Raw genomic sequence first — 115,343 nt, 5'->3', positions numbered from 1 at the left:
CGCGGCGCGTTTATATGGCTGTTCATCTGGATGATTTATTCATTGAGGATGAATTATGGGATCCCAGCCTTAAGGCGACTAATCAGTTGCAATCTTACCGATTGAACAGCAGCGATATCAGCAATCTCGTAGAAAAGCAAACTACTTTCCGGGCTGCGCATCCAGTGGCTGGCAGCGCTTTCCAACTGGATTTTCCATTTAATGGAGCCGGGGCTGTGGTTGATCCGGCAGCTACGCCACTGGTTACAAACCTGACGGAAGATTTGGTAGCGGCTGTGGTTACCAACAAAGATGCGTTCCGCTACATCAATCATACTTTTACGCATGCTGCGATGGATAAGCCGCCCGTGCCGGCTAATGCACCGTGTGATTATGAAACCTTCGCTAACGAAGCACCTATTGAGGCAGAGATTACTAATAACCGGATGGTGTGGAAACTGTTGGGGCTGCCTGACCAAGCTAATAACAACAAAGTCCTGCTCACTGGTAATCACTCTGGCCTGAAAGATCGCAGATGCACTGCTGATCCTTTGTTTCACCCGGAGATGGCAAATATTCAGGATGACGATGTAGCATTTGATCAGGGTGGCGCCAACACGTTGCTTCTACGAGCTGCAGCCAATACAAACGTACAAAATGTAGCTTCCGACTCATCGCAGCGAGCACAGAATGTTGAGCAATATATCACTCAGTACGATGACGGCAAACCGACCGATCGTATTATGCTGCCGCGCTGGCCAACCAATGTGTTCGTGAATGTCATTAATCCGGATCAGCTGACTGATGAATACAACTATATATTTCACGATCGATTTGTGAATACCGGTCAGGATCCCTGCACGATCCCCGGAGCGATCTGCGCTCCTCGGAATTATGCAGAAATTCTTGCTGCTGAAGCAGACAGTGCGGTGCGTCATATGCTGAGCTTTAATAAATGGCCTCATTTTTTCCATCAATCGAATGCAGCCAACTATGCAAACGGCAATACACTGATATTTGACTGGTTAAACGCTGTTTTCGAAGTCTATGAGCGGTTATTTAACTTACCAGTATTAAATTTGCCATATTGGCAGATTGGTGATAAGACAAAGGATAGGCTCGACGCTAAGACTGCAAATATACAAGCAAAGTGGGATCGGGTTACAAATCAAGTCACCTTATCGGCAGACAAATCTGTGAATCTAGAGGTCACGGGAATTGACGGTGGAGATTTATATGGTGGTCAGTTTATCCGCGAAGTTAACGTAAGCACGACACCAGCAGTGTTTACAGTAGATCGGGCGCTGACGCAGTAAGTATCCGCTACTTCGGTGATTTTATAGAAAAGGTTTAACCATTAGGAGGGTAATAAAATGGAATATATTCACACGTTGAGAACGGTCCTTGCTTTGCTGATTGTCACCATCGCTATGATAATAGGTACAGGAATGTCAATATCGGCACAGGCCGCCCCAGGACAAAAAACTGATAATTCAGGGAAATCTAATACCGCACCGGAGAATCAGGGTGAGGCTGAGGAGCAAATAAATAAGATACGGAAAGAGGAAGAGCAGAAGTTAAAAAAAGGAAAGGGGATAACAGAAGGGCGAGAACAGGGAGAGGAAAATTTATTTTACCCTCAGCAGGCAAAATCACTGGCAGAACGGCTTAGAGAGTCGGCAGCTATTGTTGCTCAACAAGGCGGCAATGCCCAACCGCTTCTTGATGCGGCTGCTTATTACGACAAGGAGGCTGAATAACCGCTTTTGTATTCGATGAGCAATAAATAATCACCTCTGAATCATTAATTAACATGAGTTCGGGATAAGAAAAGCATGAAAGGTATCTGATTCATCTATTGATGAAGCTCTTTTTGGAATCACATCATCATAAGGAATTTAAGGAGTTTAAGGAATTCAGGTTCCAGTTACAGATTTTTTTAGGTCGAACTCACGTTAGGTAGCTACCTTATGGGAGAAAATCATCTTGAGAGATAGGTAGTTACCTATGGCTAGAAATCGATTCCATGAATTTTTGACAATTTCTAGATGGTTTTTATTATATTGATGAATTATTGCAGAAATATGAAGCTAGACGATTTTAGATACTAACGAGGCAGGATTGACTAGAAACAATTTTTCATTTAGCTCATCCCTGCTTTTTACAAAAGTTGAATGCCTCCGTTAACCAACACAACCACGTGTTGAGGTATCGCTGTTCTTATTTTCCAGGCTTGAGTCGGCTACAACCGCTTTGTTGAGGGAGCACATGCAAAAGATGAGCTAGGTTTAGAAGAAATTGCTAGAGTCCGTCCCATGCAAGCAGCTTTTTTCTCTGCAGGTACATTTACTATAGAAAATCCCATATAAAATGATTTAAATTTCATAAGCGGCAAAGAGCTGCTCGATGGAACAACCTTCCCTTCTTCTGATGGCTTTGGCCTGAGCCCATTTGGGTTCAATGTGATTAAAGTCCGGGGAATAAGACGGCAGGTATTCAAGCGTATGCCCGGCATTGGCAATGGCGGTTTGGATATCCTGCCGTTTATGGAACGTTGCGTGGTCCATGACAATCACGCAAGCGGGCAGAAGTTTAGGCAACAGGTCCTGCGTCACCCACGCATAGAAAATGTCCGCGGTGATATTGGCTATAAACAGGCTTATGGTCAGCAGCGTCTTTCCGATCAGGGCGCCAATGACATTGGTTCGACCTCGTGCATGCCAGTCTTTTACGCCATGGGCGCGCTCGCCCACAGGGGCATAGCCATGCGTGCGTGGCATGTCGTGCGCAAAGCCGCTTTCATCAAGGTAAACGATGACGCGGCCTTCGCGCTCATAGCCTTCAATTTTTTGCTGAAAGATATGTCGCTCTTCTTCGCTGGCTTTGGGGTGACGCAGGCTTTTTTTTATAGGTCACGCCCAGACGCTTTAAAGCGTGATTAATGCCTTGCTTGCTGACTCCCAGCCGTTTGGCGCGCTCGTACTGATATGCGTCCGGATAATTCTTGACGTCCTGTGCCAACCTCTCAGTGTTAATCTTGGTGGCAGGCTTGTTGCGGGTGGTCTTGGGATCGGGAGTCTTGTACCAGCGCGTCACACTGGCGACACCTACGCAAAAACGCTCGGCCACTTGTGCGATTGAGAGGTTCTCCTTCTCCCGAACGGATAATACTTTACGGCGAAATGATATCGGATAGGTTATCTGTAAATTATAATCAATTTATAGGAGACATGCTATATTGGTGCTGCGCTATTATTATTGATCGCATGGAATGTGTCAAACGCTCAGCTGATATCTTTGATTACAGTATCGTCACTCATATTTCTGACATCTTTGAGTAGTGTTGCCGTACGCGCAGGAGGAGCAACTATGTCTATCGGTGCTATCAGAGTTACATTTAGGGAACTCTCACAATGAGTTTAACTGCGGCCAGTAGGAAGATTATTTGGTGTGGCTGTATGATAAGTAATTGGATTTTATGAAGCAATTTTAAGTAATGTTGGCTTCACTATTTTTTATTTTGAACCCATATGAAAAACAGTCTACGTTACTACTCGGTTAATATGACAGAACTCTAAACCGTCCCAAAACGACAATCATAGCAATGCCAAGCGCACAGACGGCGCTGAGCATCAAATCATCTAAATGCAGGGGGGCCAGATGTAATAACGAAGCCAAGGTTGGAAATTGCACCAACAGCAAAGTTAGTGCGATGGTTGCTGGCACCATGATACGTGACATGAAGTTAGACAGGCCACTCAGAACAAGAGTCAACATGGCGCTTACAAACGATAGAGTGACTAGGGCCATGGCCCGTGCGTGCTCAACTTCGTAACCTATACCAAGGCTGCGTTCATAGCCATAGATGATCATTAATGTCATCAGAGTTCCAACAATGGCGATCACCCACCATTCCCGCTGATTAAAAAATCGAGGGTGCTGTGTTTTTTGGATCGTGTTCAAGCGTTCATTTGCTGGCAGCTCCTGGAAGACCAGCAATGCCGTGGGATGAATGATCAGCTCGAGCCAGACAATATGAACAGGTAGATAAAGTAAGGGATAGCCTGCTAAAGGTATGAGTGCCGCGGTGATAACCAATGGAATGTGGATCATCAATAGGTAGGCAAAGCTCAGTTTCAAATTGCGAAACAACTGCCTGCCTTCAGCGATAGCGTGAATGATGGTGCGAAAGTTATCGTCCAACAGTACAATGGCGGCAACTTCACGTGCGCTGCGGGTGCCGCGCTGACCCATAGCAATGCCGATATCAGCAGCCTGTAAAGCCGGCACATCATTTACCCCGTCTCCAGTGACCGCCACAACTTCACCAACGGATTGGAGGCCCCGTACTAAGCTGAGTTTTTGTGATGGAACGGCACGTGCGATCACATCCACGTTCATTAGAGCAGCGTCTCCCTATTGTAATAAATCGTCCAGTTGAGTTGCTTCGATCACTTTAGGGTTTCCTTGGCCTAAGCCTATCTCGCGCGCTGTCGCTTCTGCGGTGGCAGGATGATCGCCAGTGACCATCACAACGTGAATATTCCCTTCACGACAGTTTTGGATTGCTTCGGTAACTCCCTCGCGCACCGGATCCTCAAAGGCGAGCAAACCGACAAAACCGAATTCACGACTCGGCTCTCCTCCAGCCCAGGCAGAATCGGTGAGGCCTCGCTCCGCACAAGCGATCACTTTATGTCCAGCTTTCGCGAGTTCAGCAACCTGAGTTTCCCATTTTATGCGCTCGTTCTCTGCGAAAGAGCACATGGCGAATATGATCTCCGGTGCCCCTTTAGTCGCTACTGTTAACGCACCATCCGGTTTGCGCCAAATGGCGGTTTCACACTTGCGATTCTCTGTAAAGGGAAATGTCATCAGCAGAGAGTGATGCGAAAGTACAGGGGGCGCCACGTGAAGAATTGCCAAATCTAAAGGATCATCGGTTTCACTGCGGGAAGCAAAGGCCGCAACCGAAAGCAACTGCTCATCGCTAACATCATTGTGCGGGTAACGGTGGGTCAAGCTCAACTGGCCTTCGGTGATGGTGCCGGTCTTGTCCGAGCAAATGCAGGATACTCGCCCAATATTTTCCACCACCACCGCGCGTCGCACCAGCGCCCGCCGTTGTGCCAGACGGTATACCCCAACGCCAAGAAAAAAGGTAAAAACAACTGGAAATTCTTCAGGCAGCGCAGCAACTGCGAGCGTAACCGCACTCAGCACCGCATCAACAATACCGAATCCCTGACGTAGGCGCACCCAGGCAAGGACGAGACACAGAATTAGTGAGCGAATGCCAGATCTTTGCAAGCTCATCGCACAACTGCTCGCTACTCAGGCCATAAAGCTGAAAAATGGTCTCGCTTTGTGGGGCTAGTAGCTCTCGAAGTGCTTGTACTTGGTGGACTTGATACTGTTCTCCTGTAACGTTGCACCAGTAGAGCTGGGTACGAAAGTGAAACTCTTCAAATGCGGGGTCAACTGCAGACTCGCTCCGGCGACGCTTTGCGGCCGCGCACATAAAGTACTGCGGGATCAGCTCAAAGAAGATTGACTCAACTAGCCGATTTAAATTGGCCCAGTCTTTATCACTAGGCATGTCCGCCTGCTGAATAGCCGGCTCGGTGCTCGCGACCAAGCTCTGCACATAGTCAAGTATGCGTGCTGCAAGAACTTGCTCCTGCTGGACAGCAACTTCGCTATCTATAGGCAGATAAGATGCGCTGCGCTCCTGCCAAGCGCGATGAAGTATTGTAAGCGGATTCAAAGTTGAAACCAAAGCCGTAACCTCGGCTATGCTCCGGTCAATTTCTTGCACTACACCAGCGTAATTTTCCGCAAGCAGTTCTTGATGTTTTTCAAATTCTCTGGGCTGCCACACATTCTTTGACACAATAGTGCTTCCGAACCTGGCCATTGTTAGCGGGCCTGAGATCAGCACCTCGTCAGGTTTCTGCGTAACTTTGTTGTTCTTCTTCCTCTTCATATGCCTATCCTATTCCAGCAGATTTCCACCCAAGCTAAGGCAGCTAACGACAACCATACCATATGTTCACTCTTGGCCAAAACCAGTCCATCAAGGTAGTTACTCTTTTGACGTTTCCAAGAATTTTTTCCTTATAGCAAGATTTTTCCACTCTCCGAACGGGCACAGTTTCCTCCGCCTACCAATGCTGAAAATAAACCACTTGATTAGTCCGCGCATAATTCATTGATTTTTATCACCTAAAAAATTAGAACTTGTGGACTTCGCATTCATTTGACGGGTAGGGTTGGAGAGAATAATGGCGCAAAGAGAGAAAAAGTGAGCAAATTTGTGGGATTTCTTGGAACCTCGAAGTCCGCAATAATCCGCAGGAACCCGCGCAAACACGCAAGAGTATGCGAAAAAAAACCAACCGGATGAAGGGTTGGTCTTTGGTATTGGTGGTGGAGTAGGGAACCGAACCTGCGTCCACTTTCCGATCCAGATAGTAACGCCTTAGTCTTGAGGACGTGGATTCGATAATTTGGCCGAATCTGCTAACCGCCCTTACCAGCAATCGGAGCAGCTTCCGTTTTCAGTCCGGAATCTTTTGGACTCCATGTGGATTATCTTATATAAAGTGATTCAAATTTTATAAGCGGCAAAGAGCTGCTCGATGGAACACCCTTCCCTTTTCCTGATGGCTTTGGCTTGGCCCCATTTTGGCTCAATGTCATTAAAGTCTGGGGAATAAGACGGTAAGTATTCAAGTGTATGCCCGGCATTGGCAATGGCGGTTTGGATATCCTGCCTCTTGTGAAGGGTCGTGTTATCCATGGCCACAACTGATGCTGGCGGGAGTTTTGGCAACAGATTGTGTTACCGTCTAACCGAAAAAAGTATCTGCATCAATATTGCTTATGAACAATCCCACTGTTAGAAGACACTTGCCGATCAACACGCCGATCACATTGACGCGACCTCTGCATGTCAATTACACACACCTTGAAACCGCTTGCCAATGGACGCATACCCATGTGTTCGTGGCATATCGTGAGCAAAACCACTCTCGTCAATATAGACGATGACGCGGTTTTGAGCTTCATTCGCCTTAATTGCCTCTTGGAAGGTGTGCCGTTTGTCTTCGTCCGCTTTGGGATGCTGCAATGTTTGTTTGTAGCGGAGTTCATACGTCGCAGCGCGTGGCCGAGACCTTTTTCGCTTATACCTAGTCGACGAGCCCGTTGCGACCATGTCGATCTTCATCGCCGGTTTGTTACGGGTCTGCTTGGGATTGGGATTTTCCACCCAGCGCGTCACGCTGGCAATTTCCACACAAAAATGCGCTGCCGCCTGCTCAATTGTAAGTTCTTCCTTCTTGCGAACGGACAAAACTTTGCAGCGAAATTATGATGGGTAAGTCATCTATGAATTGCAAGCAATTTATTTGATCTTTGATATAACGGTGTGCGACTTGACCCTTTTATACGTTGCTCACTTAAACTTGGAGCATTTTGGCAGGCGGACCATTATTTACAGCGAAATGAAATAATGGCCATAGACGCGACAGTTTGTAATGCTAAAATATTGTTAGCAGACCACGAAAGAATCAAGCTTGCACGCAGTATTCGCCGATTTTCTTTCAGGCGTATTTCTAGATGGAGCTTACGATCTCTTCTTGTTCATGGAATTTTTTCAGCATGCCGTGATGACAATGAATTCGACCATAAAAATTTTCATCAGCTATAGCCATCAGGATGCACACTATTTGCAACCTGACTCATTGTTGGGTTTTCTCAAAGGGCTGGAACGAGAGGGCATCGAATTCTGGACAGATCGGGAAATAAAACCCGGCGAGCTGTGGGATCAGGTAATCAAAAATCAAATTCAAACCTGCGATATCGCTTTGGTTTTGATCAGTCAGGGATTTCTCGATTCCGATTATTGCCATAATGTGGAAATTGCCCATTTTCTGGCTGGGACCAAGTATTTATTTCCGGTCATCTTGTCGCCATGCAATTGGAAGCGCCACGATTGGCTAGCGAGCCGCCAGTTTCTGCCGGGCGGTGACATGACGGTAGAAGAACATTATCGCGAAGCAGGTGAACGCAAACGCTTATTTCTGGCTATACGTGAAGGGCTGATGGAACGGGCGCAACTTATTCGTCAACAAAAATCCTCACCGCATATCCCGCCTTCACCTCCGCCAATTAGCATGACAGGCAAAGCTAAAATAGCTTTTTGCCAGCGGCTGGGCGAAGATTGGAAACTACTGGCCGATTATTTAGAGATTACACCCGCGGAGCAGAACCGATTTGCAACCGGCGATGAAGGTCGGCACATTTGGGTATGGCTGGACAATCGTGGTCGTTTACATGAATTGCCCGGCATGCTAACTGATATTAATCGTCCCGATTTGGCGCGGATTTTTACATCCGCCCCTGAATGAAGGCGCTGCAAGCCATGACAAAGTACAACGGTAAGCAAAAAATAATCTTTTACAATAATTTGGGCAACAATTGGCAGGAACTGGCCGATTACTTTGAAATTCCGAATAGGCACCAAAAACAATATCCTCAGGGTGATGAAGCACGGGAAATCTGGGCATGGTTGGAACAGAACGCCCGATTGGATCAACTGGAACCAGCACTAAAAGATATTGGTCGGCCAGATCTTGCTGCAAAGATCCATTCCAGCGGCACGCTCGAGTCCTCGCCCGAACCGAAAAAAATCAGTGGCACCTGCCCTTATATTGGCCTGCGCGCTTTTACAGAAGACGAAGCTGTCTTGTTTTTCGGGCGAGAACCTGAAATAAACGCTTTGTTTGATAAAATCATTACCGGCCGATTTTTGGCTGTCATCGGCGCGTCGGGTTCTGGTAAATCGTCCCTCGTACGTGCAGGCTTATTGCCCAGGCTAAGGCAAACAGAAAACAGCCGTGGTTGGGAATGGTTGCGCTTTACGCCCGGTGAGGTTGGTGACAACCCCTTCATGGCGTTATCTGCCGCGTTAAAGCCTGTACTTGAAAAGCTGGGAATGACACCTCGCGAGATGGCCACCCAACTGCAACAACGTGGTAATATCGATGAAATAGCAGAAAAATACCAGTTGCAAAGGCCCTCTGCTACGCAATTGGTTTTGTTCATTGACCAATTCGAAGAGCTGTTCACCCTGGTCGATGAAAATTACCAGCAACGCTTTATCCAGCTGTTGGATCAAGCCATACAGAGCCCGTATCTGCGCATTATCCTGACGGTACGCGCTGACTTTCATGAACACTGCCTCAACTATACCGCACTGGCCAGGCTCATCAATTGCGGCGCTTGGCATTTAGCCTCGCCAGATATTTCTTCTCTGTCGCAAATGATCGTTGAACCAGCCAAAGTGGCGGGGTTGCAATTCGAATCCGGCCTGGTAGGGGAGATTCTACGTGATACTGGTACCGGTTCCGGGGCGCTGGCATTAATGGCCTTTGCTTTGGAAAAGCTTTATCTTGCCTGCTTCCCGAACACGACGTTGACTTTGCAAGCTTACCGGCATATGGGTGGGGTCAGCCTAGCCATCGGCCGCTATGCCGAGGAAGTTTATCGCAACCTGGAGCCTCCTGCGCAAAATGCATTGTCTGACGTCTTCGCCGAGTTAGTCACGGTCGATTCCGAGCGCCGCGTTGCCACTCGTAAACGTGCTGATTTTGCCACGGTTGCTAAAACTGCTGCGGCCCGACAGCTCATCGACGCTTTTATCGAGGCACGCTTGCTGGTCAAAAACACCATTAATGAAATCGATGCCCAAATGCATTCATGCGCGACAAAGATTATCGTCGAGGTGGCGCATGAGGCCGTATTGACCCATTGGGATTTACTCAAAGAATGGATCGACGTACGGTTGAACGATTTTTGCCTGCTGCGCCAAGTCGAACTAGAAACCACTGAATGGCTGCGTAATAATCAATCTGACGCCAACCTCTGGCCGCACGAGCGATTGCAGCAAGTCTACGCCATGCAGCAAAAGCTTCAGCCACGATTATCTGCGCAAGCGCTTGATTTTATCCGTCCAGAGGCTGAACGTTTGCTGGAAAAGCTCAACGATTCCGCTTTGACGCATCAACAGCGCGAACGCATCGGCATGCGGCTGGCGGATATCGGCGATCCGCGTCCAGGTGTCGGTGTCGATGCAGCAGGCCTTCCGCAAGTCGAATGGTGTAAGGTGCCGCCGGGCAGAATCGTGCTGGAAAATGACGCAGGCACGTTTAATGTCGACGCTTTTTTCATCGGCCAATATCCAGTGACTTACAAGCAATACCGTGCCTTTTTGGAAGCCGTGGACGGTTACCCTGATGAACGCTGGTGGATTGACCTACAACATGCCCCCGAACCCGGCGAACAATATCAAACAGTCGATAATCATCCGGCCGACAGGGTCAGCTGGTTCGATGCGATAGCCTTTTGCCGTTGGCTGACTTTTAAACTGGGTTACGCTATCCGTTTGCCAAGCGAATTGGAGTGGCAACAAGCCGCAACAGGCGGGTGTACGGAAAATGTCTTTCCTTGGGGACCAGTATTTGCACCAATGTATTGCAATACTTTTGAAAGCGGTTTGGGACGCACCACGGCCGTTGGGCTTTATCCGCAAGGTGGATCGCCAGTAGGGGCCCTTGATATGAGTGGCAATGTTTGGGAATGGTGTGCGAACTGCTATCATGCACCTGAGGCTACTGATGCCACGCGTAATGCCTGCCAGGTTGTGCGCGGCGGCTCCTGGATCAATTACCGGGTTGTGCGCGGCGGCTCCTGGATCAATTATCAGGAGGAATCGTGCGCGGTTTTCCGCTTCCGCTACACTCCCGGCGACCGCAACCGTAGCCTGGGGTTTCGGTTGGCGTGTTCGTCCCCCATCATTCGAACCCCTGAACACTAATGGCCACGTCAGCGGCAAAAAGCATGCGTAGCGCGCCGCGAATTTTTTTCTGCCAGCTTGTATACATTATGGCAAAATCATGCAACCGGTTATCGCCGGTTGAGCGCTCTGAAATTGAATTTATAGCCCTTTGGCATGCTGGTTGCATGTTATTCGGGTGCCGAACGTTTGGTCATCAACGGTTTACCCAATACATGCTTGCGTAGTCCCCAGCTATCGGCGTAGCGCACATGATTGATCCATCCCTGAACGCTGCTGTCAAATTCGGCAAAGCTGATGGCTCCCTACAAAATGCTTGCCAGCGATCCCGGAGCCGGGCTGAAAAATGGCGTACGTTGCGTGCCTTAATGGGTCGATATTGCGGATAAACAATAAAGCCCAGCCAGGGGATGCCCCGTTCCACCGGCGCAGCAAACGCAAGGATTGCAAGCGTTTGATCAGAGCTTCTCGCTAGTTCCAGAGTTCGGCTTTACTGTTGCTGAACAACGCCATGTTGTTCACATAAAGCACATAGGTCGGACATCGCAGCTTCCGCTTTACAAAATGGTCAAAGGGATTCAGGTAGCAATTTGACCAAAACTGTGAGGTCAGATTGCCAATAGGCAGCCCTCTGAATCTTGTGAATGCCAATAAGTCGTCACCGGGAACCAAGCCATTTGATAATCATCCTCGAGCACACCATCGCCGCCTGCGATAATGATTTTGATGAGCCAGCGCACGTCTTCATCCAAAAGAGCAGCGGATGGTCGATGCAGCCCTGGATTTTCAGGAAGCATTATACGATGCACAAAACCAGGGATCCACTCGACAAAAGCATCAATGCGAGGCGGATGCCGCGCTCAATAAGCTATGCCTGTACTTGCGTTTAGCGCATCAATGGCGCTGGCTGAATGCAGGGCAATAACAACATATCAGCACTCGGTCGCGGAACTGGGGCGTTTACTCGACGGCTGGATGCAGGCCAAGTAAAATGTCTCCTGAGCTAACGCTCTGAGACACCTTATTTTTATATAAGCCCGATGGCTGGAAACCGTGCGGACGGAACGTCACTGCGCCATCATAAATCCTTCGCCTCGGATCACAAACCGCAGTCGGGGACCATTGCTGGAAATAGCTTGCGCCGTTACCAGCGTTTAGCCATTCGCAACAGGCAGGTGGTCAACTGCAATTGTCTGCCCCCTAAAGGGGGTGAATGAAGGGGGACGAACACGCCAATCGAAATCCCAGATTATTGTTGCGGCCGACGGGTGTGAGGCGGCCGCGGGCAGCCGCGCGCGCACTGTGCTTACCTTCGTACCAGGAGCCGCCGCGCACAACCCGGCGTCCATCCGAGCCATCTTGGTTCTCCCTGCCGTCATAGGGATCATAAGGGTAAGATTTCAACAGACTGCTGGTCCATTCACAAACATTGCCGGTCATATCCTGTAAGCCCTGCGGCGTGTTGCCATCGGGAAAGACGCCGACGGGCGTGGTAGCGCGGATATGGCTTTCAAAAGTGTTGGCCTTTCGGTTGTCAAATGTGTCGCCATAGGCAAAACGCCATGCAGCCGCTCCACGCGCGGCCGCTTCCGATTCGGCCTCGGTAGGTAGCCGAAAGTCCAAGCTGCTGTGGGCGCTAAGCCAGGCGCAGTAAGCGTTGGCCTCATGCCAGCAGATGCCTACGACCGGTTGGGTCGGCCGGTTGTAGGTATCATCACGCCAGAACGCAGGTTCAGTTAATCGGCCGCCGGGATAGTTGCCATTTAGCCATTTTTCAAGGTCTTCATCGCTCCATTGCGCAATGGTTTCCCAGTCATCCGCTTGCTTTGAGGTAATCTTGCCTTGCCGTTGCCATTCGCGAATTTGCGTAGAATACGCCTGGAACAATTTTCGAGTTTCCTGCAATTGCAGTTTTGGCCCTGCAGAAGTATTGTCCCCCCGCCGCCAAGCTTGTGCCGCGTCAGTTTGCCACCAGCGTTCGTCGTCGTAGCCGCCGGCTTCCATGAACAGGCGCCATTCGGCATTGGTTACCGGAAATTGCGCCAATTGGAAGAAAGCCAAGGTGATTTGATGCAATGGCGCCTCGTTATCATGCAGACCTTCATCGCTGCCGAGAGGATAGCTGCCGCCGGATAGGGGAATCAACGGCGGCACGATGAATGCGCCATCCGCTCCCTGGTGTTTTTGAAAACGTGGATCGCCCAGCTCGCCCAATGAAAAACCAGCGGCGATACGCGCCCGCACATCGGCGGCTGGGTTCTGGGTACGTTCCACCAAAGCCTGTTGCAGTTGCTTTTTCCTCGGCGCGGATAGCTTGACATCGGGTTGCGCCGCGCAACGGCCCGCCAGTGCCAGGTTGACGTTCATCAGTTGGGCGGTGAATTCATCAGGATCGGGTAGCATCGCGCTGGCAAGCATCAGCGTTTCTTCCCATCCGGTGGATGGCAGGGGTGGCAGCGGGTCGGCATCCCCCAGTGTGTCGAGGGTTTCCTGTAAACTGGGAGAAACGGCATCCGCTTGCCAGGCTTGATACGCCAAGTCGGGCTCGGGGGCTGCTGCAAAGTGGTGCGCGGCGAAATATTCCTGCAGTAATTGGTGAATGTAGAAAACTTGATCTTGCACTAGATCTTGCTCCAAGACATTCATGGCGACGCCGGCATCGAGTATCTTTTTACTCAGCGGGTCTTCGAGCATCGCCAGCGCCTGGTCATAGTCGATTTTAACCAGCCCGGATTCTTTTCGCTTACTGAGTTTCTGCATTTGGAAGGCCAGTAAGCCGAGCTTGGGAATGAGTCGGCCGCGTTTCGGTAACTCGTAGTCTGTTCTGCCGAGATACGCTAAGGTGAGCCGCTGAATATCGCGCGCGTCCAGCAGATCACCGGCTTCAAACAGTGGATTGTTGGGGTTCTCAATTTCACGCTTGATGAGCCGGCGCACGAAGGCGGTAAACAAGGCAGCGCGACCGCTGGGTACTTGCCCGTTAATACTTTCCTCGATGAGCATTTTGAGGTAATAAGGCGAGCGGAAGAGATCTAACTGCGCGCTATGTCTCAGATTTTTCCATAAGGTGTCGCCATAATCCGGGCTGTATTGCCGCAGGAATTCCTCGATTTTATCATCGGATAGCGATTCGATACGCACCTGGGGTACGGGCCGTTCTTTGGACGATAAGGGAGCGCTGTAATCCAGGCTGCGGCAGGTAAAAATCACCCGGGTGGTGCTTTGGAAAGCTTCCAGTTCAGCGAGAAAATCTTTCCAGAGCTGGATGACTTCAGCGTTGCGATACGGAATTTCATTCAGGGCATCGAGTAGCAGTGTGATCCGCCCGTCCTCGATTAAAGCGCGTAAATCAGGCAAATCCGGATGATAGTGCGCCCAGCGTTTGGATAACCATTCTAATAGCAGCGGAGTTGGATCGCTGGCACGTTGGCCTTTGAAGTCATTGAGCTGAATAAAAAAAGTGAGGGGCGTGTTGGCTGCCGGGTTTTGTTCGAGTTGGCTCAGGGCGGTCTGGGCATTATTCAATTCGAAATGGCGCAGCAAAGTACTTTTGCCGCTGCCAAGTGCGCCCAGAATCACTAAGGGTTCTGTGGTATGCGCCAAGATTTCATTTAATGATTGGAATTTTTCGCTTTTAGGCCGCCAGCGTGGACCTTGCGCATCCGTTCCCTGATCGATCAGGAGGGTCAAAATCGACAAAACGCGAATCGAGCGCATAACGCTGTTGTGACCAATTGGTGACGCATTTTTGGTAGAAAGCTTGTAAAACTTTGTCCCTGATCCCTGATTGCTGACCTGCCGTCTGCGGGGTGGTTGACGACAGGTCTAATTGGGGCGGGAGCGGTCGAACTCCTCTGCGAGGTCGTGGCGGTCGATTCTTCTGAGCGCCGAAGGCAATTCGGTTAACCGTTTTCGCTGTTCCAGCCATTCCCAGATGGCTTTAGGTTCCAGTCCTTGTTGAAATCTTGCCTGTTCGCTGGGTCTTATTTCTAAAATATCAGCCAGCTCTCTCCATGAATGTCCCAGTCGTTCACAGAAAGCTAATTTTAATGATCCAGGAAAGGCGTGGTTGGATGAAGCGTGATATGGGTTGAAATTTGGATTGGTTTTTTCTTGAACCGGCGTATTAGATAGTGACGTCGAGTTGATTTTTTTTATGCTGCTCAGCGTTTCATTCAATAGCTGGCTGATCCTTTCATAAACATGACCGCTTTTCTTGTCCAATTTACAAATCGTGCTATGGTCAGCATCCAATGGGATTGGATGGACACCAGTAATACCCGGGTCAGCGCTGGCTTCATTGACAACCAGGATGTCATGCGTAGGAAGATTTTCGAAAAAAACGTAAGTTTTAATCTTTAACCGCTCGGCATTGCTTCGATACCAGTTATTCAGCTCCAGCAGTTGGGGATTGTTAGCTTCCAACTCATGAACACTGACGCTGGTGCGCAGTAGTTTGCCGATATAGTTGATCCAGTTGGCCATGTTCGCGCCAGAATGTGGGGTTGACAGGAAAACAATGAAGCGCGTTTGCTCGGCAACAGGTTTCCAACTGCCGTAATTGGATTCATTAGCCAGTTTTAAAATTTCCTTGACTAGCAACCCACCAAGGCTATGGCAAACAAAACCGATAGACCGATGCCCAATATTCTTTAAATCAAAAAGCTCCAGGCTATTTCGCGCGCGGTTGTACAAAGGCATGCTATGACCGTTCCAATCGCTGGCGCTGACTTCATATTCTAACGACCAAACGCCGATGTTTGGGTGATCTTCACCAAGCCAGCGAGGCCAGAAGTTATTCGGGTCGTTGTCCTTCTGCCATGTCGTATAGCCGTTGCCATTCAGTCCATGCACGAAAATCAGGTCGAGTTCACGATCCGTCTCGTCACAGCCGGAAATGGGAAGTAATTCTGCCATTTATCTTCCTTGCCTAGGTTATCACGAGCTTGTCATTCTAAATGAATCCAATGGATTATATACTTTAGCAAGCATTCCTTTAAACCTATTTTCTTCTGTTGATTCTCTAAAAATAGCCGTAAACATTGCACTGTAAAGGTTTGGCCGTTTGGACGCGGCACCCAGTAAAAGCACTCGTGAAGCCTTGAATAATCATTGGATTCTCGATGTTGAGGCGCTTGATATAAATCAGGAGTTTTCAGACAATTTCTGAAAGACGGGAAATCAGATTAGTGACCCTGCGTTGGGAACGTTGAGTCTTGATTGCCATGGCCAATGCTTTGGGTTGCGCAATGATGACGACCAGCTGCTTGCCACGGGTAACCCCGGTATAGAGCAGGTTTCGCTCCAAAAGCATGTAATGCTGCATTGCCAGGGGGATGACCACAGCAGGGTATTCGGAACCTTGTGCTTTATGAATACTGATAGCGTAGGCCAAAGAGATTTCATCGAGTTCATTAAATTCGTAATCTACGACGCGCTCATCAAACTGGATTTGCAATAGGCTCTCTTCAACATCTACGGAAAGCACCACCCCAATATCCCCGTTAAATACTTCCTTGTCGTAGTTGTTGACCTGCTGGATGACTTTATCACCTGGCGCATATACCGAACCGTAACGAGTAACCTTGGGTTCACTTACTCCATTTAATCGCTGCTGCAGTTCAATGTTGAGTGAGCGTGCGCCCAGCCCCCCTCGATTCATCGGTGCCAGCACTTGTATGTCATTGACGGGATGCAGGTTAAAGCGCTGCGGTATGCGCTCTAATACCACTTGCATCAATTTGCTAAAAATCTCCTCGGGCGTCTCAGCATAGAGGCAATAAAAGTCACTCAGATCCTGAGCATTATGGCTTATGGGTAGCATCCCCTGATTGATCCGGTGTGAATTGGTAATGATTTTTGATGTGCTCGCCTGCCTAAAAATCTCGGTCAACCTGACGGTGGCAATTCTCCCCGAGTCGATGATGTCCGCCAATACCGCGCCCGGCCCCACGGATGGTAGTTGGTCCACATCCCCCACAATCAATAGTGCTGCACTTGAAGGCACGGATTTCAATAACTGATTCATCAACGTCACATCCATCATGGAGGATTCATCGATGACCAGGCAATCCAATTCCAGCGGAAACTCTTCGTTATGCTTGAAAGCAAAGATGGCAGGGTCAAACTCAAGTAAGCGGTGGACGGTTTTGGCTTCCAGCCCGGTGGATTCAGCAAGGCGTTTGGCTGCTCTGCCGGTAGGTGCGCACAATGCAATATTGATCTGTTTGGCTTTCAGGATCTTCAGGATGCTGTTGACCAACGTGGTTTTACCCACCCCTGGGCCGCCCGTGATCACCGTTACTTTATGCTGCAGCATCAATTCGATGGCAGCACGCTGGGAGGCTGATAAAGTCAGCCCCGTCTGTTCTTCGACCCAGGGAACCGCCTTTTGGGCATCAATGGCCCCCCAGGGCGGCTCACCTTGATTGAGGCGCAGCAGGTGATTGGCGCATCCCACTTCGGCTCGATAAAGAGGAGTCAGAAAAATGAATTCGTGCTGATCGATGGTTTCCGCTGTCAGATTGCCCTCCACGAGCTCGGCAGTGATGCCTTCCTCGATCACCGGCGCAGGTATTTCCAAGAGCTTCGCCGCCATATCGCGCAAAGTATCGCGTGCTGCGGCACAATGTCCTTCGTTGGACCATTCTTGCAATACATGACGCACGCCGGCTTGTGCCCGGATCAGGGAGTCCGGTGCAATCCCAAGCTTTTGTGCGAGCGTATCGGCGGTTTTGAAACCAATACCGTGAATGTCCAGAGCCAATCGATAAGGGTTTTCTCTGACTTTTTCGATGGCTTGTTCGCCATAGGTTTTGTAGATACGCACCGAGCGTGAGGTGCCGACCCCATGCGATTGCAGGAACACCATGATTTCGCGGATCACTTTTTGTTCAGCCCAGGCACTGGTGACCCGTTCTAACCGTTTCTTGCCGATGCCGGGTAACGTCAACAGCCGCTCTGGCGTGAGTTCGATGACATCAAACACCTCTGCTCCAAAGGCTCTGACCAGTTTCTTAGCAAAATGAGGGCCAATTCCTTTGATCATGCCGGAGCCCAGATATTTCTCTATCCCATCAAGGGTGGTAGGCGGGACGATTTTTATCGAGATCGTTTTAAATTGCTGACCATGTTGCCGGTCATTGACCCAGAAACCTGCACATTCGATATATTCACCCGCTGTGACCGAAGCCGCTGAACCAATTACGGTGATGAGTTCTCTCTGACCTTTGACTTTAACGCGCAACACACAGAAACCCGAGGATTCGCTATGAAAGGTGACGCGTTCGACCGACCCCTGCAGTTTTTCCAGAGGATTGTCAGCACTATGAGGTGAATTTGAAGGAGTGCTCATCCTTGGTCATCGATCGGCTGAATCAGCTGCGCTCCCTCGTGACTTACTCGTCCCACAGCAGGGGAGACTTGCCATAATTGCATTTGTTCTGAAGAATAAGGTTGCAGTAGCGACAAAAGAGCCTCATCCGGTAACTGTGAAGAGGATAACCAGGTATCCCATACTTCACGCGGGAGAATCACTGGCATGCGGTCATGAATTGGGCGCATCAAGCTGCTACTGTCCGTGGTGATGATCGTGCAGCTATGGATGACTGTTTCATCGATCGTCGCGCTTTCCCATAGTCCTGCGAAGGAAAGGGGGCCGTCCTTGGCCGAAATATAGAAGGGTTGCTTGCTAGCTCCCTCTGCCGACTTTTTCCATTCATAGAATCCGGAAGCAGGAACGAGACAGCGTCGGCTGCGAAACGCTTGTCTGAACATGGGTTTGCTTGCTAATGATTCAGCGCGAGCATTGAACAGCAAAGGCAGCTTCCTAGTCTCCTTGGCCCAAGGAGGGATCAGCCCCCAGCGCATCATCGATCCTTGCCGGCCTTTGTCGCTGTCACGGATGACCAGAATATCGGTGGTGGGGGCAATGTTATAGCGCGGCTCCATCTCCGGCATCGACACTGCGTGGTACCAGTCGATCAGTTGGGAGCGAGGATAAGCCAGGGCAAACCGTCCGCACATATCTCCTCACATTTTGGTTAGTCAAATGAGTGTTTTATACTATCGGCATCATCGTCTATTAAGGAGGACCCATCATGACCACCATCGTTCCCTTTAAGCCTACGAGCGCATCTGCGCCCCCTCGCTTACAGCGAGCCGAAATTGATCCTGCCGTTTGTATGCTGCCGTTATTGCAGTATCGAATTCCCGCTGGGTTTTCATCTCCTGCAGAAGATTATATTGATAAAAAGCTGGATCTCAATAGTTATCTGATACGTAACAAAGCAGCGACCTATTTCTTTCGTGTCATCGGTCATTCCATGACGGGTGCCCATATCCACGATGGCGATATGCTGGTGGTGGATCGCTCGGTTGAACCTAAACACGGGCATATTGTACTGGCAGTGATCAACAATGAATATACTGTCAAGCGACTGTATGCCTGCAATGGCGTGATCGAACTGCACGCTGAGAATCCAGCTTATCCACCCATCCGTTTTCGCGAAAACGAGGAATTGCAGGTATGGGGGGTTGTAGTGGGAACAGTAGCACGTTTTATCGTGTGATCATGTCAACTGACATCACTCTCGTCAGTAGACCACTCTTCGCTTTGGTAGACGTCAATAATTTTTATGTCAGTTGCGAGAGGGCTTTTAATCCGCATCTGATCAATCGACCGGTCGTAGTGCTCTCCAATAACGATGGCTGTGCAGTGGCCCGCTCCAATGAAGTCAAGGCGCTAGGCGTCAAAATGGGCACGCCCTGGTTCCAGCTCAAGGATTTGGTAAGACAACATGGCATCATTGCGCTTTCATCCAACTATACGCTCTACGGCGATATGTCTGACCGGGTAATGACCATCCTGCGTGATTTCAGCCCCTATGTCGAGGTCTATTCCATCGACGAATGTTTCCTGGGTTTACAAGGGTTGGGCAATCTCTGGCCAACTGCTACCGACATGGGCCAGTCGATACGTAACCGTATCCATCAGTGGACCAGCCTGCCGGTCTGTGTGGGCTTTGGCGCCACCAAGACAGAGCGATGAGGCCCCAGCCGCGAATTTCCATCAAGGTCAGGGAGACAAGAAAGCTCCCGTTACAGGCCGGATATACGAGTGCAAGTGTTTCAGCCATGCCAGATCAAAAAAATTTCACGCAAAACGGAGGAGTCCATATACGTTCATACAAACCCGTTATCTAGAAAAGAGAGGTTGCAATGAGCGATAAACCAACATCGGTAGCTGCACGTATTGCAGAACTACCAAGTCTCCCCATGTCCGAACTCTGGCAACTGTGGGACCGTTATTTCACACGACGACCAGAGTATCCGAATCGCTCTCATGTCGAATCGCGCATCGCCTATAAGATCCAAGAGGAAGCCTTTGGCGGGCTCGCCACAGCCACAAGGGAGCGTTTAGAGGCGATTGGTGCCAAACACTCCAGGATCAAGTTGCGTGCCAAGCCGCGTGAATTTAATTTTGCCCCAGGAACGGTGCTATTGCGCGAATGGGGCGAGCGCGAACACCGCGTGATGGTCACGGCCGAGGGATTATTCGAATACGAGGGGCGCTCGTTCAAGAGCTTGACTGCGGTCGCCCGTCACATCACGGGCACGCACTGGGGTGGTGGCCCCCTGTTCTTTGGCCTGATTGGCAAGCGAGGTGACCAATGAATGAGCCTGTGCACATTGCCCAAGCCAAGGTGCGCAAGCGTTGCGCCGTATACTGCCGGGTATCCTCGGATGAACGGCTCAATCAGGAATTCAATTCTATCGATGCGCAGAAGGAAGCGGGGCATGCCTACATTGCGAGTCAACGCTCGCAGGGCTGGATAGCGGTGGCGGATGATTATGATGATCCCGGCTTTTCTGGCGGCAATACTGAAAGACCGGCGCTCAAACGTTTAATAGCCGATATCTGCGCACGGAAAATCGACATTGTCGTAGTCTATAAGATCGACCGCCTGACACGCAGCCTGGCTGATTTCTCCCAGATGGTCGAGATATTCGAGCGCTATGAAGTGTCGTTCGTTTCAGTTACTCAGCAATTTAATACGACGACCTCGATGGGGCGGCTGATGCTGAACGTGCTGCTCTCGTTTGCGCAGTTCGAACGCGAAGTCACGGGTGAGCGCATCCGTGACAAGATCGCAGCAGCCAAACGCAAGGGGATGTGGATGGGCGGTGTGCCGCCGCTGGGTTATGATGTCGACAACCGCATGCTGATCGTCAACCAAACTGAGGCGGCGGTGGTGCGTCGTATCTTCGAGGAGATGTTGACCATCGGCTCGACGACCCAGATTGCTGCCAACCTAACCGCCGAGAGCATCACCACTAAGGCGTGGACGACGCAGGAAGGGCAGACGCGCAGCGGCGCGCGCATTGACAAGAAGTATTTGCACAAACTGCTGCGCAATCGCATCTACTTGGGCGAATTGTCGCACAAGGGAAATTGGTACCCTGGGGTGCACCCGCCGATCATCGACCAGGAGCTTTGGGACAAGGTTCAAGGCATGCTGAGCAGGGACGGGCATGCGCGCTCGGTGGAAACCAAGATCAGGTCACGTACTGATGCGTTGCTGCGCGGCTTGCTATATGCACCATCGGGCGAGCGGATGTATCCGACCTATTCACGCAAGAACGGGCGCAAGTATCATTATTACGTGTCCAAGTCGGAAAGCCGCTTCGGCGCACCGGGCAAGAGCTATGCGCGTTTACCCGCGCCAGAGATCGAGGCGGCGGTCGTTGCGCAGATCCGCACGGTGCTGACCAGTCCTGAAGCAGTGGCAGCTGTGGTGCGCCACATCCAGCGCAATGGTACCCAGATTGACGAGGCTGCCACCGTGATGGCCATGGGGCGGCTCAACGACGTGTGGGAGCAACTGTTTCCGGTCGAGCGCCATCGCATCGCCAATCTGATGATCGAACGCGTCGATCTCGTCCAGAGAGGTGAGATGCAGGGTATCAGGGTGAAGTGGCGTGAACTCGGCTGGAACGCTCTGCTCGGCGAATTTGCCCCGAAGGGGATCGGTGTTGAGTTACTGGAGGTCGAGAACCCATGAGTCAGCTCCCGAATGGTTCTTTTGAAACCTTTGTGCCTTTGGCATTACGCCGCCGAGGTATGCAACGCGTTACCTATGAACATAACGCCCATAATGTGACTCTGCTCGAAGGTCTTGCCCGGGCTTTTTACTGGCAGCATTTGATCGATACTGGCATGATGAAGAGCGGCTCGGCTATTGCCCGGGCAGAAAAACTGCATCATTCAGTGGTTAACGAGTTGTTACGGTTGACTTTGCTTGCCCCCGACATCATCGAACGGTTAATGGCTGGGCGCCAGCCACGTCGCATGAACTTGATTTGGTTTCAGCGCAATCCGTTGCCGATTGAATGGGAAGCCCAGCGGCAGATGGTAAAGCGCTTTGAGGAGGAAGTATGAGCAAGAAACATCGTGGGCGCATCGACGGTAGTCCGGTCACCTACCAGCTGCCTGCTCCGGCAGGCGGCGTCCAGATGGAAACGTTTATACCGTGGACGTTGGTGAAACGGGGCTACAAGAAACAAATCATCACGCCTTTGGATGCGCCACAGGCGTTCTCGGAGGAGGCATGTCGTGAGCGAGAAGCTCGTGAATCAGTGAAAGATTCCGCCTTGTTGCGTGCTCTTGGTCTTGCATTTTATTGGCAACGTCTGCTGGACGAGCAGCGTGTGGCATCAGTCGCAGAGATTGCGGATGCCGAGGGAATGGGCTTGACGCAGGTGCGCCGGATCAAGCGGCTGACCCTGTTGGCGCCTGAAGTTATTGAACAATTGATCAGCACGCCGGATGCAGTGCTAGAGCAGGTAGTGCGCCGCCCATGGTCCAACGTATGGGACGACCAAATGCATGACTTGAAGCTGCCAGATAGGTTTCTGAGCTAGTTTCTGGCAGGAATTTCGATCTTGAAGTGATTTTTAGTATATTAGTTGTAAAAATTTAGATTTAATCTGACGTATTCAAAAATAGATTGATAAGCGCTGACAATTAGCATCATTAAAATGACTGCTTCGCGAGAAAACCAGCCAGTCAATTTTTTTCAATAAATTTTCGATAATCTGGCCTCATAATATGAGGTGGCTAACACAGTCATGATCTCCAGAACTGTATTCGTTGCATTTAGGATGATATACAGCTAGTAAACCTGAGAAGCGTAATAACTTTATCGTTAATGCCAAAAGCATTTAATATATGTATTAACTATAAATTACTTATGATTCTTGAAAAACCAAAGGAGAAAATGAATGGCATTTGTAGAGCCAATCTCAATAAAAGAAGCTATAGATGGTGTTCATAAAAAGAAATACCTTCTTCCTGCAATTCAGCGAGAGTTTGTTTGGGATACATATCAAATAGAGAGACTTTTCGATTCAATTATGAAGGATTATCCAATTAGCTCTTTCTTGTTCTGGGAAGTAGATAATAGCAACATTAATAATTATCAATTTTATGAATTTGTACGTGAATACCATGAAAGAAAAAATACACATAACTCAAAAGCAAGGATAAATGGAGAAAATAGCATTACCGCAATATTGGATGGACAACAACGTCTTACATCGCTTTATATTGGGCTCAAAGGTACCTATGCTTATAAGCTACCCTATAAAAGATGGGATAATAATGACGCTTTCCCAGTAAGAAAACTTTATCTAAATCTAGTTGCGCCAGCAGATGATAACGGTGATCTTGAATATGATTTTAGATTTTTAACAACTCATGAATATAAACAAAAAGATGAAAATCATTTTTGGTTTCTCGTAGGCGATATTCTAAATTTTGAGGAACCTGTTAATGTTAATGATTATCTGCTTGAAGAAGTTATTCCAGAATATGGGAAAGAAAAATCTAGATACGCTAACAGAACACTTTTCAAACTATATGAGGTTATCCACAAAAATAAATCAATAAATTTTTTCCTGGAAAAAGGTGAAAGCTTAGATAAAGTTCTTAATATATTCATTCGTGTTAATAGTGGAGGAACACAGTTAAGCTATTCAGATCTTTTGCTTTCGATCGCCACTGCGCAATGGAGAGGGGATGCACGAGAGGAAATTACGTCGTTTGTGGACGAAATTAATTCAATAGGTGATGGCTTCAATTTTAACAAGGATTTTGTGCTAAAAAGCTGCTTAGTCCTTGCTGGATTTAAGGATATTGCGTTTAAGGTTGACAACTTCAATCAAGAAAATATGCTTGCCATCGAGCAACAATGGGAAGACATTACGAAAGCAATTAGATCAGCAGTTATTCTACTTTCCAGTCTTGGATACCACAGGGATACATTGACGTCAAATAACGCACTTATTCCAATAGCTGCATATTTACATAAAATTAAAAGCCCAGATAATTTTTCTGAATTATCAAAATATCTAAATGATAGAAGGAAAATATTTAAGTGGCTCGTAATGGTTCTACTTAAAAGAACTTTTAGTGGTCAGCCTGACAATGTCCTAAGACCAATACGAGAGGTAATCAATCAGTCAGAAGATGGGTTTCCCTATGATGAAATCATACTGAAATTAAAAGGTAGTTCTAAGGCAATATCGTTTGATGATGATGAAATAGATAATCTTCTAGGATACCAGTACGCGCAAGCATACACGTATTCAGCTTTGGCATTTATTTATCCATCGCTAGATTTTAGGAATAAGTTTCATCAAGATCATATTTTTCCAAAATATTTATTTACAGCTCAGAGGCTGAAAAAACGTGGGACAAATGATGATGATATCGAGTTTTACCTTAACAACTATAACTATTTAGCGAATTTGCAATTACTTGAAGGTGTTCCAAACCAGGAAAAATCAGGAAAAGATTTTGATGTCTGGATTAAAGAGAAATATCCGGATAACAATGAAAGAAAGGCGTATATGGAGCGGCACTATATTCCAAACATTGACCTTAAATTAGAAAACTTTCGGCAATTCATAGAAGAGAGAGAAAAACTAATTATTTCAGCATTCAAGAAATTGCTTGATTAGTTAATTGCTCGTAATAATACTCTGCACCGGATGATAATAATGCTTTGCTTCATTGTCACCGGTGGACTCGTCCATTACCACTATTAAAAAAGAATTTTGCACTACCTCACGTTTGGTTGCGTTGAATTCAATCAACCAATGTCAAGTTGAAAAGAGACTAATTATTGAAGCTGTCATCTCAAATTTGAGCTACTACATATTAGTTCAAAAGTACTGTGGCGATCAGCCGAGAATGGTCGAACTTCACTGTTACTTCTTCGGCACGACTATCTCCGCTGGAGTCTTGATTACAGAGATTGTTTCGCGCATCGCAACTGCATCCTGAATCTGCTGTTCGATGAGTTTTTGTTGAGCCGCAAGCTGCTCACGCAGTATTGCCTCGGACTGCTTCTGCTGCTCAGTATTGTCAATATCTCTTGCGACCTCTACCTGCACCCAAGTTGCCAATATCGTGACGATCACTGAAGCGATGACTGCCCACTTCGTCCAACGTAGCCCTTTGGCGGCTTGGTCGAATGTATGTTTTGCACTCCTCTGATCCTCTTCAATTTGCTTGAACCACGCGGGTAGCACGTCCTGAACCAAGGTTTGATTGATCCCCGCAACGACGACGACCAAATCATCCATTTTTTGAGCAACCTCTCTAGAATTTTTGGCACTTTCTAGTGATGCTCGACCCAAAGGCGTCTCATCAGGTCGATGAAGGCTTGGTATCCTTGGAATCTCGTTAGTTCTAGTAGTTTCAATAGCTGAAGTGATGCCCCTGAGATTTGCATCGTGAATACCCTGCTCAATTGTGCTCGTGCGAGATAGTGTACTACGAATATCGGCAAGTCCTGCCATCTGTACTTGAAGCTTTTCGAGTGCGTCATTGCCCAAGAAGCCATAGCTTAAATCAATAGACTTGCGAATGCCCTCGAGCATCTTTTTGTGACGCTCGGTTTCTTTTTTTTGACGCTCGGTTTCCTTCTTTTTAGCTGCCTTTATGGTTTCTCCGAGTTCCTTGAGTCCAGCACCTGCAGGCATCGTGCCCCAACCGTTTTGCTTCGAAATCACTGGTACGAGCAAGAGGTAGTCAGCCTCATTGAATGCATTTAAATCTTCCTCTGAGAGGGGGGCACTGTCACGATTATTTTCAATGCGGCTACTGAGCTGCCGTACCCCGGCCCTGCCCAATTCATAGGCGTCATCAATTTCGAAGCTTTTCCAATCTGTGTCGATGACATGACGGACGTAGAGGGTACTGATCGACGTTTTAACCGCAGCCTTCGCAAATAAGGTGGCGAAGTTATTGCCTTTGGGCTTCGGCTGTGATTCTTTATATGATTCAGGTGTTTCGCTCATTTAATAATTCTCTCATTCTCCTTGTTCGGTTGACAAGTCACAGTCGCTACCTCTATAGCAATTCTCGACTACAACCAACCACATCTAAACCCGCGCCAGTAAAGGAAGTGGTCTCGAGAACGCTCGCGTGACCACCAGAGAAAACGGAGAACAGAGAAGCGTCGGCGAGTGTGGAAACGTCGGGTTGAAGGGGAGGGCGCTCGCGAGGCTAGGCTCGGAATCCGCGCCAGCACTGGGTAAACGGGCAATAAAAAACCCCAACCGAGAATGGTTGAGGTTTGGTTGTTGGTGGTGGAATTGGGAACCGAACCCGCGTCCGTTTTCCGATCCAGATAATAATACCTTGGCCTTGAGGACGTGGATTAGATAATTTGGCCGAATTCCTCTCATCCATACGCTTGTTAATCACTCTTGCCGGCAATCGGAGCAGCTTCAATTTTCAGTCCGGAATCTTTTGGACGGCATACATATAGCTAATCCCATATAAAATGAATCAAATTCCATAAGCGGCAAAGAGCTGCTCGGATGAACAACCTTATCTTTTTCTGATGGCTTTGGCCTGGGCCGATTTGGGTTCAATGTCAATGACATTAAAGTCTGGAGAATAAGGCGGCAGGTATTCAAGCGTATGCCCGGCATTGGCAATGGCGGTTTGGATATCCTGCCGCTTATGGAAGGTCGCGTTGTCCATGACAATCACGCAAGCGGGCAGAAGTTTAGGCAAAAGGTCCTGCGTCACCCACGCATAGAAAATGTCGGCGGTGATATGGGCAGTAAACAAGCTTACAGTCAGGAGCGCTCCTTTGATCAGAGCGCCGATCACATTGGTTCGACCTCTTGCATGCCAATCTTTTACACCATGACAGCGTTCACCCACAGGCGCATAGCCATGCGTGCTGGTATGTCGTGCGCAAAGCCGCTTTCATCAAGGTAAACGATGACGCGGCCTTCGCGCTCATAGCCTTTAATTTTTGTCGAAAGATGCGTCGCTCTTCTTCGCTGGCCTTTGGATGACGCAGGCTTTTTTATAAGTTACACCGCGAATTATAATCAATTTATTGGAGATATGCTATAAGTGTTCGATGCGCCAGTTACTTGCAAGCTTTTGGCAATCTCAGCCTCGCTAACGTGGATGCGCACGTTCTTCATCGCAGCCAATACTTGTCCATCTCGTTCACCAGCAACGATAGCGCGCAGAATCTTCTCCCCTGTTTCTTCAGCTATGTTGGAGATGACGTTGGAAAGTTGGATATTCATCTGTGTAAGCGCTTTTTGCATGTGCTGTAAATGGCGCCCTTGGTTTTTTTGGAGCATTTCCCGCTGACGCCACAGCGAACGCAATGCGCATACCTCATCAGACGGACGAAATGCACCACGAAGCAAGCTGTAGATCATGAGTTGTTGCTGCCATTGGCAGTCGAGCACATCGGATTTACGACCAGAAACGTTCTTGACGTGGCGTGCGTTGACTAACAGCACGGTAAAACCGCGCGATTCCAGCAACTCAAATAAGGCAATCCAGTACACCCACGTGGATTCCATAGCAACCGTATCTACGCCGCAGGCCTCGAGCCAGTCGGCCAAAGCATTAAGGTCATCCGTAAAACTCGGGAACTCTCGTACTGGTTAATCATCACGGTCGGGTGGTACAGCAACAAAGTGAGAGGCACTGCCAATGTCGATGCCGGCTGCATTGGGGTGGGTGATGGTCAGGGCGGCCCGGGATTTGCCCCGTTTAAGGCTGATCGTACGATTGCGATTGCGTCTTGACATGGTTTGCTCGATCATTCGTTGTGAAATGTGGCGCTGCATCGGGTACGTTGTCTAGCTCACTCTCTCAAACGGGATATCGTTTCAGCGGCTATGAACCACCGAGCCGATTCACCAATGTCGATGACGTCACCCATGACCACCCATGACCACGCTACTCTACGAGCAATATGCACCATCGCTCTATCAGTCTTTTGCAGCACCATATTCCACTTTGCCATAATCTAGCCATTTTGTGCTTGTTCGGCGTGATTTGCGGCGTCGGGCCGATTACTTCGCTATTTTGTTTATGCCTTAATGGTATATTTTTTAATGCTGAATGCCTAAGCTTGAGTTCGTCATTAAAAAAGCATTTATTTTTCCTATACCCCAGTAATTAAAATGAATGTGTTTGCATTATTGCTTGTATCTTTTGTTTTTCCTAATATGAATAGAGATTATTCATTAACCAAAAGAGGGAGACTAATAATGGGTGGACCGAGTTCTGTAGAACGTAGTAAGAAATTAGGGGATGGATGGACAACGCTTGAATGGAGTGCTTTAAGTGGCTTTTGCATTACTATGCATACAGATAATATTCGACTAAGAAAACGCTGGTCAGGCATCCCTTACGGCGAGACTAGCGGTAATCATCTTTGTCTGAGCTGGCTTCAAACGCTTCCTTATGGTGATATACAGGCCAAGGGCAACAGACCTGGTATTGTTGTTTCATATACCTATTCACCATGACAATACTGAAGCCTTTCATATGTCCCGTGATAATTCACTAACCCAACAAGCGCCTCGTATATATTATTTGATACTTGCGGTTATGCTTGCCAATGGATTCAATCCATTTCGTCCATGGCGTGTCTTCGATTTAGGGCATATCGATGTAGTATTATGGGGGCCACCTAATGCGCCAGAGACTTTTTCGTTCCATACACGTTCATACTGGAAGTACCTTATTTCAGCATTGATAGCTCAGGATGGGAAATTGATATATAGGAAAAATTTCATATCTATCCCTTCTTTTTGGAATTCGTGGTCTATTAACGAAAAAGAATATCGGAAAACGCAAGAGTATCTATACTCACTCAAAAAAGACTCTGAGCAAAGAATCTTGAAGTACCATGCGACTCGTTTTAACTGTTTCCACGTTGCGTGCGAATGCCTTAAGCTCGCTGGCATACCGGCCCCTAAAGTCCCGCTTGAGAGGGTAGCAATTGTGCATGCAATCAAACCCAAAACATTTTTGAGACTTGTCATGCCCAGTGCAAAGTACTCAGTCATGTTACACGATTTGTGTGAGGAGGAAGGGAAATTCGATAGGCTTGACTGTTTATTCACTTCACTTTAATGCGAATTAAGAGCTGAAATAGAAGCCAGTTCATCAATAACGTTAAACTATTGAGGAAGACATCACCCAACCTCAATAAATCACAGTAACCAATGAACTGGCAAACCGATTAATAACGATTTGTCTCTATGTTTGCAAGCATTATCAGCAAAATCTTTGGGTTCATAGCCAAAGAATGAGCCATTACGCGGATTTAAGCTTTAGCGACGAAGAAGTCATTACCTTCTTCCTGTTCGGTGTAATGGACAAGCATAGACAGATCAAAGGTATTTATGAGTATGCGGATCGCCACTTACGCGATTGGTTTCCACGACTTCCAGGTTATGTGGCTTATGTTCAGCGCCTGAATCGAGTAGCCGATGTGTTTGCCCCCTTATTAGCACTGATTCAGCAAGAACAGGAAACCAGGAATCCGGGGCAAGTTTGGCTGATCGATTCATTTCCAGTGGCATTGGCCAAACAAGGCCATCGGTTTAACGCGTGTGTAGCGAAACAGTTGGCGGATGCAGGCTACTGCTCCACAAAGAAGTTATACTATTATGGTGTGCGGGTCCATATTATTGGGCGCCGCCAACCAGGCTCATTGCCGATCCCTGAGTACATCGGTGTAACTGGCGCTAGCGACCATGATGGCAAGATATTTGATCAGATTCAGCCACAATTGCACAACAATGAGCTGTACGGTGATAAAGCTTATCAACGGCCTGACGCTGAATGCATCAGGCGAGCTCAGAATCTGACCGTCATGACACCGGTTAAAAAACAAAAAGGGCAACACCATCTGGAACCACAGGATCAATGGTTGTCTACAGCGGTGTCTCGCGTTCGGCAACCGATTGAAGCCTTATTTGCGTGGATTGAAGAAAAAACAGGCATTGAATGTGCCAGCAAAGTTCGTTCTTATAATGGGCTTATGGTACATGTATTCGGAAAGCTGGCTGCGGCTCTGTTTTTCTGGAATTTTTTACGAGTTAGCTCTTAATTCACATTTAATCGGACTAATATCACAATATTATTGCTCTTTATTCTGGAATATGATAGATGTACAGAAACTATATAATTACTAGTTAGGCGCTATTTTTGGGGAGGAGATGGGGAAAAGGAATGGAAAACAATGTTCTGGCAGCGGTCATCTCAGGTATCCTCGGTGGCGGGGTAGTATCGGCACTTCTTACGCAGATTCTGCAAAAAAAGAAGACTCAGGCCGATATATCTAGAGTGGAGGCGGAGACCGAACATCTCCAAACGCAGACTTTACTCCTGCAAAAAGAGCTAAAAGGAGTTCAATCAGAAGTTAATATCACACAGGAGAAGATCAACACGCTGGTGAAATACACGTTGGCCTTCTATCTTTTGGAGCATCTGTCCAAGCTGTATCACCACGATGAAGTATACAGGTATGATCCCAACCCGCGGTTTGAACGCGACCTTCGGTTGCTACGAGACCTTGGGTATCTCGAACTTTTCCATATCAGGGACTTGCGGGCTGGTGATAAGCTAGTGGACAAGATCAATCTGACTCCCTTGGGTAAGCTATTGGTTGAGTTGCGTGAGCAAGGAGAAGGATGTAAATAGGCATAGCGCGCCTAACCAAGGCTTGCAGCCGATTGCCTCCAGCATCCGTTCATTCGCCGCTACCGCGTCCGGCAGCGGCTGAAACCTAACCCCAATATTGTACAAAGGGAAGTGGCGATTCCCTATTAATTTTTTATAATTCAGTTATAGCATATCCCCAATAAATTGATTATAATTTGCGGTGTAACTTATAAAAAAGCTTGCGTTATCTAAAGGCCAGCAAAAAAGAGCGGCGTATCTTTCAGGAAAAAATTAAAGGCTATGAGCGCGAAGGCCGCGTCATCGTTTACCTTGAAGAAAGCGGCTTTGCGCACGACATACCAGTACGCATGGCTATGCGCCTGTGGGTGAACGCTGTCATGGTGTAAAAGATTGGCATGCAAGAGGTCGAACCAATGTGATCGGCGCTCTGATCAAAGGAGCGCTCCTGACTGTAAGCTTGTTTACTGCCCATATCACCGCCGACATTTTCTATGCGTGGGTGACGCAGGACCTTTTGCCTAAACTTCTGCCTGCTTGCGTGATTTTCATGGACAACACAACCTTCCATAAACGGCAGGATATCCAAACTGCTATTGCAAATGCCGGGCATATGCTTGAATATCTTCCGTCTTATTCTCCAGATTTTAATGATATTGAGCCAAAATGGGCCCAGGCCAAAGCCATCAGAAAAAGAGAGGGCTGTTCCATCGAGCAACTCTTTACCGCTTATGGGATTTGAATCGTTTTATAGGGGATCGGATATAGCGAAAAAGAGAACCAAACCAACCTTTTTTGCTATTTATCGAACACAAATTTTACCAAATTTCGGACAATTTTCTGTTCAGTTGACGATCAAACCGTTTCTCCGCTACATTCGATTATTATTAAAAACGGTGTTTATTTTTTCTTATACATGATCGTCGGTCCACTGCTGCCCAATGGGTAGGACATAAAATACTTGGCCACTCTATACATGAATTACAGTATTACGTGGCTGTGAAAACCCATCATAGGTCGCCACGCTAGCTGCTTCCATGTACGCCCGATAAAAACTCATGCAGGGAATACTTAAAAAATCCGGCGGCCCATCATTTTACGAAACTTCCTATTCTTGTTTTCTACGCACTTTCTTTAGACTAAATTAAGGTTTCTGCTTATTTTAATTTTCATCAAGAGAGTATATTTTTTGATCTAAGTTAGTTTAAGTTTGGAATCAGGCCCTTAGATCAATCTAAGCTGTTAAACCTAAAGCCATTTTTAGATTTAAAGTGTTGGCCAAGTAAATAATATAATAAACCAGAGCCTATTTATTAAAAAAGAGGCTAAGTATTGTGAATGCACTCATCACTTTGTTAACTCTTCTCGCCTCTATATTAATTGGAAGCTGGGATTGCAAGCCGCTCCAGGCTTCCTTTCATTTTTCCTATACACTTTGCGACTGTGTTTTATACAGGGCCGCGCTTGGGTATCTAATGTTCAAAAAACCATGAATGTAGACTCCTGTCGCGATTCGGTTTTTATTAAAAAGGTATTTATTTTTTCCTATACGCCTTGTTGTTTATTCAGTAATAGATCAACTATAAGTTATCCCAGGGGGTTATATGAAGAAGTCAGTCGATCTCAAAGAATTTACAAATACCTTGCCGTACGCTAGCGAGATTTTTGGGGTCTATCAGCCTTTGCTGGGCTGGAAATCCCAACGAATTCAGAACCAGATGGACAAAGGCTTTTATGCCGATAAATTCGCTTTAATGAATACCCTTGCTGCGCATTATAAAGGTAATTTTCAGATCCACTTCAATGAGAACTCGAACTTTGACAATATAGGAAAGATCAATATCGCTGAAATGTCCGGCACTGCCCGCAGCTTTAATACGGCAATATTGAACGAGATCAGGAAAGCGCTCCCTGTGGAACAAGAAATAACCCCTGAAAAATGGAAAACTACCATAAATGCTGGTTCACTCAACCATTTATTAAATACTTCTGTCAAGGAACAAGCTACCAGATGGATGTCCGGGGGCAAAATGCCTGTATCCGTAAAAACAGTAATATCCACAGGAGAAAAAATTCAGGAGGCTAGAATTCAGTCCCTAAAGGATAGGATCAATCGAGAATCGGTAGTTGCCGGCTTACTGCTGGATCTAGTTAAGAATGAGCAATTTGATTACCTGAAACAAATTTTCTATAAGTCTCAGTTTGAAGTTAATGCATGGATCGCTAAACTGCAGTCCAAGAATCCTCTTGATTATATTGACCCAAAAAAGGAATTAGACCGTGTCGGTCTGTCGCCGATTGGAATCGTTCACTTATTTCGGCAGTATTTTTACGAATTTGATACATTTCTGGGTACGCCGGTAGGGCATATCTGGCTTAGTCCTGGTTCAAGCGTGGAACTAATTGAACTATCATCTCGCAAGACCATCGTGGAAAAAGAACTGCAAATGCAGACTGAGAATGTTGTTAAGACCGAGGCTGCTTTAACGGAACAAGATGAAATTTCGGATGCAGTAAAAGAGGAGAATCGGAATGAGACCAAGTTTGGAGCCAGTGTCACAGCCCAGGAGAACTGGATTTGGGGCAGTTCCACCCAATCAGCTAGCTTTGATATGAACAGTACGCAGCAGACTGCCCGAGAGCAAGCTCACAAGCACATGCGCCAGCAATCTTCAAAGCTGTCTACTGAAATTCGGAAAAACTACAAATCTACTTTTAAAACCACTACCGAGTATACCGATACCACCAGTAAACGCTATTCGCTAGTCAATAATACAGAAGGACTGATTAATTATGAACTCAGACGGAAGATGCGACAGGTCGGAGTGCAGGTCCAGGACGTGGGGACTTACCTTTGCTGGCAAACCTATGTCGATGAACCAGGGGCTGAATTGGGGATCGCTAACCTAGTCCATGTAGCAAAATCTCCTGAGACGGATAACATACCGAATCCAGAGCAGATAGTGCCAAAGAAACCGTTTATCGAGAAGGTCAATATTCAAATTCCGTTTATACCTGTGAATGAAAGCACAAGTGACAATGATCAAGGTTACACTCACGGCGCTGAGTATTCTAATTATGATGAGTACATCGAATATGAATTTCTGCAAAAGGTTATTTGTAAAGAAGCCGAATATTATCTTGCGGACGTAGTGCTGCAACCTCAGGGCGCGGATGCCAAACTTTCGGTAAGAGACTTTGATCCTACAAATCCTGATAAGAGTTCCAATAAGGGTACATTCACTGTCCATCTGGATTATGTTCATTTCCATGGACAGAACACAATAAATATTGAAGCTACATTATACTGGGAACCGAATCAAGATCTGAATGCTCTCAAAAAAGAGGATGACAAGAAACTAGCCCAGTATACCGCTAAAAAAGAATCGGCGTATCGCAAGGAGTTTGTCGATGCTGCCAGAGACAGAATAAAAGCGGCAAGTAATATTCAACCGCGTAAATACGAAGAGTTAAGGGAAGAGGAAAGAATTGTCATCTATCGTAGATTAATCCAGGACCTCCTTGCGCCTGAAAATATAATTCCCCAGCCGGATGACCGAACCCGTCATATCGTTTCCGAGCTGATCAATTCCATTTTCGACGTGGATAAAATGCTGTACTTCGTGGCGCCTGAGTGGTGGAAGCCGCGAGAGCATTATAATCAAACCTTCGGGGCTTTAATATCCACAGGTAAAGCTGGTAGTGACGGCAAACCGGAAATGAAACCTAATTTAATCAATACCATCACGAGTGAAGACCTGGTTGGCTGGGGCGGTATTAATGAGGCGAGAGCGGATAATTACTACATTACCGAGGAGTCGATCCCCGCCAAGTTGGGAAGTTCACTGGGCTGGCTGCTGCAGCTTGATGGTGATAACATGCGGAACGCTTTTCTCAATGCGCCATGGGTAAAAGCCGTGATCCCGATCCGTCCCGGAAAAGAAAAAGCGGCGTTAAATTGGCTGAAGCAGATCGAGGGGGTGAACGGTATTACGGAAAACGATATGTATACCGGCGATGAGCCTGATTTGCAGGGAAAAACAATGCTCCAAGTCTTGGAGATACTTGCAGAAAAAGTCACTAAGAAACATACTGATTCGATGAAAACCTCCTCAATCTCTGATCCTGAAGATGCAGACAATAAGGTTACAGCTACGCCGGTCGACAAGGTTTATGAACACGGTTTTTATCCTTTACAGGGAGGATTTAAAGCCAATGTTGGTAATGATGATTACTTCGAGGTATTCGACCAATGGGTGGAGATCCTCCCTACCGATCAGGTGGCAGCAGTAGAAGTGAAATACGATCCTAAATCAGGCCGTCAGGTTGATCTGGTCTAGGGTGTTTTCGTCGTTATTATCAAGGCCAGGCATACGATAAGATGATCAAATCATACAAGTTTACTGGCAAAGTTCAGGATATTGCGCTCATAGTTGCAGGAATCCATGGCTCCGAACTCTCAGGTGTTGAGGTGGCACGATGGCTACTCGTCAAGCTACAAAAGCTGACCGGAAATGAGAAGAAAAAAGGGAAGGCTGGTTGGAAGCCTTATTTCACTACTGTTATTGTGCCGGAGGTCTACCCCAAATCAGTCGGACTCGCTCGGCAGTGCCTCGATAAGAAAGCCAAGTCGAAGAATGAAGAGCTTAAAAAGCAGTGTGAGACATCCCGAGGCGGTAGGGAGATCGCTTGGCAATTTAAGGGCGACAAAAATTACTACTCTATCCCGCCCAATAGGCAATTCCCTCCGCCGGGACAGCCGTTTAGCGACTTGAGCCAGAAATCAGGTCCAGTCGATCCAGACGGAAATCCGATAAAAAAAGGAGCCAATAATGAAGATCTGCCGGAGAAAGTTCCCCTTTTAGCGGAAACCAAGGCACTTTTGGAACTGGTTGAGAAGCTCAAACCGAAGCGTATAGCAAGCATTCACGCAATGTTTGTTCGCGAGGAACCCGGTTTCGGCAATAAACCAGATTACGGCATTGATGCACCTGGGATTTTTGTTGATCCCAGGTATGAATATGATAAACGAGTTGGTCAGAGAAATCCCTTAGAGCCTCTGACTTCTAATGATGAACCACTCATATTCGGAACCGACAACTGCAAGTTCAATTTTGCTTTGGAACCAGCCAGTCCTGTTATTGGATTAATAAAACAAATGTATGAATGGCTATCTAAAAATTATTTCTGGTGGAAAATGCTCCCGGACAACCCCGGAGAAGTCGTGAGACTCATCGAATTTCTTAAAAAAACTTATGCGATTGACTGGATAAGCCAAGCCGCAGTGCAAAAAATTGCGGGGACTGAGACAATCAGGCTATCATCCGGGAACAACTTTTTAACTCTCACGCTTAATGGCAATAAGATCGATTTAACTATGAGCGACGGTACAACGGACGAGTTCTGGGCTCCTCTAGAATTAGGCATTCGGAAAATGTATCCTGTAACTGAGGCCGAAATAACAGAGATTAAAGAGGTTGCCAAAAGTTTCCGCAAGGAAAAGAAACGTCACACCGAATCATTAGCTAAGGCACAGGCAGTAGCTAAAAAATTAGAGCTTGTGGGATTCCAGCCTGTGGCAAAGGACACTATCAGTGCTCTTACCTCCGAGGGCAGAAAGGATGACCGTCTGGCTCTGGAGATAGCCAAGAAGATAGATAAAGGGCTTGTCCCTGGAAATCATTTAAAGGGATCTTCCTCTGGCGGTGTTAACCCCCCGGTAATTCGTTACGCTGCTTCAGCAGCCCCACCGGACGGCTTCTCTTTTGGAGATTGGGGACCAGTTTCTATAAAGAAAGAAAAGGATCCCGGTAATCGAGATGGTGCTCCGGTGATAACTGTCGAAGTTTACGGTCGTGACGATAGCGGCGCATTTCAAAGTGATGGTAAACAGCTTTATGGCGAGGATTGTAAATCCTTAGATAAAAAAACTAAGCCCAAAATTCTCAAGAAATCCAAGAGATGCAAGCAACTTCAGTCATATGCCGATGCTCTCATAGATATATTTTTGGCAAAACCCAAAATATCTTAACTGTTCAGCTAATAGGAAACTAACAAAATTTTGTAAATGCTTCCTCCATTTTTAATTTTAAGGGGCTGTCATGAATTTTGTGTAGTTGAGAATTTTGTGATAGTCCCAGAATCGACATCCGTCTCTCAAATAAAGTAGCAAATTGATTCATCGCCAGACTCCAGTTCTTAACATGCATTGTTTATTTTTTCTCATTATTTCTCAATCTGAGCCACAGCATTAGCCCTGGTAAAAATTAGGTTTGTTCGGATAACCCGGGAAACTGCTCATCTTATTCCTAATTAGTCGTCCCTAAAAAAATATCCAACAAAAGCGGTTTAGACAAGGCTTCTGAGAAATGAATGGCTAGAAAAAATGTAGCTTACCTGATTCTGCTTTATATTAGAAGGTTCAATAGCTCGCACCCTTAGCCACGGGAAAAAGGGCTAAAAATGGGTAGCAGCCATTGCCTCAAATTCCACGCCAAATTATCCGATCCGACGAGTACCTGCGCCTGCACAGGGACATCAAAGACGCCGACCCCGCGAGAATCCTCGGGCTGTTGGATAAAGCTATCGAGGTATTTGGTTTCTCCGACTTCAGAGTAACGAATCTGGAACAACCTGATTTCATGCCTTATCTTCTTGTTTTTCGCCATTCCCAAGGTGGAACTTGCTGAGCTTCCGGTAGACTCCATAACCCTGCGCCATTCTGCCTAGCTTGTTTTTCCAAAGCGTAGAGCTTCTGATCACTAGCATACTTCCGATATACCCAGGCAGCACCAATTCTGACCATTTCTGCATTGACATCAATGTCGCCTGCATAGACGCGTCCAACCGTACGCCCATAGCGGTCGATATCCTGTACTTTGACCAATACGGTCTTGCCGAAAACAAGATGAGATAATTCCTGTTTTGCACGCGTTCCATAAGGCTGGGCTGATTCGGGCGTATCGATCTCAGCGAGACGTACTTTGATCTGCTGTTTTCGGTCATCCAGAATTGTGAGTGTGTCTCCATCTGATACACCTACGACCCGCCCAATATGCTCCTGGGCCGCCGCAAATAATGGCAAGAACGCGAGGTAGAGTAATACCAGGAATAAAATTTTCTTAAAATATATGAGGTTCACTAGGGTCTGTTGACATTTCACATAGGTAGCCACAGATATCCGCACGCGATAGCTATCATACTTTCGTAATTTCTTTTCAGCTTGTCGTATCGTGTTGCTACTGCTCGATACTGCTTTAATCGGGCAAAGGCATTTTCCACCAAATGCCGATATCTATACAAACCCCAATCCATATCTTTGTTACCTTTCAGTGAATTGTGCTTTCTTGGGATCACAGCCCTGGCTCCCTTCTTTATTATTTGCTCACGTATGTACTCACTGTCATAGCCCTTATCCGCCACAATTGCCTGCGCATCAGGTAACTTGGCAATCAGCTTCGGTGCTATAGAGCAATCATTCACATTCCCACCGGTAACTTCAAATTCAACCGGCAAACCACAACTATCAACGGCAAGGTGGATTTTCGTAGTGTTGCCAGCGCGGCTTTTTCCGATAGCCTGCGGCTCTTGACCTACCGCTCCCGCACTATGCTGATGCGCTTTAACGTAACTACCATCAATAAATTCCCACTCCCAATCTGGATCAATAATCAGCGCCTTGAAAACTCTACTCCACTTGTTACTGAATGACCAAGCATTGAATCTCTTATAGATAGAGTTCCAGCATCCAAAAACCTCGGGTAAGTCCCGCCATGGACAACCCACCCGCATTCGGTATAGCACACCTTCTACCGTCATGCGCAAATTGCGCTTGTTGTAAATCGCTTCTTGAAGCAGAATTTTCTCCAGCTTCGACCAGAATTCATCACTAAGCATCAGTCGGGGCATCGCAAACTCGTTTTGTTGGTGGTGTGAAAATCTTTCAATATTACGAGTTTGCTTCTATTAACGAAATATTTACCTCAAAACGTCAACAGACCCTAGATCATCCTCTCCAAATATTTTGTGCAGATACAAGCCCTCATTATTCCATTGACTATTTTAGCCATTAGCTGAGAGACGGGAAATTAGATTAGTGACCCTGCGTTGTGAACGTTGAGTCTTAATCGCCATCGCTAATGCTTTGGGTTGCGCAATGATGACGACCAGCTGCTTGCCACGGGTAACCCCGGTATAGAGCAGGTTTCGCTCCAGAAGCATGTAATGCTGCATCGCTAAGGGGATAACCACAGCAGGATATTCTGAGCCTTGTGCTTTATGGATACTGATCGCGTAGGCCAAAGAGATTTCATCAAGCTCATTAAATTCGTAATCAACAATGCGCTCATCAAATTGGATTTGCAATAGGCTCTCTTCAACGTCTACCGAAAGCACCACCCCAATATCGCCGTTGAATACTTCCTTATCATAGTTGTTGACTTGCTGGATGACTTTGTCACCTGGCGCATAAACCGAACCGTAACGAGTAACCTTGGGTTCACTTGCCCCATTCAGCCGCTGCTGCAGCTCAATGTTGAGTGAGCGTGCGCCCAGCCCCCCTCGATTCATCGGTGCCAGCACTTGTATGTCATTGACGGGATGCAGGTCAAAGCGTTGCGGTATACGCTCTAAAACAACTTGCATCAATTTGGCAAAAATCTCCTCCGGTGTCTCAGCATAGAGGCAATAAAAATCACTCAAATCCTGAGCATTATGGGTGATCGGTAACAGCCCCTGGTTGATCCGGTGCGAATTGGTAATGATCTTTGAAGTGCTCGCCTGCCGGAAGATTTCAGTCAACCTGACGGTGGCAATTCTTCCCGAGTCGATAATGTCCGCCAATACCGCGCCCGGCCCCACGGACGGTAGTTGATCCACATCACCCACAATCAATAGGGCTGCCTTTGAGGGCACGGCTTTTAACAACTGGTTCATCAACGTCACATCCATCATGGAGGATTCATCGATGACCAGGCAATCGAGTTCGAGCGGAAATTCTTCGTTATGCTTGAAAGCAAAGATATCAGGATCAAACTCCAGTAAGCGGTGCACGGTTTTGGCTTCCAGTCCGGTGGATTCAGCAAGCCGCTTGGCTGCTCTGCCGGTAGGCGCACACAGGGCGATATGGACTTGTTTGGCTTTCAGGATCTTCAGGATGCTGTTCACCAGCGTGGTCTTGCCCACCCCTGGGCCGCCCGTGATCACGGTTACTTTATGCTGCAGCATCAATTCGATGGCTGCGCGTTGTGATACTGATAAAGTCAGCCCCGTCTGTTCTTCGACCCAGGGAATCGCCTTCTGGGCATCAATAGCCCCCCAGGGCGGCTGGCCTTGATTGAGGCGCAGCAGGTGATTGGCGCATCCCACTTCGGCTCGATAAAGCGGGGTCAGAAAAATGAATTCGTGCTGATCGATGGTCTCCGCTGTCAGATTGCCCTCCACGAGTTCGGCAGTGATGCCTTCCTCGATCACCGGTGCAGGTATTTCCAAGAGCTTCACGGCCATATCGCGCAACATATCGCGTGCTGCGGCACAATGTCCTTCGTTTGACCATTCCTGCAATACATGACGCACGCCGGCTTGTGCCCGGATCAGGGAATCCGGTGCAATTCCGAGCTTCTGTGCGAGCGTATCGGCTGTTTTGAAGCCAATGCCGTGAATATCCAGAGCCAACCGATAGGGGTTTTCTCTGACTTTTTCGATGGCTTGTTCACCATAGGTTTTGTAGATACGCACCGAACGTGAGGTGCCTACACCATGCGATTGCAGGAATACCATGATTTCACGGATGACTTTTTGTTCAGCCCAGGCACTGGTGACGCGTTCTAACCGTTTCTTGCCGATGCCAGGTAAGGTCAACAGCCGCTCTGGTGTGAGTTCGATCACATCAAACACCTCCGCTCCAAAGGCTTTGACTAATTTCCTGGCAAAATGCGGGCCAATTCCTTTGATCATGCCGGAGCCCAGATATTTCTCTATCCCATCCAGGGTAGTCGGGGGCACGATTCTTATCGAGATCGTTTTAAACTGCTGACCGTGCTGCCGGTCATTGACCCAGAAGCCTGCACATTCGATGTATTCACCTGCTGTGACCGAAGCTGCTGAACCAATCACCGTGATGAGTTCTCTCTGACCTTTAACCTTGACGCGCAACACACAGAAACCCGAGGATTCACTATGAAAGGTGACGCGCTCGACCGATCCCTGCAGTTTTTCCAGAGGATTGTCCGCACTATGAGGTGAATTCGAGGGAGTGCTCATCCTGGATTGTTGATCGGCTGAATCAGCTGCGCTCCCTCGTGACTTACTCGCCCCACAGCAGGAGAGACTTGCCATAACTGCATTTGTTCTGAAGAATAAGGTTGCAGTAATGACAAAAGAACCTCATCCGGTAACTGTGAAGCGGTTAACCAGGTATCCCATGCTTCGCGCGGAAGAATCACTGGCATGCGATCATGAATTGGGCGCATCAAGTTGCTACTGTCCGTAGTGATGATCGTGCAGCTATGGATGACTATTTCATCGATCGTTGCGGTTTCCCATAGCCCTGCGAAGGAAAGTGGGCCGTCTTTGGCAGAAATATAGAATGGTTGCTTGCCAGCTCCCTCTGCCGACTTTTTCCATTCATAGAATCCGGAAGCAGGAACGAGACAGCGTTGTCTGCGAAACGCTTGTTTGAACATGGGTTTGCTTGCCAATGATTCGGCACGAGCATTGAACAGCAGGGGCAGCTTCCTGGTGTCCTTGGCCCAAGGAGGAATCAGCCCCCAGCGCATCATCGCTCCTTGTCGGCCTTTGTCGCTGTCCCGGATGACCAGAATATCGGTTGCGGGTGCAATGTTATAGCGCGGCTCCATCTCCGGCATCGACACTGCGTGGTACCAGTCGATCAGTTGGGAGCGAGGATAAGCCAGGGCAAACCGTCCGCACATATCTCCTCACATTTTGGTTAGTCAAATGAGTGTTTTATACTATCGGCATCATCATCTATTAAGGAGGACCCATCATGACCACCATCGTTCCCTTTAAGCCTACGAGCGCATTTGCGCCCCCTTGCTTACAGCGAGCCGAAATTGATCCTGCCGTTTGTATGCTGCCATTATTGCAGTATCGAATTCCCGCTGGGTTTTCATCTCCTGCAGAAGATTATATTGATAAAAAGCTGGATCTCAATAGTTATCTGATACGTAACAAAGCAGCGACCTATTTCTTTCGTGTCATCGGTAATTCCATGACGGGTGCCCATATCCACGATGGCGATATGCTGGTGGTCGATCGCTCAGTCGAACCTAAACACGGGCATATTGTATTGGCAGTGATTAACAATGAATATACTGTCAAGCGATTGTATGCCTGCAATGGCGTGATCGAACTGCACGCTGAGAATCCAGCTTATCCCCCCATCCGTTTTCGCGAGAATGAGGAATTGCAGGTGTGGGGAGTGGTAGTGGGAACAGTAGCACGTTTTATCGTGTGATCATGTCAACTGACATCACTCTCGTCAGTAGACAACTATTCGCTCTGGTAGACGTCAATAATTTTTACGTCAGTTGCGAGCGGGCTTTTAATCCGCATCTGATCAATCGACTGGTCGTAGTACTCTCCAATAACGATGGCTGTGCGGTTGCTCGTTCCAATGAAGTCAAGGCGCTCGGCGTCAAAATGGGTACGCCCTGGTTCCAGCTCAAGGATTTGGTAAGACAGCATGGCATCATTGCGCTCTCATCTAACTATACGCTTTACGGCGATATGTCTGATCGGGTGATGACCATCCTGCGTGATTTTAGCCCTTGTGTCGAGGTCTATTCCATCGATGAATGTTTCCTGGGTTTGCAGCAGTTAGGCAAACTCTGGCCAACTGCTACGGACATGGGTCAGGCGATACGTAGCCGTATCCATCAGTGGACCAGCCTGCCGGTCTGTGTGGGCTTTGGTGCCACCAAGACATTGGCCAAACTGGCCAACCATATCGCCAAGAAGCGGCCAGAATTCAATGGTGTATGTGATCTCGCCGCGATGCCTTCCAGTCAAATGGATGCGCTGCTATCGGTTATCGAAGTGGGGGAGGTATGGGGAGTAGGGCGAAGAATCAGCCAGCAATTGCATGCAGTAGGTATTCACACCGTGAAAGCGTTACGCGATACCTCAACCGCCTGGTTGCGTGCCAGGTTCGGCGTGGTAATGGAACGCCTGGTTTATGAGCTACAGGGTATTTCGTGTCTGGCACTGGAAGAAGTATCCGCACCCCGGAAACAGATCATTTCCTCACGCTCATTTGGTCAACTCATTTATAGCTTGCCTGAACTTAGCGAATCCGTTGCGAGCTATATGAGCAGCGCGGCAGAAAAATTGCGCAGTCAAAACTCGATCTGTCATGCCATCCAGGTGTTTATCCAAACCAATCCCTTCCGTGAGCAGGATAAGCAATACAGTAACTGTATTACGGTACCCCTACCCAATGCCAGCAGTGATACGCGTTTGTTGGTCAGAGCAGCGCTATTTGGACTCAAGCGTATTTACCGGAAAGGCTATGCTTACAAGAAAGCAGGGGTGATTCTGACAGGTATCGATTCCGCCACACTGTACCAGGGCTCATTGCTGACGCAATATGGCGTGGATGAGAAATCAGCAAGACTGATGAGTGTGCTGGATCAGTTGAACCAGAAGTATGCACGTAATACTGTTTCGGTATTTTATGTAGGAAGCCAGAAAACCTGGAGCATGCGGCGGAAGATCATGTCACCTTGTTATACGACGAAATGGAGTGATGTGCCTATAGCACATGCTTTCTGATTGCATCAGATTCAACTATAGATAACATAATAGATGCGGTCGTGAAAATGTTAAATCTGCTTCAGTTCAGCGCCAGATAGTGCCTAACCTGATTTAACGCGCAGTAGATACAAAAAATAATCGCATGATGGGTTGGTTTTTTGTGTTGATGGACCGGATTATTAAGTATATGAATTTAATTGAGAAGCCCAATCCTACCAAAGCAAAAGCCATCCAAAAGCATCTTCGTCACAGCCCTTTGTTGCGCTTTTTTAGAGAGAACTGTCTTTCTCTGACTCTTTGATTTATGAGCTCTGCATGCATTACAATATCATATTAAAAAATGTGGAGATGATGAATTTCATGTTTTATCTGTTTTCTTTGTTGCTGGAGATACTTTCAATAGGCTGGAGGAAAAGTGTCCCATCGACAATAAATTATCTGCAGGAATAGCTTTTTGTGATTTGCCAGGATCAGCTCAGATCTAGGATTACAGAGATGGACTACTTGATGCGCGATGGAGTGCTGCGGATGAATCTGTGTGCAGTTACTTCCGGTTATATCCTGCGCAAATGGAGGGTCAACTGCTCGGCATACCACAGCCTGCGCGGCCACGAGTATCGACTCTGTTGTGATACGTTGGCCTTGTATAGCGTGGCAAACGCAACGCTTGCGCCGGGTTATCGGGCACCGATGCCACACCCAACCGTCGGAGGGCCAGCTTGAATACACCTGATGTGTTGGCCACCGTTCGGCGCAGCATGAAAACCGGGCCGATAACGCTGGATCAGTTGTGGGCGGACCATGCCACGCAATGGCATCAGTTGGGTTGGAATCTCGCGCAGCTGAGTCTATGGCTGGCCTGCACGCCGGCCTTGCTGCGCTGTGAATTACCCAGCGGTGAAGCAGCCTGGGCACTGAATGAAGAGCGAGGCCAAGCAACATCCAGCCTGGCTGACGAATTGGTGGCGCTGCTGCAAAAGACTGGCCGACCCATGCCCTTGGCGCAACTCATCATCAAACTGCCGGCTGGCATGGTGGTAACCGAACCCATGCTGCGCAGTGCGGCCGGGCAGGATGCGCGGCTCGAATTGAAAGGTCCACTGCTGAAGTTGGCTTAAACGAATAAGAACCGGATACACGAACTCATGGCAACCGAACAAACGTTGGATCAACGCTACCAAGAAATTCGCAGTAAGTACCGCGACTACACCGAACTCGCTCTGCTCAATAGCGATCATGACTTCGTGAAAGCCGGGCTGATCTGGGGGGAAGACCAAGGCAATCAGACCCCATCGGTTTTGTTGATTGCACTGGAACCGGGGCACTGGGACTATTCCCGCGAAGACAAGCTGGATCAACTGGCTTATGAACTGCTCGCCAGCGTCAGCGGGGATTGGCCCGTATTTGCCCATCTTCAAGATGACAAAAATACCCGCTGCTATAGCCTGTTTGGTGTCGATGGCAGTGACGGCACCCATTCGGTGGATGAAGTGCCTTCCATCGAGCTGATCCGCAACTACGAAAAGCTGGAAAAAGACCCGACCTTCCGCTGGTCGATGCGTATCTACACCCGCTTGATGCACCGCTTTGACGCCTTCCACGAGCAGGTTTTTCAGACTGTCAAAGATCGCGTCAACGACAAGAACGACATCATCGAGGAAGTGGCCAAGCTGCTGTTCCTGGAAACCTTCCGTGTCCATCACGGCATTGAACTCAGCTTTACTGACCACGAAGGCAAGACCCAGCGCTTTCGCGAGGTGTTTGACCATCACTATGTGGCCAAGCACGGTGCCAAGGCTGTGGAGCAAATCAAGGCCGCATTCGAAGCCTTCAAAGCGCACGAAGATTATGTGGTGGTCAGCGACGACGGTACCCGCAATGCCATCTTCCCAAGCGATTCACACCTGCGCTTAACTCAGCCGGAAAACTACCGCACCTTGCTAGAGGCGATGCAAGACCTTGGGCCAGTGACTGACAACCAAGGGCGCATGATCGCCGGTAAAGAAGTCGGCACTTTGGCCGATGTGGCGGGCGATTTGCTGGGCCGGGTGTTCGATGTGTTCCTGCGCGCCAACTTTGAATCCAAAGGCGGCCTGGGTGTGTACCTCACGCCCAACCCGGTCAAGCAGGCCATGCTGGAAATCGCCATTCACGACATCCAGCAAGACAACGCCGCTATGGAAAGGCTGACTTCTGGTGCCTTCCGCTTTTGCGACCCTACCTGTGGTTCATTTGGTTTTGGCTCAGTCGCGCTCAGCCATATCGAGAATGTGGTCGATCACCTGGGCGGCATGAGCGATGCGCAGAAGAAAGCGCTCAAGCAAACCCTGCGCGACACCGCCTTCACCGGTGCCGACACGGCCCCGCGCATGGTGATGCTGGCCCGCGTCAACATGGCCCTGCAAGGCGCGCCCAAGGCCAAAATTTTCTATACGGACAACTCGCTCACTACCAAGGCGTTCAAGCCGAACAGCTTTGACCTTATCTGCACCAACCCGCCGTTTGGTACGCCCAAGTTCACCAGCGACAAGAAAGGCAAGGAATCCAAAGAGCGCTACGAAGCCCAGATGGAGCAAGTGCTCGGCGGCTTCCGCCCCACGGAAAAAGTAGTCGATGAGTACGTGGCCTATTACGACTACCTTAAAATGAAGTGGGAAGACACTGGCGATCTATACCTGGACGAAGATGGCGCGCCCAAGTGGCCAGGCTACCGCACCGATTTGCGCAATGTTTCCACCGGCAAAAAGGCGGTCTACAACCTGTTCCCCACCACCAGTGGCCTGGCCTTGGGCAGCAAGCCCGATGGCAAAAGCAACTGGAAGCCGGTAGGTGCCACCATTGACCCGGCCGTACTGTTTATTGACCGCTGCCTGCAACTGCTGCGCCCCGGTGGCCGTTTGCTGATTGTGTTGCCCGATGGTGTGCTGTGTAACTCCGGCGACCGCTATGTGCGCGAATACATCATGGGCAGCAAAGACGAAAAAACCGGCCAGTTTGTCGGCGGCAAGGCCATCGTCAAGGCGGTGCTGTCGCTACCGGCGAACACCTTCAAGCTCTCTGGCACCGGGGCCAAGACCTCGGTGCTGTATCTGCAAAAACGCCATGCCAGCAAAGAGCACCCCGAGCAGTTCTTGCCTGAGCCACAAGGTGATGTATTCATGGCGGTGGCAGAAACGCTGGGCTATGTGGTGAAAAACAATATCGAGGACTACTCGACTGGCGTGCCGAATGATCTCGACAAGATTGTTGGCGCTTATAAGCGGGGTGAGTGATGTATACCGTGCGCATCCACTCGCAACTTGAAGACCGGCTCGATGCCGAGTTCTACAACCCGGAAGCGCTGAAAACAGTGCAAAAAATTGATGGACTTGGAAAAACAAAGCGACTCGGACAGCTTATTGCTGACGGATATCGCGTGGTTTATCACGGCACCGATTCCATAAATGGCATTGCCGAAGAGAAACTCTTGCCATTCCTCTCTCCAACACAAATCGATGATCAAGGGAGCATCGATTTCAGCTCCGTCGATAAATTGCCGCTTTACTACAAAGACGACTATCCAAAAGGATTGGCTGTAGCAGGTGAGTTGCTGATAGAGGTAAAGGGCAATGTCTCAAAGGTTGGCGTTGTTCCGGAGATATTTCCCAAATACCTGATGGTTAGTGGCTCGCTTTACAAAGCATCTTTCAATGCCGATACGAATTCACGTTACGTGCTGGCATTTTTGAGATCAAAGCATGGTCAGGTACTGAAAAATCGACTCACAAGCAACACAATCATCAACTACATAGCCAAGGATGCGCTTTATTCCATTCCTCTATTTGTAGCTAATTCCGATGTGCAAAAATTCATCGGCGACAAAGTCCGCCAAGCTGAGCGGCTGCGGGCTTGGGGGAAGGTGCGAGGAGCGGAGGTAGAGTCACTGGCCTCAAATGAGGCAATGAAGTCCGCATGTGCAACGACTGAAAAACTGCACAACCGCCCACAGCTGGACGACCTCAGTCACAGGCTTGATCCAAAGTATTACGGCAATCGCGCGGTTGCCGTTTTCCGGCAAGCAAAAGCGCTTGGTAAGCCGCTGTCTAGTCTGGTTAAAGGAATCGCAAACGGGATTGAGGAGCGAGTCTTTTTTAATACTGGGCGTAACTACATCACTGTTACCGAGGTTTCGTCGGGTCGCATGGATATGTCGTCCGCCCCCAAAATTTCTCATACGACGGAAGTCCCCGACAAGGCAATCATTCACGAGCGTTGCGCGCTGGTTGTTCGTACTGGCTCAATTGGTACCGCGATCAAAGTAGATGAGCGAGACCGAGGCGCAGTAATTAGCAGTCATTTGATCCGTCTGGAATTTCCGGACGAAGCGGATGCAGCGGCTGTCGCTGCGTACTTGTGTTCAACCGCCGGAAAAGTCCTGCAACACAAGATCAGCTACGGCGCTGTTCAGCCCCAGATTGGGCAGGATGAGCTTCTCGCATTACCGATTCCTCAATTTGTTCTGGATGCAAAGGAACAGATTCTGGCTTTGGTTACCGAGCAAGAAAGCGCAATTCGTGCATCGAAATCGTTAACGACAACAGCCAAATACCTTGTCGAAGCCCTGATCGAAGGCCTTATCACTGAAGCCGAGCTGATCGCGGCCGAGCAAGCACTACAAGCGAGTAACGATCAGCTCGATCGCCGCATCCTGAATCGCCTGAAGACCGATGGCATTGATGGCCAAGGGGCAGCGCTGTTTGGCGACCTGGATGAGCTTTACCACTTGCTGACGCAAGCCGAGGGGGATTGATGGCCAGCCCCCATGCCACTTTAGTTGCCTTGATCCCGCGCTTGCGAGCCTTGCTCACGACGGGCTTTATGGGTGCCGTGGACTATGAGTGCGATGGTGCGGTGCTGGTGCGCTGCCTGGCCCACCCGCTTGGGGCGGATGAGGCTGGCGACCAAGGAGATAGCAAGGGTGCGCTGGATCACCTAGGCAACAGCGCGGGCTGGATCATCAGCCAGCGTTTATTGGCCGTGCGTCCTGTCTTGGTGTCTGACGCCGAGCTGCTTTGTGCCCTCTTGACACGGCAGACGGAGGTGCGTGTTGCGTGGCTGGCGATTGCCGCTGCACGCTGCAAAGAGGCGGGGCAGATGGCGGCTCAGGGGAACAACTCTGCGCCGCTAGTCGAGTTGGTATCTGGCTTGGGGCCAGCCGCTGCGTGGGTGGAAGCAGCCTTGGAAAGTAGCGCACTTGCTGCCAGCTCCTACGCTGCGATTGAACGGGAATTGCTGGGGGTAAGCTTTGAGCAGGCGGCAGCAACGCCTGCGCTGGTGCGCATTCTGTTTGTCGCCGCCCAGTTGGCAGCGTTTCAGGATGCACTACCCCCCTTGCCCAAGGTGGACGCCAGTGGCGTCGATGCGCAGCAGAACTGGGTCAAGGGGCGACTGTTGGCCTTGCCCTTTGTGGTTGAGGCCGCCACGCACGATCAAAAGTCTGCAAACGCAATCACAAAAGCCGCCGAACAAGTGCTCTTGCAGGGTGGCATAACGCCCGCCATCACCGAAGGCCAGACCGTAATGCCTTGGGTGTTGGCCCAGCCTTGGGCGCTGCTGCTGGCCATGCTGGCATTTGCGCAGGATGCATGGCGGGCAGAAAACCGGGGCGGTTTGCTGCTGGAACTGCCTGCAGGCCAGAATGCTTTTGCGCCCACTGAAATTGCCGTCACGGTGATCGGCGCAGAAGGCGACGAGGTACACTGTGGCACTCTGGCGGATCTGCTGCTGGGCATGCTGGCAAGGCTGGGCGTGGCCTGCTTTCCGCAGCAGCCCACAGCTGCAGAATTGAATGCGCAACTGTCGCCGCTGGTGGGCTTGTTGCTCAAGCACTCGGTCTGGCGTTATCAGGACGGGGCCAGCAGCCAACTGGGCCAGTACCAGATTCATCCGCAGTTCTCTGATCAGTGTTACAGCCTGCCCGCGAGCCGCGTGTTCAACCGCACGGGAAAGTTGCTGTGGCAGGCCGCACGCCTCTCTGCCGAGGCGCTGTATCAGGAGCACAAACAAGTCTATCAACATCGTTCCGTCCGCGAACCGGAGGCGGAGTACGTGGTTCAGGGAGGGGGCATTGCATGAATAAAAACGATCAGCTTACCGCCGCCGATATTGCCGGCTTGGCCCGTCGCCACAGTTGGGCGGCCACCGGTGTTTCCGACTATCCCCCGCGTGACCCGCTGGTTGGCCAGAGCCGCTTCTTCAAGCGCTACCGCACCTTCATCCACACCGTGGATCAGGATGCGGACAACTTTGCCCATGTGTTTGCGGTCGAGGCGGAATGGGGGCGCGGTAAATCGCGCCTGGGCCATGAGTTGATCGCCCAGATCAACGATTGCTCCAAAGGCTGGTTTGTGCGCGAAGACGGCGGGCAGCTGGAAGACAAAAAGCTGTTTGATCAGGCTACGCAAGATAAGTACTTGGCACTGTACATCCGCTATTCGCAAGTTGCCTCCGACTACCAGAACTCGGACAACTGGTTTGGCTTTGGGCTTTACAGGGCACTGTTGCCGCTGGCGACGGGCAAGTTTGATGGTTCGATCCAAAGCAAGATTGCCGAGCAGGCGCTGCATCGTTTGAATCCGGCGGGTTTTGATCCCAAGCACCTGACGCAATGCCTGGAGTTGGATCAGGCTCACTCTGAGGGGGCTCTCTACGAAGAAGAGGGTTTGGTGGTGCGCTTGGTGCAGGCCGCCTACAGCTATTTACAAAAGATTGGCATCGGCTATGTGCTGGTGGTGTTGGACGAGCTGGAAACCGTGGCCGAGGCGGCCACCTTTGGTCTGGAGCAAGACGATGCCAAGCGACTGGACGGCCAGGCCATCCGCCTAATCGGTAAGGCCATCAAGGAAGAGGACCCGCGACGCAAGCTGCCTTGGCTGCGTTATGTGGCCTTGTGCTCGCCCTTACTGGGCCAGCAGTTGCGCGAGATTCAATCAGTCGCACGCCGTTTTGAGCTGGTGGAGTTGGAACACAACGCGTTTGCGGATGTGTCTGACTATGTGGCCCAGCTCAAGGCTGAGCGCAAGTTGGCACACGATTACCCCATGGGGCTGGTGGAAGCCGCCTATGCCATGAGCGGTGCCAACTTTGGTTGGTTCAACGTGGTCATGGCCAATATGGATGCGGTGCTGGCCGAGTACGCAGCAGCGGGCAAGCAAGTCACCGACTTGGGCGTGCTGTTCGATGCTGTCGTTGAGAGCTCTGGCCGTGTCGCTGAGCATGTGCTGGACAAGCACGCTATCGAGGGCATCAAGACTGGTGATCACGATCTGCGTGCCGTCGCGCAGTCGCTGCTGTACGGCCAACTGCCTGTAGCACTTGATGCCGCACCCGCGCGGTGCAAAGAGCTATTACAGCTGGCCAATGAGGATGGTGAACCGGTCGCCAGCCTGTATCGCAAGATGCCATTTGATGCTCTCCAATGCCGCCAGGCGCTGGAAGAGGCCAAATTCAAGCGTGAAAGGGACGAATGGCTGTACCCCGCTGTCGAGCAGGCGTTAAGTCTCTCTGCTTTGCTGCAAAACCTGCGCACATTTGCCATCAATGAGGCTGAAAAAGATGTGCTGCTGTTGCCGCTGTCGCGCGGGGAGTTCAAGCATCTATTGAGTTTGTTGTACGACCACCCGGCTGTGGAGTTTGCCGCCGATGCACTGTGGCAGAAGCTGATCGGCAGCGACCAATTTGTGCCGGATGAAGAGGCTACGCATATTGGCCCCAGCGTGGCGATGTTGCTGCGACTGGATCTGCGCTACCGCAATCAGCAGCACAACTCGATGATCTTCCGCGACCCGGCCGATGCGGATGTGCACGAAGCGGCGATGAAGACCTTCTTGCAAGCCAGCAGCCACAACCCGTGCCTGCGCTGGACGGCGCGTCTGATGGGCTTGATGCGCTTGTTGGACAAGAACTGGCAATACGCACAGCCCAGTCTCTCCAATAAAGAGAATCTGTGCATTCAAGCCAGCTCGCGTGGGCAAGGGACTGGTCAGCGTGGTGGCTTGCTGTATTGCGAGGGGTTGAAGCTGCACCCGGACAATCTGGCATGGTTTGCCTGGGTGAACAACCGTGATGAGCTGGATCGACTGCATCAACTGGCTGCAACGCGCCACACCAATGAAGGGCGCTTCCCGGTGATGGCATTCACGGCATCTACCCACTTGATGGAGCAGTACAACCGGGGCGACGTGAGTGAAAAGCTCAAAGACGACCTGCTGCTCTACTACCTGAACCCCAGCGAAGTCGATCAGCTGGAACGCATCGGCCTCACGCCCGAACAGTGCAAGGGTTTTTCGCTTGATGAGGCGCGACTGACGAGCAAATTCAAGAACAAGCTCAATGCTTTGCGAGACTTTGCCTATCAAGCGATCCACCAATGGCGCGCCCGCTTGAATGAGCGGGGCTTGATTGCCTGGCCGCTGAGACCAACCGGCAAGATCAACACGCAGGATCGCGATCTGCTGCTGCAGGCCTGGACCTTGTTTGTGTTCAAGAAGCCTACCCTTTCCGGCTTGAATGATCTGGAAACCAGGCACGGTATTGATGCCGAAGAAATTGCATCGCTGATGCAACGCCTGGCCTTGCCGAGCAAGCTGCTCAGCCTTGGTTTTGCGAAGGAAGAGCACGCGGGCTTGTTTGCTGACTTGGCCAACCCGCAGCAGGCGCAAGCAAAATTCCCCTACTTCTTGGCACGTATAGCGAACCCGGTCAGCACACAGGAATGGACGCTGGAGAAGGCCAAGCGAGGTTGGTACTGGGGCTACTTGCAACATGCCAGCGTGACAGCCAAGAACGTGTTCGATGATTGGATGTGGTGGTGTGGTGAGTTGCATCTGTTGCAGCTACAAGATGCCACTGCAACAACAGCGAAATGGCAAAGCCTGCCACGGGCCAAACTGGATAACGCCATCAACGAGGCGCAGAACTGGTTTAACGGCAACAGTGCTGACGGCTATAAGGCTGTGGTTGCCAAGTTGGAGCGTGTTTTTGGCTATGACCGCATTCCGGGACTCTTTGCACCCTTAGGCAAATCACCCACCGGCACTGAAACGGTGGAAGCGCACGAGCTAATCAAAGCAGCCCGCTCAGCGTTTGACGCGCTGAAGGTCAACGAAGAAGCGCTCGCTCTGCAGGGGGCTGATGCCTTGGCTGCCATTACTGACAAGATGCCTGCTCTGCTTGCCGGACGCTTTGAGGTGCTGCAGCGGGTCGCGGGGGTCAAGCCGGAACAAGTACCTGAGATCACCTTGGGCAACATCAATACCCTACGCCTCGACGACAAGAGCCTATCGCTCTATCAGCGTATCGAACAGGCCCGGCTGTTTGCGGATTACGTGGAGAAAGCCGCATCCCAAATCAAACAAGGCATCAATCATCTGATCACTGACATTGAGGCTGATGCGCAGAATCTGGACATGTTCCCGCGCAGCTTATTCACCCTGTCGCTACAGACGGTGAACAATATTCTTGATGGCGCCCTGCAGCAGCGCAATGAGAGTGATACCGCAACGGCAGAGGGTACCGCGAGCTCGGATACCTTGCTGCATTACTTGCGCTCACTTCAACTGGACAAGGCGGCGGATCGCTTGCGCCTGCTCGCCGAAGAAGCCGGTGTCAATATCGACAATGGAACGGCTTTGGGTCTTACTGAGAACCTTGGCCACATTGCAAGTAGCTATCGTGTGGGCAAGAAAAAATTTGTCGAGATTACCGGCTACCTCGCTGAGTTGAAGGCTCGATGCGCAGAGGCTGCGCGCGTTTTGGAGCCCATGCCTGCGGGTTACACGACACCAGAACACACCCAAGAGCTTGCAGCGCTCGCTCAAAAACTAGTGTTGATTGGCGACGCGTTTGAGGACTTGGCTGACTTGGCCAAGAGTGAGCGTGAGAAATTTCGTGAGCAAGCACGCAAGGGGCAGTTCAGCGCCATCCGCGGCATCCCTGATCGTTTGCTCAACCCCATTCACTCTCAGTTGCATAGTGTTGGCGGTGCCATCAGTAAAGTTGAAAACACGATTCTATCGCATCGCGAGACCTTGGTCAGTCAGACCAATGAGCGCTACCTTCCAGTACTGACGCCTCTGTTCGGTGCTTGCAACGAAACCGTGCCAGCGGCAATCAACCTGGCTAGCGTATCTGCCCTGAGCTTGCATGATTTGCAAATTACGATTGATATGCAGCAATCACAATGGGAAAACAAGGCAAACCAGTTGTTAAGTGGGACTGGCCTTGATTTCGCGAGCTGGCAAGATTTGGCCACGGCCATCGCCGAGGGCAAGAACCCAGCACTGTCCCCGCCCGCTCAAGAGGCCTTGGTTGCCAAGGGCATCCTGAGAATGAAGCTCTATTTCGGGGGCAATGCGTGAAGCTCTATCTCACTCCGGAATTGCAGGCGCACCGTAGAGGGCGTTTCCTGGCCAGCTTGCTGGGGATCTCCCAGTCGCCCGAGCATGGCTTACCGCAGACCGGCTTTGTTTTGATGACCGGCGAGCAGTTGCAAGCATCGAGAGAATCTCAGGAGGAGTGTGCGGCGTGGGTACGCCAACCCGGTTGTTCATTACTGCTACTCCCCCCATACCAGGAAGGGAGCATTTTTCATTTTCTGGACTGGGTGGTTGAGTTGGCACCGTCAATTGCGGTAGCCGTCAAACGAGCACTGCTTATGAGCATGCTGGAGGGCGAACTGACGTACCGCCTGCGCGGGGTAAACGGTGCTTGCACAGAGGATATGCCGCTGGGGGAGCCGACTTGCCATACACGATACTGGAAGGGACATTCCAATAGCGGCCTGATCGCTGCCACGACACTACCGCTTTGGTCCATTAGTTTGTTAGATCAGGCGGCGCTGGTGCATGACTTCCTGGCCAAGATTGAGCGACATTGTGGCCTGCCATCTGTTACTACTGAAGAAACAAAGCCCCAAGAAGACGCGATACGCCCAGAGGATGTCACCGTGTTGGTGTGCAGCTACGGATTCAATGTCGCGACAGCTGAGGGCTTGCTGAGCAGGTTGAAGACATATGCCGTTCCACTATTGAATTTGGCCAACTTCGATCTGCCGGAAAGCATGGTTCGCCTAAGAAATGCTGGGTTGATAAATGACAATGGATTGACCGAACAGGGGTTGGCCCACTTGATGGGGTGTAAATACTGGGCATTTGCCGAAAATTTGAGGAATGAGGCCTAGCCAATGAAAACAACTAATCTTGCGCAAGCATTGGCTATCGATAGTCAGTTAAGATTGCCTGGCAGTGCTGGTCGCTTACTCAAACAGATTCGGGATATTGAGCAAGTGGCACCCTTGTTTCGGGATGCCGGTTTAATTAAGGCCATCAAGCGACCATCCGTCGTCAATCTCGCGGTCTCCGGTATTGCGAGTTACTCATGTATTCACCGTGCTTTGGGTGGCTTTATCTACGCATCTGCAGCTGTACGGACAGATCTAACGATTCAGGACAATAAGATCAGTACTGCTGGGTCTGATTCAGTATCCGAGCTGGACGACATCGATTTCGAAGCGCAGAGAAAACGTCTGGACTTAGTGGAGATGCGGCACTGTTATGCCCTGGTAGAGCGACTGCTGCAACAGAATGGTTTTGCCAACCTAATTCTTATCGATACCCCGCTATTCATCGATCGGGAAATGGTGCCATTAAAGCGGAATATGCGGCACTGGGCTGAGTTTGAAAAGACCAGGGACATTATCGAACAGTTTTGGCAGAATAACCGGAAAGCCTTGTTTCCATGGAATTCGGAAGGTCCTGTGTTAGTCAGCATTCTGGCTGAGCGATTCTCTGCCATTGTCAGCATCGCTCGACAAGATTTGCGCACTGAAGGAGGTCGCAAGCATATTTTGGCTAACGATGGTTTTGCACCGGACTCGGCAGCCATGCTCGAAGGACTGGAAGAGCGGCTGAGCGGAATTGGCGATACTCGTTTTATCAATGGCATATTGGGTAACTTCACTCGAACTATCGCTTTTCGGATGACCGAGAATCGCTCCCGAATGGAACCCGCCAGCGAAGTAAGCCAAGGTGTTATCGGTTTTCACTTCCGCAGCGCGCGCGCAAGTCAAATAAAAATGGCTCAGTTGGCTGGCGAAGAGTCCGATTGGAACTCTGCCTTGCTGGATACCGTGGCATCCCGACTGATGATTCTGGATATGCAAAGCCAGAAGAAAGCAATGCCACTGCCACAGCTGCTAAGTCGGCAGCAACTCAATATTCTCGAAAAGTTCTCTGCCTACTATCAGCAGGGGCTAAATGAAGCACTGCGGAGTAACGACATAGAAAGCACGTGGTTGTCCGGTCTCGATGAAGGGTTTGAATCATGAAACACAAGGTACTTGGAAAGCTGGTTGGCAACACCGGTGACGCAGCACAGCTGACGATGGTGGTTCAGGATTCCTTTTCCGTACGTCGAGGAGAGTTTGTCCGCATCATGCACCAGGAGCGCGCGGATGAAAGCGTGGTGCCTGTGCTTGGGCGAGTCACTAGGATTACTCGAACCAACATGCTGTTCAACGCTGGATTCGGTGGTGGCGTGACTGAACTCGAGCTACTCCCGGGCGCCAGTGTTACCGGCGAGAATCTCTATGCAAATGTCGAACTGGTCGGTTACCGCGATCCAGTGTCTCGTCAGATAAAAATTCCACGCCGCCCGCTCGATCCCGGCGCCGCCGTTGAAACAGTGGACTTTCAATTTTTAAGCGATTTCTACGAATTCAACGAACACACCAGTTTGCATCTAGGGAATCTCGTTGGGTATGAGCGTGGCGATAATACGGTGCCGGTCTTTTTAGAAGTAAACAAACTGGTCACTGAGCATATGGCAGTTCTAGCGATGACGGGATCGGGTAAGTCCTACACCGTCGGCCGCATCATTGAACGCTTAGTGGCACTGAACAATGGAACCGTTATTGTATTCGATCCGCATGGTGAGTATGGAAGAGCCCTGGAGAAGGGGCAATTGAATTTCTCGGGAGGTCTGTCAGAAAGTGAAGACGGACGCGATCGTACTGCGCTTCCAAAAATCCGCGATACCTTGGAACGATTGCAGCAAGCCGGGGCTGGTATCCATGTTTACACACCACAAAATGAATCGTTCAAGCACAAGTACGCTGGCAAGAACGCCCAGCTTGCGCTGCAGTTCGATCACTTTGAAATGGATGATGTGGCAGAGATTCTCCCCGGGCTGACCGAGCCACAGCAGCGTGTGGTTGATGTTGCGTTGCGATACTGGCGGACAGCAGACAAGACCGAGCCACGAGATATCAATCGCCTTCGACATTTTCTCGGAGATGGCATCGAAGAGTTGCGCGAATGGGATGATCTTTCTGAAGCAGAAGGCAAAGCATTGAATGGCCGCAGTGCTGCGGTGATTTCGATGAAGTTGTCGCGAGTGCTCAACGAGGCGCAAAGCTTCTACTCTGCGGCTATGTCAGCCCCGACCGATATTTACAAAATGGTCGGACGCCCTTCGAATAAACAGGGGCGTCTCGTTGTGATCGATCTGCAAGGGCTGAGCGATACGGCCAAACAGGTGATCTGCGCGCTACTTTCCAGTGAGATTTTGCGCGCAGCATCCAGCAAGACAGATCCATTGCGGCCTTGTTTCCTGGTTTATGAGGAAGGACATAATTTTGCTCCTGCCGGTGGAAATGCGGTCAGCCACCGGATCATCAAGAAAATTGCTGGCGAAGGTCGGAAATTCGGAGTGGGCTTTGCTATTGTTAGCCAGCGTCCATCAAAGCTGGACGCGGACGTGACATCACAGTGCAACACTCTGATCACCATGCGACTGAAGAACCCGGACGACCAGCGCTTTATCGCAAAAGCGTCTGACATGGTAAGCAAGGCTGACTTGGACGAGTTACCTAATCTGTCAACGGGTGAGGCTTTGGTATGTGGGCGATCTATTCCTGCTCCACTCCTGGTTAAAGTTGGTGACAAGGCACTGATACACGGTGGTGAATCGCCCGAGGTGCTGCGAGTTTGGGGGCGCTTTGGTGACTGACCTCACAGGGCGCATTTGTGCCGAAATGTCCTCACTGGAGTTTATCGATCGCAGCTACCCCATGCTGTCTAGCTGGGGTGTTCGCGACGAGGATGTCTTAATTCACAGCTTGGGTTGCAGTGCCTGGAATGAGCTTGGATCTGAGCTTGGCTTTATGGCGGTAGCAGAGTGTCCAGTGCCGATGACGCATGGTGCGGACATTCGTTCCGACTCAACCTGGTTTAGTCGAACGCAGCGCACGCCTGATGCATTGATTGAGTTCGAACGCTTCGATGGCACCGATCGAGGACAAAAAAAACTCGACGAGAAGCTTTGCAATCTACTTGAGGCATCCATGAGGTGGGGAGATGCTCCTACAGTGCTGATTCTTTCGGCATGGAGCAAAGGGGTTGTCTCTGCGCCGAATAAAGATGTGTTTCTGCAGCGATGTCGACAAGGCTTCAAATCGTCGGTTGGAGCGCAGGTGCCAGCAATACGAAATACAGCTGTTCTGTTTAGCCGGTTTATTTTTGAGATTGAACGCAGCGGAACTCTGCTTCTCAAACAGATTCGGTGTGAGAGGTTGATGTGAATATTAAGTCCGCACACTTTCTGCCGGGAACCAATAAGCGCTTAGGCGATAGGTATCTCTTGCTCGAATGCCTCGGTGACGGCAGTCATGGTTGGGTATGGCGGGCGGAGAGACTGTCAGACAGCACCATCGTCGCGGTGAAGATACCTAAAGACCTGACAAAAGATGATCGCCTACTTGCCGAGGGGAAAGAACTACTCACAATAGATCCTCATCCCAATATTGTTCGGATTTGCAATATGGGGAGAATTCCTCCGGAGAACGAATGGTTCTTCATCGAAATGGAGTATTTCCCGAGCCAAAGCCTTGCCCAAAAATTGGAGCGAAGGAATCAAAATTTCGGTAACACGTTTGAGCGACTGTTCAGCATCTACGCGCAGGTGCTCGACGCCGTTGGATTCTTGGCGACCTTGCCAACACCCATTTCGCATGGCGACATCAAGCCGCACAATATTCTTGTGGGTGCGGGTGATTTGGTGAAGTTGACTGACTTTGGAAGCTCCGCTCTTCCAGAGGAAATTTATGTCCGAACCAGGGAAAACGGCGGCACAGTTCTGTACGCTGCTCCAGAATTTTCCGATAGTGTCTCTCGTAAAGGGACTTTTGAGGACTTGCTGCGAGGCGACATCTACAGCCTCGGCGTTCTTTTATACCAGTTGCTAACGGGGCAACTACCTCATGACACACCCTCTCAAGTGCGTCGCCATGCGCCATTTAAGCGCCCCAGTGAAATCAATGCTAACATTGTACCGATGGTTGATGCGCTGATCCTTAGGTGCATGGAAAGATTACCTTCAGATCGATACCACGATATTGCATCTCTCCGCACTGCTTTTGAACTAGCAAGGCAAAATCAATTAAGCTCCCCGCAGTACGCCATAACATCATTTGGTGGACAAGTTTCTGTAGATTGGTCGACATCAGTTGTCGAGGCTCTGGAGACAAAGGACTACCTAAAGGCGGCAAGAATAGCGGAAGATGAATTTTCCCGCTCCCACGACTCTGCTGCTTTGTTGCAACAGCTCAATGCGCTCTATCGCGCAAACAGACTGTTCCAGTTCGAAGAAGTATTCAATCGAGAATACAAGAGCGACTTGCAGGGAAACGATCAACAATTGATCCGGCTGCTTGGCATTAAGACGTTACTGACGCTTCGGAAAATGAACCCCGCAAAGGATCTCATTCAGGATGCTGAGAGGCAGGATGGAGAATCGTTAGAGCTTGATTTCTTGCGCGCGATCCTATTTGGCTTGGAAGCCAACTTTCCGGAGGCGCGCGAAGCACTTGAGGCGATCAATAGAAAGTGCCCAAGCAAACCCCAAGTTCTAATCCGCTTGATCCAAGTTTGTGAGCAGATGCGAGACTATTCTGCCGCTGTGGGATATTTAAAACACGCTTTACGTGTGATCAATAACTCGGTGGAATTAGAAACAAAACGGCAGCATTACCAGGGATTAGGGCTGTGGTAATTGTTTGTTCGACATTGATGCTGTGTATGCGGCGCTAAGAGGCAATAAATGGCTTTGAATTTGGCGAAAGCCGTACTGGATTGTTTGAAGGCACGGCCCGAAGAAAAGCTGGCTGCAAGGCAGATCGCAGAGTGGATTTTTAGTACCTATCCCGCTGAGTGTCAGGAGAAGAAATCCAATAGTCGCGGTGACTACATCAGATCCGATGGTGATTTGGTGCAGCAGCTGGTCGCGGAAATTAGCTCGCAGCGCCCACGTTTACAGAAACGGAACCCAGAACTGAAGACTACCGAGGGTCGGCCGCGCAAGTACTACTATTCGGAGAAATCTGATGTTGCCGAAGTTGCGGCGGCTGAGGGCGTGACTGCCACGCACACGGCAGATAGTAACAATGCCAAGCTTGGCGAGCATGCCATGTACCCACTGCTTTCGATGTATCTGTGGGAGGAGTTTGGCGTCTATTCGAAGCGTATCGACGAGAAGCGCTCATCGAACAAACGAGGGCCGAACGGCAACCGTTGGCTGTACCCGGACGTGGTCGGGATGGAGGACTTGGGTGCTGAGTGGCACCAGGAGGTGCGAGACTGTGTGAATCAGTATTCCGACAAGCGCACCAAGTTGTGGTCGTTCGAGGCCAAGTTCCTGATCAACCGGTCGAACGTGCGTGAATGCTTTTTCCAAGCGGTTTCCAACTCGTCTTGGGCCAATTTTGGCTATCTGGTCGCAGCGGAGATCGAGGGCCAGGACACGCTCAAGGAACTGCGAATGCTGTTCGCGGCGCACGGCATCGGCCTGATCAAACTGGATGCCGACAACCCGGCAGAAAGCCAGGTCTTGATTCCTGCCCGCGAAAGAGATGAGATCGATTGGGGCATGGCTAACCGGCTGGCAACTGAGAATCGGGATTTTCTGGAATACGTGAAGTTGGTGAAGCAATTCTACCAGACCGGGGAAGCAAGGCTGACCGATTGGGATGCGCCCGAGATGACGGACTGAGGAAGGCTACTCGAGGTGGCCGATGACATCGAGGCGCTTCTCGCCCCGCTGAAACGAGCCGAACCATTCGTTACGGGAGTCGGAGCGGACCCGGCTCACGAGTAAGGAAAAGTCCTCGCAGCCTCGCTCTTCGGCGGTAGCGAAATCGGACGTGTCGAACTTGGCCTCACGCACCAGGGTGGTGGCTACCGACTTCATAGCCAACTCAAATATGTCAAGTAAGTTAGCTTGCACTGTGGGGTCAATGTTACGCGAGATGACATCATCAATGATGGCCCTCTTGAATTGATTGCTCATCGCTGTACTCCGTTGTTGATGTGGATGACATGAACACGCTGTTAGGCGGTGAAGTCAAGCGTTTACAGGTGTATTTTGCTTCAGACGACGTGAAGAGCTACTGGGTCTCGCCCTTTTACTCTGGACGAGCTAATCTCGAGTCAATAACAATGGCCGCGGCCAACTAACTAACTTGGTGGGCAGTGCTGAGCAGCAGCGTTCTGGGTCTTGGGTGAGCACCCCATTAGCATCGTCGGCAGTGAGATCGGGGGATTATCGTATCGGCTGGCTGGGGCTATCGCCCTGGCACTTTCCACTTGTCAAAACTCCTAGCCCCTGTATAACCAAGGTAACCAGTCCCAAACAACCACCACAAGCTCTCCGGCACAGCTCCCAAAAGCTTATTCAAATTCTCCGCTGCCTGGAAAACATGAGCCGGCCACCAGATGCCAAGGATAGATCCGAGTACACAAAGCAAAATTACACCGTAGATCACATACAGAAAAGTCGGCCGTGCCCGGCTCGTCCACGGATCAGCGGAATTCGCTTCAGCCAGGATGGCCGACAAGCTTGTTTGCATCTCCTGCAATGCTTGTTGCCCTTCGGCCTGAAGTAATGCGAGCTTGGCTTTTTCGCGTTCAGCCGGATCGGGAATCAACCGATCGAGCAGACGGCTGCCAGCCTCAATCAATCCTGGCGCTAACATAGTCAGAATTGGAATCATACGGTACCCTCCACAAATTCTGCCATTCGGTTCATCCAGCCAGCGGCAAAGACCGATTGCTTGGGATCATTGGTGATCAATCGCCCCAAGTGGCGAACGCGTGCTGCAAGAACTTTTCTATAGAGTTTATTTTGATCGGTAGCCGCTATAGCAGCAAGTGTCTTCGGGCCAATTACTCCATCAGCGACCACACTTAAGGCTGTTTGCAGCCAATGCACTGCCGTTCTTGGATCAGAATGCACACCGCTATCTACCAGCAGGGCTTGCAGCGCCGGATGCGTGATTGCATCAAAGCCTGGCTCTACAATGTATTGATGACGATAAATTTCTCGTGCTTCTGCTTCGGTGAGCACCGCCACTTCCTCGCTTGTGGCTAGCCGACCTAGATGAAGCCATCCTCCGAGTGTTTTGGCCGTGATGCCATATTTAGTTGGACCACCGCGATCATTGGGGTGATTGATGAAGTTGCCTTCACGGCGAATGATGTCATCAATGATAGTTTCAACCATTACTGACCTCCAAATAATTCAATTTTTAGTAGTGCGCCTGCAATTAGAGCTAGAACAAAGCCTGTGGTAATGATCTTGATTATCGTCTGCCAGGCGGTACGCTTGGCGGTATTGAAAGCATCGAGCAGATCACGCAGCTCACGAATGTCGTGCGCAGCATCTTCGCCTTCCAGGCCGACATCTGCTAATGCACGCTTGGCCCCGCGTGCGGCTGCTTGTTCGAGCAACTGTTCGAACTCATCTTGCGGCATGACGACCATGCCGTTATACAGAGTAGGTAGATTCATTTGTAAGCTCCAGAAATAAAAAAACCGCCAAAGGCGGGGTAGGGGTGAGATGAAACAGGATGAGAAAAGAAAGTGATGTTAAGCAAAGATGAATTTCAATGCGCCCGCTGGGAAATTCGGTGCTGGATCGCCTGCCACGATATTCCTGGTCGTATCGAGATTGGCCATCGCTAGTAGGCTGCCACCGGTAGAAGCATCATAAATACCTGCGCCGACTACGTTTCCCCAATTGGCATTAGGTGCGCCGTACACAACTGCTGCAGCATTAGAGAACTCACCATTGCCGCCCGTGGGCGCATTCCAGGCAGCATCACTAGGGCCATTCTGCACTCTGGCGTAGTTACCGCCTGACACCTCTACGCCACCGGTGCCATCTTCGAGCGGAAGCGTAGTAAAAAGCGCAATATAAATGCCTGCTGGTTTTGGCCATGTAGCCGTGCGTAACAGATGGTTGCCAATAGATTCTTCCAGCATATTCGTAGCTGAACTCATAGTGACTCCTGATCAAAACAATAAGAAAAACCCAGTAACGGATTCGGGATAAACTTTCAAGCCAGCACGCTGTTTGAGCGTAATGGGTAGGGTGACCATCAATTCAGAGCCCTGCTGCAAACTTGCTTGCGTAGCGGTATGAGTAGGGAAGATAGCCGATAATCTTGACTGAAACTGCAATGCGGCTTGCACCTCGATCGATGTGGAAAATTGTGTGAAAGCCAGCTCAGTGCCAAGCTCCAATCTGGCTTCGGTATCGAGAGATGCGGTAAAGATTGACCCCAGAACCAAGCCAGACACCAGATCAGCCTGGAGTGTTACGCTGAGCGGTAAGATTGCCTTCAAGGTTCGCTCTGCGCTAATTACCTCGGTTACGACTTGACTAACCTGTGCAGTGATGATCGACGGCCTCAATGTCTCTGCGGTTAATTGGCTTACCTGAATATTGGGTGGCGTCACCTCCTTGCGTAAAATAGACGCAATAAGCTGGTGCGCTTGTGCTTTGACCGCTGTATTTTGCCGCAATACTCCGGCGATGGCATGACTCGCCTGGATATTGACACTCGTATTTTTGCGTAAAACTGCGGCGGCCGCTTGACTAGCGTGCGCTTTAACTGCTGTGTTGTTGCGCAGTATCTCCGCAACAACTTGGCTTGATCGAGCTGCCGTCATTATGCCGACTCGATGACAACTTCCATCGCGTTAACCGCAGCCGGTGTCCAGGCTGCCCCGGTGTTCGGGTCCACTTCGTGAATGTTCGAGTAATAGATTTGCGAAGTGGATAACGCCTGGGCAGCGCCAAGGCTATCGGTAGTGCCAGATCGGATACCGATTTTAAGCGAGCGAGAGCCGGCATCATCCTTGAGCGCAGCGACTTTCACTCTGACTCCGTAAATGATTTGGCTGGCTAATGATGGCGGATCGCCCATCACATAGCTATCTTTCTGTCCGATCACATTGCTCGCATTGTAATCGGTGGTGTTGGGCGTGGGATCATCCACCAAGGCATAATGGCTGGTACCTGTGCTTGGCGTCCAATCGGTGTAATTCCCATCCGCGCTAGGATAAACCGCATCGATGCGCACATCACCCAGAAAATCATTGTTGGGCGCAGGTCCCGTGGTATCGAGCAGATAAAAATCATCATACTTGAATATCGAAGAGAGGCCGGTATTGCCAGGTACCCCCAAAGCCACCTGATTGACAAAAGCATTGGCGGTATTTTTAGTGTCGACATTCGAGGCAGACAGAATATTGACTCCGTTCAATCTCACCTCAAAGGCACCAGAAGTGTCATGGATCGTAGCTTTCAATTCCACATACTGCTCAGCTGCGGCAAGCACGGCAGTGCTGGTTCCCAAAACCGTGCCGTTGCGGCTCACGACAACATTACCCGCTGGGTTAACGCCTAATTCTAATTGTTGAGTTCCACCATCCATGAGACGAAGGATGAAATTGGTTAAAGAAGGCAAAATGCTCGGGCTGAATGAAAACCCCACGATCAAGGTAGAGTAATTTGCGGGCAGCGTCTTGGACGCCCAGCCAAAAGAGGAGGAACTCGGTGCCAACAAAGCACCTCCACCGCGTCTACCCCCTGTGGCGCTGATCGCCACTGGACCGGTGGTGCTGTTCCATTCTTTCAAAATATCAGCGGTAGCGTAAGTCTCGAAACCATCAAAAAAGATTAAACTCATCAGAACCCCCTCATCAAAGCGACCACGTCAAATTTGGCTGCGACCGCGTCATAAATAAAACCGATCTTGTCTGTCAACCCTGGCCCGGTAGATAACGTTATATTGGTTAAATCCGAACCGAAGCGATGATTCACGAGCGTTATAGTTCTTCCTCCCACGCTATCTTGCGTTAATTCCAGCATGCATTTTTGCCGGTCCTTTGCTCCTGTGAGCGTAATGATGGCATTACCGCCGAGCGTGATTTTGATGATGTCTGCACATGAGAAATCTGCAGTTATGCTGGTGTTATAGGGGAGGGTGAGAACGGCTGCTTTAGGGAGTGCCAGAATATTAGTGCCGTCGTGATAGACCCAGAAAGCGGTGCCAACAGGCATAGCTACACCGGTGCCACTCAGCCCTTTTAGGGTAAGCTTATAGCCGCCAGTGGTATTATTGATTACTAGCCAGGAGCGCGGCGCATTGCTGAGCGGTACGGAGATGTTGATCTCGCCCGATACTGCACCGGTGAATACCAGCTCCAGGTTATTCGCCTCATCGGCAGTCAAAGTAACATTGCTATTACCTGCTACTGATTTGCTCAGTCTGCCTAATAGATACGTTCTCGCCAGATCGCCCGCCACCGCCTTGTTTTCACTCGCTTCCAATCTGCTGTCGAGGCTGGTAAAGCTTGTACCAAGCACGGTACTACTCTGTGCTGCCACTTCATCGGCCGCGCCCCACACCACATTGAGCAAGCGGGTAATGGTGCCAAAGGCCGAGCCGGTCCACACTATGCTATAAGCTGCTTCAGTAATGCTATTGGTGCGGATAGGGGTACCGCTCGAATCGACGGTTATGTACCAGGTACCCGCAGAAACACCAGAGAAGCTGATAGTGGTAATGGTCGTTTTGGATACTACTGCATTCAAGCTTGGCCGCCAGCAAAAGCCAGGCTGCACCGTCAGATTATTGCCTGAGCCGGTGCATTTATAACTATCCGCACCGATTAAACTCGCGCTTACGCCAAACAGCGCCTGAAATGCTTTGGCCACATTGACGCTGCTCGCTGCCGTACTGTTGCTAGCCAGCAATTCCAGCGAGGCGATGGCTGCCTCGATCAAATCGAGGTTGCTGTTGTGTTTCGTGATGTAATTGGTATCGCCATTAATGAAGCGTTGCAGCTGTAACGTCACGAATATATCTCCTGTAATACGCCACCTTTAAAGATGCCGGTCGCCCCGTATGGGGTTAAACCATAGGTTCCAAGCATGGCCAGTTCTGCATAGGTGAGCGGTCTACCCACCAAGGTATTGTCCTGGGGCTCGCCGATTACGATCGAGCTGGTTGGCAAGGGTGAGGGTGGTAGAGCTGGGTTGGCGCCGGTGATGATGCCTGCGTTACCAAAAGTAAATGAGGGGAGAGTGATGGGCACCCGAAAAAAGCTGCCCGGTTGCTCCTGAGAAAAGCCTATCACCTCATAGTGTCCGGATTCGCTTCGCCTGAGTCTGACTGCCGCCCCCACTTCGGCGTAGAGCAAATTACGGTTGGCACGTGCAATCGGCACATTCTTGAGCGGATAGTTCTGGCCGATGTCGACGTCAACCGCATAAATCATCGCCAAGCCATCGGTGACTAACAGCGCAGGTCTGGTCAATACTTTGCCGTCCAGTTCCTTGGCTGCATTCTTTATTTCCGCCTGCGTGATGTAAGTCAGCATGCTCATACGCGAAAACCCTCCACATCCAGTACGGCCGCGCTACCTGGTGATACATCGCGCTGGTAGTTGGTCACGTATAGTCTTGATTGGTCGGGTAATTCAATAATGTCGCCTGGCTCGATTCTGGGGTCATCGACAATCGACATATTGAAACTGGATACCTCGCGCGCTCTGTAAAGCAGTTCACGTACCGCATAGGCTTGCGCCATCGGTTCATCCATGATGAAATCGTTTTCGATCTCGACTTCATTACTCAGCCATTCTGGCGCGTTTTGATCATAGGCTTCAGTGATGTTGCGCGCGTGCACATAATCGTAGGGTGTACCCCAGATCTCATACATGCCAGTGCCAATCGAGGCCAATGTCAGTAGTACCGTAATCTCGGCGCCTGCCTGAATGGGTCGTCCTAACGGAATGGTTTCCGTGGGAGTTACTCCGTCGGGAATAAGTGAACTGGACAGAATCGCTGCCATGCCGGCCGTTACCAGCGCAGGCACCCAGGCATAGGTGGTAAGCACGATTTCGCCACCGGTTTGAGTTTCTTGCGAATAACTTTCTTCGCATACTGGCAGCAGCCCTGAATTGGCCGATTGACGAATGACCAGATAAGTATTTTCTGCGCGCTGCGTTTCATCCTCGGAAAAAGCAATTCGCTTTTTTTGTTTAAGCTGGAAGAAGCCTGCAGTGATATTGATACTGGCCAATAGCTGGTCCTGTTGCGAAACCTTGGTCAGGTTTGGGTCCAGCCATCGTACTTTGACAGCGGTCAGCGGCGGCCTGGATTTGGCTGCGGTGACGCTGATGATGCGCTCGGTGGTTAAAACAATATCGACTGGCCGCGTGATATCGCGGGAAATGGTTTTCAAAACACCACGTGCATCGACAAAAGACTGCACACCGAGAGGCTCAGCCAATTTCTCCAGCATTTCCCAGGCGGTTAAGTCTGCCAGTTGGGTATTTGAATGGACAGTAGTGACGGATGTCTCACCAAATCCGATCTCGGCATCGCTCAAGCCGAGCGTGTAGGCAATGTCTCTCGCAATGACTGACAGCGGAGTGGCCACCGGGTAAATCTCAGTTACCCGGCGAACGTTGCGCCAATGGGGCGAGGCATCGCGTGATCGCAGCGTCAACGTCAAAGAGCGTACGCCGGAGCTCAAACGGTAACCATTGAGAGACTCGATCACTCCCCACCACAGCAACTGATCATCCAGCCTGAATTCGATGATCTGGCCTGGTTGTGGCTGATCAACCTCGTATAACTCCAAATGCCAGGTCACGGTGACATTGCCCTCGGCTGCGCTGTGTGAGGCACGAGTAACAAAAGCGCTGATATCCACCCCGTCTGCATGCGTGCCTTCTACCATCTGCAATGGAGTAGCCGTTGGGTGCCAAATAATGGCAATGTTTTTGACGCTATCCTGAGCAAATGGCTGCCAGCGATGATTCATTACATTCTTCCTGCAATGCGCATACGTAACACCAAGGTGCCCGTCACATAACCCTGGCGTGAAATGAAATCAAAATTCAATCCTTGCCCATTCAGCTCTAAACCTGTGAGGATCACCTTATAGCCGTTAGCGTTGATGTAATTGGGATACCATTCAATGTAGTCGATAGCAGGATCAGGCGGATTCTGCCAGAAAGCAGCCAATATGCGAACCATCTCCAGAGAGGTGGACAATCCACCCGTCCAACGTTCCTCTACCACTACATCGCGGATGTTGCCCATCGTCAGAGTATTGGAGGCGCCATTCAGTGTTTTGCTGCTCGCCCAGATCGGGGCAATGATGGCATCGCCATCGATGTTGCTCCATTCATCCGGACATTGCGCGTAATCGTAAGTGCCGAGGGCAGGATGGATGAGTCGCCCCTTACCAGAAGCTGTACCGATAGAAGGTAGAATCGTGATATTGATAGAGGTGGTTTCAGTGGAGGCCTCGCCTATGGTAAAGGTCGTCTGGCTAGTCAAAATAGTCATGAAGTGATCACCTCCGCGCTGACGGTGAGGATAGCGCTACCGGCGGCAGTGGCTATGCCCTGCACGAGGGCATAGCCATTGTTATCGGTAATGCCCGGCGCTATGTTAACGTTCACACCGCTGATTGCGCCTTGTACATGCACTCCCGCCACCGGTTCGCCCGCATCGCCATACAGCCGGGTAAGGTAGGGCACAGTCCTACCCGCGCGTGGTGCAATGAGCGGTATCGGCTGCATGATCCTGACTGGCAAGGGCACCGGATACCAGCCTTTGATGGTTGATGCGCTCGATCCGTCTGCATTATTCACAACCATCTGAAACGCGAGCAAGCGCCGATGAAAACGATCATAGGCAAATTTCTGTGAGCCGATCTGTGTCAAATATTGCGTATCGGTTGGTGCAGGTGCTTTCAATGCCGACAACACACGCCCATCAACATAATTGATTAAATTAATGATGCCGTTGTGGCAGTAGACATAGGCGTATTTGTTGCTCTCCGGCATGATCTGAGCGGGCGGCCCGGACACCTCGATATCGCGTATCCATGTACCAGTGGTGAAGTTGTAAATTTTAATTCTCGCAACACCACTACTTTCTGCACACACCAAGATATTGTTGGCACGATCCACCAAAGGTGTTTCAATCGAAGCTGGATTGCCGTATTTAGCCTTGTCTAGTGTGCTGCCAGTGATGGAAGCCATAGTCACGGGATTTAATTCGATCCAACCGCCCGTCCAGGCGGTATACATCCAGATCGAGCCATCAGCGCCTTCTACCAGATCACCACCGAGTGCCAATGGCGGGATAGCTGGATCATCACGCAGAAACTCGCCCGTGATGCCATCAAAGACCCAGTGGCGCGTATCCCAGCTCGGCCAACGGATAATTTGCGTAAACCCAACCAAGTGGAGGGTGTGGTTGGCTGTTGCCGTTTGCTCGCGTCGCACAAACAAACCAGCCAATAGGTACATTTCCTCGCCATATAGCCTCGGCTGCTCGACTAAATAGGGGTTGTACAGAAACGCTCCAATACCTGTCCCCACCGCCGGAAGCTCCTCCTGGGTACGATAAGGCGTCGGCACCGACTCATAAATCTGCCTGAACATCAGAATCGCAGCTCCGCTTTGACGATGACATTGCCCAGCGCTCCCACGACCGGAGCCAAGTAATCCACCGTGGCATAGCCGCTCGCATCGGTGCGCGATTGCGTATTCTTCAGCTGGCCTACGCTGCCGATCTCCAATGACCAATCGATCAACTCATCCGGACACGGCTCGCCCGCATCACCTGTCAGCTGCACGCTATAAGTGCTCACCTTACCCCTGACTGGCACCGATCCGATTGGATCAGATAACGCGTACGGTCGAGGCCTGGAAGCATGCACATAAAGCTTGCGCTCACTGGTTAGTCGCAGCCAGATATCATACTTGGGGCTGTACCAGGCATCCTTGTTCGCTCCGATGTAGGCTGACCCCGGCGCTTGTGTTTTAGTAATGTGGTTATAGTAGACGATGTGGCCGTTTTCATAGGCGAGCGCCAGCACATCGGGATTACGCGTCCTGGACCAGATCGGATTGATCGATAGTCCCGTTAAATCGCCCACCCCCGTTAACGTTGCCTCAGTGACCGCGCCTGCGCTTAAATCGAGTGGCCGCCATTTAACCAAGTTATGGCTGGCAGACAGGAAGCGATCTTGGGTGCGCACCTGAATGTCCGCCAGGGCATTGGTTCCACCGGAGAGGAGCAACACTTCCCTGGTAGCGGTGCGCTTGTTGTACCGGTATAACTTGTCCTTAAACAGCGCATCGACCAGCAGGTATTCACTTTGTGGTGTTTGCTGCAAATCAACCACGTAAATGCCATAACTGTCACTACGAATGCAGGCGGTGCCGTCCAATTGGATTACCCAGTTTTTGCCAAGAGTGCGGCCTGCCGAGAACATCAGTCCGATATCATCGTCGTAATAGCGCGCCTGCTGTAATGAATCATCGGTGACTAAATTACCCTCCAGATCGAGCAGATCATAAGGGCCTGCCAGAATTTCAAGCACCGGCTGTCACCTCCACCTTGACGGTACCGCCTGCTGTTCCCGGCTGGTATAGGGCGCCAGCTTTGCCGGTTTCATCGGTACAGTTTGACAAGGGTGTGACGGATCCTGATCCGACCAGATTCCAGTTCACCGTGCGATTGGGTTGTCCCTGATAAACGAGCAGAGCGGTGGCGTCAGCATGCACTTGAGATGGATAAGCGCTGAGTGTTGCCATCATCTGCCGCCCACAGCAATGCGTGCAAGTTCACTCTCCAACCAATCGCGCAGCGTGATATGGAGCGCCTCAGGATGTAGTTGTAAGTTCAAGTTAACGGAAGTAGCTGCATTTCTAGCGGAAGAACCACTGGTAGACACAAGCCCGCCTTCAGCGAAATTCAGCCGGGTAGGTAAGTAGCTTGGTGCTAACGCTAGATAACGCATATTGTTGATCGCATCGAGAAAACCCACGCCAACTTGCTTGACCGCGGCGGCACGAATGACATATTCCCCATTGGAAAGGCGAGCCGGAATGGAGTCCGACGTGTCAGTGCCAGGACCTGATATCAGACCGCCTGTAGCCTTCTTGATAGGAGTGGAGCTTCCGGTTATTGCACCAAATAGGGATCCTACTATTGAACCGGCGCCTCTCAATCCACCGAAAAGGGAATCAATCAACCGAGCGGCTAACGCCTCTGCTACCATGTTGGCTATGGCCACCTTGAAGGTTTGCACCATGTTGTCGAAGGCATCTTTGGAACCGAGTGCGATATCGCTGAAAAATCCCTGTAGTGCATTACGCGTGGCGCCCTCGAAGCGCAGAACGTATTGATCGGTATCGATGCGCATTCGCGCTACTTCATTGCGCAGTCTCGCAACATGGTTGACTGCTTCACCTCCGGCGCTACCTGCCAAGGCTTGCATCTTCGGTAGCAGCACATCCATTTCGGCCGCAGTCTGTTGCAAAAGCGTATTGATCTGGCTGCGTGCTTGCGACTCTGTGAGTAAGCCCGCTTGGCGTTTGATGTTGATGCTATCTTGCTGAGTGTGCATACGCGCGAGCGCTGCCTGAAATTCTGTTTCAAGTTTTGAAAGAGAAGCTAAATCCGATTGCACATCGATCAGCTGCAGCACATCGCTTTCACCCTGCTCATCCTTAGCGGCACGTAATTGCTCAAGCAAGGGCTGGTACTCACGTTGCAAGCGCTCGCGTGATACCTCGTTGCCAGCTACACCGCGTATTCCCGCCAATCGCTCGCGCACTTTGGATAACTCGTCAGCCAATGCTTTTTCGGCTTTGGCCGCAGCATGGGCATTAGCGATTTCAATTTCCGTGCGTTTCTGGTTGAGTATTGTCAGTTCGCCTTCCAGTTTTCTGACTTCAGCCATGGCGCGCAGGCGCTCGTTCTCATCACGTCCTCGAATGGCGAAATTCGATTGTGTTGATAGTTCTTGCTGTATTGAACTGATTTCTGCATCGATAGCCTGTTGGTCGATAACTGTCTTGACAGCATAAAAGTCGCGGATGGAAATGAGGCGCTCATCAAGTGCTCGATCATAAGCTTTTTGTGCTAGCTCCAGACCCTGCTTGATCAGTTTGAGTTCAGTCTCTGATTCTGCCTTGATCAGATTCATGCGAGCGGAGAGGGTATTTGGCTCCTGGATACGCCCAGCCGATTTTTTGATGCATTGGCCGTTGACCCAATGGCCACCGGAAACAATGCAGGCGATGCGCTGCATATCCTCGGTCGGGCTTGCTGCTGGTTTTGGCTCCGTTTGCTCCGAACGGGTGAGGTTACCCAGACGTTTTTGCGCCTGAGCCAGTTCTTGCTCATACTTCACGAGATTGCGCCGCAGTACCGCCAGTGCCTGATCGTTGAATTGCACATCAAAAGGCAGCAAGGGTATCTTCGTTTTACCGGTTGCAAGTTTCTGCCGAGTAGAATCGACTAACTCTTGCAACCGCTGAACTTCGCTTTGTGCTTGTTTGATCTCGCTGCCATTGAAGATGAGGTTACCGATGCCACCCAGTCCGACCCATATCGCTTTGAGCACACCCGCTTCATTGGCAGCCATACGCATGGCGTTGGTAATGTTGGTGAGTTCCGGCAAGAAATCACCAGCAAGCGCTATGCCCAAAGAGGAGGCAGAAGCTTTGAGAGCTGCCAAATTGTCATTGAAGCTTTCGGCTGATCGTGCCGTTTCTGTATCAAGTTTGAGCCCCAGTCGCTCTGCTTCCAGTCGCAGTTGTTCGATGCCAGCTTTGCCTTGATTCAACAGCGGAATCATGTCCTGGCCTGCTTTGCCGAACAGTTCGACCGCGAGTGTGGTCTTGACGGTGCCATCCTCCAATGTAGCAAACACATCGGCCACTTCCAGTAAAATTTGTTCGGCTGACTTGAGTGAGCCATCAGTATTTTTGACGGAAATACCGAGCGCATCAAACACTTGCGCGCCTCTGCCTGCACCACTATTTGCTTCAACTATAGTTTGCGAGAGTATCTTGATGCCTTTCTGTAACGTTTCCAGGCTCACATCGGACAACTCGGCAGCAAAGCGCAAAGTAGAAAGCGCTTCGACCGAAATGCCGATCTTCTGTGACAGCTTGTTGAGCTGATCGGCGCTATTAATGGCATCCTTGACGAAAGCAACGAAGCCACCTGCTGATAGCGTCACACCCAGCCCTGCGAGCAGGGTTTGCAGGTGACTGGATTCATCACCCAGGCGCCTCAGATTACCGCGGATTGAATCAAAGGCAGACTTGGTTTGATCAACCGCGGTGATCAATATTTGCGCACGATCGTTGGGCATGTCAGATGGTTTTCAGTTTTGTTTCGATATTGCGGGCGAGACCCGGTAATTGCCTTTGCACAGCTTGGGCTAGATCAAAACGCGCCTGCAGGCTCACGCGTGGTACCAGCGCAGCGATAGGAATTTCTTGACCACGTTTGATGGATTTAGCGCCGGTACGAACTCTTTCAGCACGCTTGAAGCGGCGAAGCTGTTGTTGATTCTCTTGGATGTTCTCGGCCATCAGAATGGCCTTGCCATTCTTCTGGATGAAATAGGCATTTCCGGAGGAAATGAGGGCGTCGATTATTCGTTTGAATGCGCGCCGCCCGATACGGCGACCTTCTTCCGTGAGCGGAATCAGCATGCGACCTGCAATGTTTCCTCCGCGCATATGTACCCCTAGCCAGGAAATTTTGGAACCGATGAGCAATGCAGGTAACTTGTTTGGGTTACGATCAAATACTTGAGCGCGCACCGATCTGAGAAATCTTTGCTGCTTGACGGTGAAGTCAGCCTTCATTTGGTTACGCACGCTCTCGACCAATTGCCTGCTTTCTGCACGCATTCCAGCTGTGACTGCTTTGCGAATGTTGACCTGTTTGGATAGCGACCATGAGGACAACTTGGCAGGATCAAGCAAGCCTGCACGGCTTAACGAGATTTTTAGCACGACAATTGCTTCATTATTTTGGTGATGGTGTCGTTGGAGCCTTGGCTGCCGGCAGCGATTACCGTGAGTAGATTGGCGAGAGATCTTGCTTCGTGTCGATCGATGGCTACTAAAAACGCAGACACCTGCGCCAGGGTGTAATCCCTGATGCTCTCGTACGAGTGACCCGCGCTGATCAGTTGCTGGATGGCATCCGCCCAGCCATTCGTGTTTCGAGCCTGGCTGCCGCTTCCATTACGCTTGGCAGCAGGCGCTGGATAAAAAAATCGGCATTGACCTCAAACACAGTGGATGCCAACTTCACGGCATCATCCAATTCAAGTTCGGCGACCCAGTCGCGGGGACGACGAGCAGCAATAGTCAAGGCCTCGATGAGGGCATCGCCATGTTCTGCGATCAGCGCCAGCCAATCAGGAGAAGCGGAAAGATGAGCCGCTATCGGTTGCACCGCGCGACTGAATGCAGGCAGTTCGCCTATCTTGATGGGAGTGATGTCAATTGTTTCATCATTAACGACGATAGAGGTTGCAACCGGTGGTAGGGCTGAGAAATTATTATCACTCATAGCAGAATGACCCGACCGAATTGCCCAAACTGTCCTGTAGCCGATTTGGTGAGATCAGCTAGCACTTGACCCGATAGCTCGAATTTCATCAGATCGTTGCCGATCACTGATAACTCCTTGGCTGGGTTGATCGCCACGCGATACAGATCGATTACAACCTCATGATTAGAATCAGCAGTATTCAATCCTTCAAAACGCACCCAACGTTCCGGTAGAGGTTGAGTGAACATGGCCGTGATATTGGCTGCACCATAGCTATAGTCGACCTTGAACGGCTCGGTATAGGGGCCACCGGCAGTTTTGTCGTTGATGATGAGGGAGCCGTGTTTTGCGTTTACCGTGTATTGTGTTGAAGGTAAAGTTAACGGTGTGCCACTCGAATCCTTGACTACCACGCTCGATACATTCTGCTTGGAGAGAAGATTGAGACTGCCAAGGGTGACCGGATTGGGCAATAGCTCGCTCGTTACAGTGCCACTCGCCACAATCGTGGTCGAGCCATATAATGCCAGTTCCAGGTTAGACTGAATCCATTCTTCGAGGGTGCAGGCGAACTCGCCTTTCTTGGTTCGGATCAGCTGCAAATCGGTCAAACGCTGTCCGGATTGGGATTCCTGGTGTTCAAGCGTATCGACTGAAATCGATACCTTGAGATCGGGCACATTACCTACGAAAGTGAGTCCTGCAGGGTTACCGTTAGTATCGCGGCTACCGATAAAGACACGGCCTTGTCCAGAGAAATATGCCATGGATTACTCCTTTACTTTGCGATTGGGTTTGTTTTTAGTTGGAACATCTATATTTGATGAAGCGGGATCTTCTGAAGATGAGCTGGCAATCTCATCGGCTGCTTTGCCAACACTGTACTGGATCAGCCAGGAAGCGGTCATTTCATCGACTTCGAGTACATGGCCCGCGAAATGCACTTGGCCTTCATGGGTGTGAGTTTTGAGAAGTTTGATGCGATACATGGCATTTATCCTTTCTGCGTTAAATCATGAGTGAGTGTGCGATAGGTGATCCGGTAGCGGGCGGGCATGGCAGCCAACGCCATATCGGCGTCATCTTGCTGCCACTCACAATCGAGCTCTTCCAAGCTTTGTGCCAGACCATCAAGATTTCTATATGTCATCAATACACTATGGGCAGCGGCTAACAATCGATCGGCAATAGGCTCTGGCTCTTCCACTACGGTGCCACAAGCCAGCGCCACGATGCGGAGTGCCAGTTCCCGCTCACTACGTTCATTGATGCGTTGCACGGCTTCCATCTCTGGAAAAACCAACAGTGCGGGAAGTCTCGATCGATCGGTCGGAATAGTCGGTTGGCGTTGAATGGTTGCACCCTGAAGCGTAGCTACTGGAGTAAGCTTGGCGACGATTTTCTGGATGATTTGTTCGCGGATACTTTGCATTATAATTTTGAGAGAGTGGCTCTTGCTTCGCTGCCGTCGCGAATTTGTCGCACTTCGCGTACTTTGTAAGATTCACCCGCAATCTGTACTAAATCACCGATGGTCAAGGTGAGCCAGGAAGTGGGATACTCGATATGGTAATCACGTGAAAGCGCTAGCCCATCGAGGACTGTTTCAGCAGGTGCACGAAAGGCGCACTGGATGGTCACGCTACCAACTGTGACCGATGTTAACAGTTGATTACGAGCAGCGGCTTCGTACAGATCGGTAACGTTCATCAGGAAGCCGTGAGTTTCAGTAGTACGCCTGGGCGGTGGCACATCGGCAAGGGATTACTCTGCGTGTGCAGATCGGTGCCACGCTCAAATTTGCGCGGCTCTTGCTTGGCATACAGTTCTTGACCCAAAGTATTGACCGTTTCATTGAAATCCGCTGGGGAAAAATAAGTAGCAAATGTATCGAGCGTTCCTTCGGGAAACGCGATCGCTTCATTGTCCGGAATGAATTTACGTATGGTGCCGGCTGCATCGGTAGCAAAACCGACATACTCTTCAAATACGAGTCCACCGAAGCGAAACCCGCTACGCGTATCATCGATCAGGGCTGCGCCTTGCTGATAAAACGCAAACGCCTTCTCGACATTATCGTGAGAGGTGAGCGCATCGAAGAACTGTGGCGAGCATAATACGCGCACGCCGGTCGCTACTTCACCCAACAGATTCTTCTCGATAGTGCGCAGCACTTCATTGCATTTAACTTTGACCTTGGTCGTGCTACTGCTTAGCTGGAAGTTAATCGTGGACTGCGTGACGTTGAACTCAGTAAAAAGATCGTAGATCACGCTGCCATCGGCATCAAGGATCTGACCTTTGAGTGCGCCCATGCGCAGATGTTCCAGAGTGATCGCGTGCTTGTTGCGCATGGTGGCAAGTTTACGTGCCATCACGCCGGCAATGGCTTCCAGTTGATTTTCTGAGCCAAAAGCACGGATACCCTGGACTTCCTCCGGTAGCACCACATCATCATGTGGAATGTGCGGCACAATAAAAGAGCGCACTTTACGTTTGCCCTGGGTGCCGACCGTGCCAGGTGAACCAGGGGGTAGAGTAGGCAGCAGATTCAGAATGCCATGTATTTCCTCCACCACGATGTTGCGTTGGATAACCGGGTTGGCATTAAATAAATTTAACTCACCAATGCGCCCATAGCGATTGGGGATGAGATTAATGGCAGCGGTGAGGCTTGCCATCGAGAAAGCGGGATTGAGAAAGGGATTCTGCATAGGTGTTCTCCAGGTAGGCTAAGCGCTTTGATAGACCAGTACGCCGCTAGCTTCAAGTTGGGTGAGGGCGGTGATCTTCTGCGGATTGGTGATGCCGGCAGGCCATACCAAGGCTTTATCCGCGACGATGGCATGGCGTGCAAGAATGAGGCCGTCTTTATCGAGCAGTGTGGCATCGACTGCTTCGATCAGAACACCTACTGCAGTCTGGGTGCCATCAGTGGCAGCAGGGTTCAAGGCATAAATCTTGCCGTCACTTGTTTTGCGTCCAACAACGGTGCCTAAACCCAGATTCTGGCCGGATGCGACCAATTCCTGTCTGCGCGAATAGCGGTGGCTTTCTTCGTATTTGACGAGGTCGCCAAGATAAAGGGATTCATTAATAACAGCCATAATGCGTTACTCCTTGACAGAAATTTTTTTGACTGCGGCAATCAGTGGGTTATGGACAGACGCAGCCGGTTCCTGAATTGCAGTCTTATCGGGGTCGATGGTAGAAAGAATCTCCGCTGACTGATGGGTTGCTTTCATCGTGAGCAGCAATTGACGCACTTGAGCTTCATTCAAACCTTGCGCGATAAACTCAGCTGCTTTAGCCGGGCAGCCTGCGATGAGGCATAGCTCCGCGATCGCTTGCGTCTCGCGGCGTATTTCCTCGCGAAAATCTGTAACCGATGCGGTGGCCTCAAGAGTCGAATTGGTTTCGACATTTGCGTCGCGTTCGTGTGTCTGTTCATCAGGTGCTTCATGATTTTCTGGCATGTTGAATTCCTTGTGATGGGTTGCGCAGCCGACCTGAGTTTGCGCCCGGGCCGGACTGCGCGAACGGCCCTGCGGGGTAAGAAAAGTGTTAAATTCGGTGAGCACTTCATCAAAACTCATGAGACTGTCTGCAAGACCTGTCTGGATCGCTTCTGGGCCGAAGTAGAGGCCTGCTTCGGTTGCGCGCACTGAGTCTTCTGAAACAGCACGCATGGTGGCGACATGAGCCACAAACAAGTCATACAGGCGGTTTACCTCTGCCTGGAGTCGTGCCTGTGCCTCGCTCGATAATGGCTCATGCGGCGAGTAGTCACTTTTATGTGCACCTGCCGTGATCGCGGTGTAGCGAAGACCGTTTTTACTGTCGGCTGCGGATTGATCGACGTGCAGGGCGATGACGCCGATACTGCCTACGCCACCTGTACGCGTGGTGATGATTCTGGATGCAGCACACGCAATGGCATATGCTGCGGAGAAGGCGCTATCGTTAGCGATCGCCCAGATAGGCTTAATCGTTGAGGCTGTACGGATAAATTCAGCCAACTCGAATACGCCGCCCGTTTCGCCTCCTGGAGAATCGACATCGAGTAGAATGCCGCGTACAGAGGGATCGCGCAGCGCTGCACTCAGTAGGGTTTGAATCTCGGTGTAACTTGTGAGTCCCGAGGCAGCTTCCAGTCCCAGCGTGCGCTTGACCAGTGTGCCTTGTACGGGAATGACTGCTACACCACTACTGCCCGTTGGTTGATCGCGGCGAGCAGATAATGGTACGATCATATTAGTATCCGATCCACCAATGCGACTACCAAGCACCGACAGAATCACATCCAATTTGGAACGATTGATGAGCAGTGGCGTGCCGTAGAGGCGTGCTGCAATATGGGGTAACTGCATGGTTATTCCTGCGAGGGTTGATTGGCTGAAAATGAACTCGTTTCACCCGATTTGCCATGGTCGGGTAGCAGCAGTGCATCGCTACACCATCGCCCCCTAAGAACCGGACATGAGTATTTCTATCTCATCCGGCTCAAGCCTTTCAAAGCTCCTTATGGGGAGCCGGTTTCACAACGTTCAAATTCTGGCTATGCACTTGGCGGTGGCAATTCGGATGCAGCAGTATCAAGTTTGAGAGACGGTCACTACCACCCATCACACGGGGTACGATGTGGTGGACATTGAACCCTTGTTCAAGATAAATGGGCTGTTTACAGACGGGGCAAACCCCGCCCTGTTCAGCGTATAATCTGACCAAGCGCCGCGTATGCCGGCTTGTGTCCAGCATGCGGTACCCTCTGCGCTTCTCAAAATAGTGCTCATACTGCGGGTCATACGGATTGGCTGCGCCCCGTATTTTGATATGCCGTTTGCCAACGGGGGTTGATGCGGCATACAGAAGGCGCTTTTGCTTGCGCTCGCCACGATGGTTTATGAAGTCCGCCGCAAAGTGCCATTGGCGTTGGCCAATACACTTGAAGTAACGTTGTCTTATCCATCGTTTCCCTTTTGCGGGGTGACGACGCACTGCCCATCGCCATAATGCATGGAAGATTTGCATATCTATCCATTCGAATGCCTGCTTGGCCACGACAGTCTTGTGGTAGTTCACCCAGCCCCGGATTTTCGAGTTGAGCAGCCCAATCAAGTATTCCGTCTTGGCTTGCGCGTTGCTCTTGATGGTTTTGCGTATATCTTCCAGAAACGCGAGAATGTTCTTGCGTGATGGTTTGATCAGCAACTTGCCTTTGTACTTGCGGACGTTTTGACCAAGAAAGTCAAAACCCTCGTCGATATGCATGATGCGGGTTTTCTCCGAAGAGAGTTCCAAACCGCGTTGGCGCAGGAAATCTTGCACCAAAGGCAGCACTTCATGTTCGAGTATTTCCTGGGATTTACCGGTAATGATGAAGTCATCAGCATAACGGCAGAAGTTGACTTGGTATTTGTCCGCCACGTACTGGCTGCGCTTACCAAACTTGGAAGTCTGGAAGCGAGCAATGAGTTGTTCTTCTAGGCCATCCAAGGTCATGTTCATCAGAATGGGCGAAATGACCCCGCCCTGCGGTGTGCCTGCATCCGTTGCGAACCATTGCCTTTGATCCACGTAGCCTGTCTTGAGCCACTGTTTGAGCATCCCGCTATCGGTTGGGATGTTTTGCAGCAGCCATTCGTGGCTAATGTGATCAAAGCAGGCACGGATATCCGCCTCCAGAATCCATTGTGCCGCCCAGCGTTTGGACAGTGCCGTAAAGCATTGCTCAATCGCATCAGCGGTACAACGTTCAAGGCGAAAGCCGTAGGAGTTGACATCTGCCTTGGTTTCCGCGATGGGATCTAGTGCCAGCGCATAAAGCGCTTGCATAGCACGGTCTTTCATCGTTGGGATACCCAGCGGGCGCTGTTTTCCGTTCGTTTTAGGAATATAGACACGGCGCAGGGGTTGCGCTCGATACCCTCGACGTTTGAGCGATTGCACAGCGCGGGCTTTGTTCTGCGGCCTAGGCCACAGCTCACCATCCACACCGGGCGTTCGCTTGCCATCGTTTTCAGTCACTCGTTTGACGGCTATTGCTTTGCCGTAGAACGAGTGGGTCAGCAGCCATTGCAAGGCTTTCACCTTGCCCCAGCGGCCTTCCTGTGTTGCCTTGGCAATACGCACTTGCAGCCTTCTGACGTAACGATGCGCTTCGGCCCAGTCAATGCGGTGCCAAAGTGAATCAATGTCGGGTGATGCACACACGGCAGACGCCGCATTCATTTGCTTTTCATCCTTAAAAGGTTCTACAAATTTTCTCACCAAGAAAGACCAGCAGGAAGTGGGCTCGCTTTCGCGCGAGATGATGTTGCAATCTCTATCTGCGCCATTACAGCGCAGCATTTGCTTTTTCCTGCCTCCTCTACCTACATCGCCATCAATTTCCCTTGCGGTCAATCTGCTTGCATCCATCATCAAGCAGCGATATAGGCTTGCCGTGTTCCACGCAAATAACAAAGAATGGTTTAGGTCCCACCTCTTCCCCGACAGTCATTTGTCCCTGTATTCGGAACCCGTAACCGAATAACCGACTGCATACCTTTTGGTTCGAGCCTATCAGCACTTTTGGCTCGTTCTTCTGTAACGAGGTTTATCGGTAGTTCACTTGTGTTGACCATATCATCCAACCTAGCATCCCGTCGTCTTTGTGCTGACAGCTTCGGTTCTATCTCGCGATTTCACCTTACTTCCCGAAGGAAGAGGATTACATTGTTCCGACAGCTTCAGACCAAACCGTTACCAGTTTCGCCTGTGTCGGTAGGTTACGGTTGAGGGCACAACCGGTTGTATCTTTTTTTTTTCATCAAGTACAACAATTACTTGCGCGACTTTTCACGTCGCACGCGGGGATCTGAATCGAAAATGAGCCCCAGACTGTCTGCCCGCTCGTTATCTGCTGCAATCTCTCGATCGACGTCTTCGGCGTCATAGCCATTGGCGGAAATCGCCTCAGAGCGACTCATGAGACCAGAGCGAATCGCTGATTTCATGGCTTCGGTTTCCTTTAACGGATCGACCCATTGCCAGCCCTGTGGAATCCACTTGACCGATTGATAGGCACGGCGGCGAGTTGCATAGCTGGGTAGAATCAGCGCACCTGCCAAGACCGCCTGTTCCATCCAGACGCGAAAGACTGGGCGACAAAGCTGATGCACAATCACGCTGTGTTGGATCGCCTCACAACGACGGCGAAATTCCAAAAGGCCTGCACGAATGCTGGAATAATTCACTTGCGTCAGATCACCGGTGAGCATCTCGTAAGTGATCCCCATGGCAGCAGCCACCGCTCTAAATTGCTGGCGCATGAATTCCGAGTAACTTGAACCTACGTCAGCAGGTTGGCTGAACTTGATGTCTTCGCCGGGTTCGAGAATCTGCAAGGTGCCAGGCTCTAATCCTGCCAGTGCTACTCCATTGGCATCGGTCATACCTTCGCCCATCAGATTATCTTCTGGACTCAAGCGGGTTATGAAGCCTGCGAACATGGCAGCGGTCTTTTTACGCACGAGTTCGGCATCATCGTACTGGTCGAGTTCATGCAATTTGATCAGCGCACGTGCGAGCCACGGCTCACCGCGAATCTGACCGGGTCGCAAGGGGCGAAACAGATGAATGACCTCTGTGGCGGGTATCCGCACCGGAATGAGACTCCCACCTGCACCACTCATAGGAGCCAGCAGCGCATCGTCCGGATGCGAGCGATACATCCAATACGCCACACGTCGCCCGAGGCTGTCGAATTCGATACCACAGCGGATACTGTTACCATTGCTGGCTACCGTGTTATAAGTGATGGGCACATGTTCGGGTTCCAATACCTGCAATTGCAGCGGCACGCTGAGATCATCTTCGGGTCGACGCAGCCGAATCCGGATGAACGCTTCACCGCCTTCCAACATGGCCCTGACGCTGAGTGATTGTAAGCCATAGAAATCGGTGAGTCCGGCCGCATCGGCCTCCTCGACCCAATCCCACCACAGCGCATGAATCGTTTCGCGTATCGCCTGGTCTTTAACCATCGACTGGGGCTTGATACCGGTACCGATGGCATTGGCTACGAAAGCTTCCACACCTGCAGCGGCCCACGCATTACGTCGTACCAGATCCCGGCTCTTGGCGCGCAGATCATCTTGCGCATAGGCCAGAGCACTGACTGCACCCAGATTGACCGGCATCCAGGCAAGGCTGCGGCGGCCTGAGCCCACGCCATCATAGATAGGTGCGCCGTTGGTTCCGAACAAGCGGCGGCGAATAGTAGAGAAAAAACTCATCAGAACCCTTTGTTGCTGGTTACGCGAATTTGACGGGGTGAGTTTGTAATCTTCAATCCACGCTTGACTTCGCGGATTGCTGCTTTGAGGTCCTCCACCGAGCGATATTCCACTGTTTTGTCGGCAAACGTGACGCGATGTTCACCGCGTGCCAGCGCTATTTCCAGAGCAGTCAGTTGATCTTGGGTGTAGGCCATGAATGGTTATAACTTTGGAGTAAAATTGCGTTGTGCCTTATGTCATCCAGCGGCTACGAATCAACCGCCTGCTTCGTTTTGTTTCTATGGAAGCGGTGGGTTCACTGGCTGTAGTGTCGTTGTGATGGTTGATAGTCATCGGTTGTGGTGCGGATGGCGGTTCAAAAATACCAAGCTGCTTTTCCAGTTCGCGCCAATGGCGTTCTTCGAATCGGTCTAGTCCTGCCAGACTTGCTGCTGCCCGGGCATACACATAGCAGTCGAGCGCTTCATTGCGTTCGCGGATCTTCTGCCATTCGCGAATGGCGAAACCATGGCGGTTGCGTCTGGTGACGAGTTGCTCGGCACATAGTTGCTGCACGAATTCGGCATCCACCTTGGGCAGATGCATGAAACCAGCCGGGTAGTTAATGACCCCATCCTCGTTGGTGTCGATGTGCTTGCGTAAATTGTTGTAAAGCTCCTGCTTGGCGATGCCACCTGCTACTGAAAATACTTTCACCCCACGGCGCAGCTTCTTGCCACGGGTGGTAGCATCCACGGCTGTAGGTGTACCCACTAGCGCCGCGCCACGTGCTATTCCCTTGACCGCCATGATTCTGGAGTCTTTAACCGAGCGCACAAAAGCATAAGCCTCCTGCGTGGCAAAACCGGTATCGATGGCAAAACGTGCAAGCGGCATAGCAGCACCCGATTCATGCGTCCATGTCTCCATGATCATGTGCGCCAAGCTTTGCCACACGCTATCGCGTGCGGTGTCGCCCATCAGTACACGATGTTCGATCAGCCAGGATTCCTTGCCACGGCCAAAGGCCCAGATCGAAACTTCGATGCGGTCTTTTTGAATATCGGCGCCACCGGTGAGGAGCAGGCCACTTAGAGGGATCATGCCAATCTGGTAATCCTCACGCCGCTCAAGTAGCTGTTGCCAATCAGGCGCTTCGCCTTCTTCTAACCAGGTCTCACCCAGTTCGGTGTTCTTGAAAGTCTTGATGGCGGAAGCCGAGCCAGATTCCTTGTTGATGGCGCCTTCCCAGGCAGCGGCGATATCCCGCCAGCTACGCCAGCCGATGGGACTATAGAGACTGGACAGATGAAAACCAGCGGTCTTGCTTCCATTTTCTGATGCCATGGCGCGCCACTCACCGCATTCCAGCATCCAGGTCTTATGATGCTCAGCAATTGGTTGGGCACAAGATTCGCAAACGTAAGCTACCGTTTCTGGTTGGCTTTTCTGCCAGCGCAATTGTTCGAAACGCAACCATTGACGGTGTGAGCAATGCGGGCAGGGCACGAAGTAGCGACGCTGATCACTCGCTTCATACTCGCGCTCGATGGCGCTCGCCCCCGATATGGTTGGCGTTGACACGATGAAGATCTTGCGACGGGCAAAGGTGCGGGTGCGTGCTTCTGCCAGCGAGATGGCATCACCTTCGCCCTCGACATCCAGCGGATAACCATCCACCTCATCGAGAAATAGGTAGCGCACCGGCATCGAGCGCAAACCCACTGCGCTGTTGGCGCCGGTCATCACCAATACTCCGCCGCGAAATTCCTTGGCTAGTATCGTGTTGCCTGCATCGCGGCTCCTGGCGGGTGCGATCAGCTCAGCTAGCGCGGGAGATTCTTCGATCAATGGGTCGATGCGCTGTTTGGAGTTGCGCTTGGCCATTTCCACGGTGGGTGACACTGCCATCATCGGGCCTGGAGCGTGATGGATCACGTAGCCTATCCAGTTATTGCCCATTTCGGTCGCTCCGAGCTGAGCCGCCTTCATGAACACCACGCGCTCGATCGGTGACATCGGCGACAGGCAATCCATGATCGCTTTCAAATAAGGCGTGCGGCTGGTGCGCCAACGCCCCGGTTCAGCCGATGCTTTGCTCGACAGTATCCGATGGCGATCAGCCCATTCAGATACCGTAAGTAACGGATCAGGCGTTAAACCCTCGCGCCAGGCGCGCTCGATCTCGAGAGCCCCTTCGTAATTCTCAATCTGCATCAATCTATCCTGGGGCGCAGTTCACCGAGTTCCTGTAGATGCTCACGCACGGCGGCTTCCAACGCGACGTGCATCGCATGCGGATCGACGTCGAGTTTGGCGGCGAGTTGCGCCGAGATGCGCGCGGGCCAATTGAGCCAAGCATCGCGCTCCGTACGAGCCAGCTGGAATACATGCGCAATGGCCTGTGGTCGATCGACGAGTTCGCCCTTGAGTTGGGCGAGGCGTACTTTGTTCGTCTGCGCTTTGACCACTTCATTGACCGTGCGCGCTTGCAATAGCGAGGTGCCATTAGCAGAACTCGTTGAGGAAATCGACTCTGCGGCTGTGTGATTTTGCATGAAATTCTTCTTGCGTGGAGAGGCGGTGTTCTGCTCCCACTCTCGGTCTGCCTGCTCAGGATTAATAGTGCCATCGGCTTGTTGCGTAATCCGTCCAGCTTCGACTGCTTTGATCACGGCAACATGGGAAACACCGCGATGACGAGCGTAGGCGCGAATCGATAACCCCATGATCATAATCAATCATTTGATTGAAGAAAGTGCATGTTCTGCTTGTCTTTTTGCTCAAGTGAAGCGTTCATAGCACCGTCATTAATAAATAGCAGGAGAAAAAATGAGCTACACCACCAACGGTTATACGATCGATGAAATTGGTTTTATCCAGACTGCATTGACCAAGGTGCTCGTTGCGGCGGCACGCGGTGAATTGGATCTGAACCGCCTGGCACGCGAAGAATTAGCCTCACGTGGCCTGGATCAGAACGGTGCCTGGGTTGGCTTCGAGCAGGCTGCAAAGATTCATAATGTTTAAGGAGAAAGCTACATGACCATCAAGCTGAGTCCCGCACAACAACAAATTATTAGCCATGCTGCCGCACATACGGACGGCAAACTGATCTGGTTTCCCGATAACCTCAAGGGTGGAGCTAGATCGAAAGTGATCGAGAGCATGTTTAACCGCGGTTTGATTACCATTGATAAAACTGATTGGTTTGTTTCAGAACAAGGCTATCAAGCCTTGGGATTGCCGCGTCGAGCATCGTTTACCCCTGCAGCATCGGATTCGGTTAAAGAAACAAAAGCCACTCAACCCCATAAACCTCGCTCGCGCGACAATAGCAAGCGAGCACAGATGATTGCCATGCTTAAGCGTCCTGAAGGCACAACCATCGATCAGCTTTGTGAGATGACAGGATGGCAAGCGCACACGGTGAGAGGGGCTCTAGCTGGGACGCTAAAGAAAAAGCTCGGACTGACTATCACCTCTGAAAAAGCAGAGGCAAGTGAGCGAGTATATCGCATAACGTAAGTGACCCATGCCAAGAGCGGCAGATGCCGCTCCGTGTAGATTTTGGTTTTAACTCGGCTATTTTTTGGCAACCGCGCTCTTGAAGGTTGCACCGGCAGCGAATCTCGGCACGGTTGTCGCAGCGATCGAGAGTTTCTCGCCTGTCCTGGGGTTCTTGCCCTCTCGGGCAGCGCGTTGAGCTGTTTTGAACGAACCAAAACCAGGTAAAGCCACATTACCCCCCTCTCTCACGGTTTCAATGATGGTATCAAGTGCGGCGTTCAAGGCACGGCCCGCATCTGCTTTGGTTAAGTTGGCGCGTTTAGCAATCTGCTCAATCAGTTCGGTCTTGTTCATCGCTTGAGATACTCCTGTTGGTTGAGAAGCTTGCAGTATAACCGTTTAGACTTTGTTGTCACATCACGGTGTTACCCACACTCTTAATTGTTGCATGCCTGATCTTCAGTCTTGGCTTTTAATTTACGCTGATATCTCTTGACGCTCCGAAGCCACTTCAGCAAATGTTTGTTCGCATCCAGCCAGGATGGCTTGTTTGCCCGTAAACGACTCCCAGCGTCTCACAATCACATCCACATACTTCGGATCGAGTTCCATCAGCCGTGCCTGACGTCCCGATTTCTCAGCGGCGATCAGCGTTGTTCCTGAACCACCAAACGGATCGAGCACGATGTCGCGACTTTTGCTCGAATTGACGATGGCGCGTTCCACCAGTTCCACTGGCTTCATGGTGGGATGCAGATCGTTCTTGGTCGGCTTGTTGATGTGCCATACGTCTCCTTGATCGCGTGCGCCGCACCAGAAATGGTCAGCACCTTCGCGCCAGCCGTACAGGATAGGTTCATATTGGCGCTGGTAGTCAGAACGACCGAGCGTAAAAGTGTTCTTGGCCCAGATGATGAAAGTCGACCACTTGCCACCCGCGGACCGGAAAGCGGCTTGCAGCGTGTCGAGCTCTGACGAACTCATGGCGATGTAAACCGCCCCCTTGGTAACCGAGAGTATGTTACTGCAAGCGGCTTCGAGAAAAGGTTTAAACTCACCACCGAGATTGTCATTCAAAATCGGGCGATGTTTGCCGCGCAGTTTGTCTTTTGCGCTGTTGGCATAATTGACCCCATAAGGTGGATCGCAAAAGGTCATGTCTGCCAACTCGTTCCCAAGCAGCAGTTGGTAATTCTCGGCGTCAGTTGCATCGCCACAGAGCAGGCGGTGGTTTCCCATCAGCCACACATCGCCCATGCGGGATACAGGATGCTCGGTAGGCTCAGGTACCGCATTCTCATCGGTCAGGCCTGTCTGATCTTCTGGAGACAGTAGCTCATCAAGCTCATCACTACTGAAACCCAGCAGATCCAGATCGAATCCGGTTGAATTGAGATCAGCAACCTCCAAGGTCAGTAGTTCTTTATTCCAACCAGCATTCTCGGCTAGGCGATTGTCCGCCAGAATGTATGCGCGCTTCTGAGTAGGGGAGAGGTGAGCCAGTTCGATCACTGGCACAGTATCCATGCCGAGTTTACGTGCAGCGAGCAGTCTGCCGTGGCCGGCGATGAGACCGTTGTGACCGTCGACCAGGAGTGGTGATGTCCAACCAAATTCTATCATCGACGCGGCAATTTGCGCGACCTGTTCATCGGAATGGGTACGGGCGTTATTGATATAAGGCACGAGCGATTCGATTGGGCGGTATTCGATGTGTAGGTTTTGCATGGCAATAAAAAACCCGTCACGTGGACGGGTTGGTATGGGGTGGTAACTGGTAACTCTGGTAACCTGATTTTTTGCTCTGTCGCTAGCGCGATGTCGGGCGCGCGCCCCCCGCATGCCATCCTGGGCAGGAAGGACCCATCAAATCCCCTAAGGGCTTGTTGATTGTGTTTCTGTTCAGAAGATAGGTGAAATAATACATGATTTCTTCCTTTTTGTTGCACAATCAATTGCTTACCGAAAGGACAAATGCAGTAAAACAGGGACAAACGCGGCAAACATTACTCCCCATGACCCAGGAATTTGGAAGTTTTAAGAACAAGCTGAAACCTCCTCATGTCGTACTGTTTCCGCGTGAGATGGTAGAAGAAGCTACAGCAGAACCTGACAAGCATTCCTGATTAAGTCGAGTTGCAACGACCTCCAAGGCTTTCTGCCAGCGTCGCCATGCCGTGGTACGGTCGCAAGCAAAGTGGATCGTGATGTCTCGCCAGCTATAGCGCTTGGCGCGCATCCACACCAAGTGCCGTTGCTCTATCTCCAGCCACTGCACCCAGCGCATAGTTTCATGCATGCGGTCGATCGCAGCTGGCTCGGGTGGGAAGCGGTACACCCGCGGCTCAGCACCCAGCTTCTCCCACGCCATGCGTTGAATGTCTGGCCAGCAGTTGAAGTAACCTTGAACGCGTACCGGCGGAAGACGATCTGCTGTTTGAACTGCCTCCGAGAAACGTTCTGCAACGAGCTCAGCTGTCCATTTAACCATGACGTGCTCCTTTCTCACCGTACAAGCGCTCGCCAATGCGCTTGAGCAATTCGCGTTCCATCCAGTCGAGGCGATCGTCATCTGCTGACACCACGAGGATGTGCTGCTCACGCCAGCCGTTTTGCTTGATTGCTTCCAGGTCAGTCACTTGTGGTTGTAGACGACCGAGGGGGCAGCGATAGTGTTGTTGTGTAAGCTTCATATCACATCTCCCTTATCAGTTAGCGCACAATCTGATCTTTGTTCCATCTGGCGAATCAAAGCTTCACGCTTGGCGTTAAAAGCGGCCTGTGCGTCCTTTGTCACTTCAGCCCATGCTTGACGATTGATCGCCTGCCGTTCAGCACGTGTGAGTCTGATAGAGGCGCTTGGACGCGTCATGGATAGGGTCTTCTGTTTCATCTGCCGCAATTGTTGTTCGCATTCGATGAAGTAACGTCGCACCTGCCGTCCCCGAGGCGTGCGCTCGACCATCGCTAGTTCTTTTGCCATGTCGAGTGTCAGCAAGTAATCCTTGCTGCGGCGATCGCCCCCATGTGATTTTTGATTCGCCGAATTTGGCGAATCAAGTACGAGAAAATCTTCATCCTTAGCAAAGCCGTATTCATCGATACGTCCCTTGATCCAGTTTGAGAAATCTCGCCTAACTTCAAGGTATTGATGTAGCAACCTGGCATCGACTAATTGCACGGTTTCACCATTTATCGCTCCAGAGATCACAGGGATCAATGTGGTAGTGTTCATTTGATATCTCCATGTTCCAAAGCCCAATACAGCAGTGACAGTGCATCGGCTTCGTTATCATCAACAGGGGTGTGACCAAGTTTACGGATGGAAGAAATCATCTCGTCCTTGCATGCATTGCCCTTGCCCGTAACATGCTTCTTGATCGTACCCACCGGCACACCTTGATATGGAATGTTGTGATGCTCACACCACGCCGTGAGTGTTGCCAAGAAACCGCCATAGGCGTGTGCGGCGTCCACCCCTACATGTCGTCGTACCTCTTCCATGAACACAGCGTCGATGCCATCGTGGCATCCCTTGAGTTCTGTCAGCCAACGCTTGAACCGGAGGTAGCGCATGCCGCCTCCTTCGAAACGTTGCGGTTTGAACTGCTCGGTGCCGCTCGTGATGATGCCGTCGCGGCTGGCTAATGCCCAGCCAGTGTGAGTGCCCAAATCAAGGGCGAGAAGTGCTGCTGTCATGATCAAAATCTCCTTCTTGACTGAATCTGACTGTCCCATGGATAACTTCTTTCACGCCCGCGCGTAAGGGGTAAATCCATGGCTCAGTCAGCATTAGTCAAATATCTTAAAAATCAAATACTTTTATAAAGTCTCAGCTCAGTCATCGCAATAAGGCAAACGGTTACTGGAATCCCTAGGTTTGAGCGATAATCCCATCAGTGCCTTAGCGCCAGTGGCCGTGCGGGCCCGATGAAAACCACGCCTAAGCAACTGTTGCACCAACCAGCGACTGGTGCCGATGTATTCACTGCGTTTTTCCGCACGCTGTCGCCAGCGCTCGAATACATCAGCTATGGCTACCCTGGCTTGTGAATGCTGTTGACACTCTTCCTCGAGAAATTCGCCGATGGTGTCTTCCTCGTCGAAGTACTCGTCCGTAGCATCTACTACGCATTGGGGCGGTGTCAGACCGTTTTGCTGCCATGCCAGACATCCTTCCAGTGCCCAGGCGAGAATGCCGTCGCGTTCCACGAGCAGTTTTTCCTGTAGCTGCTTATCGCGCTTTTCAGGTGGTACGGTGATCGTGAATGGAATAAGATGCAGTCGCCGGCGCATTGCCTCATCGATGTTGCGGATCGCTGGCTTGTGATTGCCGGCGATCACCAACTTGAACTGTGGCACGTAAGTGAAGAAATCCTGGCGCATGAAACGTGCGGATACCCGATCACCGCCGGTGATTTCTTTGATCTTGGATTCATTCCAGCGGCGTCCCTGTTCAGTCTCGGTAGCCCCAACAAAGCGTGCGCCACGCAGACCTGCCAGATCGGTTGGATGCCGATCGCCTCGTGCCTCCATAAAAGTGTCCATCGGTGCATTGGCCGCGTAGTCACCCAACAGCGTGAAGAGCGTATTGACGAACACTGATTTGCCGTTGGCGCCGGTGCCGTACAGGAAGAACAGCGCGTGCTCTTGCGTGCTGCCGGTCAGACAATAGCCGGCAAAGCGCTGCAGATAGGCAGCGTATTGTTGGTCACCCTGGGTCACCTGTGCGATGAAATTCAGCCAGATCGGGCACTTGCCGCGCGGGGTAGCCGCTGCGACCTTGGTCATGCGATCACGGCGATCATGCACGCGCATCCGGCCGGTGTGCAAATCGATGATGCCCCCTGGCGTGTTGAGCAACCAGATATCAGCATCCCACTCATCGGTAGTCGCAGCGTGCTTGCGATCCGTGCGGGCCAGCCGTTCGACACCGCCTACCGTACTGCTGGCAGCAAGCTTTGCAGCAACCTTGATGCTGTTGGCTTGAACGGCTGCGTGGCGACAAACATGACGGATTAGATTACTGGCTGCCAATGTTTCTTCTGTGCGCCAGCGCTGACCGTCCCACATCAGCCACTTGCCCCAAGCTGCGACATAGCGCCAATCGAGTTGGTAGCGCCGGGTAAAATTCAATGCCAAGGCATCTTCAGTACCCCAGACAGAGGTTTCACTTCTGCCGATATCCTTCTGGTAGGGACTGCCACCATTTTCTTCTTCAGGGGACTGCACGGCGATACGCGGACCGTGGGTGATAAAATCTTCGATATTGAATCCATCGGCGATTGCATCAGCTGCATCCCAGCCATCGGAGCGATCATCAGGTGGCAGTAGAATGGCAACTGACAGCGCACCGGCTTGCAAGATCGCTTGAGCGGCTCGGTCAGCATAATTCCAGCCGGGTTTATCGTTATCTGGCCAAATCAAGACTGCTTTGCCTGCAAGCGGCGACCAATCGGTCTTGTCCACCGGTGCATTGGCACCATGCATTGCAGTGGTCGCGGCTATGCCAATATCGATTAATGCTTGTGCACATTTCTCACCTTCGACCAGAATGACTTGTTCAGCTTCAAGAATGCCTGGCTGATTGTAAAGTGGACGTGGCTCAGGTGGCGCATTCTTGCGTCGTCTCGCATCCCAAGGACGGAATTCCTTCTTTCTTCCAGGTGGATCGTAACGATAAACGACCGCGATCAGTTTGCCATTGGCGTCCAGATAATCCCACTTGGCGGTGGCTGGACCCAGTTCGTCAGTGGGTGGCTCTTTTTTGTCTTTGCGCAATGGCACTGAACGAGCATGCCCGAGTAGATCACTTGCCTGTGCTAATACGCGAGGAAAATCAGTGATGATGTTGACTCCCAGATGTGCTGCGATCAGATCGAAGATATCACCACCATCACCCGTGGCACGGTCTGTCCACAAGCCGACCTTCTCGCCTTCGAGCACGACTTCCAGGCTGTCGCCAGGGCTGCCCAGCACATCACCAGTCAAGAATCTTCCCCGGCGTTTCTTGCCAGCGGGAAACATTGCCCATAACACCGATTCCAGCTGGCCTAGCAACTCCGCGCGAATTTCATCGCGCTCAGCGTTTAGCGCTTCGATGGGAAGAGTTGTTTCGTTAAAATCGATCATTTGTCCTCCTCCAAGAATTGTTCAACTTCTCGCTGTTCACGCTGCTGGACAGATTGGTTACGCGCAGCCCAAACTGAGAGTTCAGATAGACGGTAGCGAACCAGGCCCCCCATGAGGTAATGAGGAATCCGGTACTTGGCGCGCATACTGTGATCGGCGAACCAGTAATACGGTAGCCGTAAAGCGGCAGCAGCTTGTTTGGCATCGATCATCGTTTCACCGATGACATCTGATTGGGTTGGGGTGAAATAGTCATTCATGTTAAAGTCCTCCAGCATCGGTCTTGCCAAGAGCACATGCGGCATTCAAAGTGGGTTGAATCATTAAATGATCGTGGTAACAGTTCATCTGCTTCCGTTGCACTGATCACCTTGACCGCTCGATCGGACATGCGCTGCGCGAGGCTCGCGTCAAACGGCACAAGTTCGGAATAGATCTCCATCGTGTCGGCATTGAGCGCCGTAAACAGGGCAGGGTGCTCATGCAACTCAAGATAGGCTTGATAGAGTGCGACTTGCGCGGCATAGACCGGCTTTGCAACGGCGAGTTGATTCTTCTCCAGCTCACGCCAGGATTTGCTGCCCAAGCACTTATTCTCCCAAAGCGCGGGGTAGGCAAAGCCCTCGGGGCCATTCACGATCACGCCATCGATATGGCCTTGCAAGCGGCCATCAACCACCGAGAAACCAAACTGCTCACCGTTGGGTTTGCGGGTGCGCAGGTCAAAGCCCGCAGTGCACAACCACTGCACCATGCACTCTTCCATGACATGACCACGCTCGAAAATGCGCAGCATCTAGCCTGGGATTTCCCGACCATAGTCGACCGGTGCTTGCGCATATTCGTATTGCAGCGCACGTTCACAAGCAATCCCTAGACGCGATGCGCCCAGATACTGTCGTGCAGCTTGCTGAGCATGTTTGCCTTGCATGCCTGCATTGATCAGTGCTGTAACTTGCCCAGAGATACTCGAAGTGGAATTGAAATCCATCATGCTTGCTCCTCCCATGGCAGATCATTTTGTAGATCAGCAAAAGGATCACTGATCGGCTTGGATAACCCTTTCATCGGTGGAAACTTGGCAGCCTCATGTGCATCGGTCATCGCATCGGTATAGCAACTAACGATGGCATCGATCACCTGCAACGCCTCATCTTGCGAATAAGCCCCGAGGGGCTTATCAAAACCGATGGTTTCCGCTGCTTGACCGAAGGCCTTGAGGCATTGCCTCATAGCAGCAATTTCCATATCAGAGGCATCAATCATCACGACCTCCTTGCCAAACTTGGTAGCATCGGCCCAGTTGACATACAGTTTGTGGAAGATATCCTGGCAGCGACGACTGCAAAATGCCCAGTCGATCGGATAGCGCCGGGGATCGGCGGTAAGGTAGCGTCCATCGGTATGTCTGTAGCCGCGAGCTTGTCGTTTGCAAATCCAGCATTTCACGCCACCTCCTCGACAATGATTCCGGCCGGAAAGAACTGTGCTTGCCGATCCGATGGCAACAAAATCGGCTCATGAGTATTCTCTAGTTGAGACAATGAGTTAGGTGCAAGATTAGCCAGAAAACGGGCGAATCGGCCACCCTGATCTGCTTCGCACTCAAGATCGCCAAAGCGCACCACCCCGTAGTGGCTAAGAGTGAGAGTCTTTGTATTCATAGTGGTCTCCCTTACTGTGCCCAGGCGGGTTTGCCAGTGGCAGGTGAGCGCTGCGGAGTAGCTGAGGGGTGGACCGGTGCAGCTTGTGCTGGCGTGCTTGAGTTGCCACCGCCGACATTGGTTTTGGGTAGTACACCCATCAGCTTGGCGTAGTCAGGGTGATCAGGTTCGATAACGTGTTTCACTACGTTGCGATCTTCACCCTTGGCATCCTTTTCGGTATCTACCCGTGCCAAAAACTCGATTCCATCCAATTCATGGAACCCTTCAATGCGCCGGGCACTAACGGCTTGCGGTGAATTATCCTGCGGGTGAACATTACGTGCGGAGTTAAGGATGCCACGGATCATACTGCGACCCATCTGTCCCCAAGTGGGCCCTTTCTTCGATTGCAAGCCGATGTTTGACCAAAGCTTGCGTTTGGCGTAAGGGCCTTCCAGTACGATAAATTCGCAGGCGAGATAGACACTGCCGGTCTCGAAGCTTTCGCTGGCATAACCGCCTGCCCAGCCTTGTTCCGGGTTGTCATAACCACCCGGTTTGATGGTCATGCGCACCTGTACCAGCGTTCCTTTGGGGATCAGATCGAATCCACTTTGTTGTGCTTCGGCATCGTTAAAGTCTTGCCAGTTGTTTTGGTTCATAGTTTTTTATCCTTGAATGTTAAATGTGTGGGGTGGGGCTGAGGCATTTCTGGATGAGCCGGCCCAAATAGGGTTCTTCAATGGCATCGAGCCGACCACTGCGGTCTTTGCTCGGATAGCCGTATGGATTGTCAGCACGTGTGATGAAAGCCCGGTAGGGGCTGCCATCGTCGGCTTTGAGGATGGCAAGTGTTACCACTTCATCGAGGATGCCCGGCAGCTCTAATGCAGTCTTGCTGCCCTCCAGTTGCAGCTGGTAGTAGCGCCGGTTGAAGTCATCCATTTTTTCTTCGAGAATGGCAACATAAATGACGTGCTTATCGCGCACATGTTGTAAGTGGGTCAGTGCTGCAATCATTTCCTGACCTAATAAACCATAAGCTCCGCGGGTATCGGGCTTGCCGTTTTTCTCGGAATAGGCCTGCGGCTGGGTTTTGCACCAGGCAAAGCAAAGCCGTGACAGTACGGTCAGTGAATCGACAAAGTAGTACTCGTACTTGGCCAGCTGTCCAGGATCGCCATACTTTTCACAAACGTGGCGGTAGTGCGCTTCCGAGAAAGATTGGTCGAGTGTGGCAGTAGGCAAGGGGCCGGCGAGAAAGACTACCAGATCGCGAAATTCACTCCAGCTGCGTGGCCTTACCGTATCACCAGTCCAATCCTTGACCGACAGATCGCCTGCCTCCAAATCGACGAACAGGGTTTTGTCCGCTGGTAAGGTTTTGAGCTGGGTGGTTTTTCCGGTACCCGGAAAACCGATCAAACCGATCTTGGCGCTATGCTGCTCCTTGAGCCGTTCTTCGGCAGAGATAATCGGTAGAGCCATTACGCCACCTCCTTCAGCTGTTCCAGCACCGCAGGATTCCAAAGAATCTGGTAACCAGAATGACCATTTCGCGAATAGGGCAATGCTTCACCCCATGCCTGGCCGGCTTCGGTCAATTCCCACTCGTCACGCTCATTGCGCTGCTGATAGCCCAGTGCAGACAGGCATCTATTCACGGCCCGTGCTGAGTGACCAAGATGCTCGCCCAGACTAGTCGGGTTCATGCTGCAGATCGGTTCATTGTTGATGGGCAACGCCCGGCGCAGGGTTTCGATCGCAAGTCCGGTGTTTTCCTGAATGCAGGTCAGGGTGGCAGCCATGGCGATGCTGGGCTTGACGCCGGGCACTTTGGTGATCGCTTCACCAATCATAAGTAGCGCATTGACGCGATCCTGCGTCGGCTGCGCCAACGGGGAGGGAGCACCCGGCACTGCATAGGAACCGGTTTTACGGATCGAGGGCAATACTTCATGCGTCACCCAGCGTTTGAACTTCTTGGCTTTTGGCAGATTACTGCCAAGAATCAGTGCATATAACCCGGATTCATTGACATGGTTAGCGCGTTGATTGCGTCCTAGACTATCGATGACGTCCATTTTTTGGACATCATCCTTGTCGACATGGGATTCAAGCGCTTGTCGTGCATTGCCATGTTCTAGCGCCTTACAGATATCGTTAGCATTGAACCATGGCTCATTATCTGCATCGAGATTAACGCGCACGGTATGATTTTCAAATTCGAACGGAATAATATTGCTCATGCTGATTTTCCTTCTGTGCTAAGCAATGCAAGGCGATAGCTTGCTTTGCCAGGTTTTACGGTACGTGCTGAACTGAACAGCTCTTGCATGGGAGTGGGCCAGTTGGTGTAGCGGGATTCCGCAATTGAATACTCGATGTCGATGTAATCACTGACATGCTCACCGGAGTCCTCGATACGCTTGGCAAGAAGGGATAGCTGCGCCTGATCCCATGACACGCGTTTAGGCTGATCGACTGTGATGCGCAATAACCCATCAGTGAGATGGCATACACCGAAATCCTTGCCGGATGCGTGACGGATGGCAGAAGTTTGCTCGCTGTAGCACTGATCCAGCGCCGCATCGAACTTGGCGCGAGCTCTTTTCAGCCATTCGCTGGCGCAATCAAGGTTCTTACTAATCTCGTGCTTTTGCTCAGGTAATAACGCGGCCAATTGGCTCACGGACATCTCATTGATGTCGGCGGGGAAGATGGTCAGATCGTTCATGTCTTTCCCCTTATTGGTATGCTCGAGCGGAAGTCGAGTAGCGCGAAACACGCCGCTCGAACGCTTCGACTTCAGAGATGAGATAGGTGACGCGGGAACCCAGCTTACAGAAGACCGGGCCGAGCTGTTCCTGACGCCAGCGGCGCAGGGTCTTGACCGACAGCCCCCAACGAGCCGCGAGTTCGCTTTCGTCAAGGGCAATGCGTGTAGCACCGTTCTGGCGTGGCCATACGATTTTCTGGCCAGATTGAACGGATGAAACTTGATTTGGCATTTGAAGCACTCCTTTTGTTGTGTTGAAGTGCTCCTATTAACTCGCAGACGGGGCTGCGATATTACGCAGGATTTACGCAGAAATTACGCAAAAAATACAACGTATTGATTTGTATGGTGATTATGTCGCCATGCCAGGCGCTTCAGTGCGTTCGTAAGTATGATTGGAAGGGTTCGATTCATGGATGGGATAATCGACTGCGCCGATATTCAGTTCCCACAGACGAGGCCTGTTGCTACCATCTGCACCGCGGATGTAGTTTTTCCACTCAGGCGCACCCCGGAAAAACTCTCCCAATGAACGGATAGGCACATTCGCTGCGCTCTCCAGTTGCAGCTTGGTGCATTTCTTTTTCTGTGACATCCAGGCATCCACGAGCACTGCGACCACATCCACCCATTCCTTCTTCGTAAGCGTCCACGGATCTGACCAGGGACCGACCAGCAGCGCATTGCGCGCATCCTCTCTGATCAAGTAGGGCGTATCACTGGTTATAGCCGCGTTCTGCCAGCGGCGTACCTCTCCCTCGATACGTGATAGATCAAGCCTGACTTCGCCGTCATGCTCGATCAGAAGGGTGTTCACCGGGATTACGATGCCCGGACCCAGGAAGCGACGAGGCGAGTCTACCGTTGTGCTCAAGACGATGGTGAGCCCGAGGTTAGATTGGCGCAGCGCGCTATCCATCTTGTCGGCATGTTTGGGCTCCCAGAGCCGCGATACCAGCGCAATCGGGAGCCTTTGATTCCCCATGCGGTAGTAGCCGAGAATGAACGGTTCGTGCTCATCGGGGCTGAGGGGTCTGTCGACCAACTGATCCTTGAGCAGCAAACCGAGCCGCTCGCGCAGATACCATTTGTCAAGTGCATAGCGGCACAGATCGCCTTCGGTGAGATCAAATTGTTGCCCACTGACCTCGTCTTGTGCCCAGGTGCGGGTGCTGTTCGATTGCACCTTAAGTCGGTGAAAGCCCGCTTGACCGTCGTCATCCTCCACTGGCACTGTAATGTAGTCGCCCGGGGTCTTTTTCTTCAGTAGACCCTTGGCTACGAGATCAGCGGTGGGCAAGCTCAGCGTGCTCAACAAATGACCGTCAATTTCATCTGTCGCCAAATCGAGCAGCTTCATTTCAGCCTGGAACAGCGCGAGGTTTTCACCGACCTTCGCCAGCTCAATGCGCTTCATCACACCGAGCGAAGTCAGGATATCTTCGCCGCATCGACGAAGCCTCGGATCCGGAAGGGTGAGCAGGTTGCAGTAGCCGCGCTGGCCGACCGTGATGTCCAATGCACGTGTTTCCGTCTCATGGTCGAAGCGCACGACAAACGATAGCTTGACCTCCCATATGGAACGGCAAGCGGTGATCGGGTTATGCTGACCGAAGTGCTCGCTTGTCACGCGCCAGATGTCGTCGCTGTTTGCCAGTGACAGCGTGATGCTGTGCTGGCTATGTCCGAGGGACACGCTCAACGAAGATACCCAGGCATCCACGATCAGTGCACCAGTTGCTTTGGCTGCCTTCAGATCAACCCAATTCTTGAGCATGGCTAATTCATAGCTGATCGCATCTACCGGTTGCTTCGAGAGGGGCTTGTCGAACCCGATCAACGAAAACCGATCGGCTAGCCGTTTCGCAATACTTTGCCGCTCGGACAGCACATGCACTTTGTTTGCGGCCGCATCATAGACCAGCGTGGCTTCCAGTGCAGGAATGTAGAGCAGCAGATCACGCCGCTGATCTTTCATCTGGCGTAACGCACGCATCTTCCCGGGATGATAGACCACGAGATAGTGCAGACGGCGTTTGCCGGCGTCATCACTCTCTTCCATTTCGAAATGGATGATTTCACAGTTTGCCATGGCCTCGTCGTCCAATTTCAGAATCTCACCGACCCCTTCGTGCAGCTTTTGTGACACTTCCTCGGTCCACACGAAATCACGCCCGTCCCCATCTCGTACACTGAAACCCAGGAATTTCTTGTGGCCGTGGAAATGGTGAGTAAAATAGATGGTTTCGATCTGATCGAAAATGTGGGAAGCGTTGACCCTCAACCAGATCAAGCGAGTCATCGCATCGGCCGTGTGCTCAAAAGTGCTGAGTTCCGGGTGATTACCGAAGATAATGGCTGAGTAGGCGTATTCGAGGAGCGCTTCGGTGCGAAAGCGCAGCAACTGTAGCAGACGTACGGCCTCTCCATCAGCGATAGTGATGGCTTCGCGTTTGACAAAGGATAAGTCGTCGATGAGGGTTGAGCGAGCGCTATCCTCGGGTTTCGATGCATCCAGGATGCTGAGGAAGGCGAATGGGTCGATTTTTGCAAGCAGCGCGAGGGAGGGTAGCGTTGCCGATCCGATCAGTTCGACAAGGTGTTTGCTGTTTCTGAGGGTTTTTTTGGCCACTTATTGCTCCTTGAACAATGTTGCGTGGCCTGCCTCCCATGAAGTGGTAACGCCGCCAGCGCTACGATAATCACGGGATGATTCCCATTCTAATTTTAATCTTAATGCTTGATAGCCAGTCTTCGCGGTACTGCAATGCGAGCGCAGCGAGATTGGTGCGACCTACCCCAGCTTGATGAGCGAGATCTTCCAGGGAAGTCGTGCAGTCAAGCCATCCCAATCCATGAGAAGCCACCAAAGCTGCCTTGTCGGCAGTGGTGACGATGATGGCGTCTGACGGCAACAGATGGTTCGCGAATAGCCATGCGAACAGGTGTTTCTCTCCGTCGTCGAGTGTATTGCAATCAGGATGGGCGAGCACCAGTGAGGCGATATCCTGGCGTGTCACGGCATGTTGGCCAGCCAGGCCTGCCTTTAACTTCGCGGGAGCAACTGCGATGTGGCGGCAATCACCAGGATGGCCCGTCAGCGTTTCTTTCACACACTTCTCGACCGTTTCGAGTGCGAAATGACTGCTGATTGCGCTCCAGCAGTCTGTCCGCAAGGCTTCCAGCATAACATTGGTATCGGCAAACACGCGGGTTTTTGGCATACCGTAACCACCTCACAGCTCGAAGGGTGCGGTGAGGTCATACTGAGTAAACAGCTCGGTCAGTCCCCCCAATCCTAATCCCATGGCTTTAGCCGCCTTGCGTGCCGATAGCCTTCCATTGTCGAGCGCCTCATATAGCATTTTGACGAACGTGAGGGAGAATCGTTTGGGTGAACCCGATGCCGAGTGCCGTTGTTTTTGCCGGGAAAGGCCATGCCGAGTATCTTTAGTAATTAGCTTGAGGTTGAACAATCGCCAGGCGAGCGCCACAGGAGCTACCCGCAACAGCGCAGCGACTTCGCACAGATGGGCAATATCGTGGGCGCGACTCGGATCAATCAGCTGGTCAAGTGATGCGCGCGGCATCAGCAGGCTCGCCCCGAAGTTGTTGGCCAATTGCTCGATGCGTTTGTCTTTATTGCGATCTGCGAGGGAATTGGATTCGCGATGATCGGGTTTCATTGCATCCCAGGTGAGCGCATGGAACAGCTCGTGCGCGAGATCGTAGTAGCGGCGCGCTTCACTCTCGTTGCGATTGATCAGGATGACGCCCATTTGATCGATGTGGCAGGTTGCCCCAGAGATGGACGGATCATCGTCGCCATTGATCGTATCGACGAACAGCACAGGAATATCGAGCTCCTGCTCGATTTTTTCAATCAGCGTTTCGGCCGGGATCATGCCCAAATCAAGCTCGGCTACCAAACTTTCGGCGCGCTCATGGGCATCTTCGAATGACGACTGTGCCGACAGACGTAGCGCACGCTTGAGCACGCTTGCCCGGCCTTCTCGCTGTTCGCGTAACCAACGCAGCAGACCAATCCATTGACCGGCCTTCAACTCGAACTCGTCAAGACGATCTTCGGAAACTTCAGGGGCCACCCGCCATGAGAACTGTGCTTCGCCAGCCACGGCAAAAGGGTCGATAAAAAATTCAATTTCCCGCTCCAGCAGCTCGGAGAGCAGTAGTAATTCCTCTGGCTTGAGCGCACGCTTACCGTTCTCGATATCAGAGACGGATTGGCGATCCTTTAGTCCCAGTCCTCGAGCGAGCAGATCCTGCGTCCACTGTCTTGCCTCGCGTGCAGCCTTGACGCGATAGCCGATCAACTTCTGTGAAATCTTTTGACTGGTGCCTGAACTGATATTTTTCAGCATGGTGATGACCCTCCTAAACCGGCATTCTATAATTGCTAAAATAAAAAAGCAAAAATATCTTGCGAAATAAGAAAAGCAATCATATTGTTGCTCTCTTTTGCCATCCTATTGGGAAGAAGCCATGCACTATGTGTGGCTGTTACCATTCCTTGGAGCCACCATGAAGCACCTCGAACTACCTCACCCATCCGAAATGTCAGCCAGCCAGAGAGCTGGCGAAATCGCCCTGATCCTTGCGGCTGCCATTGTGCGCACGCAACTGGCAGGAAGCGACAAACAGAAAGAAGTTGAGCTTGCTATTACTTCCTACCCGAGCGTTCATACGAACCCGTTATCTAGAAAAGAGAGGTTGTCATGAACGATAAACCAAAATCATCAGTAGCTGCGCGTATTGCAGAACTACCAAGTCTCCCCATGTCCGAGCTTTGGCTGCTGTGGGACCGTTATTTCAAGCGACGACCAGAGTATCCTAATCGCTCTCATGTCGAATCGCGTATCGCCTACAAAATCCAGGAGGAAGCCTTTGGCGGGCTCGCTGCGGCCACAAGGGAGCGTTTAGAGGCGATTGGCGCCAAACACTCCAGGATCAAGTTGCGCGCCAAGCCACGCGAATTTAATTTTGCGCCAGGGACGGTGCTATTGCGTGAATGGGGTGAGCGTGAACACCGCGTGACAGTCACGGCCGAAGGATTATTCGAATACGAAGGGCGACCGTTCAAGAGCTTGACTGCGGTCGCCCGTCACATCACGGGCGCGCATTGGAGTGGCCCCCTGTTCTTTGGCCTGATTGGCAAGCGAGGTGACCAATGAATGAGCCTGCGCATATTGCCCCAACCAAGGCACGCAAACGTTGCGCAGTCTATTGCCGGGTTTCTTCGGATGAACGGCTCAATCAGGAATTCAATTCTATCGATGCGCAGAAGGAGGCAGGTCATGCCTACATTGCGAGCCAGCGCTCGCAGGGTTGGATAGCGGTGGCGGATGATTATGATGATCCCGGCTTTTCCGGCGGCAATACTGAGCGCCCGGCGCTCAAACGTTTGATAGCTGATATCTGCGCCAGGAAAATCGACATTGTCGTGGTCTACAAGATCGATCGCCTGACACGCAGCCTGGCTGACTTCTCGAAGATGGTCGAAATATTCGAGCGCTTTGAAGTGTCGTTCGTTTCAGTCACCCAACAGTTCAATACCACGACCTCGATGGGGCGGCTGATGTTGAACGTGCTGTTGTCCTTTGCCCAGTTCGAACGCGAAGTCACCGGTGAGCGCATCCGCGACAAGATCGCAGCCGCCAAGCGCAAGGGAATGTGGATGGGTGGCGTGCCGCCGCTAGGTTATGATGTCGACAACCGTATGCTGATTATCAACGAAGCTGAAGCGGCGGTGGTACGGCGTATTTTTGAGGAGATGTTGACCATCGGTTCGCCTACTCAGATCGCTGCTAGATTGGCTGCCGAGGGGATCACTACCAAGGCCTGGACGACGCAGGAAGGGCAGACCCGCAGCGGCACACGCATTGACAAGAAGTATTTGCATAAATTGCTACGTAATCGCATCTACCTCGGCGAGTTATCGCACAAGGGTAGTTGGTACCCTGGCGTGCACTCGCCGATCATCGACCAGGAGCTTTGGGATAAGGTTCACGCTGTTCTGACCAGGGACGGACACGCGCGCTCGGTGGAAACCAAGATCCGGTCGCGCACTGATGCCTTGCTGCGCGGCCTCTTGTATGCTCCCTCTGGTGAGCGGATGTACCCGACCTATTCGCGCAAGAACGGGCGCAAGTATCATTATTACGTATCCAAATCGGAAAGCCGCTTCGGCGCATCTGGCAAGAGCTATGCGCGTTTACCCGCGCCAGAGATCGAGGCGGCAGTCGTTGCGCAGATTCGGACAGTACTCACCAGTCCTGAAGCGGTGACAGCCGTGGTGCGCCAGATTCAGCGCAACGGCAAACAGGTCGACGAAGCCACTACCGTGATGGCCATGGGGCGGCTCAACGACGTGTGGGAGCAACTGTTCCCGGTTGAGCGCCATCGCATCGCCACTCTGATGATCGAACGCATCGATCTCGTCCATAGAGGAGAAATGCAGGGTATCAGGGTGAAGTGGCGTGAACTCGGCTGGAACGCTTTGCTCGGCGAGTTTGTGCCGAAGGGGATCGGTGCCGAGTTGCTGGAGGTCGAGAACCCATGAGTCAGTTCCCTAATGATACTTTTGAAACCTTTGTACCTTTGACATTGCATCGCCGAGGTGTGCAGCGCGTTACCGATGAGCATAACGCCCATAACGTGATTTTGCTCGAAGGTCTCGCTCGGGCTTTTTACTGGCAACATTTGATCTACGCTGGTGTGATGAAGAGTGGCTCGGCTATCGCCCGGGCAGAAAAGCTACATCATTCAGTAGTCAACGAATTACTACGGTTGACCTTGCTTGCCCCAGACATCATCGATTTGTTGCTGGCTGGGCGCCAGCCACTTCGCATGAACCTGATCTGGTTTCAGCGTAATCCCTTGCCCATAGAATGGGAAGCCCAGCGGCAGATGGTAAAGCGTTTTGAGGAGGAGACATGAGCAAGAAACACCGTGGACGAATCGACGGTAGTGCGGTCATCTACCAGCTACCTGTTCCGGCGGGCGGCGTCCAGTTGGAAACCTTTGTACCGTGGACGTTGGTGAAACGGGGTTGCAAGAAGCAAGTCATCACGCCGCTGGATGCGCCGCAGGCGTTCTTGGAGGAGGCATGTCGTGAGCGAGAAGCCCGTAAATCAGTGCAGGATTCCGCGTTATTGCGTGCTCTTGGTCTGGCATTTTATTGGCAATGCTTGCTGGATGAACAGCGCGTGACATCGGTTGCAGAGATTGCGGATGTCGAGGGAATGGACGTCACTCAGGTGCGCCGTGTGATGCGCCTAACTCTGTTGGCCCCGAAGGTCGTCGAATGGCTGGTGGGCTCGCCCGACGCCGTGCTGGAGAAGGTGATGCGCCACCCCTGGCCCAGCAGTTGGGCCGAACAGATGCAGGTACTTATGCTGCGTATAGCATAAGCTACCCTACTTATGATTCCAGTTCACCTGGAGATCTTACGCTCCTTGATCTGCTCCACGGCGATGCTCTCAACACGCACTATGCCATTATCACTCACTTCGGTCGTTCCTGCTGGCCCTCCAGCGGTGTAAACTGCAGTGACGTCAAGGCTCTCGGTGCTTTCAATGACCAAAAATCCGTCAACCCTTCCATGAATCGGTAAGGGCGTAATTTCGGAATTATTTATTTGCTCGCAACCAACGCCAAGAGCGTGATCCGCTATCAACTCTTCCTCAATAAATTGAGATACTGGCCCTGGCTGCTGCGGTGCAAATTGATTCACAAGAGCGATTTTCTTTCGAAACTTCACATTCTGGTCATTTGGGTTGTAGATATTAACCACCGTTGTATACGATCCGGGAAGGAACAAATTGTGTTCAAGAGAGGTTCTCGTCAGGTTTGCTCCACAGACAAACTTTGCTGCATATTGGAATTTAAATGTGCCGCTACCTTTCTCGTCAGCTGTCGCAGGGTCAGGCAGCATTAATAAATACACTAAAGCGATAGCGGAAACATTAATTAGCAGAGTTGTCTTTTTCATTGATCTTCTCGTAGAAAGTGTAAGGTTGACCACTTTTCAAGTAGTTGCTGACCTTCACTCGGCCGAATCAATCAATAAAAAACAAGGATAATCGGCAGTTTAAGCAGAGCTATGGATCAACAGCATTAATGTTAATAATGCTAAGGGATAGCAAACAGGTAGACAATAATACATTTGTATACAATTTTATTTCAGCATACTTAGAAATTTAATCCTTTTAAGAATTCCCCATATCCTATCTATGTGACCGTGCTTGGCATCATTATCAGTTCTTATGATAAGGGGCAAGCAAGACGGTTGAATTGCCTCTACTTAATTCTATGATTCAATCGCTAGCATTAAATATCATAAGTTTTCCTGTCTAGGTATCTACTCGCAGGCTGCTGAGGAGACGATGAGAACCTTTCGCGGATTTTGACGTTCTTTATCTAACTTCGTGCTTTACCTTGATCTTTATCCTTTTACACAACCAGAACACAAAAACTTTCATAACTGAACACCATGAACCTATTAGAAGCTATAAGCTTCGCCATCTTCTGGTACTAATACACGCTGAGTCATGCCTTTTTCGCTTAGATACTCTCGTAGTTCTTTTCGGGATAACGTGGCATGATTCACCGATTCCATGTGGCTGGCGATAATGGTCGCGTTAGGTGCCGCATTATAGACCTGATAAACATCCTGCTTGCCCATGATGATAGATTCTTCACCAATGACTTTGGCATCACCGCTATTAAGCACAACTACATCAGGATGGTATTTCTTTAAATTGTCTTCGACTCCTTCATACCAGACAGTATCTCCAGCGATGTAGACCGTTTTCTCATCCGGATGCTTTAAAACTATACCACTTACTTCTCCTAACAAATCTTTCATATCCTCAACAATTTCGCTTCCGCCATGCCGACCAGGCGTTTTGATTAACGTAATACCATCAAAATCGTTAGTATCCTCGAGTACCCGGACATTTTTGAAACCCTCCAAGCGGATTGTTTGTGCATCTACTTCGTGCTGTACAAAGAACGGTATGTCTTTAGATATCGCATTTTTGGCAGTGTCATCCCAATGATCTGGATGAACATGGGTCAAGATAACCGCATCCACATCAACAATTTCACTGATAGGAACGGGCAAATCGGCTGTTGGATTCCGTAGGTGATCATTGATAGTACCGCCAAATCCAGGGATTGCTCCTTTTTCAGCTAACCAAGGATCAATCAGAAATTTTTTTCCGCCATATTCAATATTAAGTGTTGCATTCCTTATCTGCTTAATTTTCATGGAAGAACTCCTATAGTATGTAGAGATAGCATTTTTAGATTTAGTATTAATATAATTGTTCATAAAGCATAAGAAATTGGCTCATTTTATATGCTTTTATACTGAAGTATCCGATCAAGTAGGTTGGTTTTAGCCTGAAAGTTGTAGCGAAATGAAAAGAAGGAATTTTAAAAAAATTAGCAGGGTATCTCATAGGGTTTCTTGTCTAGACGGCCGTTTATGGACTGACAAAGGCGCGGGTTATGAGTATCCGCCATGGGTTTTATCGTGCTTTATCCAGTTTCGCTTACTCCTATCCCATTCTTTTAAAGAATCTAAAACTATAGCTTTCCATTTATAGGTATTTTTACCAGCAATTAATAGATTATTAAAAGTAAATCAAGCTAACCTTTATTTAACGTGAGTTCGGGATAAGAAAAGCGGCAAAAGAGATTTGAATTCCTAATGATAAAAAGATTTTCAAAAAGAATTTCCTCTTTATTCATGAGAAGAAGCTATTCCTTAATATCATACTCCCTCAAGCTCTACCGTAGCGTGATGATTCTTATGTCGAACTCACGTTAATAAGAAAACCCTTACGAATTCGGGCTCTTGGTGAGCGTGCGACTTAATCTGAATGTTGCACCGCCGTGGGCAAATGAGTGTAAGCATTGATGAGAATCACTTAGGAAAAGCTTGCCGACGGGCCGCCCGTGATCGTAATCAGGTTCGAGAGGATCAAGCGTTAGCATTCCGTGATAATGCTGTGGATTGTTCAGGATATGTAAAACACTGACTTCCTTAGGCACATCATTTTCAATCACTGTGATCATCCAGTCACTAAAAAGATCCCGCTTTTCTACTGCTCGAATAACACTTCTTTCAAGCTGCTCTTTGGGAATGTTCGGATATAAATGGATCATTTTTTCAAGCCGTTCCTGTTGCCATATTCCTCGTTTACGCTTTACTTCTTCGGTAACTAGCCATTTCTGAGCGACTTTGTTTTTGTCAGCAAGTACAATTTCATCTTCGCTTGGATCAGCGATAGCAAGAATTGAGTCAATCGGACCAGATATTAAACCGCTATGTAATATAGGATCTCCGCGTTTTTGTGTCAGCTCTCCATGGCATTTTGCTCCAGCTGCAAAATCGATGCGATTTGTTTGCCATACCGATGCGTCAAATAAGCCGCGTTCGAGCAGTGAACCTGATTTGCTGACTTCGAAGTGGCCATGTCCCTGAGCCCACAGCTTGGTCAGAATCGCTTTCCCGACCCGAGGGATATCCTGCGCTTCATTGAGCAACAGGTATAGCCGCTGCCCGTTGATGCCTATCAGCTCTTTGTCTCCATGCCAAATGCAGGAGGAGGTGCTTGGCCACCAGACAATTTCGAAAAATTCAAGTTCTGGACATGCATCAAACAAAGCTTGAAATAGCTGCTTACGGCTGAGTGCAGCTTTCCCATCCTTAGGTGCATCATAGTCCAGCACTAGTATTCCAGGACCAGCCGGCCAGCTCATCGTTTTATTGGTCCTTGCAATTTGTGAAAGAGGGTATCCATTCTTTGCCCACTCTCTTTCAGTGACAAGAGCTACTGGACTATGGGGAGGCACTCCATAAGCGAGGCATTGATCCGTTTTTAAACCTTTGAGTAGACCAATGAATTCCTGAAGGTCTGTAAACTCTACAATTTCCATTCTGCCGGCAATAACGTGTGCAGTTGTCTGCTTATCAGGCGTGCCATCAGGCTGCAGTCTGAATTCCTTGGTAACAGTAGGAGGGTGAGTAGCCGTTATAAGGGTACACATTGCACATCGATTATTATCGGTAGCATCCTCAGGTCTCATTTGGTTTGATAATGCGCTCACTTATAATATTAATTGAGAAGTTCAGCGATTTCTGCAACAGGCAGAAGCAGACGATTACAAATTTGATTCGGCCAACGCCCAAACATTCGCCGGTTAAGCAGTAATTTCATCGGATAGTTTGGCTGGTACGGTTCAATGCATTGGTGTACTCAGCAGTTTTGATATAGCCTGGTTCCCTGTGATTACTGCCAGGGCGGAAAGTAAGTTGATATTGAAGATAAGATTAACGTGAGTTCATAATAAGAAAAGCAGCAAAAGGAATCTAAGCCAATGATAAAAATTTTGGAAAAGAGTTTCACCATTATTCATGAGAAGAAACACTCGCTTAATATCAGATGCCCTCAAGCTCTTCCGACCGTAATGTAATGATTCTTATGTCGAGCTAACGTTATTCATCTTCGGTCGCTATCGCTAAGCAATATTCAACTACAACTCATTGAACGGAAACCCGCGCCAATGCTAGAGGCAGTCTCAGGAACGCTCGCGTGACAAATAGAGAAAACACAGAACAGAGAGGCCGTTGAGGGGAGAAAAATGGTGAAATGAAGCAGGTAACGCTCGCGAGGAAAATGCTGGAAGGCGCGCCAACACTGGGTAAACGGGCAATAAAAAACCCCAACCGAGAATGGTTGAGGTTTGGTTGTTGGTGGAGATGTCGGGAATTGAACTGAAGTCCGCAACCACTCAACTATATTTATAAACAGCAACGGCGAGATGACGGATTTATATTCGCATGATCATGGCCTTCCGTTTCTTGCTAATTGGATTAAAGCATTCCATGGCCATTCGATCAAGTCCGTCCGAATAGCAACTTTTGGCCGAACTTATTCTTTTATTTTCAGGTTCAATTGAGGCTTATTTTTAATTTCTGTTAGATCAAGTTTAAGCTAGCATATTTCACTATTGGCAACAATTGCAGATCATCCATCAAACTTAAATGCTTCAGCTTAACGAGTATATACACCTTACATTAATATCGATAATTTTCTCCATATAATTAACATTATCTTGTGAGTCGGTTTGCAATTATGGTGATCTCTTGTGTGATCAGGATAATCGAACAATGGGGATTCGATAATATCTCTAACGCATTTATTTTAATTCTCAGCTTTAAGCTATACTTTAGCTGTTCTCAAGAAGGAATAAGTTAAAACTGAGATTCATGAAGCGGAGAAAGTTTAACTTTGCCGCTCCCTAATCAAACGATAACGTCTATACTCTTCAAGAGTGGAAATAACTAGCAAACAAGCTAGCCGTAGCGGAACATTGGGCAGGTGAAGCTAAGCACATCCCATCTATCCAAAAAGTGACTGCCAGAAAAAATCTTTTTCCCACAGTTCCGACGAGCAAATCCGATTTTATTAAATATTGAATGCACTCTTTATTCTGCCTTTAAACCTGTGTAATGCAAGCTTAGAGCTTCATTTATAGATCCCCATCTTGAGCATAAGAAACTCTCGAAAGTGGGAATCAACTTGAGGTAACTGGTGTGGTGCTGATATGATCAGAAGATCGGACTTTCCGCTGTGAAGCCCTGGGTGCTCCACGTTTCCGACCTTTCTGCTTTGGAGGTAAACCTTTGCGTAGCAGCTTCATTTTTTGATTAGTTTTAGGTTTAATGAATTGCTCACTTTTGCAGAAATATCGAATAATATAATTCAGATTATCTCTTTTTGCTTTATCCTCTGCATGAATTTCACCAATGCCTAAAAATCCTCTTGCCTCTAAATTTTTCTTATTTTCACTTGTATTACAATTCCAATAAAAACCCCGATATTCCGTAATCTGAATACGCCAATACTCACCGATCTTTTGAGCTAAATCAGTATCACTTTTTCGTTTTGATGCGTCAAAGAAAAGTAACAAGTGGGCATGTACCCCTTTTTCCACTCCATATTCAATCTTTACGATGTAGCCTGTCATGTGGTCAAAAAGTTGATTGTGTCGCATATTCGCGTGAAAACGATTTAGGTCTTTTACAAAATCTTCTAAACTTACATTTTTAAAAATAGGGCCTTTCTGATACGCCAAATCAATCCGTAATACAAGATGCTCTGCAATTCTTTCAAATAGCTTATCAACATATTTAATAAATTCTTGGGAGTTGTTTTCGACGGCCCTTCTTCTGTCAAGAATTTTCTTTCTGGTTTTCGGTTCTCGTAGTTTCTGATGTAACTCTTTGATGAATTCATTAATGAGTCCAGTATATTTTGCATGACTCTCTTTGTTCATGCTAAAGCTAAGATCAGGATTCCAGCAGAAGGATTTAAAAGGATAATCATCAAAATTAGAATAATTTTTAAAAATTGGTAAAAAAACCTCCACCTCATCACTATAGCGGCAGTCGTGGGATAAAGAGCGGGATAAGTCACCATAAAGTGGTAGGGATTTCAAAAAATCTTGCTGGCAAGGTGGTATTTTTAGTTTATAACCTCCCGGTAATAAAGCGTCTTTACATACCTCGGGTGTTATGAGCATATCTTCATGATTCTTTCTGGTCGCTAATTCTTCCAAGAAAAGCTCTAGAGAATGCATCGCATTCGATAGCTTAGATAACTTCTCCAGATGGGCCCTCCGGCTCCGGATATGTTTATTTTGATTTATCCAGAATTTATTACTATAATCAGAGAGATAATTTCTAAAGGCACGGTCACAGATTTCCAGATCATCTTCATTAAGTTTAGTAATATCAACCATTGTTATTTCTCTCTAAAGTGGAATATCAATAGCGTCTGGATTATTTTGTACAGTTCTTAACGAGAATAATTATGAAATAGTTCTTGCCTGCTTTGCTCTCGTTCTTGCTTCGGATTTCATAATATTGAGTATGGAGTTGGAGATGATCGGTAACAGACAAGCTTTCAAGTCAGCTGAATCTACCTCGTCCACACCCTAGCGTGTGCTCCAGTACTGAATCTATTTCTAATATTATATTTTGTATAACATAAATAACCCGAATTGCTGTATCCCAAAATATCCTGAGACTCCAGTTAACTAATTAATCTTTCCTCCTAGATTTCCAGATCTATTTGGACTGATTGTCATGTACATAGATATATCGCCAGAATCACAATTTAGTGTGAATCACGGCATTAGTTTATCCTTGGGTTTGCAAGGAACAGTCGGACCCTGTTGCAACCATTTTTGAACTTAGTGTAATTTCCATGCTATGGCTCCTGTGTGGTTATTAGGATGGTTATAAAACATTGGCCTCGATTACATGCCGTATTGAAATTCTATTGCCAACAGTTAGTTTTTTATAATAACGATAATCTATTGATATTCATAATATATAAATTAAGTACGTACATGAAGATGAATTAACTCTGTACACGATTAATTTTTTATCTGTATTATCTTTGTACGGCATTTTTGCCGTGTATAGATACTCAGTACGTCAAAAAAATGCTCCTCAATTGACTACTATGTGAGCAATGCCCACAAACTATTTCCCCTTCCTAAAAAATTTTAACCACACATATTTTTACTGGCTAATACCTTTCGGGTATGGCTGGTAGTTACCTTTATTTTTGAGTAAAGCAATCTTTCCTTCTCAAAACACATCGCTCACATAAAGAGTGCTAAGTTTTTTCACCTCGGCCAACAGATATGTTGAGTCAACTTTTTACTTAAAGATAGAAAAAACGTATCAGATGGCTAATTCACTTCAGGAGGTATGACCATGAATCTTCAATGTCCTAATTGTCAATCCATACTAGTATATCGTTTCATAAAAAGATTTAACGTATATAGTGAGTATATCTGACATACAAGTTATTGATTGTAATATGGATTATATGGGATAAAGCGAGCGATATATTTGTATATATTTTGTTGAAACGATCTACTAGAAAAAACCGCCATATAGATTGATGCTCTTGAGTGTTTCCTCCAAACAATATCCCTTTCCTAAAAAATTTTAACCACACATATTTCTATTGGGTCATGCCTTCGGGTATTGCCGTCAATTACCTGATTTTTAGGTAAATCAATTATTCCTTATACCCAACAAATCGCACACAAAGAGCGATATGTCTTTTTCACTATTGCCTTCAGCTCCGTTCATCAGTTTTCCACTTCAAGATAGACGCGTGTCTGTGGGCTCATCCTATTCAGGAGGTATTCATGAATATTCAATGTCCAAATTGCCACTCCACCCGTATCACTACCAAAGATGAAGCTAAAAAAGCAGGCGGGGCGATCGGTGCAGTTGGCGGTGGCATCCATGGTGTCACCGGTGCACTGAAAGGTGCTCAAGTGGGGCGTACAGTCGGTGCTTTCATAGGACCCGTAGGAGGAGCCGTTGGTGGTATCGCCGGGGCTTTGTTTGGTCTCTTGACCGGTGCCGTCACAGGTGGTGTCACCGGGGCCAAGCTGGGAGAAATGATTGATCAACGCATCCTGGACAACTATTTGTGCCAGTCATGCGGACACAGCTTCAGTATCCAACATCATCGTGATCATTCTCGACCAAAGGTTGCTCGCGTAAAACACTACCATTTAATGGATTAGGAGTACTTATGGCACATTTTATCGAACAAATGGCTTATGTAGGCCAAACACCCTGGCATGGCCTGGGCAATCGACTAAGCCCCAAGCAACCATTGGAAGTCTGGGCACAGCAGGCAGGCATGGACTGGCAAATAAAAGAATCCCCGGTACATTTTATGACTGAGGCACTGGGCGGACTGACATCCATCCATGCTTTTCCGGAACAGAAGGTGCTTTATCGTTCCGACAACAAAGCGGCCTTATCGGTAGTATCGCAGCGCTATCAGGTTGTGCAGCCATCCGAGGTACTGGAATTCTACCGTGATCTGACTGAATACTCCGGTTATGAACTGGAAACAGCCGGTGTGCTGAAGGGAGGCAGGAAATTCTGGGCTCTGGCCAGGACTGGACAAGCTACAGCACTGAAAGGCAATGACCGAGTCAATGGCTATCTACTGCTGGCTACTTCCTGCGATGGCACATTGGCGACGACAGCAACCCCTACTACGGTGCGTGTGGTCTGCAACAACACGCTTACTGTTTCCTTAAATGGAGCAGCCCAGGCAATCAAGGTGCCGCATAGCACCCGTTTTGAGCCACAGACAGTGAAGCAGCAGCTCGGCATTGCCGTTTTCTGCTGGGATGAGTTCATGTATCGCATGCGCCATCTGACTGAACGCAAAGTAAAGGCGCGCGAAGCGATCAATTATTTCGAGCAGCTGCTGTGCGATCCCCAACCAGAGAAGGCTGATCAGGTTTTGCCAAATAACGAACGTGCCTTGAAAAAGGTGCAAGGTCTTTATGACGGGCAAGGACGTGGCGCAAAACTGGATTCCGCCAGAGGTACTGCCTGGGGATTGCTCAATGCCATCACCGAATATGTTGATCATGACAAGCGGGCGCGCAGCAATGAACATCGGCTGGATTCTGCCTGGTTCGGACAGGGAGCCATCCTTAAACAGCGCGCGCTGGATACAGCGCTGCAATTAGTCGCCTAAAGACAGAAAGAGAGATAGAGAGCCAGATAAGCGATTGCTTATCTGGCTTTTTTGTTTCTGTGCATACAGTCATCTCATTAGGAGAAAGTCATGTCAATCCTACCCACTCATGTACCCGCCAAGGCTCAAGCAGCCTTGAAGCTGGTACGTACCAAAGCGATGCCCAGAGAAGAATGGCTCGCGATCAGAAAACAAGGCATCGGCAGTTCGGATGCCGCTGCTGCCGTTGGTTTGCATCCCTATAAATCGCAACTAGAGCTTTGGTTGGAGAAAACAGGTCGTGACGGCAATCTGCCAAAAGCCGATTCCCAGGATGAAGCAAGCCCGCTTTACTGGGGCACTATACTGGAGCCGATTGTGGCTACTCATTATTCCCAGAAAACTGGCTATCGGGTACGGCGCATCAATGCGGTGCTGCAGCATCACGAGCTGCCCTGGATGCTGTCCAACATCGACCGCGAAGTCATCGGTTCTAGTGAGGTTCAAATTCTAGAATGTAAAACAGCCGGTATTCATGGCGCGAAGCTGTGGAAAGAGGGTGTACCCGAGTATGTTCAGCTACAGGTTCACCATCAGTTAGCAGTCACCGGGAAATATGCGGCTGATGTGGCGGTGTTAATAGGTGGACAACAGCTTGAAATACATCGAATTCAGCGGGATGACGCCTTGATCGACCGCCTGATTGGATTGGAGCAGGCCTTCTGGCACTACGTTGAATCCGATACGCCACCGCCGGCAGATGGTTCTGAATCGGCAGAAATGGCTTTACGCTGTTTGTACCCAGCAGACAGTGGTGCTACCTTGGATTTCAGTCAGAATCCGCTCCTGTCAAAAACGTTTACTGATCTCGTAAGTGTCCGCCAGCGTCTGGTGGAGTTACAGAAGCTGGAAGCGCAATACAAACAGTCCATCCAGCAAGTCATGGGCGAGGCTAGCCGGGCAAAGTTCATAGCAGGGGAGGTCAGCTGGAAAAAAAGCAAAGACAGCGTTTCCCTTGATGTAACCCGTCTACTTCAAGAGCAGCCTGATCTGTTGCAGCGCTATTCGATGAGCAAAGCGGGTAGCCGCCGGTTTGTCGTCATTGATTCACCTCAATCGCCCTGATTCTTCGTTCAAACCTATGCGTCTGCCTGATCATGATCAGGCAGACCGATCAAACTACCGTAAAGGAGCATAGCATGCTAAAAGGTTTAACCATTACACCGCCAATACTCGGAAGAATATCGATTGGTAAGATCGTTGAGAAAAACGGCAAGCGTTTGCCGGAAAAGGATGATCAATTTACCATCACCAGCCAGATACAGAGCAGGGAAGGGTGGCTGCCGCATCCGTATGATGAAGGCTTGCGCAAGGCACAGGGCGGAAAAATCCGCAGTATCCCGATCCGTTTGATGTTCAATGAACCGGAGTTGAATTTCCGTGCGGAATATACTTTGTTCGATAGAAATACCGGCAGACCATTATGTGTCGGCAATGGTGAAACCTGCCGGCGCAGAACGGAAGAAGGGGTGGTTGCTTTTCCTTGCCCCTCGCCAGATGGCTGTGCTCTTGCCAAAGGTGGAGCCTGTAAACCCTACGGCAGATTGAATGTCGTGATTGGTGATGATGATCCTCTGGGAATTTTTATTTTCCGTACCACTGGCTTTAACAGCATTCGCACTTTGGCCGCACGTCTGCATTATTTCCAGGCCATTTCCGGCAATCGCTTGTCCTGTCTACCGCTGGAATTGCGTCTACGGGGGAAATCAACGCTGCAAAGCTATAGCACAACCAGATAATTTTGATTATAATTTAAAGATGGCCTATTCACTGGATTTCCGCCGTAAAGTCCTGTCTGTTAGAGAGAAAAAAGGACTTACGATAGCCGAGGTGGCGGCCCGGTTTGATGTTGGCGTGGCGAGCGTGACGCGTTGGGTTAAGAACATCCATCGTAAACCTCAAGGGTTTCGCCAACGCAAGATTGATCT

116 protein-coding genes and 4 pseudogenes (1 of these 120 running past the window's edge) are annotated in these 115,343 nt (G+C 50.1%); 45 read left to right on the top strand and 75 right to left on the bottom strand.

Annotation, left to right across the window (positions count from 1 at the left end; all coding sequences use genetic code 11):
• A protein-coding gene (locus tag BM122_RS05030) for an Agd3-related carbohydrate deacetylase (protein WP_074904200.1) crosses the window boundary here: on the top strand, positions 1–1,295 show its 3' portion. The gene continues 835 nt to the left of window position 1, outside the view; 1,295 of the gene's 2,130 nt are visible here — the last part of the coding sequence; its start codon lies beyond the left edge, outside the window; its stop codon occupies positions 1,293–1,295.
• A 57-nt stretch (positions 1,296–1,352) separates the two neighbouring features.
• Entirely contained in the window at positions 1,353–1,739 is a 387-nt protein-coding gene (locus tag BM122_RS05025; protein ID WP_074904199.1) for a hypothetical protein, read from the top strand.
• A 615-nt stretch (positions 1,740–2,354) separates the two neighbouring features.
• Here the strand turns inward: BM122_RS05025 and BM122_RS05020 are convergent.
• The 7 genes and pseudogenes from BM122_RS05020 to BM122_RS24010 all read right to left on the bottom strand — a co-directional run bounded on the left by BM122_RS05020 (position 2,355) and on the right by BM122_RS24010 (position 7,336).
• Positions 2,355–2,840: a transposase gene (locus BM122_RS05020; protein ID WP_305728206.1), complete on the bottom strand. Its 486-nt coding sequence runs from the start codon at positions 2,838–2,840 to the stop codon at positions 2,355–2,357.
• Positions 2,821–3,168, bottom strand: a complete 348-nt coding sequence (locus BM122_RS05015; protein ID WP_256211888.1) for a transposase — start codon at positions 3,166–3,168, stop codon at positions 2,821–2,823. The genes BM122_RS05020 and BM122_RS05015 overlap by 20 nt, the downstream gene beginning before the upstream one ends.
• A gap of 369 nt (positions 3,169–3,537) precedes the next feature.
• Positions 3,538–4,092, bottom strand: a complete 555-nt coding sequence (locus BM122_RS24845; protein WP_256211887.1) for a cation transporting ATPase C-terminal domain-containing protein — start codon at positions 4,090–4,092, stop codon at positions 3,538–3,540.
• 21 nt (positions 4,093–4,113) lie between these two features.
• Positions 4,114–5,295 (bottom strand): annotated as a pseudogene (locus tag BM122_RS21495) (HAD-IC family P-type ATPase); the annotation flags it as partial.
• On the bottom strand, positions 5,207–5,965 hold the full coding sequence (locus BM122_RS05000) for a hypothetical protein (RefSeq protein WP_074904191.1): 759 nt from the start codon (positions 5,963–5,965) through the stop codon (positions 5,207–5,209). The pseudogene BM122_RS21495 and the gene BM122_RS05000, both read right to left, overlap by 89 nt.
• 624 nt (positions 5,966–6,589) lie before the next feature.
• On the bottom strand, positions 6,590–6,787 hold the full coding sequence (locus tag BM122_RS24015) for a transposase (protein WP_256211886.1): 198 nt from the start codon (positions 6,785–6,787) through the stop codon (positions 6,590–6,592).
• A gap of 147 nt (positions 6,788–6,934) precedes the next feature.
• Entirely contained in the window at positions 6,935–7,336 is a 402-nt protein-coding gene (locus tag BM122_RS24010) for a hypothetical protein (protein WP_074904189.1), read from the bottom strand.
• Positions 7,337–7,559: 223 nt separating this feature from the next.
• On the opposite strand from BM122_RS24010, the gene BM122_RS04985 reads away from it, so the two are divergent.
• A complete protein-coding gene (locus BM122_RS04985) occupies positions 7,560–8,393 on the top strand; it encodes a TIR domain-containing protein (RefSeq protein ID WP_074904188.1) in 834 nt (277 codons plus the stop codon).
• Positions 8,390–10,861 carry an nSTAND1 domain-containing NTPase gene (locus tag BM122_RS04980; protein WP_074904186.1) on the top strand — a complete coding sequence of 824 codons (2,472 nt, stop codon included), beginning with the start codon at positions 8,390–8,392 and terminating at the stop codon, positions 10,859–10,861. The genes BM122_RS04985 and BM122_RS04980 overlap by 4 nt, the downstream gene beginning before the upstream one ends.
• A gap of 175 nt (positions 10,862–11,036) precedes the next feature.
• On the opposite strand, the gene BM122_RS23145 is transcribed toward BM122_RS04980, so the two are convergent.
• Positions 11,037–11,264 carry a hypothetical protein gene (locus BM122_RS23145; RefSeq protein WP_177198049.1) on the bottom strand — a complete coding sequence of 76 codons (228 nt, stop codon included), beginning with the start codon at positions 11,262–11,264 and terminating at the stop codon, positions 11,037–11,039.
• A 184-nt stretch (positions 11,265–11,448) separates the two neighbouring features.
• Positions 11,449–11,580 carry a hypothetical protein gene (locus BM122_RS24840; protein WP_256211885.1) on the bottom strand — a complete coding sequence of 44 codons (132 nt, stop codon included), beginning with the start codon at positions 11,578–11,580 and terminating at the stop codon, positions 11,449–11,451.
• 23 nt (positions 11,581–11,603) lie between these two features.
• Between BM122_RS24840 and BM122_RS23140 the strand changes: the two genes are divergently transcribed.
• Positions 11,604–11,765: a four helix bundle protein gene (locus BM122_RS23140; RefSeq protein WP_177198048.1), complete on the top strand. Its 162-nt coding sequence runs from the start codon at positions 11,604–11,606 to the stop codon at positions 11,763–11,765.
• 275 nt (positions 11,766–12,040) lie between these two features.
• On the opposite strand, the gene BM122_RS04975 is transcribed toward BM122_RS23140, so the two are convergent.
• From BM122_RS04975 to BM122_RS04960, 4 genes are all read right to left on the bottom strand, one after another.
• Entirely contained in the window at positions 12,041–14,557 is a 2,517-nt protein-coding gene (locus tag BM122_RS04975) for an SUMF1/EgtB/PvdO family nonheme iron enzyme (protein WP_074904185.1), read from the bottom strand.
• Between the two features lie 108 nt (positions 14,558–14,665).
• Positions 14,666–15,757, bottom strand: a complete 1,092-nt coding sequence (locus tag BM122_RS04970; RefSeq protein ID WP_074904183.1) for an alpha/beta hydrolase — start codon at positions 15,755–15,757, stop codon at positions 14,666–14,668.
• A 238-nt stretch (positions 15,758–15,995) separates the two neighbouring features.
• A complete protein-coding gene (gene recD2 / locus BM122_RS04965; RefSeq protein WP_074904182.1) occupies positions 15,996–18,194 on the bottom strand; it encodes an SF1B family DNA helicase RecD2 in 2,199 nt (732 codons plus the stop codon).
• Positions 18,191–18,865, bottom strand: a complete 675-nt coding sequence (locus tag BM122_RS04960; protein WP_074904180.1) for an SOS response-associated peptidase — start codon at positions 18,863–18,865, stop codon at positions 18,191–18,193. Before BM122_RS04960 ends, recD2 (BM122_RS04965) begins: the two co-directional genes overlap by 4 nt.
• A gap of 74 nt (positions 18,866–18,939) precedes the next feature.
• On the opposite strand from BM122_RS04960, the gene BM122_RS04955 reads away from it, so the two are divergent.
• The 7 genes and pseudogenes from BM122_RS04955 (at position 18,940) to BM122_RS04925 (ending at position 24,862) form a co-directional block, all read left to right on the top strand.
• Positions 18,940–19,410, top strand: a complete 471-nt coding sequence (locus BM122_RS04955) for a LexA family protein (protein ID WP_256211884.1) — start codon at positions 18,940–18,942, stop codon at positions 19,408–19,410.
• A 2-nt stretch (positions 19,411–19,412) separates the two neighbouring features.
• Positions 19,413–19,880: pseudogene (locus BM122_RS04950) on the top strand (Y-family DNA polymerase); the annotation flags it as partial.
• A 179-nt stretch (positions 19,881–20,059) separates the two neighbouring features.
• Positions 20,060–20,515: a DUF2924 domain-containing protein gene (locus BM122_RS04945; RefSeq protein WP_074904177.1), complete on the top strand. Its 456-nt coding sequence runs from the start codon at positions 20,060–20,062 to the stop codon at positions 20,513–20,515.
• The gene (locus BM122_RS04940; protein WP_074904176.1) at positions 20,512–21,903 is read left to right on the top strand and encodes a recombinase family protein; all 1,392 of its coding nucleotides are present in this window, start codon (positions 20,512–20,514) and stop codon (positions 21,901–21,903) included. The genes BM122_RS04945 and BM122_RS04940 overlap by 4 nt, the downstream gene beginning before the upstream one ends.
• Positions 21,900–22,280 carry a site-specific recombinase resolvase gene (locus BM122_RS04935; RefSeq protein WP_074904174.1) on the top strand — a complete coding sequence of 127 codons (381 nt, stop codon included), beginning with the start codon at positions 21,900–21,902 and terminating at the stop codon, positions 22,278–22,280. The genes BM122_RS04940 and BM122_RS04935 overlap by 4 nt, the downstream gene beginning before the upstream one ends.
• Before the next feature lie 101 nt (positions 22,281–22,381).
• Complete coding sequence (locus BM122_RS04930; protein WP_256211883.1) at positions 22,382–22,762, top strand: hypothetical protein; 381 nt, start codon at positions 22,382–22,384, stop codon at positions 22,760–22,762.
• A 360-nt stretch (positions 22,763–23,122) separates the two neighbouring features.
• Positions 23,123–24,862, top strand: coding sequence for a GmrSD restriction endonuclease domain-containing protein (locus BM122_RS04925; RefSeq protein ID WP_074904171.1), 1,740 nt, complete (start codon positions 23,123–23,125; stop codon positions 24,860–24,862).
• 249 nt (positions 24,863–25,111) lie between these two features.
• Here BM122_RS04925 and BM122_RS04920 read toward each other — a convergent pair whose 3' ends face one another.
• From BM122_RS04920 to BM122_RS23135, 4 genes and pseudogenes are all read right to left on the bottom strand, one after another.
• The gene (locus BM122_RS04920) at positions 25,112–26,206 is read right to left on the bottom strand and encodes a hypothetical protein (protein ID WP_074904169.1); all 1,095 of its coding nucleotides are present in this window, start codon (positions 26,204–26,206) and stop codon (positions 25,112–25,114) included.
• Between the two features lie 535 nt (positions 26,207–26,741).
• Positions 26,742–27,104, bottom strand: a pseudogene (locus BM122_RS04915) (transposase); the annotation flags it as partial.
• A gap of 174 nt (positions 27,105–27,278) precedes the next feature.
• Positions 27,279–27,883 (bottom strand): annotated as a pseudogene (locus tag BM122_RS04910) (IS110 family transposase); the annotation flags it as partial.
• Positions 27,884–28,035: 152 nt separating this feature from the next.
• Positions 28,036–28,197 carry a hypothetical protein gene (locus tag BM122_RS23135; RefSeq protein WP_177198047.1) on the bottom strand — a complete coding sequence of 54 codons (162 nt, stop codon included), beginning with the start codon at positions 28,195–28,197 and terminating at the stop codon, positions 28,036–28,038.
• A 247-nt stretch (positions 28,198–28,444) separates the two neighbouring features.
• Here BM122_RS23135 and BM122_RS04900 point away from each other — a divergent pair, with 247 nt between their 5' ends.
• The 7 genes from BM122_RS04900 to BM122_RS04870 all read left to right on the top strand — a co-directional run bounded on the left by BM122_RS04900 (position 28,445) and on the right by BM122_RS04870 (position 36,900).
• Positions 28,445–28,705, top strand: a complete 261-nt coding sequence (locus BM122_RS04900) for a hypothetical protein (RefSeq protein ID WP_074904163.1) — start codon at positions 28,445–28,447, stop codon at positions 28,703–28,705.
• Positions 28,706–29,490: 785 nt separating this feature from the next.
• Positions 29,491–30,297 (top strand): transposase, encoded by an 807-nt coding sequence (locus tag BM122_RS04890; protein ID WP_218151995.1) that lies wholly within the window; start codon positions 29,491–29,493, stop codon positions 30,295–30,297.
• A gap of 98 nt (positions 30,298–30,395) precedes the next feature.
• Entirely contained in the window at positions 30,396–30,890 is a 495-nt protein-coding gene (locus BM122_RS04885; protein WP_143083323.1) for a hypothetical protein, read from the top strand.
• Positions 30,891–31,090: 200 nt separating this feature from the next.
• Complete coding sequence (locus tag BM122_RS23130; RefSeq protein ID WP_177198046.1) at positions 31,091–31,258, top strand: hypothetical protein; 168 nt, start codon at positions 31,091–31,093, stop codon at positions 31,256–31,258.
• Entirely contained in the window at positions 31,234–31,611 is a 378-nt protein-coding gene (locus BM122_RS04880) for a transposase (protein ID WP_074904157.1), read from the top strand. The genes BM122_RS23130 and BM122_RS04880 overlap by 25 nt, the downstream gene beginning before the upstream one ends.
• A gap of 862 nt (positions 31,612–32,473) precedes the next feature.
• Entirely contained in the window at positions 32,474–35,209 is a 2,736-nt protein-coding gene (locus tag BM122_RS04875; protein ID WP_074904156.1) for a hypothetical protein, read from the top strand.
• Positions 35,210–35,250: 41 nt separating this feature from the next.
• Positions 35,251–36,900: a M14 family metallopeptidase gene (locus tag BM122_RS04870; RefSeq protein WP_074904154.1), complete on the top strand. Its 1,650-nt coding sequence runs from the start codon at positions 35,251–35,253 to the stop codon at positions 36,898–36,900.
• Positions 36,901–37,306: 406 nt separating this feature from the next.
• Here the strand turns inward: BM122_RS04870 and BM122_RS04865 are convergent, their stop codons facing one another.
• From BM122_RS04865 to BM122_RS04845, 5 genes are all read right to left on the bottom strand, one after another.
• Complete coding sequence (locus tag BM122_RS04865; RefSeq protein ID WP_143083322.1) at positions 37,307–37,543, bottom strand: hypothetical protein; 237 nt, start codon at positions 37,541–37,543, stop codon at positions 37,307–37,309.
• Positions 37,516–38,010 carry a thermonuclease family protein gene (locus tag BM122_RS04860; protein ID WP_256211882.1) on the bottom strand — a complete coding sequence of 165 codons (495 nt, stop codon included), beginning with the start codon at positions 38,008–38,010 and terminating at the stop codon, positions 37,516–37,518. Before BM122_RS04860 ends, BM122_RS04865 begins: the two co-directional genes overlap by 28 nt.
• Before the next feature lie 17 nt (positions 38,011–38,027).
• A complete protein-coding gene (locus BM122_RS04855) occupies positions 38,028–38,777 on the bottom strand; it encodes an IS5 family transposase (protein WP_083398336.1) in 750 nt (249 codons plus the stop codon).
• Positions 38,778–38,930: 153 nt separating this feature from the next.
• Positions 38,931–41,129 carry an SF1B family DNA helicase RecD2 gene (gene recD2 / locus BM122_RS04850; RefSeq protein ID WP_074904151.1) on the bottom strand — a complete coding sequence of 733 codons (2,199 nt, stop codon included), beginning with the start codon at positions 41,127–41,129 and terminating at the stop codon, positions 38,931–38,933.
• A complete protein-coding gene (locus tag BM122_RS04845; protein ID WP_074904149.1) occupies positions 41,126–41,800 on the bottom strand; it encodes an SOS response-associated peptidase in 675 nt (224 codons plus the stop codon). The genes recD2 (BM122_RS04850) and BM122_RS04845 overlap by 4 nt, the downstream gene beginning before the upstream one ends.
• Positions 41,801–41,874: 74 nt before the next feature.
• Here BM122_RS04845 and BM122_RS04840 point away from each other — a divergent pair, with 74 nt between their 5' ends.
• The 14 genes from BM122_RS04840 to BM122_RS24835 all read left to right on the top strand — a co-directional run bounded on the left by BM122_RS04840 (position 41,875) and on the right by BM122_RS24835 (position 60,725).
• The gene (locus BM122_RS04840; RefSeq protein ID WP_256211880.1) at positions 41,875–42,345 is read left to right on the top strand and encodes a LexA family protein; all 471 of its coding nucleotides are present in this window, start codon (positions 41,875–41,877) and stop codon (positions 42,343–42,345) included.
• Positions 42,303–43,661 (top strand): Y-family DNA polymerase, encoded by a 1,359-nt coding sequence (locus BM122_RS04835; RefSeq protein ID WP_256211879.1) that lies wholly within the window; start codon positions 42,303–42,305, stop codon positions 43,659–43,661. Before BM122_RS04840 ends, BM122_RS04835 begins: the two co-directional genes overlap by 43 nt.
• Positions 43,662–44,171: 510 nt before the next feature.
• A complete protein-coding gene (locus BM122_RS04830; RefSeq protein ID WP_218151994.1) occupies positions 44,172–44,366 on the top strand; it encodes a hypothetical protein in 195 nt (64 codons plus the stop codon).
• A gap of 35 nt (positions 44,367–44,401) precedes the next feature.
• Positions 44,402–44,761, top strand: coding sequence for a hypothetical protein (locus tag BM122_RS04825; RefSeq protein ID WP_143083321.1), 360 nt, complete (start codon positions 44,402–44,404; stop codon positions 44,759–44,761).
• A 27-nt stretch (positions 44,762–44,788) separates the two neighbouring features.
• Positions 44,789–46,915 (top strand): HsdM family class I SAM-dependent methyltransferase, encoded by a 2,127-nt coding sequence (locus BM122_RS04820; protein ID WP_074904144.1) that lies wholly within the window; start codon positions 44,789–44,791, stop codon positions 46,913–46,915.
• Positions 46,915–48,432 carry a restriction endonuclease subunit S gene (locus BM122_RS04815; protein WP_074904143.1) on the top strand — a complete coding sequence of 506 codons (1,518 nt, stop codon included), beginning with the start codon at positions 46,915–46,917 and terminating at the stop codon, positions 48,430–48,432. Before BM122_RS04820 ends, BM122_RS04815 begins: the two co-directional genes overlap by 1 nt.
• Positions 48,432–49,757: a hypothetical protein gene (locus tag BM122_RS04810; RefSeq protein ID WP_074904141.1), complete on the top strand. Its 1,326-nt coding sequence runs from the start codon at positions 48,432–48,434 to the stop codon at positions 49,755–49,757. Before BM122_RS04815 ends, BM122_RS04810 begins: the two co-directional genes overlap by 1 nt.
• Entirely contained in the window at positions 49,754–54,040 is a 4,287-nt protein-coding gene (locus BM122_RS04805; RefSeq protein WP_074904140.1) for a hypothetical protein, read from the top strand. The genes BM122_RS04810 and BM122_RS04805 overlap by 4 nt, the downstream gene beginning before the upstream one ends.
• A gap of 56 nt (positions 54,041–54,096) precedes the next feature.
• Positions 54,097–54,861: a hypothetical protein gene (locus BM122_RS04800; protein ID WP_177198045.1), complete on the top strand. Its 765-nt coding sequence runs from the start codon at positions 54,097–54,099 to the stop codon at positions 54,859–54,861.
• Between the two features lie 3 nt (positions 54,862–54,864).
• Entirely contained in the window at positions 54,865–56,007 is a 1,143-nt protein-coding gene (locus tag BM122_RS04795) for a hypothetical protein (RefSeq protein ID WP_074904137.1), read from the top strand.
• Positions 56,004–57,689, top strand: a complete 1,686-nt coding sequence (locus tag BM122_RS04790) for an ATP-binding protein (RefSeq protein ID WP_074904136.1) — start codon at positions 56,004–56,006, stop codon at positions 57,687–57,689. Before BM122_RS04795 ends, BM122_RS04790 begins: the two co-directional genes overlap by 4 nt.
• Positions 57,682–58,260 (top strand): hypothetical protein, encoded by a 579-nt coding sequence (locus BM122_RS04785; protein ID WP_218151993.1) that lies wholly within the window; start codon positions 57,682–57,684, stop codon positions 58,258–58,260. The genes BM122_RS04790 and BM122_RS04785 overlap by 8 nt, the downstream gene beginning before the upstream one ends.
• Positions 58,257–59,729: a serine/threonine-protein kinase gene (locus BM122_RS04780; protein ID WP_074904134.1), complete on the top strand. Its 1,473-nt coding sequence runs from the start codon at positions 58,257–58,259 to the stop codon at positions 59,727–59,729. The genes BM122_RS04785 and BM122_RS04780 overlap by 4 nt, the downstream gene beginning before the upstream one ends.
• A 48-nt stretch (positions 59,730–59,777) precedes the next feature.
• The gene (locus tag BM122_RS24835; RefSeq protein ID WP_074904133.1) at positions 59,778–60,725 is read left to right on the top strand and encodes a COG2958 family protein; all 948 of its coding nucleotides are present in this window, start codon (positions 59,778–59,780) and stop codon (positions 60,723–60,725) included.
• Between the two features lie 6 nt (positions 60,726–60,731).
• Here the strand turns inward: BM122_RS24835 and BM122_RS04770 are convergent, their stop codons facing one another.
• From BM122_RS04770 to BM122_RS04630, 29 genes are all read right to left on the bottom strand, one after another.
• Entirely contained in the window at positions 60,732–61,022 is a 291-nt protein-coding gene (locus BM122_RS04770; RefSeq protein ID WP_074904131.1) for a hypothetical protein, read from the bottom strand.
• 274 nt (positions 61,023–61,296) lie between these two features.
• Positions 61,297–61,725, bottom strand: a complete 429-nt coding sequence (locus BM122_RS04765) for a holin family protein (RefSeq protein WP_074904130.1) — start codon at positions 61,723–61,725, stop codon at positions 61,297–61,299.
• The gene (locus tag BM122_RS04760; RefSeq protein ID WP_074904128.1) at positions 61,722–62,234 is read right to left on the bottom strand and encodes a glycoside hydrolase family 108 protein; all 513 of its coding nucleotides are present in this window, start codon (positions 62,232–62,234) and stop codon (positions 61,722–61,724) included. Before BM122_RS04760 ends, BM122_RS04765 begins: the two co-directional genes overlap by 4 nt.
• Complete coding sequence (locus BM122_RS04755; RefSeq protein WP_074904127.1) at positions 62,234–62,521, bottom strand: DUF6127 family protein; 288 nt, start codon at positions 62,519–62,521, stop codon at positions 62,234–62,236. Before BM122_RS04755 ends, BM122_RS04760 begins: the two co-directional genes overlap by 1 nt.
• 78 nt (positions 62,522–62,599) lie before the next feature.
• Positions 62,600–63,013, bottom strand: coding sequence for a phage tail fiber protein (locus BM122_RS04750; protein ID WP_074904125.1), 414 nt, complete (start codon positions 63,011–63,013; stop codon positions 62,600–62,602).
• Between the two features lie 12 nt (positions 63,014–63,025).
• Positions 63,026–63,685: a hypothetical protein gene (locus BM122_RS04745; protein WP_074904123.1), complete on the bottom strand. Its 660-nt coding sequence runs from the start codon at positions 63,683–63,685 to the stop codon at positions 63,026–63,028.
• Entirely contained in the window at positions 63,685–64,707 is a 1,023-nt protein-coding gene (locus tag BM122_RS04740) for a hypothetical protein (RefSeq protein ID WP_074904122.1), read from the bottom strand. The genes BM122_RS04745 and BM122_RS04740 overlap by 1 nt, the downstream gene beginning before the upstream one ends.
• On the bottom strand, positions 64,707–65,879 hold the full coding sequence (locus BM122_RS04735) for a hypothetical protein (RefSeq protein WP_074904120.1): 1,173 nt from the start codon (positions 65,877–65,879) through the stop codon (positions 64,707–64,709). The genes BM122_RS04740 and BM122_RS04735 overlap by 1 nt, the downstream gene beginning before the upstream one ends.
• A complete protein-coding gene (locus BM122_RS04730) occupies positions 65,876–66,409 on the bottom strand; it encodes a hypothetical protein (RefSeq protein WP_074904119.1) in 534 nt (177 codons plus the stop codon). The genes BM122_RS04735 and BM122_RS04730 overlap by 4 nt, the downstream gene beginning before the upstream one ends.
• A complete protein-coding gene (locus BM122_RS04725; protein ID WP_074904117.1) occupies positions 66,406–67,854 on the bottom strand; it encodes a hypothetical protein in 1,449 nt (482 codons plus the stop codon). Before BM122_RS04725 ends, BM122_RS04730 begins: the two co-directional genes overlap by 4 nt.
• Complete coding sequence (locus BM122_RS04720; protein ID WP_074904116.1) at positions 67,854–68,384, bottom strand: hypothetical protein; 531 nt, start codon at positions 68,382–68,384, stop codon at positions 67,854–67,856. The genes BM122_RS04725 and BM122_RS04720 overlap by 1 nt, the downstream gene beginning before the upstream one ends.
• Positions 68,381–69,490, bottom strand: a complete 1,110-nt coding sequence (locus tag BM122_RS04715) for an Ig-like domain-containing protein (protein WP_074904114.1) — start codon at positions 69,488–69,490, stop codon at positions 68,381–68,383. The genes BM122_RS04720 and BM122_RS04715 overlap by 4 nt, the downstream gene beginning before the upstream one ends.
• On the bottom strand, positions 69,490–70,434 hold the full coding sequence (locus BM122_RS04710; protein ID WP_074904113.1) for an Ig-like domain-containing protein: 945 nt from the start codon (positions 70,432–70,434) through the stop codon (positions 69,490–69,492). Before BM122_RS04710 ends, BM122_RS04715 begins: the two co-directional genes overlap by 1 nt.
• Positions 70,427–70,651, bottom strand: coding sequence for a hypothetical protein (locus tag BM122_RS04705; RefSeq protein ID WP_074904111.1), 225 nt, complete (start codon positions 70,649–70,651; stop codon positions 70,427–70,429). Before BM122_RS04705 ends, BM122_RS04710 begins: the two co-directional genes overlap by 8 nt.
• The gene (locus tag BM122_RS04700; protein ID WP_074904109.1) at positions 70,648–73,221 is read right to left on the bottom strand and encodes a hypothetical protein; all 2,574 of its coding nucleotides are present in this window, start codon (positions 73,219–73,221) and stop codon (positions 70,648–70,650) included. Before BM122_RS04700 ends, BM122_RS04705 begins: the two co-directional genes overlap by 4 nt.
• Before the next feature lies 1 nt (position 73,222).
• Entirely contained in the window at positions 73,223–73,873 is a 651-nt protein-coding gene (locus BM122_RS04695) for a DUF6441 family protein (protein WP_074904108.1), read from the bottom strand.
• Positions 73,874–74,048: 175 nt separating this feature from the next.
• On the bottom strand, positions 74,049–74,438 hold the full coding sequence (locus tag BM122_RS04690) for a DUF6631 family protein (protein WP_074904106.1): 390 nt from the start codon (positions 74,436–74,438) through the stop codon (positions 74,049–74,051).
• Positions 74,435–75,187 (bottom strand): phage tail tube protein, encoded by a 753-nt coding sequence (locus BM122_RS04685; protein ID WP_074904105.1) that lies wholly within the window; start codon positions 75,185–75,187, stop codon positions 74,435–74,437. Before BM122_RS04685 ends, BM122_RS04690 begins: the two co-directional genes overlap by 4 nt.
• A gap of 3 nt (positions 75,188–75,190) precedes the next feature.
• Positions 75,191–75,409 (bottom strand): DUF7210 family protein, encoded by a 219-nt coding sequence (locus BM122_RS04680; RefSeq protein ID WP_074904104.1) that lies wholly within the window; start codon positions 75,407–75,409, stop codon positions 75,191–75,193.
• Between the two features lie 5 nt (positions 75,410–75,414).
• The gene (locus BM122_RS04675; protein ID WP_074904102.1) at positions 75,415–75,852 is read right to left on the bottom strand and encodes a hypothetical protein; all 438 of its coding nucleotides are present in this window, start codon (positions 75,850–75,852) and stop codon (positions 75,415–75,417) included.
• Entirely contained in the window at positions 75,852–76,130 is a 279-nt protein-coding gene (locus tag BM122_RS04670) for a hypothetical protein (RefSeq protein ID WP_074904101.1), read from the bottom strand. The genes BM122_RS04675 and BM122_RS04670 overlap by 1 nt, the downstream gene beginning before the upstream one ends.
• Positions 76,130–77,134, bottom strand: coding sequence for a major capsid protein (locus BM122_RS04665; RefSeq protein WP_074904100.1), 1,005 nt, complete (start codon positions 77,132–77,134; stop codon positions 76,130–76,132). The genes BM122_RS04670 and BM122_RS04665 overlap by 1 nt, the downstream gene beginning before the upstream one ends.
• An 18-nt stretch (positions 77,135–77,152) precedes the next feature.
• Positions 77,153–77,527 carry a head decoration protein gene (locus BM122_RS04660; protein WP_074904099.1) on the bottom strand — a complete coding sequence of 125 codons (375 nt, stop codon included), beginning with the start codon at positions 77,525–77,527 and terminating at the stop codon, positions 77,153–77,155.
• A 6-nt stretch (positions 77,528–77,533) separates the two neighbouring features.
• Complete coding sequence (locus BM122_RS04655) at positions 77,534–78,790, bottom strand: S49 family peptidase (RefSeq protein ID WP_074904098.1); 1,257 nt, start codon at positions 78,788–78,790, stop codon at positions 77,534–77,536.
• A 142-nt stretch (positions 78,791–78,932) separates the two neighbouring features.
• Positions 78,933–80,771 (bottom strand): group II intron reverse transcriptase/maturase, encoded by a 1,839-nt coding sequence (gene ltrA / locus BM122_RS04650; RefSeq protein ID WP_256211877.1) that lies wholly within the window; start codon positions 80,769–80,771, stop codon positions 78,933–78,935.
• Positions 80,772–81,244: 473 nt separating this feature from the next.
• The gene (locus BM122_RS04645) at positions 81,245–82,699 is read right to left on the bottom strand and encodes a phage portal protein (RefSeq protein WP_074904097.1); all 1,455 of its coding nucleotides are present in this window, start codon (positions 82,697–82,699) and stop codon (positions 81,245–81,247) included.
• Positions 82,699–82,896 (bottom strand): phage head-tail joining protein, encoded by a 198-nt coding sequence (locus tag BM122_RS04640; protein ID WP_074904096.1) that lies wholly within the window; start codon positions 82,894–82,896, stop codon positions 82,699–82,701. The genes BM122_RS04645 and BM122_RS04640 overlap by 1 nt, the downstream gene beginning before the upstream one ends.
• A gap of 37 nt (positions 82,897–82,933) precedes the next feature.
• Positions 82,934–84,898 (bottom strand): phage terminase large subunit family protein, encoded by a 1,965-nt coding sequence (locus BM122_RS04635; RefSeq protein ID WP_074904095.1) that lies wholly within the window; start codon positions 84,896–84,898, stop codon positions 82,934–82,936.
• Positions 84,898–85,416, bottom strand: coding sequence for an elements of external origin (locus BM122_RS04630; protein ID WP_256211876.1), 519 nt, complete (start codon positions 85,414–85,416; stop codon positions 84,898–84,900). Before BM122_RS04630 ends, BM122_RS04635 begins: the two co-directional genes overlap by 1 nt.
• A gap of 97 nt (positions 85,417–85,513) precedes the next feature.
• Between BM122_RS04630 and BM122_RS04625 the strand changes: the two genes are divergently transcribed.
• Together BM122_RS04625 and BM122_RS04620 are read left to right on the top strand one after the other, a co-directional pair.
• Positions 85,514–85,711, top strand: coding sequence for a hypothetical protein (locus BM122_RS04625; RefSeq protein ID WP_074904094.1), 198 nt, complete (start codon positions 85,514–85,516; stop codon positions 85,709–85,711).
• A gap of 12 nt (positions 85,712–85,723) precedes the next feature.
• Complete coding sequence (locus BM122_RS04620) at positions 85,724–86,209, top strand: DUF3489 domain-containing protein (protein WP_074904092.1); 486 nt, start codon at positions 85,724–85,726, stop codon at positions 86,207–86,209.
• Between the two features lie 57 nt (positions 86,210–86,266).
• Here the strand turns inward: BM122_RS04620 and BM122_RS04615 are convergent, their stop codons facing one another.
• From BM122_RS04615 to BM122_RS04525, 20 genes are all read right to left on the bottom strand, one after another.
• On the bottom strand, positions 86,267–86,545 hold the full coding sequence (locus BM122_RS04615; protein ID WP_074904091.1) for an HU family DNA-binding protein: 279 nt from the start codon (positions 86,543–86,545) through the stop codon (positions 86,267–86,269).
• Between the two features lie 123 nt (positions 86,546–86,668).
• Positions 86,669–87,919 carry a site-specific DNA-methyltransferase gene (locus BM122_RS04610; RefSeq protein ID WP_074904204.1) on the bottom strand — a complete coding sequence of 417 codons (1,251 nt, stop codon included), beginning with the start codon at positions 87,917–87,919 and terminating at the stop codon, positions 86,669–86,671.
• Positions 87,920–88,250: 331 nt separating this feature from the next.
• Positions 88,251–88,682, bottom strand: a complete 432-nt coding sequence (locus BM122_RS04605; protein ID WP_074904089.1) for a DUF6362 family protein — start codon at positions 88,680–88,682, stop codon at positions 88,251–88,253.
• Complete coding sequence (locus BM122_RS04600; protein WP_074904087.1) at positions 88,675–88,884, bottom strand: hypothetical protein; 210 nt, start codon at positions 88,882–88,884, stop codon at positions 88,675–88,677. The genes BM122_RS04605 and BM122_RS04600 overlap by 8 nt, the downstream gene beginning before the upstream one ends.
• On the bottom strand, positions 88,881–89,426 hold the full coding sequence (locus BM122_RS04595; protein WP_074904086.1) for an antA/AntB antirepressor family protein: 546 nt from the start codon (positions 89,424–89,426) through the stop codon (positions 88,881–88,883). Before BM122_RS04595 ends, BM122_RS04600 begins: the two co-directional genes overlap by 4 nt.
• Positions 89,423–89,890, bottom strand: a complete 468-nt coding sequence (locus tag BM122_RS04590; RefSeq protein WP_074904084.1) for a crossover junction endodeoxyribonuclease RuvC — start codon at positions 89,888–89,890, stop codon at positions 89,423–89,425. Before BM122_RS04590 ends, BM122_RS04595 begins: the two co-directional genes overlap by 4 nt.
• A 138-nt stretch (positions 89,891–90,028) precedes the next feature.
• Complete coding sequence (locus tag BM122_RS04585; RefSeq protein WP_074904083.1) at positions 90,029–92,323, bottom strand: phage/plasmid primase, P4 family; 2,295 nt, start codon at positions 92,321–92,323, stop codon at positions 90,029–90,031.
• On the bottom strand, positions 92,320–92,583 hold the full coding sequence (locus BM122_RS04580; RefSeq protein ID WP_074904081.1) for a hypothetical protein: 264 nt from the start codon (positions 92,581–92,583) through the stop codon (positions 92,320–92,322). Before BM122_RS04580 ends, BM122_RS04585 begins: the two co-directional genes overlap by 4 nt.
• Positions 92,580–93,119 carry a PD-(D/E)XK nuclease family protein gene (locus BM122_RS04575; protein WP_218151992.1) on the bottom strand — a complete coding sequence of 180 codons (540 nt, stop codon included), beginning with the start codon at positions 93,117–93,119 and terminating at the stop codon, positions 92,580–92,582. The genes BM122_RS04580 and BM122_RS04575 overlap by 4 nt, the downstream gene beginning before the upstream one ends.
• A complete protein-coding gene (locus BM122_RS24000; protein ID WP_218151991.1) occupies positions 93,120–93,317 on the bottom strand; it encodes a hypothetical protein in 198 nt (65 codons plus the stop codon).
• Positions 93,314–93,772, bottom strand: coding sequence for a DUF6511 domain-containing protein (locus BM122_RS04570; protein ID WP_074904080.1), 459 nt, complete (start codon positions 93,770–93,772; stop codon positions 93,314–93,316). The genes BM122_RS24000 and BM122_RS04570 overlap by 4 nt, the downstream gene beginning before the upstream one ends.
• On the bottom strand, positions 93,769–93,987 hold the full coding sequence (locus tag BM122_RS04565; RefSeq protein ID WP_074904079.1) for a hypothetical protein: 219 nt from the start codon (positions 93,985–93,987) through the stop codon (positions 93,769–93,771). The genes BM122_RS04570 and BM122_RS04565 overlap by 4 nt, the downstream gene beginning before the upstream one ends.
• Positions 93,988–93,998: 11 nt before the next feature.
• Positions 93,999–94,631, bottom strand: coding sequence for a hypothetical protein (locus BM122_RS04560; RefSeq protein ID WP_074904077.1), 633 nt, complete (start codon positions 94,629–94,631; stop codon positions 93,999–94,001).
• Positions 94,632–94,650: 19 nt separating this feature from the next.
• The gene (locus BM122_RS04555; RefSeq protein ID WP_074904076.1) at positions 94,651–95,457 is read right to left on the bottom strand and encodes an ATP-binding protein; all 807 of its coding nucleotides are present in this window, start codon (positions 95,455–95,457) and stop codon (positions 94,651–94,653) included.
• Complete coding sequence (locus BM122_RS04550; RefSeq protein WP_074904075.1) at positions 95,457–96,218, bottom strand: BRO-N domain-containing protein; 762 nt, start codon at positions 96,216–96,218, stop codon at positions 95,457–95,459. Before BM122_RS04550 ends, BM122_RS04555 begins: the two co-directional genes overlap by 1 nt.
• Positions 96,215–96,706, bottom strand: coding sequence for a hypothetical protein (locus tag BM122_RS04545; protein ID WP_074904073.1), 492 nt, complete (start codon positions 96,704–96,706; stop codon positions 96,215–96,217). The genes BM122_RS04550 and BM122_RS04545 overlap by 4 nt, the downstream gene beginning before the upstream one ends.
• 10 nt (positions 96,707–96,716) lie before the next feature.
• Positions 96,717–96,980 carry a helix-turn-helix transcriptional regulator gene (locus BM122_RS04540; RefSeq protein ID WP_074904072.1) on the bottom strand — a complete coding sequence of 88 codons (264 nt, stop codon included), beginning with the start codon at positions 96,978–96,980 and terminating at the stop codon, positions 96,717–96,719.
• Between the two features lie 120 nt (positions 96,981–97,100).
• Positions 97,101–99,380 carry a hypothetical protein gene (locus BM122_RS04535; protein ID WP_074904070.1) on the bottom strand — a complete coding sequence of 760 codons (2,280 nt, stop codon included), beginning with the start codon at positions 99,378–99,380 and terminating at the stop codon, positions 97,101–97,103.
• Positions 99,381–99,450: 70 nt separating this feature from the next.
• Positions 99,451–99,924 carry a hypothetical protein gene (locus BM122_RS04530; protein WP_218151990.1) on the bottom strand — a complete coding sequence of 158 codons (474 nt, stop codon included), beginning with the start codon at positions 99,922–99,924 and terminating at the stop codon, positions 99,451–99,453.
• A 60-nt stretch (positions 99,925–99,984) separates the two neighbouring features.
• Positions 99,985–101,130 carry an XRE family transcriptional regulator gene (locus BM122_RS04525; protein WP_074904067.1) on the bottom strand — a complete coding sequence of 382 codons (1,146 nt, stop codon included), beginning with the start codon at positions 101,128–101,130 and terminating at the stop codon, positions 99,985–99,987.
• Between the two features lie 160 nt (positions 101,131–101,290).
• On the opposite strand from BM122_RS04525, the gene BM122_RS04520 reads away from it, so the two are divergent.
• Genes BM122_RS04520 through BM122_RS04500 form a run of 5 tightly spaced genes read left to right on the top strand, consistent with a single transcriptional unit; the run spans position 101,291 to position 104,178 of the window.
• Positions 101,291–101,488, top strand: a complete 198-nt coding sequence (locus BM122_RS04520; protein ID WP_074904203.1) for a hypothetical protein — start codon at positions 101,291–101,293, stop codon at positions 101,486–101,488.
• Positions 101,485–101,940: a DUF2924 domain-containing protein gene (locus tag BM122_RS04515; RefSeq protein ID WP_074904066.1), complete on the top strand. Its 456-nt coding sequence runs from the start codon at positions 101,485–101,487 to the stop codon at positions 101,938–101,940. The genes BM122_RS04520 and BM122_RS04515 overlap by 4 nt, the downstream gene beginning before the upstream one ends.
• A complete protein-coding gene (locus BM122_RS04510; RefSeq protein WP_074904064.1) occupies positions 101,937–103,328 on the top strand; it encodes a recombinase family protein in 1,392 nt (463 codons plus the stop codon). The genes BM122_RS04515 and BM122_RS04510 overlap by 4 nt, the downstream gene beginning before the upstream one ends.
• Positions 103,325–103,705, top strand: a complete 381-nt coding sequence (locus tag BM122_RS04505; protein ID WP_074904063.1) for a site-specific recombinase resolvase — start codon at positions 103,325–103,327, stop codon at positions 103,703–103,705. Before BM122_RS04510 ends, BM122_RS04505 begins: the two co-directional genes overlap by 4 nt.
• Entirely contained in the window at positions 103,702–104,178 is a 477-nt protein-coding gene (locus tag BM122_RS04500; RefSeq protein ID WP_074904061.1) for a hypothetical protein, read from the top strand. Before BM122_RS04505 ends, BM122_RS04500 begins: the two co-directional genes overlap by 4 nt.
• A 23-nt stretch (positions 104,179–104,201) precedes the next feature.
• Here BM122_RS04500 and BM122_RS04495 read toward each other — a convergent pair whose 3' ends face one another.
• The 4 genes from BM122_RS04495 to BM122_RS04480 all read right to left on the bottom strand — a co-directional run bounded on the left by BM122_RS04495 (position 104,202) and on the right by BM122_RS04480 (position 110,584).
• The gene (locus BM122_RS04495; protein WP_074904059.1) at positions 104,202–104,759 is read right to left on the bottom strand and encodes a hypothetical protein; all 558 of its coding nucleotides are present in this window, start codon (positions 104,757–104,759) and stop codon (positions 104,202–104,204) included.
• A gap of 510 nt (positions 104,760–105,269) precedes the next feature.
• Positions 105,270–106,040 (bottom strand): MBL fold metallo-hydrolase, encoded by a 771-nt coding sequence (locus BM122_RS04490; protein WP_074904058.1) that lies wholly within the window; start codon positions 106,038–106,040, stop codon positions 105,270–105,272.
• 575 nt (positions 106,041–106,615) lie between these two features.
• Positions 106,616–107,866, bottom strand: a complete 1,251-nt coding sequence (locus BM122_RS04485) for a hypothetical protein (protein WP_143083317.1) — start codon at positions 107,864–107,866, stop codon at positions 106,616–106,618.
• Between the two features lie 1,491 nt (positions 107,867–109,357).
• Positions 109,358–110,584 carry a YagK/YfjJ domain-containing protein gene (locus tag BM122_RS04480; protein ID WP_074904054.1) on the bottom strand — a complete coding sequence of 409 codons (1,227 nt, stop codon included), beginning with the start codon at positions 110,582–110,584 and terminating at the stop codon, positions 109,358–109,360.
• A gap of 1,428 nt (positions 110,585–112,012) precedes the next feature.
• On the opposite strand from BM122_RS04480, the gene BM122_RS04475 reads away from it, so the two are divergent.
• The 5 genes from BM122_RS04475 to BM122_RS04455 form a co-directional block, all read left to right on the top strand.
• Entirely contained in the window at positions 112,013–112,399 is a 387-nt protein-coding gene (locus tag BM122_RS04475) for a hypothetical protein (protein WP_074904053.1), read from the top strand.
• Between the two features lie 8 nt (positions 112,400–112,407).
• A complete protein-coding gene (locus tag BM122_RS04470; RefSeq protein ID WP_074904051.1) occupies positions 112,408–113,376 on the top strand; it encodes a DUF932 domain-containing protein in 969 nt (322 codons plus the stop codon).
• Positions 113,377–113,466: 90 nt separating this feature from the next.
• Positions 113,467–114,480, top strand: coding sequence for a YqaJ viral recombinase family nuclease (locus BM122_RS04465; RefSeq protein ID WP_074904049.1), 1,014 nt, complete (start codon positions 113,467–113,469; stop codon positions 114,478–114,480).
• Between the two features lie 74 nt (positions 114,481–114,554).
• On the top strand, positions 114,555–115,154 hold the full coding sequence (locus tag BM122_RS04460; protein WP_218151989.1) for a recombination directionality factor: 600 nt from the start codon (positions 114,555–114,557) through the stop codon (positions 115,152–115,154).
• 19 nt (positions 115,155–115,173) lie between these two features.
• A partial coding sequence (locus BM122_RS04455) for an IS630 transposase-related protein (protein WP_143083316.1) occupies positions 115,174–115,343 on the top strand: 170 nt, incomplete at its 3' end.

The organism is Nitrosomonas communis (assembly GCF_900114745.1).
GTDB lineage: Bacteria > Pseudomonadota > Gammaproteobacteria > Burkholderiales > Nitrosomonadaceae > Nitrosomonas > Nitrosomonas communis_A.
The sequence above is the reverse complement of the archived record's forward strand: the minus strand, read 5'-3'. Positions and strand labels throughout refer to the sequence as shown.

What these genes read in the sequence shown, in the direction of transcription:
- BM122_RS04480 (WP_074904054.1), bottom strand. Translation starts at nt 110,584, where the DNA reads ATGGTTGATATTACTAAACTTAATGAAGATGATCTGGAAATCTGTGAC.
- BM122_RS04700 (WP_074904109.1), bottom strand. Translation starts at nt 73,221, where the DNA reads ATGCCCAACGATCGTGCGCAAATATTGATCACCGCGGTTGATCAAACC.
- BM122_RS04890 (WP_218151995.1), top strand. Translation starts at nt 29,491, where the DNA reads ATGAGCCATTACGCGGATTTAAGCTTTAGCGACGAAGAAGTCATTACC.
- BM122_RS23140 (WP_177198048.1), top strand. Translation starts at nt 11,604, where the DNA reads ATGGTCGATGCAGCCCTGGATTTTCAGGAAGCATTATACGATGCACAA.
- recD2 (WP_074904151.1), bottom strand. Translation starts at nt 41,129, where the DNA reads ATGAGCACTCCCTCGAATTCACCTCATAGTGCGGACAATCCTCTGGAA.
- BM122_RS04520 (WP_074904203.1), top strand. Translation starts at nt 101,291, where the DNA reads ATGAAGCACCTCGAACTACCTCACCCATCCGAAATGTCAGCCAGCCAG.
- BM122_RS04550 (WP_074904075.1), bottom strand. Translation starts at nt 96,218, where the DNA reads ATGAGCAATATTATTCCGTTCGAATTTGAAAATCATACCGTGCGCGTT.
- BM122_RS05025 (WP_074904199.1), top strand. Translation starts at nt 1,353, where the DNA reads ATGGAATATATTCACACGTTGAGAACGGTCCTTGCTTTGCTGATTGTC.
- BM122_RS04665 (WP_074904100.1), bottom strand. Translation starts at nt 77,134, where the DNA reads ATGCAGAATCCCTTTCTCAATCCCGCTTTCTCGATGGCAAGCCTCACC.
- BM122_RS04555 (WP_074904076.1), bottom strand. Translation starts at nt 95,457, where the DNA reads ATGGCTCTACCGATTATCTCTGCCGAAGAACGGCTCAAGGAGCAGCAT.
- BM122_RS04795 (WP_074904137.1), top strand. Translation starts at nt 54,865, where the DNA reads ATGAAAACAACTAATCTTGCGCAAGCATTGGCTATCGATAGTCAGTTA.
- BM122_RS04635 (WP_074904095.1), bottom strand. Translation starts at nt 84,898, where the DNA reads ATGCAGATTGAGAATTACGAAGGGGCTCTCGAGATCGAGCGCGCCTGG.
- BM122_RS04750 (WP_074904125.1), bottom strand. Translation starts at nt 63,013, where the DNA reads ATGAGTTCAGCTACGAATATGCTGGAAGAATCTATTGGCAACCATCTG.
- BM122_RS04855 (WP_083398336.1), bottom strand. Translation starts at nt 38,777, where the DNA reads ATGCCCCGACTGATGCTTAGTGATGAATTCTGGTCGAAGCTGGAGAAA.
- BM122_RS04920 (WP_074904169.1), bottom strand. Translation starts at nt 26,206, where the DNA reads ATGAGCGAAACACCTGAATCATATAAAGAATCACAGCCGAAGCCCAAA.
- BM122_RS04475 (WP_074904053.1), top strand. Translation starts at nt 112,013, where the DNA reads ATGAATATTCAATGTCCAAATTGCCACTCCACCCGTATCACTACCAAA.
- BM122_RS04830 (WP_218151994.1), top strand. Translation starts at nt 44,172, where the DNA reads ATGAATCTGTGTGCAGTTACTTCCGGTTATATCCTGCGCAAATGGAGG.
- BM122_RS24835 (WP_074904133.1), top strand. Translation starts at nt 59,778, where the DNA reads ATGGCTTTGAATTTGGCGAAAGCCGTACTGGATTGTTTGAAGGCACGG.
- BM122_RS04510 (WP_074904064.1), top strand. Translation starts at nt 101,937, where the DNA reads ATGAATGAGCCTGCGCATATTGCCCCAACCAAGGCACGCAAACGTTGC.
- BM122_RS04690 (WP_074904106.1), bottom strand. Translation starts at nt 74,438, where the DNA reads ATGAGTGATAATAATTTCTCAGCCCTACCACCGGTTGCAACCTCTATC.
- BM122_RS04725 (WP_074904117.1), bottom strand. Translation starts at nt 67,854, where the DNA reads ATGAATCATCGCTGGCAGCCATTTGCTCAGGATAGCGTCAAAAACATT.
- BM122_RS04495 (WP_074904059.1), bottom strand. Translation starts at nt 104,759, where the DNA reads ATGAAAAAGACAACTCTGCTAATTAATGTTTCCGCTATCGCTTTAGTG.
- BM122_RS04940 (WP_074904176.1), top strand. Translation starts at nt 20,512, where the DNA reads ATGAATGAGCCTGTGCACATTGCCCAAGCCAAGGTGCGCAAGCGTTGC.
- BM122_RS04765 (WP_074904130.1), bottom strand. Translation starts at nt 61,725, where the DNA reads ATGATTCCAATTCTGACTATGTTAGCGCCAGGATTGATTGAGGCTGGC.
- BM122_RS04975 (WP_074904185.1), bottom strand. Translation starts at nt 14,557, where the DNA reads ATGCGCTCGATTCGCGTTTTGTCGATTTTGACCCTCCTGATCGATCAG.
- BM122_RS04460 (WP_218151989.1), top strand. Translation starts at nt 114,555, where the DNA reads ATGCTAAAAGGTTTAACCATTACACCGCCAATACTCGGAAGAATATCG.
- BM122_RS04470 (WP_074904051.1), top strand. Translation starts at nt 112,408, where the DNA reads ATGGCACATTTTATCGAACAAATGGCTTATGTAGGCCAAACACCCTGG.
- BM122_RS04500 (WP_074904061.1), top strand. Translation starts at nt 103,702, where the DNA reads ATGAGCAAGAAACACCGTGGACGAATCGACGGTAGTGCGGTCATCTAC.
- BM122_RS04595 (WP_074904086.1), bottom strand. Translation starts at nt 89,426, where the DNA reads ATGAACACTACCACATTGATCCCTGTGATCTCTGGAGCGATAAATGGT.
- BM122_RS04670 (WP_074904101.1), bottom strand. Translation starts at nt 76,130, where the DNA reads ATGAACGTTACCGATCTGTACGAAGCCGCTGCTCGTAATCAACTGTTA.
- BM122_RS04540 (WP_074904072.1), bottom strand. Translation starts at nt 96,980, where the DNA reads ATGCCAAATCAAGTTTCATCCGTTCAATCTGGCCAGAAAATCGTATGG.
- BM122_RS04815 (WP_074904143.1), top strand. Translation starts at nt 46,915, where the DNA reads ATGTATACCGTGCGCATCCACTCGCAACTTGAAGACCGGCTCGATGCC.
- BM122_RS04925 (WP_074904171.1), top strand. Translation starts at nt 23,123, where the DNA reads ATGGCATTTGTAGAGCCAATCTCAATAAAAGAAGCTATAGATGGTGTT.
- BM122_RS04660 (WP_074904099.1), bottom strand. Translation starts at nt 77,527, where the DNA reads ATGGCTGTTATTAATGAATCCCTTTATCTTGGCGACCTCGTCAAATAC.
- BM122_RS04620 (WP_074904092.1), top strand. Translation starts at nt 85,724, where the DNA reads ATGACCATCAAGCTGAGTCCCGCACAACAACAAATTATTAGCCATGCT.
- BM122_RS04960 (WP_074904180.1), bottom strand. Translation starts at nt 18,865, where the DNA reads ATGTGCGGACGGTTTGCCCTGGCTTATCCTCGCTCCCAACTGATCGAC.
- BM122_RS04745 (WP_074904123.1), bottom strand. Translation starts at nt 63,685, where the DNA reads ATGACGGCAGCTCGATCAAGCCAAGTTGTTGCGGAGATACTGCGCAAC.
- BM122_RS04970 (WP_074904183.1), bottom strand. Translation starts at nt 15,757, where the DNA reads ATGGCAGAATTACTTCCCATTTCCGGCTGTGACGAGACGGATCGTGAA.
- BM122_RS04485 (WP_143083317.1), bottom strand. Translation starts at nt 107,866, where the DNA reads ATGAGACCTGAGGATGCTACCGATAATAATCGATGTGCAATGTGTACC.
- BM122_RS04980 (WP_074904186.1), top strand. Translation starts at nt 8,390, where the DNA reads ATGAAGGCGCTGCAAGCCATGACAAAGTACAACGGTAAGCAAAAAATA.
- BM122_RS23135 (WP_177198047.1), bottom strand. Translation starts at nt 28,197, where the DNA reads ATGGCAAAGTGGAATATGGTGCTGCAAAAGACTGATAGAGCGATGGTG.
- BM122_RS04625 (WP_074904094.1), top strand. Translation starts at nt 85,514, where the DNA reads ATGAGCTACACCACCAACGGTTATACGATCGATGAAATTGGTTTTATC.
- BM122_RS05000 (WP_074904191.1), bottom strand. Translation starts at nt 5,965, where the DNA reads ATGAAGAGGAAGAAGAACAACAAAGTTACGCAGAAACCTGACGAGGTG.
- BM122_RS04955 (WP_256211884.1), top strand. Translation starts at nt 18,940, where the DNA reads ATGACCACCATCGTTCCCTTTAAGCCTACGAGCGCATCTGCGCCCCCT.
- BM122_RS04605 (WP_074904089.1), bottom strand. Translation starts at nt 88,682, where the DNA reads ATGGTTAAATGGACAGCTGAGCTCGTTGCAGAACGTTTCTCGGAGGCA.
- BM122_RS04770 (WP_074904131.1), bottom strand. Translation starts at nt 61,022, where the DNA reads ATGAGCAATCAATTCAAGAGGGCCATCATTGATGATGTCATCTCGCGT.
- BM122_RS04525 (WP_074904067.1), bottom strand. Translation starts at nt 101,130, where the DNA reads ATGCTGAAAAATATCAGTTCAGGCACCAGTCAAAAGATTTCACAGAAG.
- BM122_RS04845 (WP_074904149.1), bottom strand. Translation starts at nt 41,800, where the DNA reads ATGTGCGGACGGTTTGCCCTGGCTTATCCTCGCTCCCAACTGATCGAC.
- BM122_RS04715 (WP_074904114.1), bottom strand. Translation starts at nt 69,490, where the DNA reads ATGTTCAGGCAGATTTATGAGTCGGTGCCGACGCCTTATCGTACCCAG.
- BM122_RS04790 (WP_074904136.1), top strand. Translation starts at nt 56,004, where the DNA reads ATGAAACACAAGGTACTTGGAAAGCTGGTTGGCAACACCGGTGACGCA.
- BM122_RS04705 (WP_074904111.1), bottom strand. Translation starts at nt 70,651, where the DNA reads ATGATGGCAACACTCAGCGCTTATCCATCTCAAGTGCATGCTGACGCC.
- BM122_RS04875 (WP_074904156.1), top strand. Translation starts at nt 32,474, where the DNA reads ATGAAGAAGTCAGTCGATCTCAAAGAATTTACAAATACCTTGCCGTAC.
- BM122_RS04655 (WP_074904098.1), bottom strand. Translation starts at nt 78,790, where the DNA reads ATGCAGTTACCCCATATTGCAGCACGCCTCTACGGCACGCCACTGCTC.
- BM122_RS04720 (WP_074904116.1), bottom strand. Translation starts at nt 68,384, where the DNA reads ATGACTATTTTGACTAGCCAGACGACCTTTACCATAGGCGAGGCCTCC.
- BM122_RS04685 (WP_074904105.1), bottom strand. Translation starts at nt 75,187, where the DNA reads ATGGCATATTTCTCTGGACAAGGCCGTGTCTTTATCGGTAGCCGCGAT.
- BM122_RS04755 (WP_074904127.1), bottom strand. Translation starts at nt 62,521, where the DNA reads ATGAATCTACCTACTCTGTATAACGGCATGGTCGTCATGCCGCAAGAT.
- BM122_RS04675 (WP_074904102.1), bottom strand. Translation starts at nt 75,852, where the DNA reads ATGCAAAGTATCCGCGAACAAATCATCCAGAAAATCGTCGCCAAGCTT.
- BM122_RS04760 (WP_074904128.1), bottom strand. Translation starts at nt 62,234, where the DNA reads ATGGTTGAAACTATCATTGATGACATCATTCGCCGTGAAGGCAACTTC.
- BM122_RS04490 (WP_074904058.1), bottom strand. Translation starts at nt 106,040, where the DNA reads ATGAAAATTAAGCAGATAAGGAATGCAACACTTAATATTGAATATGGC.
- BM122_RS04935 (WP_074904174.1), top strand. Translation starts at nt 21,900, where the DNA reads ATGAGTCAGCTCCCGAATGGTTCTTTTGAAACCTTTGTGCCTTTGGCA.
- BM122_RS24000 (WP_218151991.1), bottom strand. Translation starts at nt 93,317, where the DNA reads ATGATGGATTTCAATTCCACTTCGAGTATCTCTGGGCAAGTTACAGCA.
- BM122_RS04565 (WP_074904079.1), bottom strand. Translation starts at nt 93,987, where the DNA reads ATGAATACAAAGACTCTCACTCTTAGCCACTACGGGGTGGTGCGCTTT.
- recD2 (WP_074904182.1), bottom strand. Translation starts at nt 18,194, where the DNA reads ATGAGCACTCCTTCAAATTCACCTCATAGTGCTGACAATCCTCTGGAA.
- BM122_RS04805 (WP_074904140.1), top strand. Translation starts at nt 49,754, where the DNA reads ATGAATAAAAACGATCAGCTTACCGCCGCCGATATTGCCGGCTTGGCC.
- BM122_RS04870 (WP_074904154.1), top strand. Translation starts at nt 35,251, where the DNA reads ATGATCAAATCATACAAGTTTACTGGCAAAGTTCAGGATATTGCGCTC.
- BM122_RS04615 (WP_074904091.1), bottom strand. Translation starts at nt 86,545, where the DNA reads ATGAACAAGACCGAACTGATTGAGCAGATTGCTAAACGCGCCAACTTA.
- BM122_RS04825 (WP_143083321.1), top strand. Translation starts at nt 44,402, where the DNA reads ATGAAAACCGGGCCGATAACGCTGGATCAGTTGTGGGCGGACCATGCC.
- BM122_RS04610 (WP_074904204.1), bottom strand. Translation starts at nt 87,919, where the DNA reads ATGCAAAACCTACACATCGAATACCGCCCAATCGAATCGCTCGTGCCT.
- BM122_RS04820 (WP_074904144.1), top strand. Translation starts at nt 44,789, where the DNA reads ATGGCAACCGAACAAACGTTGGATCAACGCTACCAAGAAATTCGCAGT.
- BM122_RS04505 (WP_074904063.1), top strand. Translation starts at nt 103,325, where the DNA reads ATGAGTCAGTTCCCTAATGATACTTTTGAAACCTTTGTACCTTTGACA.
- BM122_RS24845 (WP_256211887.1), bottom strand. Translation starts at nt 4,092, where the DNA reads ATGATCCACATTCCATTGGTTATCACCGCGGCACTCATACCTTTAGCA.
- ltrA (WP_256211877.1), bottom strand. Translation starts at nt 80,771, where the DNA reads ATGCTGCGCTGTAATGGCGCAGATAGAGATTGCAACATCATCTCGCGC.
- BM122_RS04515 (WP_074904066.1), top strand. Translation starts at nt 101,485, where the DNA reads ATGAACGATAAACCAAAATCATCAGTAGCTGCGCGTATTGCAGAACTA.
- BM122_RS04465 (WP_074904049.1), top strand. Translation starts at nt 113,467, where the DNA reads ATGTCAATCCTACCCACTCATGTACCCGCCAAGGCTCAAGCAGCCTTG.
- BM122_RS04640 (WP_074904096.1), bottom strand. Translation starts at nt 82,896, where the DNA reads ATGGCCTACACCCAAGATCAACTGACTGCTCTGGAAATAGCGCTGGCA.
- BM122_RS04945 (WP_074904177.1), top strand. Translation starts at nt 20,060, where the DNA reads ATGAGCGATAAACCAACATCGGTAGCTGCACGTATTGCAGAACTACCA.
- BM122_RS04545 (WP_074904073.1), bottom strand. Translation starts at nt 96,706, where the DNA reads ATGAACGATCTGACCATCTTCCCCGCCGACATCAATGAGATGTCCGTG.
- BM122_RS04740 (WP_074904122.1), bottom strand. Translation starts at nt 64,707, where the DNA reads ATGAGTTTAATCTTTTTTGATGGTTTCGAGACTTACGCTACCGCTGAT.
- BM122_RS04645 (WP_074904097.1), bottom strand. Translation starts at nt 82,699, where the DNA reads ATGAGTTTTTTCTCTACTATTCGCCGCCGCTTGTTCGGAACCAACGGC.
- BM122_RS04730 (WP_074904119.1), bottom strand. Translation starts at nt 66,409, where the DNA reads ATGAGCATGCTGACTTACATCACGCAGGCGGAAATAAAGAATGCAGCC.
- BM122_RS04590 (WP_074904084.1), bottom strand. Translation starts at nt 89,890, where the DNA reads ATGACAGCAGCACTTCTCGCCCTTGATTTGGGCACTCACACTGGCTGG.
- BM122_RS04580 (WP_074904081.1), bottom strand. Translation starts at nt 92,583, where the DNA reads ATGAATGACTATTTCACCCCAACCCAATCAGATGTCATCGGTGAAACG.
- BM122_RS04560 (WP_074904077.1), bottom strand. Translation starts at nt 94,631, where the DNA reads ATGAACCAAAACAACTGGCAAGACTTTAACGATGCCGAAGCACAACAA.
- BM122_RS04630 (WP_256211876.1), bottom strand. Translation starts at nt 85,416, where the DNA reads ATGATCATGGGGTTATCGATTCGCGCCTACGCTCGTCATCGCGGTGTT.
- BM122_RS04840 (WP_256211880.1), top strand. Translation starts at nt 41,875, where the DNA reads ATGACCACCATCGTTCCCTTTAAGCCTACGAGCGCATTTGCGCCCCCT.
- BM122_RS04585 (WP_074904083.1), bottom strand. Translation starts at nt 92,323, where the DNA reads ATGATCGATTTTAACGAAACAACTCTTCCCATCGAAGCGCTAAACGCT.
- BM122_RS04575 (WP_218151992.1), bottom strand. Translation starts at nt 93,119, where the DNA reads ATGCTGCGCATTTTCGAGCGTGGTCATGTCATGGAAGAGTGCATGGTG.
- BM122_RS04600 (WP_074904087.1), bottom strand. Translation starts at nt 88,884, where the DNA reads ATGAAGCTTACACAACAACACTATCGCTGCCCCCTCGGTCGTCTACAA.
- BM122_RS04900 (WP_074904163.1), top strand. Translation starts at nt 28,445, where the DNA reads ATGGGTGGACCGAGTTCTGTAGAACGTAGTAAGAAATTAGGGGATGGA.
- BM122_RS04810 (WP_074904141.1), top strand. Translation starts at nt 48,432, where the DNA reads ATGGCCAGCCCCCATGCCACTTTAGTTGCCTTGATCCCGCGCTTGCGA.
- BM122_RS04680 (WP_074904104.1), bottom strand. Translation starts at nt 75,409, where the DNA reads ATGTATCGCATCAAACTTCTCAAAACTCACACCCATGAAGGCCAAGTG.